At 65.1% G+C, this 114,371-nt stretch carries 106 protein-coding genes and 1 tRNA gene (2 of these 107 running past the window's edge); 40 read left to right on the forward strand and 67 right to left on the reverse strand.

Going from position 1 to position 114,371, the window contains the following annotated elements:
* Positions 1–48 carry the start of a CAP domain-containing protein gene (locus VGN62_RS16400; protein WP_327455821.1) on the reverse strand. It extends 609 nt beyond the left edge of the window, so only the first 48 of its 657 coding nucleotides appear in the window; its start codon is at positions 46–48; its stop codon lies beyond the left edge, outside the window.
* A gap of 142 nt (positions 49–190) precedes the next feature.
* Here VGN62_RS16400 and ychF point away from each other — a divergent pair, with 142 nt between their 5' ends.
* Complete coding sequence (gene ychF, locus VGN62_RS16405; protein WP_327455823.1) at positions 191–1,288, forward strand: redox-regulated ATPase YchF; 1,098 nt, start codon at positions 191–193, stop codon at positions 1,286–1,288.
* 68 nt (positions 1,289–1,356) lie between these two features.
* Here the strand turns inward: ychF and VGN62_RS16410 are convergent, their stop codons facing one another.
* On the reverse strand, positions 1,357–1,596 hold the full coding sequence (locus VGN62_RS16410; protein ID WP_327455825.1) for a hypothetical protein: 240 nt from the start codon (positions 1,594–1,596) through the stop codon (positions 1,357–1,359).
* 260 nt (positions 1,597–1,856) lie between these two features.
* Positions 1,857–2,258: a MerR family transcriptional regulator gene (locus VGN62_RS16415; RefSeq protein ID WP_327455827.1), complete on the reverse strand. Its 402-nt coding sequence runs from the start codon at positions 2,256–2,258 to the stop codon at positions 1,857–1,859.
* 32 nt (positions 2,259–2,290) lie between these two features.
* On the opposite strand from VGN62_RS16415, the gene VGN62_RS16420 reads away from it, so the two are divergent.
* From VGN62_RS16420 to VGN62_RS16430, 3 genes are all read left to right on the forward strand, one after another.
* On the forward strand, positions 2,291–3,037 hold the full coding sequence (locus VGN62_RS16420) for a glutaredoxin family protein (protein WP_414713293.1): 747 nt from the start codon (positions 2,291–2,293) through the stop codon (positions 3,035–3,037).
* A gap of 78 nt (positions 3,038–3,115) precedes the next feature.
* A complete protein-coding gene (locus tag VGN62_RS16425) occupies positions 3,116–4,684 on the forward strand; it encodes an alkaline phosphatase D family protein (protein WP_327455831.1) in 1,569 nt (522 codons plus the stop codon).
* A 42-nt stretch (positions 4,685–4,726) separates the two neighbouring features.
* On the forward strand, positions 4,727–5,923 hold the full coding sequence (locus VGN62_RS16430; RefSeq protein WP_327455833.1) for an alkaline phosphatase family protein: 1,197 nt from the start codon (positions 4,727–4,729) through the stop codon (positions 5,921–5,923).
* Here VGN62_RS16430 and VGN62_RS16435 read toward each other — a convergent pair.
* Positions 5,915–6,454, reverse strand: coding sequence for a homogentisate 1,2-dioxygenase (locus tag VGN62_RS16435; protein ID WP_327455835.1), 540 nt, complete (start codon positions 6,452–6,454; stop codon positions 5,915–5,917). The genes VGN62_RS16430 and VGN62_RS16435 overlap by 9 nt on opposite strands.
* 1 nt (position 6,455) lies before the next feature.
* Positions 6,456–8,267 carry a DNA mismatch repair endonuclease MutL gene (gene mutL / locus VGN62_RS16440; RefSeq protein ID WP_327455837.1) on the reverse strand — a complete coding sequence of 604 codons (1,812 nt, stop codon included), beginning with the start codon at positions 8,265–8,267 and terminating at the stop codon, positions 6,456–6,458.
* Between the two features lie 194 nt (positions 8,268–8,461).
* Between mutL and VGN62_RS16445 the strand changes: the two genes are divergently transcribed.
* The 6 genes from VGN62_RS16445 to VGN62_RS16470 all read left to right on the forward strand — a co-directional run bounded on the left by VGN62_RS16445 (position 8,462) and on the right by VGN62_RS16470 (position 14,176).
* A complete protein-coding gene (locus tag VGN62_RS16445) occupies positions 8,462–9,508 on the forward strand; it encodes a rod shape-determining protein (RefSeq protein ID WP_327455839.1) in 1,047 nt (348 codons plus the stop codon).
* Between the two features lie 17 nt (positions 9,509–9,525).
* The gene (gene mreC, locus VGN62_RS16450; RefSeq protein WP_327455841.1) at positions 9,526–10,431 is read left to right on the forward strand and encodes a rod shape-determining protein MreC; all 906 of its coding nucleotides are present in this window, start codon (positions 9,526–9,528) and stop codon (positions 10,429–10,431) included.
* Entirely contained in the window at positions 10,428–10,949 is a 522-nt protein-coding gene (locus VGN62_RS16455; RefSeq protein WP_327455843.1) for a rod shape-determining protein MreD, read from the forward strand. The genes mreC and VGN62_RS16455 overlap by 4 nt, the downstream gene beginning before the upstream one ends.
* A gap of 18 nt (positions 10,950–10,967) precedes the next feature.
* Positions 10,968–12,875, forward strand: coding sequence for a penicillin-binding protein 2 (gene mrdA / locus VGN62_RS16460; protein WP_327455845.1), 1,908 nt, complete (start codon positions 10,968–10,970; stop codon positions 12,873–12,875).
* Positions 12,872–13,978 (forward strand): rod shape-determining protein RodA, encoded by a 1,107-nt coding sequence (rodA, locus tag VGN62_RS16465; RefSeq protein ID WP_327455847.1) that lies wholly within the window; start codon positions 12,872–12,874, stop codon positions 13,976–13,978. The genes mrdA and rodA overlap by 4 nt, the downstream gene beginning before the upstream one ends.
* Before the next feature lie 122 nt (positions 13,979–14,100).
* Positions 14,101–14,176, forward strand: a tRNA-Lys gene (locus VGN62_RS16470).
* Positions 14,177–14,461: 285 nt separating this feature from the next.
* On the opposite strand, the gene VGN62_RS16480 is transcribed toward VGN62_RS16470, so the two are convergent.
* From VGN62_RS16480 to VGN62_RS16500, 5 genes are all read right to left on the reverse strand, one after another.
* On the reverse strand, positions 14,462–14,740 hold the full coding sequence (locus tag VGN62_RS16480) for a DUF3325 domain-containing protein (protein ID WP_327455849.1): 279 nt from the start codon (positions 14,738–14,740) through the stop codon (positions 14,462–14,464).
* The gene (locus tag VGN62_RS16485; RefSeq protein WP_327455851.1) at positions 14,737–15,957 is read right to left on the reverse strand and encodes a PepSY-associated TM helix domain-containing protein; all 1,221 of its coding nucleotides are present in this window, start codon (positions 15,955–15,957) and stop codon (positions 14,737–14,739) included. Before VGN62_RS16485 ends, VGN62_RS16480 begins: the two co-directional genes overlap by 4 nt.
* Before the next feature lie 62 nt (positions 15,958–16,019).
* The gene (locus VGN62_RS16490; RefSeq protein ID WP_327455853.1) at positions 16,020–16,298 is read right to left on the reverse strand and encodes a PepSY-associated TM helix domain-containing protein; all 279 of its coding nucleotides are present in this window, start codon (positions 16,296–16,298) and stop codon (positions 16,020–16,022) included.
* Complete coding sequence (locus VGN62_RS16495) at positions 16,295–16,603, reverse strand: hypothetical protein (RefSeq protein WP_327455855.1); 309 nt, start codon at positions 16,601–16,603, stop codon at positions 16,295–16,297. The genes VGN62_RS16490 and VGN62_RS16495 overlap by 4 nt, the downstream gene beginning before the upstream one ends.
* Positions 16,604–16,668: 65 nt before the next feature.
* A complete protein-coding gene (locus tag VGN62_RS16500) occupies positions 16,669–18,777 on the reverse strand; it encodes a TonB-dependent siderophore receptor (protein ID WP_327455857.1) in 2,109 nt (702 codons plus the stop codon).
* Between the two features lie 183 nt (positions 18,778–18,960).
* Here VGN62_RS16500 and VGN62_RS16505 point away from each other — a divergent pair, with 183 nt between their 5' ends.
* A complete protein-coding gene (locus tag VGN62_RS16505; protein ID WP_327455860.1) occupies positions 18,961–19,608 on the forward strand; it encodes a DUF4198 domain-containing protein in 648 nt (215 codons plus the stop codon).
* 135 nt (positions 19,609–19,743) lie between these two features.
* Positions 19,744–21,882 carry a TonB-dependent siderophore receptor gene (locus tag VGN62_RS16510; RefSeq protein ID WP_327455862.1) on the forward strand — a complete coding sequence of 713 codons (2,139 nt, stop codon included), beginning with the start codon at positions 19,744–19,746 and terminating at the stop codon, positions 21,880–21,882.
* A 173-nt stretch (positions 21,883–22,055) separates the two neighbouring features.
* Here the strand turns inward: VGN62_RS16510 and pal are convergent, their stop codons facing one another.
* The 6 genes from pal to VGN62_RS16540 form a co-directional block, all read right to left on the reverse strand.
* On the reverse strand, positions 22,056–22,535 hold the full coding sequence (gene pal / locus VGN62_RS16515) for a peptidoglycan-associated lipoprotein Pal (protein WP_414713294.1): 480 nt from the start codon (positions 22,533–22,535) through the stop codon (positions 22,056–22,058).
* A 76-nt stretch (positions 22,536–22,611) separates the two neighbouring features.
* On the reverse strand, positions 22,612–23,331 hold the full coding sequence (locus VGN62_RS16520; protein ID WP_327455867.1) for an anti-sigma factor: 720 nt from the start codon (positions 23,329–23,331) through the stop codon (positions 22,612–22,614).
* The gene (locus VGN62_RS16525) at positions 23,312–23,854 is read right to left on the reverse strand and encodes a sigma-70 family RNA polymerase sigma factor (RefSeq protein WP_327455869.1); all 543 of its coding nucleotides are present in this window, start codon (positions 23,852–23,854) and stop codon (positions 23,312–23,314) included. The genes VGN62_RS16520 and VGN62_RS16525 overlap by 20 nt, the downstream gene beginning before the upstream one ends.
* A complete protein-coding gene (locus tag VGN62_RS16530; RefSeq protein ID WP_327455871.1) occupies positions 23,851–25,089 on the reverse strand; it encodes a glycosyltransferase family 1 protein in 1,239 nt (412 codons plus the stop codon). The genes VGN62_RS16525 and VGN62_RS16530 overlap by 4 nt, the downstream gene beginning before the upstream one ends.
* Positions 25,090–25,202: 113 nt before the next feature.
* Positions 25,203–26,903, reverse strand: a complete 1,701-nt coding sequence (locus tag VGN62_RS16535) for a sulfatase-like hydrolase/transferase (RefSeq protein ID WP_327455873.1) — start codon at positions 26,901–26,903, stop codon at positions 25,203–25,205.
* 33 nt (positions 26,904–26,936) lie between these two features.
* A complete protein-coding gene (locus VGN62_RS16540; RefSeq protein ID WP_327455875.1) occupies positions 26,937–29,198 on the reverse strand; it encodes a TonB-dependent receptor in 2,262 nt (753 codons plus the stop codon).
* A gap of 239 nt (positions 29,199–29,437) precedes the next feature.
* Here VGN62_RS16540 and VGN62_RS16545 point away from each other — a divergent pair, with 239 nt between their 5' ends.
* On the forward strand, positions 29,438–30,133 hold the full coding sequence (locus VGN62_RS16545; RefSeq protein ID WP_327455877.1) for a CerR family C-terminal domain-containing protein: 696 nt from the start codon (positions 29,438–29,440) through the stop codon (positions 30,131–30,133).
* A gap of 21 nt (positions 30,134–30,154) precedes the next feature.
* On the opposite strand, the gene gnd is transcribed toward VGN62_RS16545, so the two are convergent.
* From gnd to ccoN, 11 genes are all read right to left on the reverse strand, one after another.
* Positions 30,155–31,138 carry a phosphogluconate dehydrogenase (NAD(+)-dependent, decarboxylating) gene (gnd, locus tag VGN62_RS16550; protein ID WP_327455879.1) on the reverse strand — a complete coding sequence of 328 codons (984 nt, stop codon included), beginning with the start codon at positions 31,136–31,138 and terminating at the stop codon, positions 30,155–30,157.
* Between the two features lie 106 nt (positions 31,139–31,244).
* Complete coding sequence (hemN, locus tag VGN62_RS16555; protein WP_327455881.1) at positions 31,245–32,549, reverse strand: oxygen-independent coproporphyrinogen III oxidase; 1,305 nt, start codon at positions 32,547–32,549, stop codon at positions 31,245–31,247.
* A gap of 58 nt (positions 32,550–32,607) precedes the next feature.
* The gene (locus tag VGN62_RS16560; RefSeq protein WP_327455883.1) at positions 32,608–32,838 is read right to left on the reverse strand and encodes a hypothetical protein; all 231 of its coding nucleotides are present in this window, start codon (positions 32,836–32,838) and stop codon (positions 32,608–32,610) included.
* Positions 32,835–32,990 carry a cbb3-type cytochrome oxidase assembly protein CcoS gene (gene ccoS / locus VGN62_RS16565; protein ID WP_327455885.1) on the reverse strand — a complete coding sequence of 52 codons (156 nt, stop codon included), beginning with the start codon at positions 32,988–32,990 and terminating at the stop codon, positions 32,835–32,837. Before ccoS ends, VGN62_RS16560 begins: the two co-directional genes overlap by 4 nt.
* On the reverse strand, positions 32,987–35,101 hold the full coding sequence (locus VGN62_RS16570) for a heavy metal translocating P-type ATPase (RefSeq protein ID WP_327455887.1): 2,115 nt from the start codon (positions 35,099–35,101) through the stop codon (positions 32,987–32,989). Before VGN62_RS16570 ends, ccoS begins: the two co-directional genes overlap by 4 nt.
* Positions 35,098–35,568, reverse strand: a complete 471-nt coding sequence (locus VGN62_RS16575; RefSeq protein WP_327455889.1) for a FixH family protein — start codon at positions 35,566–35,568, stop codon at positions 35,098–35,100. The genes VGN62_RS16570 and VGN62_RS16575 overlap by 4 nt, the downstream gene beginning before the upstream one ends.
* A complete protein-coding gene (gene ccoG / locus VGN62_RS16580; RefSeq protein ID WP_327455891.1) occupies positions 35,565–37,022 on the reverse strand; it encodes a cytochrome c oxidase accessory protein CcoG in 1,458 nt (485 codons plus the stop codon). Before ccoG ends, VGN62_RS16575 begins: the two co-directional genes overlap by 4 nt.
* The gene (gene ccoP, locus VGN62_RS16585) at positions 37,009–37,944 is read right to left on the reverse strand and encodes a cytochrome-c oxidase, cbb3-type subunit III (protein ID WP_327455893.1); all 936 of its coding nucleotides are present in this window, start codon (positions 37,942–37,944) and stop codon (positions 37,009–37,011) included. Before ccoP ends, ccoG begins: the two co-directional genes overlap by 14 nt.
* Complete coding sequence (locus VGN62_RS16590; protein ID WP_327455895.1) at positions 37,937–38,095, reverse strand: cbb3-type cytochrome c oxidase subunit 3; 159 nt, start codon at positions 38,093–38,095, stop codon at positions 37,937–37,939. The genes ccoP and VGN62_RS16590 overlap by 8 nt, the downstream gene beginning before the upstream one ends.
* Positions 38,092–38,856: a cytochrome-c oxidase, cbb3-type subunit II gene (ccoO, locus tag VGN62_RS16595; protein WP_327455898.1), complete on the reverse strand. Its 765-nt coding sequence runs from the start codon at positions 38,854–38,856 to the stop codon at positions 38,092–38,094. The genes VGN62_RS16590 and ccoO overlap by 4 nt, the downstream gene beginning before the upstream one ends.
* 12 nt (positions 38,857–38,868) lie before the next feature.
* Positions 38,869–40,527, reverse strand: coding sequence for a cytochrome-c oxidase, cbb3-type subunit I (gene ccoN / locus VGN62_RS16600; RefSeq protein WP_327455900.1), 1,659 nt, complete (start codon positions 40,525–40,527; stop codon positions 38,869–38,871).
* A 171-nt stretch (positions 40,528–40,698) separates the two neighbouring features.
* Here ccoN and VGN62_RS16605 point away from each other — a divergent pair, with 171 nt between their 5' ends.
* Positions 40,699–41,370, forward strand: a complete 672-nt coding sequence (locus tag VGN62_RS16605; protein WP_327455902.1) for an OmpW/AlkL family protein — start codon at positions 40,699–40,701, stop codon at positions 41,368–41,370.
* A 10-nt stretch (positions 41,371–41,380) separates the two neighbouring features.
* Here the strand turns inward: VGN62_RS16605 and VGN62_RS16610 are convergent, their stop codons facing one another.
* Both VGN62_RS16610 and VGN62_RS16615 read right to left on the reverse strand, forming a co-directional pair.
* On the reverse strand, positions 41,381–42,070 hold the full coding sequence (locus tag VGN62_RS16610; protein ID WP_327455904.1) for a Crp/Fnr family transcriptional regulator: 690 nt from the start codon (positions 42,068–42,070) through the stop codon (positions 41,381–41,383).
* 53 nt (positions 42,071–42,123) lie between these two features.
* A complete protein-coding gene (locus tag VGN62_RS16615) occupies positions 42,124–42,918 on the reverse strand; it encodes a universal stress protein (protein ID WP_327455906.1) in 795 nt (264 codons plus the stop codon).
* Positions 42,919–43,165: 247 nt separating this feature from the next.
* On the opposite strand from VGN62_RS16615, the gene VGN62_RS16620 reads away from it, so the two are divergent.
* From VGN62_RS16620 to VGN62_RS16630, 3 genes are all read left to right on the forward strand, one after another.
* A complete protein-coding gene (locus tag VGN62_RS16620; RefSeq protein ID WP_327456100.1) occupies positions 43,166–43,867 on the forward strand; it encodes a response regulator transcription factor in 702 nt (233 codons plus the stop codon).
* Positions 43,868–43,869: 2 nt separating this feature from the next.
* A complete protein-coding gene (locus tag VGN62_RS16625) occupies positions 43,870–45,189 on the forward strand; it encodes an ATP-binding protein (protein WP_327455908.1) in 1,320 nt (439 codons plus the stop codon).
* Between the two features lie 175 nt (positions 45,190–45,364).
* The gene (locus tag VGN62_RS16630) at positions 45,365–47,731 is read left to right on the forward strand and encodes a TonB-dependent receptor domain-containing protein (protein ID WP_327455910.1); all 2,367 of its coding nucleotides are present in this window, start codon (positions 45,365–45,367) and stop codon (positions 47,729–47,731) included.
* A 34-nt stretch (positions 47,732–47,765) separates the two neighbouring features.
* Here VGN62_RS16630 and VGN62_RS16635 read toward each other — a convergent pair whose 3' ends face one another.
* The gene (locus VGN62_RS16635; RefSeq protein ID WP_327455912.1) at positions 47,766–48,521 is read right to left on the reverse strand and encodes an AraC family transcriptional regulator; all 756 of its coding nucleotides are present in this window, start codon (positions 48,519–48,521) and stop codon (positions 47,766–47,768) included.
* 139 nt (positions 48,522–48,660) lie between these two features.
* Entirely contained in the window at positions 48,661–49,554 is an 894-nt protein-coding gene (locus VGN62_RS16640) for a MurR/RpiR family transcriptional regulator (protein WP_327455914.1), read from the reverse strand.
* 243 nt (positions 49,555–49,797) lie between these two features.
* Between VGN62_RS16640 and VGN62_RS16645 the strand changes: the two genes are divergently transcribed.
* The 5 genes from VGN62_RS16645 (at position 49,798) to VGN62_RS16665 (ending at position 56,860) form a co-directional block, all read left to right on the forward strand.
* Complete coding sequence (locus VGN62_RS16645; protein WP_327455916.1) at positions 49,798–51,978, forward strand: TonB-dependent receptor plug domain-containing protein; 2,181 nt, start codon at positions 49,798–49,800, stop codon at positions 51,976–51,978.
* Between the two features lie 86 nt (positions 51,979–52,064).
* On the forward strand, positions 52,065–53,000 hold the full coding sequence (locus VGN62_RS16650; protein ID WP_327455918.1) for a phosphate/phosphite/phosphonate ABC transporter substrate-binding protein: 936 nt from the start codon (positions 52,065–52,067) through the stop codon (positions 52,998–53,000).
* A complete protein-coding gene (locus VGN62_RS16655) occupies positions 52,997–53,722 on the forward strand; it encodes a phosphonate ABC transporter ATP-binding protein (protein WP_327455920.1) in 726 nt (241 codons plus the stop codon). The genes VGN62_RS16650 and VGN62_RS16655 overlap by 4 nt, the downstream gene beginning before the upstream one ends.
* Complete coding sequence (phnE, locus tag VGN62_RS16660) at positions 53,719–54,714, forward strand: phosphonate ABC transporter, permease protein PhnE (RefSeq protein WP_327455922.1); 996 nt, start codon at positions 53,719–53,721, stop codon at positions 54,712–54,714. Before VGN62_RS16655 ends, phnE begins: the two co-directional genes overlap by 4 nt.
* 34 nt (positions 54,715–54,748) lie before the next feature.
* Positions 54,749–56,860: a phosphocholine-specific phospholipase C gene (locus tag VGN62_RS16665; RefSeq protein WP_327455924.1), complete on the forward strand. Its 2,112-nt coding sequence runs from the start codon at positions 54,749–54,751 to the stop codon at positions 56,858–56,860.
* A gap of 18 nt (positions 56,861–56,878) precedes the next feature.
* On the opposite strand, the gene VGN62_RS16670 is transcribed toward VGN62_RS16665, so the two are convergent.
* Complete coding sequence (locus VGN62_RS16670; protein ID WP_327455926.1) at positions 56,879–57,637, reverse strand: helix-turn-helix transcriptional regulator; 759 nt, start codon at positions 57,635–57,637, stop codon at positions 56,879–56,881.
* A 176-nt stretch (positions 57,638–57,813) separates the two neighbouring features.
* Here VGN62_RS16670 and VGN62_RS16675 point away from each other — a divergent pair, with 176 nt between their 5' ends.
* Genes VGN62_RS16675 through VGN62_RS16685 form a run of 3 tightly spaced genes read left to right on the forward strand, consistent with a single transcriptional unit; the run spans position 57,814 to position 60,349 of the window.
* Positions 57,814–58,770 (forward strand): alpha/beta hydrolase, encoded by a 957-nt coding sequence (locus VGN62_RS16675; RefSeq protein ID WP_327455928.1) that lies wholly within the window; start codon positions 57,814–57,816, stop codon positions 58,768–58,770.
* Positions 58,767–59,345 carry an FMN-binding negative transcriptional regulator gene (locus VGN62_RS16680; RefSeq protein ID WP_327455930.1) on the forward strand — a complete coding sequence of 193 codons (579 nt, stop codon included), beginning with the start codon at positions 58,767–58,769 and terminating at the stop codon, positions 59,343–59,345. Before VGN62_RS16675 ends, VGN62_RS16680 begins: the two co-directional genes overlap by 4 nt.
* Positions 59,342–60,349, forward strand: coding sequence for a histone deacetylase family protein (locus VGN62_RS16685; protein WP_327455932.1), 1,008 nt, complete (start codon positions 59,342–59,344; stop codon positions 60,347–60,349). The genes VGN62_RS16680 and VGN62_RS16685 overlap by 4 nt, the downstream gene beginning before the upstream one ends.
* Positions 60,350–60,397: 48 nt before the next feature.
* Here VGN62_RS16685 and VGN62_RS16690 read toward each other — a convergent pair whose 3' ends face one another.
* The gene (locus VGN62_RS16690; protein WP_327455934.1) at positions 60,398–62,590 is read right to left on the reverse strand and encodes a TonB-dependent receptor; all 2,193 of its coding nucleotides are present in this window, start codon (positions 62,588–62,590) and stop codon (positions 60,398–60,400) included.
* Between the two features lie 293 nt (positions 62,591–62,883).
* On the opposite strand from VGN62_RS16690, the gene VGN62_RS16695 reads away from it, so the two are divergent.
* Positions 62,884–65,019, forward strand: coding sequence for a S9 family peptidase (locus VGN62_RS16695; protein WP_327455936.1), 2,136 nt, complete (start codon positions 62,884–62,886; stop codon positions 65,017–65,019).
* 4 nt (positions 65,020–65,023) lie between these two features.
* Here the strand turns inward: VGN62_RS16695 and VGN62_RS16700 are convergent, their stop codons facing one another.
* Both VGN62_RS16700 and VGN62_RS16705 read right to left on the reverse strand, forming a co-directional pair.
* Positions 65,024–65,815, reverse strand: coding sequence for a sulfite exporter TauE/SafE family protein (locus VGN62_RS16700; RefSeq protein WP_327455938.1), 792 nt, complete (start codon positions 65,813–65,815; stop codon positions 65,024–65,026).
* Positions 65,812–67,170, reverse strand: a complete 1,359-nt coding sequence (locus VGN62_RS16705) for a RimK family alpha-L-glutamate ligase (RefSeq protein ID WP_327455940.1) — start codon at positions 67,168–67,170, stop codon at positions 65,812–65,814. Before VGN62_RS16705 ends, VGN62_RS16700 begins: the two co-directional genes overlap by 4 nt.
* Before the next feature lie 203 nt (positions 67,171–67,373).
* Between VGN62_RS16705 and VGN62_RS16710 the strand changes: the two genes are divergently transcribed.
* Positions 67,374–68,492 (forward strand): diguanylate cyclase, encoded by a 1,119-nt coding sequence (locus tag VGN62_RS16710; RefSeq protein WP_327455942.1) that lies wholly within the window; start codon positions 67,374–67,376, stop codon positions 68,490–68,492.
* Positions 68,493–68,564: 72 nt separating this feature from the next.
* Here the strand turns inward: VGN62_RS16710 and VGN62_RS16715 are convergent, their stop codons facing one another.
* The 19 genes from VGN62_RS16715 to coxB all read right to left on the reverse strand — a co-directional run bounded on the left by VGN62_RS16715 (position 68,565) and on the right by coxB (position 91,631).
* Positions 68,565–69,860 carry a sugar MFS transporter gene (locus VGN62_RS16715; RefSeq protein ID WP_327455944.1) on the reverse strand — a complete coding sequence of 432 codons (1,296 nt, stop codon included), beginning with the start codon at positions 69,858–69,860 and terminating at the stop codon, positions 68,565–68,567.
* A 48-nt stretch (positions 69,861–69,908) separates the two neighbouring features.
* Positions 69,909–72,392 (reverse strand): glycoside hydrolase family 3 protein, encoded by a 2,484-nt coding sequence (locus VGN62_RS16720; protein ID WP_327455946.1) that lies wholly within the window; start codon positions 72,390–72,392, stop codon positions 69,909–69,911.
* Positions 72,393–72,479: 87 nt separating this feature from the next.
* A complete protein-coding gene (locus VGN62_RS16725; protein ID WP_327455948.1) occupies positions 72,480–73,673 on the reverse strand; it encodes an MFS transporter in 1,194 nt (397 codons plus the stop codon).
* Positions 73,666–74,730 carry a LacI family DNA-binding transcriptional regulator gene (locus VGN62_RS16730; protein WP_327455950.1) on the reverse strand — a complete coding sequence of 355 codons (1,065 nt, stop codon included), beginning with the start codon at positions 74,728–74,730 and terminating at the stop codon, positions 73,666–73,668. The genes VGN62_RS16725 and VGN62_RS16730 overlap by 8 nt, the downstream gene beginning before the upstream one ends.
* A gap of 112 nt (positions 74,731–74,842) precedes the next feature.
* Positions 74,843–76,339, reverse strand: a complete 1,497-nt coding sequence (locus tag VGN62_RS16735; protein WP_327455952.1) for a tryptophan halogenase family protein — start codon at positions 76,337–76,339, stop codon at positions 74,843–74,845.
* Positions 76,336–77,367 (reverse strand): cupin-like domain-containing protein, encoded by a 1,032-nt coding sequence (locus VGN62_RS16740; protein ID WP_327455954.1) that lies wholly within the window; start codon positions 77,365–77,367, stop codon positions 76,336–76,338. Before VGN62_RS16740 ends, VGN62_RS16735 begins: the two co-directional genes overlap by 4 nt.
* On the reverse strand, positions 77,360–78,079 hold the full coding sequence (locus tag VGN62_RS16745) for a SapC family protein (RefSeq protein WP_327455956.1): 720 nt from the start codon (positions 78,077–78,079) through the stop codon (positions 77,360–77,362). Before VGN62_RS16745 ends, VGN62_RS16740 begins: the two co-directional genes overlap by 8 nt.
* Positions 78,079–79,626 carry a tryptophan halogenase family protein gene (locus VGN62_RS16750; RefSeq protein WP_327455958.1) on the reverse strand — a complete coding sequence of 516 codons (1,548 nt, stop codon included), beginning with the start codon at positions 79,624–79,626 and terminating at the stop codon, positions 78,079–78,081. The genes VGN62_RS16745 and VGN62_RS16750 overlap by 1 nt, the downstream gene beginning before the upstream one ends.
* 105 nt (positions 79,627–79,731) lie before the next feature.
* Positions 79,732–82,713, reverse strand: coding sequence for a TonB-dependent receptor (locus tag VGN62_RS16755; RefSeq protein ID WP_327455961.1), 2,982 nt, complete (start codon positions 82,711–82,713; stop codon positions 79,732–79,734).
* 171 nt (positions 82,714–82,884) lie between these two features.
* Positions 82,885–83,763 (reverse strand): class I SAM-dependent methyltransferase, encoded by an 879-nt coding sequence (locus VGN62_RS16760; RefSeq protein WP_327456102.1) that lies wholly within the window; start codon positions 83,761–83,763, stop codon positions 82,885–82,887.
* 4 nt (positions 83,764–83,767) lie between these two features.
* A complete protein-coding gene (gene thrC / locus VGN62_RS16765; protein WP_327455963.1) occupies positions 83,768–85,165 on the reverse strand; it encodes a threonine synthase in 1,398 nt (465 codons plus the stop codon).
* A 26-nt stretch (positions 85,166–85,191) separates the two neighbouring features.
* Positions 85,192–85,836 (reverse strand): SURF1 family protein, encoded by a 645-nt coding sequence (locus tag VGN62_RS16770; protein ID WP_327455965.1) that lies wholly within the window; start codon positions 85,834–85,836, stop codon positions 85,192–85,194.
* The gene (locus VGN62_RS16775; RefSeq protein ID WP_327455967.1) at positions 85,829–86,221 is read right to left on the reverse strand and encodes a DUF983 domain-containing protein; all 393 of its coding nucleotides are present in this window, start codon (positions 86,219–86,221) and stop codon (positions 85,829–85,831) included. The genes VGN62_RS16770 and VGN62_RS16775 overlap by 8 nt, the downstream gene beginning before the upstream one ends.
* Before the next feature lies 1 nt (position 86,222).
* Positions 86,223–87,098 carry a cytochrome c oxidase subunit 3 gene (locus VGN62_RS16780; protein ID WP_327455969.1) on the reverse strand — a complete coding sequence of 292 codons (876 nt, stop codon included), beginning with the start codon at positions 87,096–87,098 and terminating at the stop codon, positions 86,223–86,225.
* 80 nt (positions 87,099–87,178) lie between these two features.
* On the reverse strand, positions 87,179–87,727 hold the full coding sequence (locus VGN62_RS16785) for a cytochrome c oxidase assembly protein (protein WP_327455971.1): 549 nt from the start codon (positions 87,725–87,727) through the stop codon (positions 87,179–87,181).
* Positions 87,728–87,735: 8 nt separating this feature from the next.
* Positions 87,736–87,885 carry a hypothetical protein gene (locus tag VGN62_RS16790; RefSeq protein ID WP_327455973.1) on the reverse strand — a complete coding sequence of 50 codons (150 nt, stop codon included), beginning with the start codon at positions 87,883–87,885 and terminating at the stop codon, positions 87,736–87,738.
* On the reverse strand, positions 87,882–88,793 hold the full coding sequence (locus VGN62_RS16795; RefSeq protein WP_327455974.1) for a heme o synthase: 912 nt from the start codon (positions 88,791–88,793) through the stop codon (positions 87,882–87,884). Before VGN62_RS16795 ends, VGN62_RS16790 begins: the two co-directional genes overlap by 4 nt.
* Positions 88,794–88,853: 60 nt before the next feature.
* Positions 88,854–90,527 (reverse strand): cytochrome c oxidase subunit I, encoded by a 1,674-nt coding sequence (gene ctaD / locus VGN62_RS16800; protein WP_327455976.1) that lies wholly within the window; start codon positions 90,525–90,527, stop codon positions 88,854–88,856.
* A 15-nt stretch (positions 90,528–90,542) separates the two neighbouring features.
* Positions 90,543–91,631, reverse strand: coding sequence for a cytochrome c oxidase subunit II (coxB, locus tag VGN62_RS16805; protein WP_327455978.1), 1,089 nt, complete (start codon positions 91,629–91,631; stop codon positions 90,543–90,545).
* Positions 91,632–91,864: 233 nt separating this feature from the next.
* On the opposite strand from coxB, the gene pyrE reads away from it, so the two are divergent.
* Genes pyrE through VGN62_RS16830 form a run of 5 tightly spaced genes read left to right on the forward strand, consistent with a single transcriptional unit; the run spans position 91,865 to position 95,565 of the window.
* Complete coding sequence (pyrE, locus tag VGN62_RS16810) at positions 91,865–92,446, forward strand: orotate phosphoribosyltransferase (protein ID WP_327455980.1); 582 nt, start codon at positions 91,865–91,867, stop codon at positions 92,444–92,446.
* The gene (locus VGN62_RS16815; protein ID WP_327455982.1) at positions 92,443–93,180 is read left to right on the forward strand and encodes a pyridoxine 5'-phosphate synthase; all 738 of its coding nucleotides are present in this window, start codon (positions 92,443–92,445) and stop codon (positions 93,178–93,180) included. Before pyrE ends, VGN62_RS16815 begins: the two co-directional genes overlap by 4 nt.
* Complete coding sequence (gene acpS, locus VGN62_RS16820; RefSeq protein WP_327455984.1) at positions 93,177–93,578, forward strand: holo-ACP synthase; 402 nt, start codon at positions 93,177–93,179, stop codon at positions 93,576–93,578. Before VGN62_RS16815 ends, acpS begins: the two co-directional genes overlap by 4 nt.
* A 7-nt stretch (positions 93,579–93,585) precedes the next feature.
* The gene (gene lepB / locus VGN62_RS16825) at positions 93,586–94,422 is read left to right on the forward strand and encodes a signal peptidase I (protein WP_327455986.1); all 837 of its coding nucleotides are present in this window, start codon (positions 93,586–93,588) and stop codon (positions 94,420–94,422) included.
* Between the two features lie 18 nt (positions 94,423–94,440).
* A complete protein-coding gene (locus VGN62_RS16830; RefSeq protein ID WP_327455988.1) occupies positions 94,441–95,565 on the forward strand; it encodes an AI-2E family transporter in 1,125 nt (374 codons plus the stop codon).
* 36 nt (positions 95,566–95,601) lie between these two features.
* On the opposite strand, the gene VGN62_RS16835 is transcribed toward VGN62_RS16830, so the two are convergent.
* Both VGN62_RS16835 and rpsU read right to left on the reverse strand, forming a co-directional pair.
* Complete coding sequence (locus tag VGN62_RS16835) at positions 95,602–96,138, reverse strand: FKBP-type peptidyl-prolyl cis-trans isomerase (RefSeq protein ID WP_327455990.1); 537 nt, start codon at positions 96,136–96,138, stop codon at positions 95,602–95,604.
* A 168-nt stretch (positions 96,139–96,306) separates the two neighbouring features.
* Positions 96,307–96,513 (reverse strand): 30S ribosomal protein S21, encoded by a 207-nt coding sequence (rpsU, locus tag VGN62_RS16840; RefSeq protein ID WP_003047635.1) that lies wholly within the window; start codon positions 96,511–96,513, stop codon positions 96,307–96,309.
* A 261-nt stretch (positions 96,514–96,774) separates the two neighbouring features.
* Between rpsU and VGN62_RS16845 the strand changes: the two genes are divergently transcribed.
* The 3 genes from VGN62_RS16845 to VGN62_RS16855 all read left to right on the forward strand — a co-directional run bounded on the left by VGN62_RS16845 (position 96,775) and on the right by VGN62_RS16855 (position 99,202).
* Entirely contained in the window at positions 96,775–97,539 is a 765-nt protein-coding gene (locus tag VGN62_RS16845; protein WP_327455992.1) for a class II aldolase/adducin family protein, read from the forward strand.
* 27 nt (positions 97,540–97,566) lie between these two features.
* Positions 97,567–98,112 carry a (2Fe-2S)-binding protein gene (locus VGN62_RS16850; protein WP_327455993.1) on the forward strand — a complete coding sequence of 182 codons (546 nt, stop codon included), beginning with the start codon at positions 97,567–97,569 and terminating at the stop codon, positions 98,110–98,112.
* 133 nt (positions 98,113–98,245) lie between these two features.
* The gene (locus VGN62_RS16855; protein WP_327455995.1) at positions 98,246–99,202 is read left to right on the forward strand and encodes an RcnB family protein; all 957 of its coding nucleotides are present in this window, start codon (positions 98,246–98,248) and stop codon (positions 99,200–99,202) included.
* A 107-nt stretch (positions 99,203–99,309) separates the two neighbouring features.
* Here VGN62_RS16855 and VGN62_RS16860 read toward each other — a convergent pair whose 3' ends face one another.
* Entirely contained in the window at positions 99,310–99,555 is a 246-nt protein-coding gene (locus tag VGN62_RS16860; protein WP_327455997.1) for a hypothetical protein, read from the reverse strand.
* 164 nt (positions 99,556–99,719) lie between these two features.
* On the opposite strand from VGN62_RS16860, the gene VGN62_RS16865 reads away from it, so the two are divergent.
* Positions 99,720–100,991 (forward strand): amidohydrolase family protein, encoded by a 1,272-nt coding sequence (locus VGN62_RS16865; protein WP_327455999.1) that lies wholly within the window; start codon positions 99,720–99,722, stop codon positions 100,989–100,991.
* Positions 100,992–101,003: 12 nt separating this feature from the next.
* On the opposite strand, the gene VGN62_RS16870 is transcribed toward VGN62_RS16865, so the two are convergent.
* Positions 101,004–103,625, reverse strand: coding sequence for an EAL domain-containing protein (locus tag VGN62_RS16870; RefSeq protein ID WP_327456003.1), 2,622 nt, complete (start codon positions 103,623–103,625; stop codon positions 101,004–101,006).
* 162 nt (positions 103,626–103,787) lie between these two features.
* Between VGN62_RS16870 and VGN62_RS16875 the strand changes: the two genes are divergently transcribed.
* Positions 103,788–104,819 carry a fatty acid desaturase family protein gene (locus tag VGN62_RS16875; protein WP_327456005.1) on the forward strand — a complete coding sequence of 344 codons (1,032 nt, stop codon included), beginning with the start codon at positions 103,788–103,790 and terminating at the stop codon, positions 104,817–104,819.
* On the opposite strand, the gene VGN62_RS16880 is transcribed toward VGN62_RS16875, so the two are convergent.
* The 5 genes from VGN62_RS16880 to VGN62_RS16900 all read right to left on the reverse strand — a co-directional run bounded on the left by VGN62_RS16880 (position 104,820) and on the right by VGN62_RS16900 (position 108,513).
* Complete coding sequence (locus tag VGN62_RS16880; protein WP_327456007.1) at positions 104,820–105,302, reverse strand: asparaginase domain-containing protein; 483 nt, start codon at positions 105,300–105,302, stop codon at positions 104,820–104,822. It lies immediately after the preceding gene.
* Positions 105,299–105,784, reverse strand: a complete 486-nt coding sequence (locus VGN62_RS16885; RefSeq protein ID WP_327456009.1) for a DUF3291 domain-containing protein — start codon at positions 105,782–105,784, stop codon at positions 105,299–105,301. The genes VGN62_RS16880 and VGN62_RS16885 overlap by 4 nt, the downstream gene beginning before the upstream one ends.
* A 10-nt stretch (positions 105,785–105,794) precedes the next feature.
* Complete coding sequence (locus VGN62_RS16890; RefSeq protein ID WP_327456011.1) at positions 105,795–107,396, reverse strand: lysine--tRNA ligase; 1,602 nt, start codon at positions 107,394–107,396, stop codon at positions 105,795–105,797.
* A 61-nt stretch (positions 107,397–107,457) separates the two neighbouring features.
* Positions 107,458–107,994 (reverse strand): DUF4199 domain-containing protein, encoded by a 537-nt coding sequence (locus tag VGN62_RS16895; protein WP_327456013.1) that lies wholly within the window; start codon positions 107,992–107,994, stop codon positions 107,458–107,460.
* A gap of 99 nt (positions 107,995–108,093) precedes the next feature.
* Complete coding sequence (locus VGN62_RS16900) at positions 108,094–108,513, reverse strand: response regulator transcription factor (RefSeq protein ID WP_327456015.1); 420 nt, start codon at positions 108,511–108,513, stop codon at positions 108,094–108,096.
* Positions 108,514–108,604: 91 nt separating this feature from the next.
* Between VGN62_RS16900 and VGN62_RS16905 the strand changes: the two genes are divergently transcribed.
* Entirely contained in the window at positions 108,605–108,973 is a 369-nt protein-coding gene (locus VGN62_RS16905; protein WP_327456017.1) for a PilZ domain-containing protein, read from the forward strand.
* A gap of 3 nt (positions 108,974–108,976) precedes the next feature.
* Here VGN62_RS16905 and VGN62_RS16910 read toward each other — a convergent pair whose 3' ends face one another.
* Positions 108,977–109,411, reverse strand: a complete 435-nt coding sequence (locus VGN62_RS16910) for a hypothetical protein (protein WP_327456019.1) — start codon at positions 109,409–109,411, stop codon at positions 108,977–108,979.
* Positions 109,412–109,533: 122 nt separating this feature from the next.
* Between VGN62_RS16910 and VGN62_RS16915 the strand changes: the two genes are divergently transcribed.
* Entirely contained in the window at positions 109,534–112,269 is a 2,736-nt protein-coding gene (locus VGN62_RS16915; protein WP_327456021.1) for an ATP-dependent DNA helicase, read from the forward strand.
* 57 nt (positions 112,270–112,326) lie between these two features.
* Positions 112,327–112,878 carry a SixA phosphatase family protein gene (locus VGN62_RS16920; protein WP_327456023.1) on the forward strand — a complete coding sequence of 184 codons (552 nt, stop codon included), beginning with the start codon at positions 112,327–112,329 and terminating at the stop codon, positions 112,876–112,878.
* Positions 112,879–112,881: 3 nt separating this feature from the next.
* Here the strand turns inward: VGN62_RS16920 and VGN62_RS16925 are convergent, their stop codons facing one another.
* The 3 genes from VGN62_RS16925 to VGN62_RS16935 form a co-directional block, all read right to left on the reverse strand.
* The gene (locus tag VGN62_RS16925) at positions 112,882–113,262 is read right to left on the reverse strand and encodes a MerR family transcriptional regulator (protein ID WP_327456025.1); all 381 of its coding nucleotides are present in this window, start codon (positions 113,260–113,262) and stop codon (positions 112,882–112,884) included.
* 29 nt (positions 113,263–113,291) lie between these two features.
* Complete coding sequence (locus VGN62_RS16930; RefSeq protein ID WP_327456027.1) at positions 113,292–113,585, reverse strand: integration host factor subunit alpha; 294 nt, start codon at positions 113,583–113,585, stop codon at positions 113,292–113,294.
* A 175-nt stretch (positions 113,586–113,760) separates the two neighbouring features.
* A protein-coding gene (locus VGN62_RS16935) for a beta-ketoacyl-ACP synthase III (RefSeq protein ID WP_327456029.1) crosses the window boundary here: on the reverse strand, positions 113,761–114,371 show its 3' portion. 355 nt of this gene lie beyond the right edge of the window; only the last 611 of its 966 coding nucleotides appear in the window; its start codon lies beyond the right edge, outside the window; its stop codon occupies positions 113,761–113,763.

Below are 114,371 nucleotides of genomic sequence, written 5' to 3' on the forward strand. Positions count from 1 at the left end.
GAAAGACAAGAGGACACCGGCGGCGAGAAGGAGGCGGGGTTTCGTCATGGCCGCTGCGATAAAGCTGCAAGTCTGAACGGCGCGCAACGGCGAATCCACCTGCAAAGACTGGCGCCGGACGCAATCTGGCGCTAGGGGCGCTGCAACACAGGCGCCCCCTCCACAGCGCGCCGAACCTCACGGAGTTTTTATGGGTTTCAAATGCGGGATCGTCGGCCTGCCCAACGTCGGCAAGTCCACCCTGTTCAACGCGCTGACCGAAACCGCGGCGGCGCAGGCGGCGAATTATCCGTTCTGCACGATCGAACCGAATATCGGCAACGTCGCGGTACCCGACGCGCGGCTTGAAAAACTCGCAGCGATCGCGACGAGCAAGAAGATCATCGCAACGCAACTCGCCTTCGTCGACATCGCCGGCCTTGTGCGCGGCGCGTCCAAGGGCGAAGGCCTCGGCAACCAGTTCCTCGGCAATATTCGCGAGGTCGACGCGATCGTCCACGTCCTCCGCTGTTTCGAGGATGACGATATCCAGCATGTCGAGAACAAGGTCGACCCCGTCGCCGACGCCGAGACGGTCGAGACCGAATTGCTTCTGTCCGACCTCGAAAGCCTCGAAAAGCGGGTTCCCGCCTTCGCCAAGAAAGCCGCACAGGGCGACAAGGAAGCGAAGATCGCTGCTTCGGTCCTCGGCCAGGCACTCGACCTCCTGCGCGAAGGCAAGCCCGCGCGGCTGGTCGAACCCAAGGATGACGAGGAAGCCCGCGTGCTGCGCACCGCGCAGCTCCTGACCTCCAAGCCCGTCCTGTACGTCTGCAACGTCGACGAAGGCAGCGCCGCGAACGGCAATGCCTTTTCTGAAAAGGTCTTCGCCAAGGCGGCAGCCGAGGGCGCGCAGGCTGTGGTCGTTTCGGCCGCAATCGAAAGCGAGCTGGTGACGATGGACATGGCCGACCGGATCGAGTTCCTCGAGGAAATGGGCCTTCACGAAACTGGACTCGCGCGCGTGATCCGCGCCGGATACGAGCTGCTCCACCTGATCACCTTCTTCACCGTCGGCCCGCAGGAAGCGCGCGCCTGGACCGTCCACACCGGCGCCACCGCTCCCGAGGCCGCGGGCGAAATCCACAGCGATTTCCAGAAGGGCTTCATCCGCGCCGAAACGATCGCCTATGACGATTATGTCACGCTGGGCGGCGAAGCGAAGGCGCGCGAAGCGGGCAAGCTGCGCGCCGAAGGAAAGGCCTATGTCGTGAACGACGGCGACGTGATGCACTTCCTGCATAGCTGAGCCGAAGCCGTCGTCGCGAGATCCGGCTGGGATCGAGCGGCCGTTCCACGCCGTGACCGAAAGGCCGGTCAGCCGAACCGACGACGAAACCAGCCCCGCTTTTTCGGAACGATCGGGGGCTGCCCGGAAAGCTGCACGAGGTAATTTCCCAGGATAGCCGCTTGCTGCCTGGTCATCAGGAACCGAAACAGGTCAGGGTCGTGCTTCCTGACGGCTTCCAAAGACTGCACGCTTTCGAGCCGGAGCATGATGCGCTCACCCGCATCCTGGTGTGTCCAGCCGACCAATGCCCCGAAACTCTCCATCATCTCGCCCCGCTCCCTCACGATTTCCGCGCGGCTGGCGCCCACAGCCCGCGACGGCTGTAACAGACCTTCGGCGGAATGTCGTCAAAGGGGGGAGCGGATGTTCTCCACTTTCGTCATCCCCGCGAAAGCGGGGACCCAGAGCGCGCGTGGGCTTACTCCACACTAGGTTCCCGCTTTCGCGGGAATGACAGACTAAGATGGGACGCAATGTCCGCAACCGGTCGAAAGAGCCCCTTTTCGGAACAAGTTCCGACAACGCACTAGGGTTCAAACGCCGCGAGGATCGGGCACGGCCCCTTGGCGCTGGCCGCGCATTGGTCGGCGAGGCGCGCGAGCGCGGCACGTGTTTCGGTCATCTGCGCGATCTTTTCGTCGAGAACCTCGATCCGCTGGCGCGCCAGCGTCCGCACGCGGACGCGGTCGTCGCTCGCCTCGAGCGCGAGCAGTTCGGATATCTCGTCGAGCGTGAAGCCCGACGCCTGCGCCGAGCGGATAAATTTGAGGCGGCGCAGGTCGTCGGCGTCGTAGCGCCGCACGCCGCCGCCCCAACCGTCGCCGCCGCTGCGCGCGGGCGTGCCCATCAGCCCGCGACGCTGATAATAGCGTATCGTTTCGACGCCGACCTCGCCCGCCGCCGCCAATTTCCCGATCGTCCATTGCATCGCTTGACTCCGTACCATGGTACAGACGCTATATGGGGTGCATGACAAAACAGGCAACACTCCATCGCATGGTCATGCCCGGGCACACCTGCCCCTATGGCCTCAAGGCAAAACATCTGCTCGAAAGCCGCGGCTTCGCGGTCGACGACCGCTGGTTGACGACGCGCGAGGAAACCGATGCGTTCAAGGCCGAGCATGGCGTCAAGACGACGCCGCAGACCTTCATCGACGGCGCGCGCATCGGCGGTTATGACGACCTTCGCCGTCATTTCGGGCTGAAGGTCGCCGATCCCGATGCGACGAGCTACACGCCGGTGATCGCGCTGTTCGCGATGACCGCGCTGATGGCGCTCGCGACCAGCTTTTCGGTCTATGGCGACGCCCTCACCCTCCGCGCTGCCGAATGGTTCATCTCGTTCAGCATGATCGTGCTCGCGCTGCTGAAACTGCAGGATGTCGACAAATTCGCGACGATGTTCCTCAACTATGACCTGCTCGCCAAGCGCTGGGTGCCCTATGCGAGCATCTATCCCTTCGCCGAGGGTCTTGCGGGCGTGCTGATGACCGCGCACGCGTTCAACTGGCTGTCGATCCCGATCGCGCTGTTCATCGGCGGCATCGGCGCAGTATCGGTGTTCAAGGCGGTCTATATCGACAAGCGCGACATCAAATGCGCGTGCGTCGGCGGCAGCAGCAAGGTGCCGCTGGGCTTCGTGTCGCTGACCGAGAATGTGATGATGGTCGCGATGGCGCTGTGGATGGCGCGAATGTGGTTCTGACCCCCGGCCGCATCGGTCATTGATGAAACATGGGACTGGGCTATCAGGGGCGTCGAATCGCCCCCACGGAGCCCAGCCATGTTCAATCGCCGCCACTTCCTTGCCGGGGCCACGCTCGCCGGCCTAGCAGCCCCCGCGATCCTGCGCGCCGAGGGCGGTATTTTCCGTGAGTTCCCGTTCAGCCTCGGCGTCGCGGCGGGCGATCCGGCGAGCGACGGTTTCGTCATCTGGACACGCCTCGCCCCCGAGCCGATGGAGCGCCACGGCGGGATGCCGCTGGCGAACTTTCCGGTCGACTGGGAGGTAGCGAGCGACAGCGGCTTTCGAACCGTGGTCGCGAAGGGCACCGAACTCGCACGCCCCGAACTCGCGCACAGCGTCCATGTCGAGGTCGCGGGGCTCCAGCCCGACCGCCCCTATTATTACCGCTTCACCGCTGGCGGCGAACGCAGCCTGCGCGGCCGCGCGCGCACCCTGCCCGCGCCGGGCGCGAAGACCGACGCGCTGAAATTCGGGGTCGCCGGGTGCCAGCATTTCGAAGCGGGCTTTTTCGGCGCCTATCGCCACCTCGCGCGCGAAGACCTCGCCTTCGTCTATCATTACGGCGACTTCATCTACGAATATAGCGAGGAATATCTGTTCAACACCGGGCTGCCGACGCGTCCGGTGCGCAAGCACGCCTTCCGCGCGCTCGTCGACGTCAATGATTTCCGCAATGCCTATGCGCAACAGCTCGGCGACATCGACCTGCAGGCGGCGCGATCGGTCCATGCCTTCCTGTCGAGCTTCGACGATCATGAAATCCGCAACGACTGGGTCTCCGACATCGACAATTGGAAACTGGGTCTCGACGTCAACGATCCCGAAGCCGCGCCGCCCGAAATTTTCATGCTGAAGAAGCAGGCCGCGATGCAGGCGTGGTACGAGCATATGCCGGTGCGCAAGGCCCTGCTCCCGCGCGGCGGGATGGTCGCGATGAACCGCGAATTCCGCTGGGGCGACCTGATGGCGATGCAATTGCTCGACACCCGGCAGTACCGCAACGACCAGCCGTGCGACGATGGTTTCAAGCCCGCCTGCCCCGGCGTGTTCGACAAAAATGCGCACGTGCTCGGCAAGGCACAGGAGGATTGGCTCGGCCGCAACCTCGCCCAGGGCGGCGCGACGTGGAACGCCTTTGCACAGCAGGTCACAATGATGTCGCTCGACCGGCGGCGGAAGCCCGACGAGCCCAAGAAGATCGTCAACCTCGACAGCTGGGCCGGGTACGAAGCGCCGCGCGAGCGGATCCTGTCGCGCATGGCGGGGCTGAAGAATAATGTCGTCCTCACCGGCGACGAGCACCAGAATTTCTGCGGCGACCTTGTGCTCAAGGACAAGGTCGTCGGCGCCGAATTCGTCGCAACCTCGATCTCGTCGGGCGGCGACGGCAGCGACCAGCGCAATGGCACCGACACCTTCCTCAAGCTCAATCCCGAACTCAAATTCGCGAACGACCAGCGCGGCTATGTCGTATGCGACGTCAATCGCGAGGCGTGGCAGACGCATTTCATGGTCGTCGACAAGGTGACGACGCCGGTGAACACGCTGTCGAAGCGCGCGACGGGCGTGGTCGAGCGCGACGTCGCCGGGATCAAGATGGCGTGACGTGTCGCGGGACGGTCACAAAGGCGCCATAGCGGACCCGGCATGAACCGCCTCCTCTCGCTGCTGCTCGCCCTCCTCCTTCCCCTCGCCGCGCACGCGCAAGACGGAAGCGAGCGCCAACCCGTTACCATCCTGATCTCGATCGACGGCTTTCGCGCCGATTACCTCGATCGCGGCATCACGCCGAACCTTTCGCGGCTCGCGGCCGAAGGCGCGCACGGCAAGCTGCGGCCGTCGTTTCCGACCAAGACCTTCCCGAACCATTATGCGATCGTCACCGGCAAGCGCCCCGACAATCACGGGATCGTCGGCAACAATATGATCGATCCGCGGCGCCCCGACGTGCGCTTCAGTCTCGGCGATCCGAAACAGTCGCTCGATCCCTTCTGGTGGGACGAGGCCGAACCCGCATGGGTGACCGCGGGCAAGGCCGGGGTGCGCAGCGCGACGATGTTCTGGCCGGGGAGCGAGGTCGCGATTCACGACAGCCGTCCGCCCGACTGGCTGCGTTATGACGCTCATGTCGGCTATGCGCAGCGGGTCAACACTCTGCTCGACTGGATGCGCCGCCCCGCCGATATCCGCCCCGCCTTTGCCACCCTCTATTTCGAGGCGGTCGACGATGCGGGGCACAAATTCGGCCCCGACAGCGCCGAGGTGAACGCCGCGATGACCGAGGTCGATGCGCGCATCGGCGACCTCACCGCCGGGCTTGCCGCGATGGGGCAGCCCGCACGGATGATCGTCGTCGCCGACCACGGGATGCGCGCGATCGACGAGAGCCGCACCATCCAGCTCGCCGACCTGATCGACCTGCCGAGCATCATCGCGGTCGAGACCGGCCCCTATGCCGCGATCGAACCCGCCGCGGGAACCGACAATCGTGTGTATGACGCCTTTCTGAAACCGCACGATCATATGGCCTGCAACCGTCGCGCGGAGCTGCCGAAGCGGCTGCATTATGGCCGGAACCCGCGCGTCGCGGCGATCATCTGCATCGCCGAGCCCGGCTGGTCGATCATCGCAGGCACGCCGACATGGCCCGTGAAGGGCGGCGCGCACGGCTATGACAATCAGGATCCCGAGATGCTCGCGCTATTCGTCGCGAGCGGCACCGGCCTCAAAGGGGACATCGGCATCGTCGACAATATCGAGGTCTATCCGCTGCTGATGCGGCTCATCGGCGTCGCGCCGCTGCCGAGCGATGCGACGGGCGTGCTGGTCAAACGCCTACCGTAGCCAGTCGCGCAGCACCGCCATCGCGTGGATCGATGCGGTCGGCGCGTTGACGATCTGAAGCTGGTAGCGCCCCTGCGTCACGTCGAATTCGACCATCTTGCGGATACCCGAACAGGCGGGGCCATGCCCGTGTGTCATCGATTTCACTATTGCGCCATCGCGAACGAGGTCGATCCACGCCCCCGCGTCGAGCGCGACGACCAGCCGCCCCGCCCTCTTCACATCGATCGGGATCATCCCGCCGAATTTATGGACGTCGGGCTTGCGTTCGGGGGCGACGCCATAGCGCAGGCTTTCGAACTTGTGCAGCGGCAACGCCGTCCGCGCCGCGCCGAGCGGCGACCAGTCGGCGCCGAGATCGTCGCCATAGGCATAGATCGTCTTGCCCGCCGCATCGCGCGACCAGTCGGCAAGTTCGGGCGGCAGCACGGGCGCGGCGGGACAGGCTGCTTCCGGCTTTTCGGCCGGTGCCGCCATCGCGGTTCCGGGCAACAATGCCATCAGCGAAATCGCGATAATCCCAAGCTTCATCCTATTTCCTCCCGAACAATTTCTCGACATCGTCCATCGCGAGTTTGACCCACGTCGGCCGCCCGTGATTGCACTGGCCGCTGTGCGGGGTGACCTCCATCGTGCGCAGGAGCGCGTTCATTTCGGCAACGCTCAAGGTCCGCCCCGCGCGCACCGACCCATGGCACGCCATCGTCGCCGCAACCAGTTCGAGGCGCTCGCTCAGGCCGAGCGCGGCGTCGTAACCCGCAAGGTCATCGGCGATGTCGGTGACGAGCTTCTGACAATCGATCGCGCCGAGCATCGCGGGGGTCGCGCGGACCATCACGGCGGCGGGGCCGAAGCGTTCGAGTTCGACTCCGAGCGCCGCGAGCTGCGCCGCCGCCGCCTCGAGCCGGTCGCACGCGGGTTCGTCGAGCTCGACGACCTCGGGGAGCAGCAACCCCTGCGACGGAACCGCCTGCCCGCTCATCCCGCGGCGGAGTTGTTCGAGCACCAGCCGCTCGTGCGCGGCGTGCTGGTCGACGATGACGAGGCCATCCTCGGCCTCGGCGACGATATAGGTTTTCGCAATCTGGCCGCGCGCGATGCCGAGCGGATGCGCCTCGGATTCGGGCGGCGGCAGCGTCGCAACCTCTGCGCGCCCCGCGAGTGGCGCGGCGGAAGCAAAGGGCGTGATGCGGTCGTAAACGCGCGCGACATCCTCGCCCGGCGGCGTGATGTCGGCGCCGAACAGATGCACCGCGGGTTCGCTGCGGTGCCCGAACAGGAATCCCGTCGCGGGTTCGGGCGCGACGGGCTCCTGCTGCCAGGCGGCGAGTGCGGCCTCGGCGGGGCGCTGGACGCTGCGGAATCCATGTTCGTCGAGCGCGCGGCGCAGCCCACCGACGATCATCCCGCGCACCAGCTGCGGATCGCGGAAACGCACTTCGGTCTTCGCCGGATGGACGTTCACATCGACCTCGCTCGTCGGCACGTCGAGGAACAACGCGACGACCGGGTGGCGGTCGCGCGCGAGCAGGTCGGCATAGGCACCGCGCAGCGCACCGACGAGCAGCCGGTCCTTCACCGGGCGCCCGTTGACGAACAGATATTGATGATCGGCGATACCGCGATTGTAGGTCGGCAGGCTGATCACGCCGCCCAGATGCACCTCGCCCCGGTCGATATCGACCCCAATGCTGTTGGCGGCGAGGTCGCGCTGCGTCAGCGCGGCGACGCGCGAAAGCCGGTCCTGGCCGCCCTGCACGTCGAGAACGCGCCGCCCGTCATGCTCGACGGTGAAGCCGATATCGGGACGCGCCATCGCGAGCCGCCGCACGACATCGAGGCACGCGGCATATTCGCTGCGTCCGCTGCGGAGGAACTTGCGCCGCGCCGGAACGCGCGCGAACAGGTCCTCGACGGCGACGCGAGTTCCTTTCGCGAGTGCCGCCGGCCCCTCGGCCACCACCGCGCCATTGTCGACAACGCGCTTCCATCCGTCACCCCCCGCGACGCGGCTTTCGAGCGTCAGCCGCGCGACGCTCGCGATCGAGGGCAAGGCCTCGCCGCGGAAACCCATCGTCGCGACATCTTCGATCGCGTCGGTCGGCAGCTTCGAGGTCGCATGGCGTTCGAGCGCGAGCGCCATGTCGGCGGCGGTCATCCCGCACCCGTCGTCCTCGACTTCCAGCCGCGAAATCCCGCCCTCGGCGATTCGCACCGAAATGCGAGTCGCACCCGCGTCGATGGCGTTTTCAACCAGTTCCTTGAGCGCCGCAGCGGGTCTTTCAACCACTTCACCGGCTGCGATCCGATTTACGAGCTTTTCCGGCAGGCGACGTATTGACATGGCCGCTCTCCTAGCGCAGTCGAACGCAAATCGCGACCCATCCGCACAGCCCTGATCATTTTGTCCAGCCACCCTTCGTGGACGAGCCGGAATCTCCCCCTGATTGTAGCTGTCGCCGGCCGGGCGCGCGGATGAAATCACGATAGGGGGCGTGTCCATCAAGGGCGCGGCTTCGCTGACAGGAAGCAGTATCGATGTCCTTCTTTTCCCGCTGGTTCAAATTCAATTCCCAAGACATGGCTATCGACCTCGGCACCGCGAACACGGTTGTGTACGTGCGCGGCAAGGGAATCGTGCTGAATGAACCCTCGGTCGTTGCGGTCGAGACGCTGAACGGCATCAAGCGGGTGAAGGCCGTCGGCGACGACGCGAAGCTGATGATGGGCAAGACCCCCGACAGCATCGAGGCGATCCGCCCGCTGCGCGATGGCGTCATCGCCGACATCGACGTCGCCGAGCAGATGATCAAGCACTTCATCACCAAGGTGCATGGCGGCAAGCCCAACGCGTTCCGCAGCCCCGAAATCGTGATCTGCGTGCCCTCGGGATCGACCAGCGTCGAACGCCGCGCGATCCGCGACGCCGCGTCGAACGCGGGCGCCAGTGAAGTGTGGCTGATCGAAGAACCGATGGCGGCCGCGATCGGCGCCGACATGCCGGTGACCGAGCCGATCGGCTCGATGGTCGTCGACATCGGCGGCGGCACGACCGAAGTCGCCGTGCTCTCGCTCCGCGGCCTTGCCTATACCACCTCGGTGCGCGCCGGCGGCGACAAGATGGACGAATCGATCGTCTCCTATGTCCGCCGACACCATAATCTGCTGATCGGCGAATCGACCGCCGAGCGGATCAAGAAGGATTTCGGCATCGCGCGCATTCCCGCCGACGGCACCGGCCTGACGATCCACATCAAGGGCCGCGACCTCGTCAACGGCGTGCCCAAGGAAATTTCGATCAACCAGGCACAGATCGCCGAAGCGCTGTCCGAACCGATCGGCACGATCGTCGAGGGCGTGCGCATCGCGCTCGAAAACACCGCGCCCGAACTCGCGGCCGACATCGTCGACCAGGGCATCGTACTCACCGGCGGCGGCGCGCTGATCGCCGAGCTCGACGAGCTGCTGCGCGACGCGACCGGCCTGCCCGTCACCGTGGCCGAAGATCCGCTGACCTGCGTCGCGATCGGCACCGGCCGCGCGATGGAAGACCCCGCCTTCCGCGGCGTGTTGCAGCAAGCCTGATACCAAGGCGCTGAACCATGGTCCGCCCGGCACATCGGCGTCCGGGGCAATCCCGAAAGGCCCAGTACAGCCTGTTCGTTGCCTATGTCATTGCGGTGACAGGGGCAGTGGCGGGCCTGTTGCTGGCGGTTCTTTCGGTCGTTGACCCCGTCGGCTTTGCCCAGCTCCGCGTGGCGAGCCAGGAAGTCACCGCACCGATCGCACGCGCGTCGCGGTCGGTGATCGGGTCGATTTCGGGCATCGACGACACCGTCGGCGCCTATGTTGCAGCGGGCACGCAAAACCGGCGGCTGCGCAAGGAACTCGCCGACACGCGGCGCGAGCTTGTCGCGACCAGCTCGCTGCAGGAAGAAAATCGCCAGTTGAAGGCGCTTCTCAAGCTGCAGGAAACCGACAAGACCGCGCTCGCCAACGGTTATCTGCTGACCTCGACCTCGACGAGCAGCAAGCGCATCGCGCTGCTCAGTATCGGCCGCAATCTCGGCGTCGCCGCGGGCCAGCCGGTACGCGGCGCCGACGGGCTGATCGGCCGCGTGCTCGGCAGCGGTCCGTCGGTCTCACAAGTGCTGCTGCTCACCGACGTCGACAATATCGTCCCCGTCCGCCGCGCGCGCGACGGCCTGCCCGCGCTCGCCTATGGCCGCGGCAATGGCGACCTCGACATCCGCACGCTCAACATCGCGAACAATCCGTTCAAGCCCGGCGACATCCTTGTCACCTCAGGCACCGGCGGGCTCTATCCGCCCAATATCCCGGTTGCGATCGTCGTGCGGCGTCAGGACGACGGCGCGCTGGCGCGGCCGCTCGCCGACCCCGGCAAGGTCGATGCGGTGTCGGTGCTGCGCCCCTATACCCCCGACAATATCGAAGCGCAGGGGCTGCCGGGTCCCGCGCCCGTCCCCGCCCCTGCCGGCACGCCATGAACCAGAAGGGTCCGCGCCTCGGCGAACCGGCGTCGCTGTGGCGGATGCGCATCGTGCCGATCGCGAGCGTGATGTTCGCCTCCGCGCTGCCGTTGATGCTGCCGCTGATCGCCAATTCACCGGTGCTGCCGCCGCTCGGCCTGCTGTTCTTCCTGTGCTGGCAGCTATTGCGCACCGAGATGTGGCCGGTCTGGATCGGCCTGCCGCTGGGACTGTGGGACGATCTGTTCAGTGGCCAGCCGATCGGCACGGCGGCGGGGCTGTGGACGATCGCCAGCATCGCGATCCATTATTCGTCGCAGCGCATCTATTGGCGCGGTTTCCTGCACGATTGGGCGATCGCGGCGTTGCTGATCGCGATTATTCAGTCACTCGCCGCGCTGATCGTCCATCCGCACGCCGACACGGGGCGCGTGCTGGGGCTGATCGTGCCGCAGATCATCGTCTCGGCGCTGCTCGTTCCGCTGTTCATGCGCCTGACGGGCAAGTTTGACAATTTCCGCCTGAAACGCCGATAGACTGGTCCCAACCCCCGAATGCCGAAGAAGAAGAGTCCGCCGATTACCGAAGCCTGGAGGGGCATAACCTTCACCCGCCGCGCGCTCGTCGTCGGCGGCGCGCAGGCGGCCGTCGGCGTCGCGCTCGCGGCGCGCATGGCGTATATATCGGTTATCGACAACGACAAATATGTCCTTGAATCCGAAAGCAATCGCGTCAACCTGACCCTCGTCCCGCCGCGACGCGGCTGGATCGTCGACCGCCATGGCAAGGCACTCGCAAACAACCGCGTGTCCTTGCGCATCGACATCATTCCCGACCGGCTGCACAACAAGGATCTGGTGCTCGGGCAGCTTCAGACGCTGCTGCGCCTCGACGGCGACGCGATGGAGCGGATCAATCGCGACCTGAAGGCCGCATCGGGATTCCAGCCCGTCGCGGTCAAGGAAGACATGACCGAGGCCGAATATAGCTCGATCCTCGTCCGCCTGCCCGAACTGCCCGGCGTCGCGCCGCAGCGCGGCTTCGCGCGCAACTATCCGACCGGCGCCGCGGTCGGCCACCTGATCGGCTACGTCGGCGCGCCGACCGCCGAGGAATATCAGAAGGTCAAGGACCCGCTCTACATCACCCCCGGTTTCCGCACCGGCAAGGACGGGCTCGAGAAATATTTCCAGCCGATGCTGCGCGGCGAACCCGGTGCGAAACGCGTCGAGGTCACCGCGCGCGGCAAGGTCGTGCGCGAACTCGGTGTCAAACCCGATACGCAGGGCAAGACCGTCCACCTGACGATCGATGCCGACCTGCAGGAATATGTCGCGCGGCGCATGGGGCGCGAATCGGGCGCAGCGGTCGTGATCGACTGCCAGAACGGTGACATCCTCTCCTTCGTATCGATGCCCAGTTTCGATCCGAACAGCTTTTCGGACGGCATCAGCAGCAACGAATATGCCTGGCTGCGCGCCGACGATCACCAGCCGTTGATCAACAAGGCGACGCGCGGCCTCTATCCGCCGGGCTCGACGCTGAAGCCGATGGCGGCGATCGCTGCGGTCGAACATGGCGTCGACCCGAGCGAACGGCACACCTGCGTCGGCGGCTACCGCCTCGGCAGCCGCTTCTTCCGCTGCCTCGGCACCCACGGCAGCCTCGATATGCCGTCGGCGATCATGAAAAGCTGCAACAGCTATTTCTACTGGCTCGCGCATCGGCTCGGCTATGACGCAATGGCCCCGACGGCACGCCTGCTCGGACTCGGCGAGGAATTCCAGCTCGCGGGCAGCAACCAGCGTTACGGGACCATCCCCGACAGCGCATGGAAGATGAAGAAATACAACCAGGCCTGGTCGGCCTCGGACTCGCTCAACGCGGTCATCGGCCAGGGCTATGTCAGTGTGAACCCGCTCCAGCTTGCGGTGATGGCATCGCGCATCGCATCGGGCCGCCACCTCTATCCGCGGCTGGTCAATCGCGAATTCAAGAATGAGGCCCTGCCCTTCTCGCCCGAAGCGCTCGCCGTCGCGCGCCACGGCATGGATCTTGTCGTCAACGGCGCCGGCACCGCGGTGCGCAGCCGCCTGCCGCTCGACGGCATCACGATGGCGGGCAAGACGGGGACCGCGCAGGTGCGCGGGCTCGGCACCGGAAACGGGAAAAGCGGCACGTGGAAATTCCGCGACCACGGCCTGTTCATCGGCTTCGCGCCGGTCGTCAACCCGCGCTATGCGACCGCCGTCGTGATCGAGCATGGCATGGGCGGCAGCCGCGCCGCGGCGCCGGTGGCCAAGGATTTCATGACCTTCCTCTTCGACCGCGAAAAGGCGATGGAAGCGCTCGAGACTTTCGAAGGCGGCTGGGGCGGCACGATCAAGGAACGGATGGACCGCGACTATGCGGCGTGGAAGGCGGGCGCGTCGAGCGACCCTGAACCGGGGGTGCCGCAATGATCCCCGTCCCGCCTGCCATCCAGCGCTTTCCGTGGAAGCTGATCGCGATCCTCGCCGGGATCACGGGTTTCGGCCTGCTCGTCCTCTATTCGGCCGCGGGCGGCAACTGGTCGCCCTGGGCGTGGCAGCAGGGCGTGCGCTTCCTCGTCTTCCTCGGCGTCGCGCTCGTCATCGGGCGTTTCCCGCTCCGGATATTCGAGGATTTCGCCTATATCGGCTATATCGGCATCCTCGTGCTCCTGATCGCGGTCGAACTGCTCGGTTTCGTCGGCGGGGGCAGCCAGCGATGGCTCAACCTCGGCTTCATGAACCTGCAGCCGTCCGAGCTGATGAAAGTGGCGATCGTCATCGCGCTCGCCCATTTCTACGCCCAACTGCCCCCGGGCAATACGCGCACTTTCACCGCTCTCTGGCCGGCACTGATCATGATCGGGCTCCCCGCGGCGCTCGTCATGCTGCAACCCGACCTCGGCACCGCGCTCGCAATCTGTATCGGCGGCGTGGTGGTGATGTTCGTCGCAGGGCTCCCCTTCTGGTGGTTCGGCAGCACCGCGGTAGCCGGGATCGCAGCGCTGCCCGTGCTTTTCTCGTTCCTGCATGACTATCAGCAAAAACGCGTGCTGATCTTCCTCGACCCCGAAAGCGACCCGCTCGGCGCCGGCTATCATATCAGCCAGTCGAAGATCGCGATCGGGTCGGGCGGCATTGGCGGTAAGGGTTTCCTCAACGGCTCGCAAAGCCACCTCGACTATCTGCCCGAGGGCCATACCGACTTCATCTTCGCGACGATGGCGGAGGAATGGGGGCTGATCGGCGGGCTCGCGCTGCTGTTCGGCTTTTTCCTGCTGCTGCGCTGGTCGACGCGCGTGGCGCTGCGCGCGCGGACGCGCTTCGGCCAGCTCACCGCGGCGGGCCTGACGATGACGATCTTCTTCTACATCGCGATCAACCTGATGATGGTGATGGGCCTCGCCCCTGTCGTCGGCATTCCGCTGCCGCTTTTCTCCTACGGCGGCTCGTCGATGCTCACGATCATGACCTGCGTCGGCATCATGCTGGCGATCGAAAACGACAGCAAAACGGGCAGCCGCCGCTTTCATTGAGAAAAAAATCGGCAAAAAGGCATCGGGGGCATTGCCAACCCCACAGGGGCATGATAGCGGGCCGCTCGCTTCGCAGCAAAGAGGGCTCCTCTTCGCCGCGAGGCACGCCGGAAAACGGCAGTGGACGCATAGCTCAGTTGGTAGAGCAGCTGACTCTTAATCAGCGGGTCCTAGGTTCGAGCCCTAGTGCGTCCACCATTTTTCCCTTGGAATTAAACGATAAAAAGAGAGTTAGAGGAATGCTGGCGAAGCAGATGCTTCTCGCCAGCGCCCTGCGTCCCGGGCCGGGAAATAAGCAGCACGACGGTCAAATACGACAAGCACCGCTACAATCGCCGCAACCGCATCGAAGATCATGTCCGGCCGCCTGAAAAGACTGATGTCGCGTCGCGACGCGCGATGATCGATGCCCGAAGGCCTTCTTCTCCGCCATAGCCCGCGACGCAACCGTCCTCTCCTGGCTCTGATCGATGAGTGCTGACCCTATGAGGCGCGCGTAGAGCGGCGCGAAAGCAGCGCCATCGTCAATATCGCTCCCATGCTTGACAGGCCGAGCCATTCGAGCGAGCCGACCGCCCATCCCAGGCGATCGCCGGCGAGCAGGAATGCCGCGGCAAGGATCGCGATCCCGCTCCATCGCACATAATGGCCCGTGCTCTTGCCGAGCTTGCGGCCGATCAGATCGCGTTGGTGCCTTTCGCGCGAAAGGCATAGCAGGCCAAAGCCCACCGTCGTCAGGAAGAGAAGGAAAAAATGGATCATGCGGCATCCATCGAAGGCGATCCCGGCCGACGCTTTCCATTCGCTACGCGGGGGGCAGCCGATCGGCGCACCAACTTCGAAGCCGCCCATCCAAGGCCGGCCGCAATGAGCAGCATCGAAAGATCGAAACTGGCAAAAACCCAGTCATCGGCGGCAAGGCTGGCAATCAGCGAACGATCGGTAGCCAGCGCGTTGATGATCGGCACCAACGCAAATGACACCGCTGCGGCGGCGAGCACCTCGACCCATGCGCGCGCCGCCGGACGGGCGGCGGCCCAGACGAAGGTGGCGCCCCATGCGATGAAGAAAGCTGCGATCTCGCGGTCGCTGCGCCCCGCACCGCCTGCAGGCAAAAGGCGGTTGGCGAGAAAATAGACGGCGAAGGCGAACGGTAGGCCTGCAATCGCGCCGATGTTGAGTTTTTCAACAAGACGGAAGCCGAAGTGCGGCCGATCGGGATTGGCCAGCTTCGCACGGCGCTTCACGGTCCACAGGATCAGACCCGAACCCACCATGACGCATCCGGCAAGACCCGAGAGGAAATAGAGGGCGCGAAGGACGCCGCTCGCGAAGCGCCCGGCGTGCAGGCCGATCATCGTGCCTTCGGTCGATGTTGCTGCGCCCGACGGATTATATGCGGAAATCGGCTTCCCGGTCACCCCGTCGAAGGTCAGCGACCGCGGCCGGACCGACATGCCCGAATCCGGGGCGGTGGAAACGATGATCTTCGCGGTCCGGTCTCCCGGATTTAGGATACGGACGCTGCCGGCGCCGACGCCCCAGATACGCTCGGCCTCGCCGACGAGCGGCGCCACCGCGACAAGCGGCGCCGGCCCGGCATTTTCGGCCGGCGCTGGCCAGGGAAAGCTTGCCTCGAAGAATTTCTCTTCGCTGGCATAGTTCGCGACGATACCCCAGGGCATATAGTGCGTCGCGAGGCTGACGAGCCCGGTATAGGTGATCATCAGGATGAAGGGCAGGAAGAGGACGCTCGACGCATTGTGCGCATCGAGCCAGCTCCGCTGCCCCTTTCCGAGACGGAGCAGGAAGAAGTCGGCAATGATCTTCTTGTGCGTGACTATTCCCGACAGGATTGCGACGAGCATCGCCATCGCGGCGATCCCGACGATCCAGCGCGCCCAATACCAGTTGATGTAGTGAAGATTATAATGAAACCGGTAGAAGAAGTCGCCACCGCGAGTTTCGCGCGCTTCCACCTTTCGCCCCGCACCGTCGAGGCGTGCATCGGTTGGCGCATCCGCCGGCGCGCCGGGTCCATTCACCCAATAGAGTTGCAGGCCTGCGGCGCGCTTGCCCGCCGAATAGATCGACCACTCGCTGGCGCCGGGGACTTCGCGCTCAAGCCAGCGCGTCGCCGCGGCGAAGCTTTCGGGCCGTCAACCGGCACGCTCCGCACCTCGGGCGTCATCCAGGCGGTGATTTCTTCCTGGAAATAGGAAGCGGTGCCGGTCACGAAGATCGCGAACAACAGCCAGCCCAGCACCAGCCCGGTCCAGGTATGAAGCCACGCCATCGATTGCCGGAAACCGTTCTTCACAACCGGCCTCCCCAAATGATGAAACACCAGTCGGCGAGCCCCGCGGCCACGCCGGTCGCAATCAGGCCCATCCACAACTGCGACACCGAGCGCACCGCGAATGCGGTCATCGCGAGCCCCGCGAAGATCGGGAAGGACAGGAGCGTCGCGCCGATCGACGCCTGTTGGGGTCCGCCGGGCAGCAGCCGGGCGAGCAGCATGGTGAGCGCGCTCGTCACGGCGTAGTTGAGCGGAACCGCCGCGATCGCGCGTGCGGTCACGTCGCGCCATCGCTTGCTGCGCCAGGTTTCGATCGCCTTGTTCATGGCACGCCTATCGCAATATTGCGACTCACTCGCAATAGCCCTTCCCTCATCCAAGCTGCGCGCGATCAGAAGCGGTAGCCGATCGTGCCCATCACATTGCGCGGCGCGCCAACGAAGCAGTCGCCGCGTGCGAGGCAGGATGCGAAATATTTGTTGTTGAGCAGGTTTGTCGCGTTGACCGCGAAGCGCCAGTTGTTCCAGCTGATCTCGGCCAGCGCATCGACTGTCGTGCGCGACGGCGTAACGATCGACCAGACATTGCTCGTCGAGACGCTCTTGCCGCTATAGACGACACCGGCGCCGAGGCGCAGCTGAGCGTCCTCGGGAAGACCAAAGGTCTTGGTCGACCAAAGCGATGCGGTATGGCGCGGCATATAGTCGAGGCTGGTGTTGGTTTCGGACTTGAGCTTCGAATAGCCGTAATTGGCGAGCAGTTCGAAATTGCCGGGGAGCGTGTGGCTGGCCTCGATCTCGAAGCCCTTGGTGTTGAGTTCGCCCGACTGGGTCGTACCGCCCGCGGCAAGATAGAGGACGCGGTTGCGTTCCTTGATCTTGAAAGCGGTGGCGGTGACGAGCGTGTTCGGCGTCGGCTGCCACTTCACCCCGGCTTCATATTGCGTGCCGGTTTGCGGGCGATAGGGATCGCCGAAGGTGCCGTCGCCATTGTCGATGCGGCCCGCGACCGGCAGGAAGCTTTCGGTATAGCTGAAGAAGGGCGAGAAGCCTGCGCCGATCTCGCCGATGATGCCGGCGCGGAAGGTCGTGGCATTGTCCTTCTGCCCCGACGAGCCGGTGACGCGGTCGCGGCGCGCTCCGAGCACGACCGAGACGCGGTCGAAGAAGCGGATCTGGTCCTGGATATAGACGCCCAGCTGCTTCTGGCTTTCCGTGGTGAAGGGGCCGCTCGGGTCATAGGTCTGCAGCGCGTCATAATCGATGTCATAGAGGTCGACGAGCTCGAAGCCACCGGCATAGCGTTTCTGCACCTTGTTCCAGCTGTAATCCACGCCGAGCAGCAGCTTGTGCTCGATGTTGGCGCCGGTGTTGAAATCGAACTGGAGATTATTGTCGGTCGAAAAGACGTTCATGCGCGCGTCGCTGGCGTCGGCGATCAGGGCAATCGTGCGGCCGTTGGTGCCATAGACAGAGAAAGGGTCCTGCGGGTTCGTATAACTGTCGGCGTAGTGCGTGTTATATTCGAGGTCGCTGTCGATGTAGCGCGCCTTCAGGCTGAGCTTCACATTGTCCGAGAAGCGATGGGTGATCGACCCGCCGCCCTGCAGCGAGCGGCCATTATAGCGGTCCCAGCCCGCCTTGCCGACGAAGGTGTAGCGATCGAGCTGCGCGCCGGCGACGGTGTTGGGCCGGAAGGTGCCGACGATCGGCAGGAATTGCGAGGTCGAGCCTGTGTCGTCCTCCTGATAGAGGCCGGTGAGTATGACGTCGGTGTCGGGGGTCGGCTGCCAGCGGATCGAAGGCGCGAACATCACGCGGTCGTCGGGCACGTGATCGACATAGGTATCGGCATCGCGCGCGCGACCGACAAAGCGCACAGCAAGATTGTCGGTGAGCGCGAGGTTGAGGTCGCCCAACACTTCCTTCCGGTCATAGCTGCCATAGACGAGGCTCAATTCGCCGCGTGTTGTAAAGTCGGGCGTCTTGCTGACGAGATTGACGAGGCCGCCGATCGAACCCTGACCGAACAGCACCGAGGCCGGGCCGCGGACGATCTCAACGCGCGAGAAATTATACGGGTCCGAGGTGATCGAGGCATAATAGGAAAAGATGTCGCGCATGCCGTCGCGGAACTGCAACGCGTCGAGGCCGCGGACGTTGAAGCCGTCGACGCGCGTGTCGCGGCCATAGGGATTGGCGAGGACACCGGCGGCATATTTCACCGTGTCGCTGATGCTGATCGCACCCTGCGCCTCAAACTGGTCGGCCGTGATGACCTTGATCGGCTGAGGCAATTCGGCGAGCGCGGTGTCAGTCTTGGTTCCGGTATAGCCGGTAACGACAATGGTATCCTCACCGGTGTCCGTATCGGCTTCGGCAGAGGTCCCGCCGGCCGCGTCGACCGAAGCGGCGGCGTCGACGCCCTCGCCCGCCCACGCCGGGTTGACGCCAAGAGCCAGTGCGGCTGCGCCGCAAAGCGCGATCATTCGGACGGTCATTGCGTTTCCCTTTTTGCGACTCAATCTCAACTTGCGGTGGCGGCTATAGCGAACGGTTCGCAATAGCAAGCTAGTAATAATCATTTGCAACAGAAGGTTTGAACGGCCACAGAGCGCGTGCGACGCGCTTCGTCCGCAAACAGAAACGCCGCTCAGACCCACTCGGAAAAGAGGGATGCCCCGATGAAAAAGACTTTTGCAGCCGTGCTGGCCTTCAGCTTCCTCGTGTCGCCTGCGACGGCACATGAGGTATGGATCGAGCGCGACGGCAATGCTCCGGCGCGCATCTACCTCGGCGAACCGGCAGAGGCCGTTCCCGAAAACGGCGATCCCGAATTCCCCAAGCTGAAAGCGCCCATCCTCTTCGCCGAAAGCCGGGATCGCCCCGCCCCGCTCGTCCGCCGCGCCAATCATATCGAAGCCGCTGTGAACGCAACCGGCGATGTTCGCCTCGTCGACGAGAATGTCTTCGAGCCCTGGGCCGGCGAAGGCGGCAAGTTGCAGGGCGTCGTCTATCACGCGCGCGCGGGCCGGGCCGAGACGCGGCATGCGCTGGACCTGGAGATCGTCCCGATCGCCGCAAACGGGAACAGCTTCAGGGTTCTGTGGCAGGGTAGCCCTCTGCCCGGCGCCAAGCTGACCGTGATCGATCCCGACCGCTGGACCAAGATCCATGTCGCCGACGACCGGGGCGTCGTCACCACCCCCGAACGCGGCACCGGACGCTACCTGCTCTCGACGAGCCACGAGATTGCGGGCGAACGCCAGCTCGGCGGCAAAAGCGTCGCGAGCACCGTCCACGTCTCCACGCTGACTTTCGTCGCGCCCTGACGACCGCAATCCCGCCGAGGGACGCCGGATCGCATCGAAAAGCGAAATCGATGCGATCCCCTATATTGCAAATGCGAGTTAATCGCATTACTGGCGCCGCATTCGGCCGGAGGCCGTCTGAAAAAGGGGAAGATCATGCACCGCTCATTCCGTTTCCTGCTGACCGGATCGGCCTGGCTGTGCGCTCCCGCGATGCTCCATGCACAACAGGTAGAGGGACCGGCTTATCCGGATGACGGGGCGGACGATGCCATTGTCGTGACTGGCTATGGCCGGACCGACCAGCCCACGGCCGCGACCGGCCTTCAACTATCCCCGCTCGAAACGCCGCAGACGATCAGCGTCATCACGCAGCAGCAGATCAAGGACCAGGCGTTCAACACGATCAACGATGCGCTCGATTTCACTGTCGGCATTTCCAAGAAGGATGTCGACCGCGGACGCAGCGCGATCACCGCACGCGGTTTCGAGGTTCAGAATTTTCAGCTCGACGGCGCGCCGTTCCAGAATGGCAATGTCGGTTTTGGCGAGACCAGCACCGCGCAATATGAACGCGTCGATCTGGTGCGCGGCGCCGCTGGCCTGATGCAGGGCGCAGGCGATCCGTCGGCGGTCGTCAACCTGATCCGCAAACATGCGACGGCCAGCGAATTCAAGGGCGACATCAGCCTAGAAGCGGGGTCGTGGGACCGCTTCGCGGCGACCCTCGACGTGCAATCGCCGCTCAACTCTGCGGGGACGGTGCGCGCACGCGCAGTCGCCCAAGCCTATACGCAAGACAGCTTCGTCGATCTGGAAAAGAAGAAGGGCCTCCTCCTCTATGGCGTCATCGACGCTGATCTGGACGACCGCACGACGCTGTCGATCGGCGCAAGCTACCAGCGCGACGAGCGCGACGGGATCATGTGGGCGCAATTGCCCTATTGGTACACCGACGGCACGCGGACCGACTGGCCGCGTTCCAAGACCACGGGCGCCGACTGGGGGTTCTGGAACACCACCGAGATTTCCGCCTTTGCCACGCTCAAGCGCGAACTCGGCGGCGACTGGGAAATTCGCGGCGATATCGGATATCACAAGGGGCTCGAAAATTCGAAGCTGCTGTGGCTCGACGGCCTGCCCGACCGCGTGACCGGCGCAGGCGTGGGCACCTCTGGCTATTGGTACAAGACCGATCCCGAACAATGGCATGGAAGCGTCCAGGCGCATGGCAGCTTCGCCCTGCTCGGCGGCCGGCACGACCTCGCCTTCGGCGCGATGGCGAGCCGCGTCGACGATGGCTGGACGAACCGCGATCCGGTCGCGATCGACCCGATCGACGATTTCAACAGCTTCGACGGCGGGCTCGCCGAGCCCGAATGGGGCGCGCGTTATGACATGTCCGGCTTCGGCCATACGACGCAGGCGGCAGCCTATGCCTCGACGCGGATAAACCTGGTCGGGGAGCTGAAGCTCATCGGCGGCGGGCGGCTCAGCTATTACAAGCGCAACGAGCAGGTGAGCCTGTACAGCCCCACCCCCTACACGCTGTCGTACAAGGGCCAGATCACGCCCTATGTCGGGCTGGTCTACAACTTCACGGACAATCTGTCGGCCTATGCGAGCTATACCAATATCTTCAAGCCGCAGGGCGATCTGCGCGACCGGAACAACAGGCTGATCGATCCGCTCGAAGGCACCAATTATGAAGCCGGCCTGAAAGCGCTGCTGTTCGACGGCCAGTTGCTCGCGACGGTCTCGGTCTACCGGATCGAACAGGACAATATGGCGGTGCCCGACGGGTTTATTCCCGGCACGCCGATCCAGGCCTATCGCGGCGCCAAGGGAACCGTGGCCAAGGGCTATGAACTGGAAGTCGTCGGCAAGATCACCCCGCAATGGGACATCAGCGCCGGCTGGAGCGACTATAGCGCCAAGGATGCCGAAGGCGCGCATGTGCTCGCGCATCAGCCGCGCCGCGTGTTCAACTTTGCGACCCGATACGATTTCACCGGCACGCTCGACGGGCTGAGCCTCGGCGGCGCGCTCAAATGGGAGAGCCGCCCCCCTGTAACGGCTGACAATCCGGGGACCGGCGTGACCGAACGGATCGGCCAACCCGCCTATGCCATCGCCAATATCATGGCACGCTACGACTTGACCGAAGCCTTGTCGCTGCAAGTCAACGTCGACAATATCTTCGACAAGCGCTTCTTCAGCGGCAATGTGTGGTTCCCGGGCTTCGTCTATGGCGAGCCCCGCAACGGCCGCGTGACGCTGCGATACGCATTCTGATCAGCCGCGCGCTTGGAAGGAGATTATCGCGGTGGCGAGCTATGGGACATCAACATAAATGTGAGCGTACTCCCGTTTGAGCTGGTCGATCGAGGCCACGATGGACTGCCTCGCATCGTGCCTGCGCTCGTGAGCGAAGCGCTGGCGGGCGCACAGGCCCCGCCAGCATCTCCCTATGGCCGCCCGATCACCACCGTTACCGCCCGCCGGTTCTTCGCATAGGCCTCTTCGTCGGATCCGACGGCCGCCGGGCGTTCCTTGCCATAGCTGATCACGGTGATCCTCCCCGGATCGACGCCAAGCGTCGCGAGATAATTTTTCGCAGCATTCGCCCGCCGCTCGCCGAGCGCGATGTTATAATCGCGTGTCCCGCGCTCATCGGCATGCCCCTCCAGCGTCACGCGGACAGCGGGATTGCGCGCAAGCCACGCAGCCTGGCTTTGCAGCGTCGCCATATCCTCGGCATCGACATTATACTGGTCGAACCCGAAGAAGATGCGGTCCGAAGACACATTCGCCACGAAATCCTGCTGCGAACCCGGAACGACACGATCGGTTTCTTCCGGCCCGCAGCACGCGGGCGGCGGCGGCAGGTCCTTCGGCGCCTTCTTGGCACAACCTCCGACCACGAGCATCGCGGCCATCGCACTCATTATAATCGCTTTCTTCGTCATATTTTCCCCCTCATACTGGAGAACCCACCCTCGTCGGTTCCGGAAATCATCTATGTCAGGAACGCGTCCGTGCGAGCGTTTCGGCACGAGCGTCGATTGCGGCAGGGCCGCTGTCACCGACCAGCGCATAGGACATGTCGCCGCGTCGCCAATAGGCGACCGAATGCTCGCCTTCCCGCACGGCGTCGGGCCGTTCGGGCGCCCCTTCGCGTCCGCGCTTGGCAAAGAGCGACAGATGGTCGCCTTCGCCGGTCTTGAGCGCCATCACCAGCGCCGGCCCGCGTTCGGTCGGAAACAGCTGCACGTCGGTGACCTTCCAGTCGGCCGGGACTTCCGGGACCGAAATTCTGGTCGCGCGCCGGATTTCGCGCGCATCGAACTTCGGCGCCTCAAGCTGCGAGACCATGTCAGCCCGCATTCCCGCCACCAGGTGCGACGTCAGCGCGTCATCGACATAGCCGGGCGGTCCCTGGAGTGTCACCAGCAGCATCGCTGCGATTCCCGATGCCGACAATCCTGCCGCCGGTGCCCAGCGCCGCCAGCGCGAGCCCGCGGCCGGCGAACCGCCCCGCATGGCATCGCGTATTCCGCGCGGCAGCGGCTCGCTATCGCGTGCGAGCAGTTGCAGTGCGCTCCGCGTGCCTAGGTCGCCCATCACGCGCGCCGCAAGATCGGGGTGCTCGCGCAGATAGTCTTCGACGGCAAATCGTCCCTCGGTATCGAGCTGCCCGTCGACATAGGCGTCGATCTCCTGATCACTTGGTGCGGCTGTCATCCCGTCCTCCCACGATACGCAGCGCCGGTCCGGCTTGCCGCTCGTCCTGTTGCCTCAGTGCCGCCCGCGCGCGCGCAATTCGCGACATGATTGTTCCCACCGGGACGCCGAGCACGTCGGCGCACTCCTGATAACTCAAACCCTCGATCGCCGTCAGGTGAAGGACGGCGCGGTGATGTTCGGGCAGCGCGGCAAAGCTCCGCGCGATCTCGCCGAGCCGCGCATGATGTTCCTGCGACGCGTCCGTATGCGCGACCTGCATCTCGGCGAAGCGGTCGTTGCGCCGCGCCTCCGCCACCTCGCGCCGCGTTCCCGAGATAAAGACATTGTGGACGATCGCGAACAGCCAGCGCCGCCGGTCGCGTCCCGCCTGATAGGTGGCCTGACGCTCGATCGCGCGAACCAGCGCATCCTGCACCACATCGTCGGCATCGTCGCGATCGCGCGTCAAAGACCGCGCGTAGCGGCGCATCGCCGCGACATCGTCGGCAAAGCCGCTGGATTTTCCCCAACGGATCTTCATGCCGCATATTGCCGGGCGAGTGCCGGATAATGCAAGGCCACATCACGGCCGGCCAGCCGCTCATAGACGCGCGCGACGTCGGCCAGGACCGCATCCCAGCGATAGCGGTCCGCCACCTCTGCCGCTGCCCTGCCCAGCCTGTGACGGCGCGCGGGCTGATCGATCAGCGAAGCGGCGGCGGCGGCATAGGCACCCGGATCCTGCGGCGGGACGAGCAGCCCCGTACGGCCGTGATCGATGAGCGCCGAGGCGCTGTCGACATCGGCGGACACGATGGCGAGGCCCGACGCCATCGCTTCCAGATTGACGTTGCCGAACGCTTCGGTGACGCTGGGGTTGATCAGGATATCGGCGCTGGCGACGGCTTCGCCGAGCGCCGCGCCGTCGAGGAAGCCGAGAAAGGTCACGTTGGGAAGCCGCCGCGCGAGCCAGTCGCGCGCAGGCCCATCGCCGACAACGATCGGGCGCACCCTATGACCGCGCTCACGCAATGCCGCGACCGCCCCGGCAAAGACGTCGAGGCCCTTTTCAAGGACGAGACGCCCGAAGAACAGCGGCACCAAATCGCCCGGCGTATAACCCAAATGCTGCCGGAAGGCCTCGCTGCGCAGCGCCGGCCTGAACGTCGCCGGATCGACCCCGCGCGACCATATCGACACTTTCCCGGGTCCGAACTGCCCGGCCAACGCATCGCGGATCGGGGGCGTCGGTGCCAGAATATGATCGGCATCGCCGTAAAAGCGCGCGAGATAGCGGTCGACAGGACCGCGCAGCAAGCCGAGGCGATAATAGTCGAGGTAGGTTTCGAAACGCGTGTGCAGGCTGGTCACCACCGGGATCCCTGCTGCCCGCGCATAATTCTGCGCTTGCCGCCCGAGGATGTCCGGTGCCGACAGGTGAACGATGCCGGGTGCGAACGCTTCCATATCTTCGCGAGCTGCCTTGGTGAAACCCAGCGCGAGCCGGTATTCGGGGCGTCCCGGAATGCAGGCCGAGCGCACCGGAACGATATCGCCGACCGACGCGAAGGCCTTTTGCGGGGCGACCGGCGAGTAGATGCGCACCGCGGCCCCCGCCTGTTCGAGCAGATAGGCAACGAGACGGTTGAGCGCGCGGTTCGCACCATCGCGGACGCAGTCGTAATTCCCCGAAAACAGCGCGACGCGCAGCCGCCGGGGCGCGGAGGCATGATATTCAGGGGCAATGGGGGAAATGGCAGGGGGAATCTTCGTCATGCGGCGCATACGCCTGCCGAACGGATTCTATTCCATGTGCCATGGACCAACAGGGCCCAGAACTATCCTTCAGACCGATTCCCCGACTGGCGGCGATGTCCGCCGCCGCAACCTCATCCCGGCCATGCGCGATTATATAGCTCCACCGGTCCCGGATATTCGCTCCCGTCGTCTCTTCCGACCTCACGCGCGATCAACGCGTTGACCATGGCATTCAGGCGCAGGATATTGCGCTGTTGACCGGGGTGCGATGCGAGATTGACGAGTTCGTTCGGGTCGGCCTGCGTGTCATACAGCTCAAGGTCGCTATTCCCCGCCAATTGCTTCCAGTTTCGCGGTTGCTGATGATGCTCGGGTGCAAAATAACGGGCGAACTTCCAGCGACCGTCGTGGACGCCGCGGTGCAGGCGGCGGCGTGACAGGTCGAAGCGGTCGGTGAACGGCGCGGTCGCGGGCTGGCCGGCCTTCGGCGCCCAGCCATAGGCCACCGCATAGTTGAACAGATGCCCGCGAATGTCGCGCTCGGTCCGCGCGTCGGGATCGGTCAGCAGCGGCGTCGCGTCGATACCCGGCAGGTCCGGAAAATGCTCTTTTCGCCAGCCCGCATCCTTGCCGCCGAGCGCGAGCAGCGTCGGGGCGATATCGACCGCGCTCATCAGCCGGCGCGAGCGGCGCCCCCCCGGCGCATCGGGGTGGACGATGATCATCGGCACGTTCGTTTCCTCGCGGTAGATCGTGCCGCCCTTTTGCCGCATCCCGTGCGCCCCGGCACGCTCGCCATGGTCGGAGGTATAGACGATGATCGTGTTCTCGAGTTGGCCGCTCGTCTCCAGCGCCCAGAGGAGCTGGCCGATCCGCCGGTCGACATCGCGAATGCAGTTGTAATAATAGTTGCGGAAACGGCGCCACGACGCTTCGTCGCCATGGTCCATCTTTCCGTACGTGCGGACGTTCGATTGCGCGATCGCACGGTGCGCTTCGGGCTTGCCGCTCAGATCGTCGCGATAGAAGCTCTCCGGCAGTTCGAAACCATTATCCTCGGCATAGAGCGGGTCGCCCGGCTCGCGCCGCAGCGGTCCCAGAAGATAGGGATGCGCGCGCGTCTCGGTCTGCTTGCCCGTCGCGTCATAGAACATGATGTCGTGCGGATTGAGCAGGCCGACGACCATGAACCACGGCTTACCCCCGGCCTTGTCGCTCCCCTTGAAGTCGAGGATGCTGCGCGAGGCGTCAGCAGCGATATATTGGTCGTGGCGGTAGCCGTCCCACGTCAGGCCGACCGCCTCGCCGTCGAAGCCGTAATCGTCGAAGCCATATTCTTCCATGGCCTTTTCGGTGGCGGGATAGATCATCCCCGACACCTGGTTCCAGTTCCGCTTCTCGTTGATCGGCGAAAGGTGCCACTTGCCCTTGTAGCTGGTGTAATAGCCCGCCGCGCGCATCATATGGCCGAGCGTCGGCAGGTCGGTCGGCAACACCGGATCGTCGGCGCCGCTCGAATTCAAATAGATGCCCGTGCGCTGGGTATGATGCCCGGTGAAGATGGTCGAACGCGACGGGCTGCACGGGGTCGTCTGGACGTGGTAATTTTCGACGAGCAGCCCGCGCGTCATCAGCTCGCGGTGCCCCGGCAGCTTGTCGAGCAAGCCGGGCGGAAAGCTCGCGATGCTCTGCTCCTGATCGGTGACGATCATCAGGACGTTGAGCTTGCGCCCGTCCACTGCGGACACATTGGCCCGCGCCCCTGATGCCGCGAGCGCCCCGGCACCCCCCATGCCGGCAACGAACGTACGGCGATCAACAGTCCAAACCATCCTGAGCCTTCCTTATCGCGTTCGCCGCCCCGCCTAGAAGCGCAGCACGGCTTCCAGATTGACCGTCCGCGGCGGGTTGATCATCACGACATGGCTGTTCCCGCCGAGTAGCGGCGTGTTGATCGCCTGGCTGAACGTCACCTCGTTGGTCAGGTTGCGCCCGACGAGCGCGAGTTCCCATGCGCCGTCTTCCTTGCGGATCGCGAGGCGCGCATCGAACTTGGTATAGCCCGGCTGCGCGTTCAGCGGGTTCATGTCGCCCTGCAGATAAGAGGTCGACGTGTAATCGGCGGCGCCGCGGGCGCTGACGATCAGGTCGCCGCCCACCGGCACATCGAACTGCACATATCCCGACGCCTTCCATTCGGGCGCACGCGTCAGGCGAATGCCCGAGAGGTTGTTCGTCGCGGGCGTGCAGGTCGATGGTGCGTTGTACAGACACGGCCCGCCCGGATAGTCGTTGTACTTTGCGTCCAGATACGCCCCCGTTGCGCCAAGGCTGACGACCGAGCTCGGCCGGTAGCGTGCCTCGACTTCGACACCCTGCGCGGTTGCCTTGGCGGCGTTGCCGGTGATGAAGGCGGTGCCGTTATACGACGACACCTGCAGATTGGCGAAGCGGGTCCGGAACAGCGCGATATCGAGGTCGAGCTTGCGGTCGAACAGGCGCATCTTGGTGCCGAGTTCCCACGCCCGCGCGCGTTCGTCGTCGAAGTCGAAACGGCCGTTGTTGTTACGGATATTATAAAGCAACAGGCCGTCGTTCGACAGGAAGCCCCCGCCCTTCGTCCCCGTCGCATAGCTGACATAGGCCGACACGGCCGGGCTGAATTCGTAACGAAGGCGGAGCGAATAATCCCAGAGCTTTTCGGTGCGCTCGCCGGTGATGTCGAAATCGAGGTTGTTGGCGGGGATGCGCGGCCCGACATTGATGCTGGTCCCGCGCGCCTCCTTCTTTTCATAGCTGTAGCGCAGGCTGCCGCTGAAGGTCAGCGCATCGGTCAGCTCCGCATCGACGATCGCGAAGGGCGACAGCGACCAGGATTTCTGGGTGAAGCCGCGCGTCCCTTCGGCCTGCGGCAAGGTCGTCCCGACCAGATTGCCGTTGTAGCTGATGAGCTGGAGGATATCGAGATCGGCGTCGGTATAGGTCGCGCCGAACGCAAGGTTGATCCCCGCCGCGACGTCGCGCGAGACGCGCAGTTCCTGGAAGAACTGGCTGCTCTCCTCTGCCTGCAGCGTGTTGAGCAGGTTGATTGGGCCCGGGATGGTGTTGAATGTGCGTTCCGAATCCACAGCCTGGTAAGCGGTGATCGACGCGATCGTCCAGTCGCCAGGGGTCCAGTTGACCGTCATCGCGCCGGTGCGCGACTTGGTGACATCATATTCCTTGGGGAAGCCGCGGCTGAACCGCCAGAAACCGGGCTTGTCCTGCGCTGCGGCGCCGCCGCTGGCGTTGCGGACGATGTTGCAGAGATTGCAGTTCGCGTTGCCGATATTGTTATAGACCGCGTTCGATCCGTTGATCTCGTTGCGGAAACCCTCGACCTTGAGCAGGACCTCGAAATCGTCGCTCGGCTCCCACAGGAGCTGCGCGCGCCCCGACCGGTATTTCGAGCCATTGTCGTCGAACCCGGTCAGCCGGTTTTCGATATAGCCGTCGGCCTGCCCGGCGCCGCCACTCACGCGCAAGCTCAGCGTGTCGCTGATCGGCCCCGACAGGAAACCGCTGAAATTCATGCCGCCTTCGGCCAGTTCGGTACCGGCGCGGAACTCCGCCTCGAAATCGCGCGTCGGGCGGCGCGTCACCATGCTGATCGCGCCGGCATTGGTGTTCTTGCCGAACAGCGCGCCCTGCGGACCGCGAACGACCTCGATCCGCTCGACGTCGAGGAACGGCACCTGCAGCGATCGCGCGCGGCTCGAATAGACGCCATCGACGAACAGCCCGACCGACTGTTCGAACGCGAGATTGTTCGCGCCCGACCCGAGCCCGCGGATGGTGATCGCGTAATTGCCGTTGGTGTTGTCGATCTGGAGGTTGGGAACCGACGACTGGAGGTCGGTGAACAGGCGCTGGCCCTGCTGCTCGATCGCGGCGCCCGTGACGACACCCACCGAGATCGGCACTTCCTGCAGCGTCTGCGGACGGCGCGAGGCGGTGACGATGATGTCCTCATTGCCCGCATCGGTCGCGCCCGCTGCCTCGGCTTCCTGCGCCGCCGCCGGAACGGCAGCAACCATCATCAGGGTTCCGGTGGCAAGTGCCGTCATGGCTCGGTGGTGGCGTGTCATCCCTCTCTCCCTCGTTCGCAGCCACCGTCCGGAAGACGCATCTGCGCTTCTCGACTCCATGGCCTTTCCTATTATGTATCAACTGATATATTTTGAGGCGGCGGAAATCAATAGTATTCTAAGTATTTTTGGGAGGCTATCGAAAACCTGAAATTCTGCCGGAAATCGGATGTTTGCCAACCGGCAGGCATTTGCTTTACCCACAGCAGGTCGGTTGCAGCAGCGCATTGAGGTGGATCATGACGATGGGAGATTCGGTCGAAGGGTCCAGTGCGCAACCCGGACGGGACGCGGTGTCGAACATGTCGCGCAAGGGTGACCAATCGCGCCAACGCATATTGGAGGCAGCGCTGATCGAGTTCGGGGCAGCGGGCTTCAAGTCCGCAACCACGCGCCGCATCGCCGAACGCGCGAAGACCACGCTTCCGCCGCTGAACTATTATTTCGGCAACAAGGAAGGGCTATATCGCGCGTGCGCCGAAGAGATTGTGGCGCGCTATGGGCAATCGACGCAGGACGCCGTTGCACGCGCCCGGCGGACCATCGAGACGCCTTCGGGGCCGGAGGAGGCGCGCGAAACGCTCAAATATCTGATGGCGGCGTCGGTCGAACTGATACTCGGCAGCGACGCCTATATATTGGGCAACGGAATCATCGCCCGCGAATTGGCCGAGCCGGGGCCGGCCTTCGAGATTTTCTATAATCGCTTGTGGTTACCGGGCATCGAGCGGAACTCGCGCCTGATTTCCCTGATCAAGTCCGAACCCGCAGTTTCAGCCGAAACGCGCATGCAGGCAATCCTGCTCGTATCGAGCCTCCCCTCCCTCCACACCCGACGGGCCGTCGCGCAAAGGGCGATGGAATGGTCCAAGATCGGCGAGGAAGAACTGCGCCTCATCACGCGGACGCTGCACCGGCAAATCGACCATCTCTAGATTGGAACAGGGCCGCGCGACCTATTGCGGAATCTCGACATGCCCGCCGAACCCGGCGCGCATGGCCGAGAGCAGTTTTTCGCCGAACGTGTTGTCGGTGCGCGAGCGGAAACGCGCGAGTAGCGCCGCCGAAAGGACGTAGGCGGGCACCGCCTCTTCCATCGCGGCGTCGATCGTCCATCGCCCTTCACCGCTGTCGTTGACCTTCCCGCTATACTGCGAAAGTTCCGGGTTCCCGGCTAGCGCCGCGGCCGAAAGGTCGAGGAGCCACGAGGAGATCACCGACCCCCGGCGCCAGACTTCGGCGATGTCGGTGAGGTTGAGATCATATCGTTCTTCGGGCGGCAGCCGGTCGGCATTCTTGCCGCGCAGGATATCGAACCCTTCGGCGTAGGCCGCCATCAGCCCATATTCGATGCCGTTGTGGACCATCTTGACGAAATGCCCCGCCCCCGCCGGGCCGGCGTGAATATAGCCCTTTTCCGCGCGGCCATCATATTCTGGCCGGCTGCGTCCCGGCGTCCGGGGGATCGTTCCATATCCGGGCGCGAGCGCATCGAAAATCGGGTCGAGCCGGTCGATCACCCGCGCTTCGCCCCCGATCATCATGCAGTAGCCGCGCTCGGCGCCCCAGATACCGCCCGAAGTCCCGACATCGATATAGTCGATACCAAGCGCTTGAAGCTCGGCTGCGCGCCGCACATCATCCTTGTAGAAGCTGTTGCCGCCATCGATCACGACGTCGCCGGCATCGAGACGCAGCGACAGGCCCCCGATGGTCTCCTCGGTTGGATCGCCGGCCGGCAGCATGACCCAGACCGCCCGCGGCGGCACGAGCCGTTCAACCAGTTCGTCGAGTGAAGCGGCGCCGACGGCACCCGCCGCGACCAGTTCCGCGACCGCGCCCTCGTTTCGGTCGAAAACGACGGCCTGATGGCCAGCCTGCAAGAGGCGCCGCGCAATATTGCCGCCCATCCGTCCAAGTCCGACGATCGCGATCTGCATAGGGCATGGCCTCCTTTACGGGATTGGTGTCCCTTCCCTATCGCACTTCGCGCCCGGCGGGCAATTGTGCCGCGGCCGCGTGTGATATCACGGGAGCCACCGCCGATTAGAGGGTCTTGATATGCCCTCGCAGGCTGTCGAATTGCGCGGCGACGTGCCGGGCATAGGGCAATCCGCTGTCGCGGATCACAAGATCGCCTTCATTCCAATCGATAACACCGCGCTTTTCATAGTCCCTGAGAGCATTTTGAACCAGCACACGGCTGTGGGGCGCGAGATGGGTGCGGCCATTGCAGAGAATATCGCGGATATGCCCCGCCCTCGCCCGCTGTTCCTGAGGGACCTCGACCCCGCGAACCGCCGCGAGGCGGCCATCGTTCACCAGGTCGCGATAAGGACCGGCGCGCTTCTCGTTCTGCACGATAAGATCGGGAAAGCGGCTGATCGCGCTGGCACCGAAGCCCAGCAGGACGGGGGCGCTGTCGCTGGTGAAGCCCTGGAAATTGCGGTTCACCCGCCCTTCGCGCGCCGCGATCGCGAGGGGGTCGTCGGGCCGCGCAAAATGGTCGAACCCCACCGGGACATAGCCCGCATCGGTCAGGCGCTGGTACCCGAGTTCGGCCTGTTCGAAGCGCAGCCGCTGATCCGGAAGGTTGGTCGCATCGATCCGCCGCTGGCGCGGGATCATGTCGGGAAGATGCGCGTAGCCGAACAGCGCGATCCGGCTCGGCGCAAGGCGGATCGTCTCGTCGAGCGTGGCGTCGAGGTCGGCGAGCGTCTGCCCCGGCAATCCGTACATCAGGTCGAAATTGATCGCGTCGATGTCGCGGAGGCGCAGCGCCGCAACGACGCGTTCGATATGCGAGAGCGGCTGGATCCGTCCGATCGCCTGCTGGACATGCGGCGCGAAGGTTTGCACGCCAAGGCTAACGCGCGTGACATGTGCGGCGGCGAGCACGAGCGCCCATTCGGCCGAAAAGCCGCGCGGATCGAGTTCGATCGAAACTTCGGGCCGGTGCGCGTCGAAAACGGTCAGGATGCGGTCGAGCAGGCGCACCAGTTCGACCGGCGCGATGGCATTGGGGCTGCCGCCGCCGAACGCAATGCTCTGCACCCGTCCGCGCCCGCCCAGTCGCTTTGCAACGAGCGCGATCTCCGCCCGCAAGGCCGTCAGATAGTCGGCCAGCCGCTGCTTGCGCCCCGCGGCGCCAGTGTTGCAACCGCAATACCAGCAGATTTGCTCGCAGAAGGGGATATGGACATAGAGCGAGATCGGCGTTGCCGCCTCGATCGCATCGAGCGAGCGCGCATAGGCATCCGCGCCGACATCGTCGGTAAACTCCATCGCGGTGGGATAGCTGGTGTAGCGCGGCACCGGCTGGGCGAGCAGATCGGGATGATAGGACCACATGAGAAGCGTCCTACGTCCGCGATCCGCCAACAACATTGACCGGGATCAACGTCCGGCGTCAGCAGCAATCCTTTTTGACGCCGCCCGATTTTCCGCGCCGGTCTGTGACCGCATGGCATGCCTTGGCACAATCGCGGCGCTGCGCGGGATCGGCGGGATCGCCCGGGACCATCGTCCGGTGCGCCGCGCCGCCACAGGACGGGAGCGTCAGTACCCGCGCCTCGACAGCGACCGGCGGCTGCATCAGCGCCAGCGCACCCATCGCGACAAGGAACCGGGACGCAGTCATGGCTTTCCACCCTCTTCTTCTTCGACAAAGATACGCAGCGCGGCACCGTCGAGATCGTCGAACTGCCCCCGGCGGAGCGACCAGAAAAAGGCCGCGAGGCCAAGCAGGCCGAGTCCGAGTGCGATCGGGATCAGGAAAATCAGCCCGTTCACCGGATCGCCCTTTTCAGCCGCAACGCGTTGCCGACGACGATCAGCGACGACCCCGACATCGCGATCGCCGCAACGAGCGGGGTCACGAAACCGAGGAAGGCGAGCGGCACCGCGACGATATTATAACCGATCGCGAGGATGAAATTCTGCCGTACGATCGCCTGCGTCCGCCGCGCCATCCGCACCGTCTGGACGACCGGCATCATCCGGTCGCCGAGGAAGATGCAGTCGGCGGCATTCTTGCCGACGTCGCTCGCCGACCCCGGTGCCATCGACGCATGGCCCGCCGCGAGTGCGGGTCCGTCGTTGAGGCCGTCGCCGATCATCAGCACCTTGCGGCCCAGCGCGGACTGCCTTTCGATCGCCTCGAGCTTTTGCTGCGGGCTCATCCCCGTCTGCGCCGTCAGCCCGAGTTCGCGTGCAACCGGTGCGACGGCGTCGGCGCGGTCGCCCGACAGGATCATGGCGTCGATGCCCTCACCGCGCAGGGCGTGGATCGTTTCGCCAGCGTCCGGACGCAGCCGGTCGGCGAAACAGATCGTCGCGACCGGCCGGCCATCGACCGTCAGTTCGGTCGCGAGCGCATCGCCAAGATCGGCGCGCTGCGGCCGGCCCAGCGTGACGACGACGCCCGCGCACCGCGCCTCGACCCCGAAACCCGGCGTTTCGCGGACGGAAGTCACTTCGGCAGGACGGACGTCGAGTGCCTGCAGGCCGCGCGTCAACGCCTCGCTGAGCGGGTGGCGGCTGGCCTGCGCCAGCGCGAGCGCCAGCGGCTTCACACCATTGTCGAGCCGGTCGAGGTCGATCGCTTCGGGACGCCCCAGCGTCAGCGTCCCCGTCTTGTCGACGAACGCGCGATCGACTTCGGCGAGCCGTTCGAGCGCCGATCCGTCCTTGATCAGCACCCCTGCGCGCATCAATTCGCCGGCCGCGACGATCTGCGCCGCGGGCACTGCGAGCCCGAGCGCGCACGGGCAGGTAATGATCAGCACGGCTGCCGCGATCAGCAGGCTATGATGCCACCCCGCCCCCGCGATCATCCAGCCCGCGAAAGCCATCAGCGCGAGGCAATGCACCGCGGGCGCGTAGAGCCGCGCGGCGCGGTCGGCGATGCGGACATAGCGCGACTTGCCCTGCGCCGCCTCGCCCATCAGCCGTGCGATGTCGGCGATCGCGGTATCTGCGCCCGCCGCCGTCACGCGCACACGCAACGGCGCATCGAGATTGAGCGTCCCCGCGTGGACGCGGTCGTCGGGATGGACGCGTTGCGGCGCGCTTTCACCCGTCAGCAGCGACAGGTCGATCTGGCTCTCGCCCCCGACCACGACGCCATCGGCGGCAAGCCGCTCACCCGCCGCGACAAGCATCGTCATGGCGGGTTCCAGTGCAGTCGCATCGACCCAGCGGGTCCGCCCGTCGTCGCCGATCACCATCGCGCCCGTCCCCATGTTGCGCAGCAGTGCGGTTACCCCGCCGCGCGCGCGGTCGCGCATCACGCTGTCGAGCCAGCGGCCGCACAGCAGGAAGAAAAGTAGCATCGCCGCGCCGTCGAAATAGGCGTGCGGGCCGCTCGTCGCGGTTTCGTAGAGACTGATGGCACAAACGAGCGCGACGCCGATGCTGATCGGCACGTCCATATTGGTCCCGCCGTGGCGCAGCGCGCGCCACGCCGAGCGGAAAAAGGGCCGACCGGCATAGGCAACGGTCGGCAGAGAAATCGCCGCCGACAGCCAGTGGAACAGGTCGCGCGTGGCCCCCGTCGCGCCCGACCACACCGACACCGACAGCAGCATGATGTTCATCATCGCAAAGCCCGACACCGCGACCGCGCGCAGCAGTTCGCGGCTCGTCTCGGCCTCGGCATCGGCTTCGCCGGGCCCGTCGCCGATCGGATGCGCTTCGAACCCCAAGTTCGAAAAGGCGCCGATCAGGTCGGGCATTTCAGTGTCGGGCATGTACGACAGATGTACGCGCTTTTCGGTGAAGTTGACGCGCGCGGCGGCGATACGCTTATCGCGCACCAAGCCCTGCTCAAGCTTGGCGATGCACCCCGCGCAGCGGATATCGGGAACCGCGAAGTCGCGCTCGATCAACGCGGCGGCACTCATTTCACATCCTTCCGGTAACGCGCTTCGTCCGAACCGTGCCGGACGATGAGGTCGAGCCGCCAGCGCCCTACCGCCAGCGGCTCGACAGAGCGCAGCACGCCACCCGCCGCCGGCTCGAAACGAAGTGCGGCGGGTGCGGTGCGCCCAACCGGGTGATTGACCGTCGCCGACACACCAAGGCCCGCGAGCGGCTCGCCGCCCTTGCGGACGGTCAGCAACACGTGCCGCGTGGAATCGAGGCTGACGCTCTCGTCCCAGCCCAGCCGGTCCTGCGCTTCGGCGCGCCGCAGCCACTCGTTATAGTGCTGGCTGGCGACATAGCTGTTTTCGACCACCTTGCCGCCAAAGGTCGACATGGCGAAGCGTGCCATCGTGAAATTGACCGCGATGACCACCGCGAAGAATACGACGAGGATCGCCGCCATATGCCGGCCAGTGAAGGCTTTGGGTTTGTGCCTGTCGGTCATTGTCCTGTCTCCGGGCGGTCGAACTGGATGATGTCGCTGTCGCCGCGCGGATCGCCGTCGAGGCCGCGCGTGCTGATCGTGAAGTCCTGCCGCGCTGGTCCCGCTCCCGGCGCCGCGATGAAGAGCTTGAGGCGCGCGACGCTGTCGGGTGAGAGCGTCAGCCTGATCTCTTGCCCCGCGCCCTCTCGCGTGCCGCCTTCGGTCCAGACCGCCGCGCCCGGAAGCCCGCTGACCGTCACCGCTACGCGGCGCGGGCGCGTTTCCATGTTGCGCAGCTTCAGCGTGTAATTGTTGCGGACATGCCCGTCGGACAGCTGGACATAGAGCGGGCTGCGTTCGTGCTGGACGGCGAGGTCGAGCCGCGTACGCTGGCCGAGCGAAAAGAGCATCGCTGCACCGATCGCGATCCACACGCCGAAATAGATCAGGGTGCGTGGCCGGGTCAGCGTCTTGCGGATCGGTTGCCCGGTGCCGCCGGATTTTTCGGTCGCGGCATCGTCGAGCGTGCAATAATCGATCAGCCCGCGCGGACGGCCGACCTGTGCCATCACCCCGTCGCACGCATCGATACAGAGCGCACAGGTGATGCAGCCGATCTGCGGCCCTTCGCGAATGTCGATCCCCGTCGGACAGACCGCTACACACTGGTTGCAGTCGATGCAGTCGCCGAATGCGCCCGGATGCGCCTGCGCTTTCTTTACGCTGCCGCGCGGTTCGCCGCGCCAGTCCTTATAGGTCACCAGCAGCGATTTTTCGTCCATCATCGCGGTCTGGATACGCGGCCAGGGGCACATATAGACGCACACCTGTTCGCGCAGGAAGCCGCCGAGGACGAAGGTCGTCGCGGTGAGGACCGCGACCGTGCCATAAGCCACGAGCGCCGCCTGCCCGGTCCAGAAATCCGCCGTCAGCGTCGGCGCATCGGCAAAATACATGATCCATGCGCCGCCGGTCCAGAAGGCAATGGCGAGGTAGATCAGATATTTGAGCCCGCGCTTTGCTATCTTCTCGAACGTCCATGGCCCCTTGGCCAGCCGGACCTGCGCGTTGCGGTCGCCGTCGACCAGCCGGTCGACATGCTGGAACAGGTCGGTCCACACCGTCTGCGGGCAGGCATAGCCACACCAGGCGCGCCCGACCGCGCTGGTGACGAGGAACAGGCCGATTCCCGCCATGATGAGCAGGCCGGCCACATAGTAAAATTCATGCGGCCAGATTTCGATCTGGAACATGTAGAACCGCCGGTTTGCAAGGTCGACGAGCACCGCCTGGTCGGGCGCATAGGGGCCGCGATCCCAGCGGATCCACGGCGTCCCGTAATAGATCGCGAGCGTGACCGCCATGATCGCCCACTTAAAGCGGCGGAAGGGACCGTTGACCGCCTTCGGGTAAACGCCCTTCCGCGCTTCGTAGAGCGGCGCGGGCTGGCCGGCGAGGTCCTCAGGGCTGGCCATCGGCTCCCTGCCCTTCAACTGCTCCCTCGTTCGCAGGCGCGAGACCCTTCTCGCCGCCGCCCAGCGAATAGACATAGGCCGACAGCATCTTGATCGTCACCGGATCGAGCCGGTTGTTCCAGCGCGGCATCACGCCGTTGCGCGGCTGGTTCACCGTAGCGGTCAGGCTGTCGCGGTCGCCGCCATAGAGCCAGATGGCGTCGGTCAGCTTCGGCGCGCCGAACTGGCGGCCGCCCTCGCCGCCCGCACCGTGGCAGACCGCGCAATTGTCCGCGAACAGCGTCGCGCCGCGCGCCGACGACGCGCTCGCCTTTTCCTGGCCGCTGATCGTGCGCACGAAGCTGACGACATCGCCAATCTGCGCCGCATCGAGAATGCCGTCGCGGCCAAAGGCGGGCATCAGGCTGGTGCGTGTCGCCTTGTGGTCGGGATTCCGGATCCCGTGCGTGACCGTATATTCGATGGCCGCAAGGTCGCCGCCCCACAACCAGTCGTCGTCGGTCAGGCTGGGATAAAGATTCATCACACCCGCGCCGCCCGCGCCATGGCATTGGACGCAATGGACGCGAAATGCCGCGCCGCCGCCCTGTACCGCCGCCTGCATCAGTTCGGGCTTCGCCGGCAGGTCGGCGATCGCGGTTGCCGCTATGGCACGCACCGTCGGCGCGCGGCGTTTCGCGTCAGCCGCCATTTCCTTTTCGAGGTCGCCGCGGCTCGACCAGCCCAGCACGCCCTCGGTCGCGCTGTTGACGAGCGGCCAGGCCGGATAGAGCACGACATAAGCCAGCCCCCAGACGATCGTGGCGTAGAAGGTCCACAGCCACCAGCGCGGCATCGGCGTGTCGAGTTCCTCGATACCGTCCCACTCGTGACCGACCGTGCTCGTGCCGGTCGCTTCGTCGATGCGTTTCTGCTCAGCCATGCTCGTCGTCCTTGAAGATCATGTTCGCGGCTTCGTCGTTGCGCGCGCGCGCGCTCGGCCGGAACGGCCAGGCGATGAGGGTGAGGAACAGCAGGGTCATGGCGAGCAGCCCCCAGCTGTCTGCAAAATGCCTGAGGTCGTTGTAGGTCATCGCCCCGCCTCCGTTTCGGACGGGCGTTCCTGCGGCGCCGCCTTGTCGACATCGACCAGCGTGCCGAGCATCTGCAGATAGGCGATCAGCGCATCCATTTCGGTCACGCGGTCGGGATTGCCGTCGAAATCGCGCTCCTGCGCCTTCGGGTAGCGTTTCCGGAGGTCGCCCGCGCCGGCATCGGGGTCGGCCTGCGCCTTGATGTCGTCGTTCGCCTTGGCGATGTCGGCCTTCGTATAGGGCACACCGACGCGGTAGAGCGCGGTCAGGTCGTTCGCCATGTCGCCCGTCTGGAGATCGCGTTCGGCGAGGAAGGCATAGGGCGGCATGATCGATTCGGGCACGACGCTGCGCGGGTCGATCAGATGCGCCTTGTGCCATTCGTCCGAATAGCGGCCGCCGACGCGCGCAAGGTCTGGCCCGGTGCGTTTCGACCCCCACTGGAACGGGTGGTCGTACATGCTCTCGGCGGCGAGGCTGTAGTGGCCATAGCGCTCGACCTCGTCGCGGAACGGACGGATCATCTGGCTGTGACAGGTGTAGCAGCCCTCACGCATATAGATGTTGCGTCCGGCGAGTTCGAGGGGGGTGTAAGGCCGCATCCCCTCGACCTTCTCGACCGTGTTGTCGATCCAGAAGAGCGGCGCGATCTCGACAATACCGCCGATCGTGACGGTGAGCAGCGCGAGCGCGCCGAGCAACGTCACGTTGCGCTCGATCTTCTTGTGGCTGAAGCCCTTTTTGGCGGGTTTGGTGGCCATGCTCCGGGCTCCTTATTCGGCGGGAACGGGCGCGAGCGGACGGTCCGACGCGGCGTTGTACGGGGTTTCGGTCATCGGCTTTTCGGCACGCACCTTGCCGCTGAGCGTCGCCCAGACGTTGAAGACCATGATCAGGAAACCGGCGAGGTACATCGCCCCGCCCGCGGCGCGGATCAGGTACATCGGGTGCATCGCCGCGACGCTTTCGACGAAGCTGTAGACGAGGTAGCCGTCGGCTCCATATTCGCGCCACATCAGGCCCTGCATGATGCCCGCGACCCACATCGACGCGGCATAGAAAACGATGCCGACGGTCGCGAGCCAGAAGTGCCAGTTGACCATGCGCAGGCTGTAAAGCCGCTCGCGGCCCCACAGGCGCGGCACGAGGTAATAGACGCAGGCGAAGGTGATCATGCCGTTCCAGCCGAGTGCGCCCGAGTGGACATGGCCGATCGTCCAGTCGGTGTAATGCGACATCGAGTTGACCCATTTGATCGACATCATCGGGCCTTCGAAGGTGCTCATGCCGTAGAAGGCGAGCGCCATCACCATCATGCGGATGATCGGGTCGGTGCGGATCTTGTCCCACGCGCCGTTCAGCGTCATCAAGCCGTTGATCATGCCGCCCCAGCTCGGCATCCACAGGATCACCGAAAAGACCATGCCCAGCGTCTGCGCCCAGTCGGGCAGCGCGGTGTAGTGCAGGTGGTGCGGCCCCGCCCAGATGTAGAGGAAGATCAGCGACCAGAAGTGGATGATCGACAGGCGATAGCTGTAGACCGGCCGCTCGGCCTGCTTCGGCACGAAATAATACATCATCGCGAGGAAGCCCGCGGTCAGGAAGAAACCGACCGCATTATGCCCGTACCACCATTGCGTCAGCGCATCCTGCACCCCGGCAAAGGCGGCATAGCTCTTCGACCCGAAGATGCTGGCGGGCATCGACAGATTGTTGACGATGTGGAGCATCGCGATGGTGACGATGAAGCTCAGGTAAAACCAGTTCGCGACATAGATATGCGGTTCGCGGCGCTTGACGATCGTGCCGACGAACACGACCAGGTAGGCGACCCAGACGATCGTCAGCCACAAGTCGACATACCATTCGGGCTCGGCATATTCCTTCGCCGCGGTGACGCCCATCAGATAGCCCGTCGCCGCAAGGACGATGAACAGCTGGTACCCCCAGAACACGAAGCGGGCGAGCGTCGGGAAAGCGAGCCGCGCGCGGCAGGTGCGCTGAACGACGTAGAAGCTCGTCGCGATCAGCGCATTGCCGCCGAAGGCGAATATCACCGCCGATGTGTGCAGCGGCCTGAGGCGCCCGAAGGTCGTATATTCGAGGTTGAGATTGAGCGCCGGGAAAGCGAGCTGGAGCGCAATATAAAGGCCGGCTGCCATCCCGGCGACGCCCCAGAACAAGGTCGCGATGACGCCCCAGCGGATCGGATCGTCATCATATACGCCCTGATCGGCAGGCATCTTCAATATGCCGCGTGCGAGGCCGCCATAATCGGCGCGCGTGACGGTCGCCCACAGCATGGCGAGGCACGCGAGCGCGACGATGATCATATGCACCGCGAACGGCGCATCGACCGCGAGCGCTGCCATCACGAGCGCCAGCAGGGTCAATCCCAACCAGCCCCCCGCCTTTGTTACCAGACCGTCCATATCGCTTGTCCCTGCTTGGGCGCAGCCCTCCGGCTACGCGGTTCACCCCCGCCATGGACTCGCGGGCGCGATGAAACATTGACCGGGATCAACGAACTTGTTGCGCCGCATCAATGCAGGCGCATCCCGCCGGGCGCAGGGACGGCTTCGTCAAGCAAGGAGCCCAGACCCATGAAAAAACAGACTCTCTCCCTCGCCGCGCTGGCCGTCGCGCTCGCGCTTCCCGGCCAGGCCTTCGCAAAGGCGGGAGACGTGCAGGTCAAGCTGCTCGGGACGCTCGTCGCGCCTGACGGCAAGATCAAGGATGTAAAAATCGACCGGATCGGCTTGCCCGCGGGAACGCAGACCAAGGCCGACGACAATATGGTGCCCACCATCGCGGTCGAATATTTCGTCGCCGACAATATCTCGCTCGAAACGATCGCCGGGGTGACCCAGCATGACGTCGACGGCCGCGGCGCGCTCGCGGGTGCCGGGCTGGTGTCGGACGCGAAGATCGTCCCCGCGACGCTGACGCTCAAATATCATTTCGGCAAGGATGGCGGCGTCCAGCCCTATATCGGCGCCGGGCCGAGCTATTTCATCTTCATCGACGAAAAGCCCGGCGCTACCGCGATGGCGCTCGGCGCGACGCGGCAAAAGATGAACGACACCTTTGGCGTCGCGCTTCAGGCCGGCGTCGACGTGCCGGTGAACGCCAAGGGACTGGCCGTGACCTTCGATGCGAAGCGCTATTTCCTGCGCCCGACCGCGCGGTGGTTCGCCGGGACGACCGAAGTGCTGCGCACGAAGCACAGGCTCGATCCGTGGGTGCTGAGCGCCGGGGTCGCCTTCCGCTTCTGAGCGGAAGGCCTTAGCCCGCCATATCCTCCATCGCCGCGCGATCGTTGATTACGATTTCGCGGCGCGAGGGCAGATCGACGACGCCGTCGGCTCGCATCTTCGTGAGCTGGCGGCTCGTCGTTTCGATCGTCAGGCCAAGGATGTCGGCGATCTGCTGGCGGCCGAAGGGCAGCTCGAACCCGTCACGCGCGCCCGACTGGCACCCCTGCCCCGACAGACGCTCGGACATTTCGAGCAGGAAGGAGGCGACCTTCTCCGACGCCGACTTGCGGCCGAGCAGCATCATCCAGTGCCGCGCGCGGTCGAGTTCGTCGAGCGTGCGGCGGAGCAGTTTCTGCTGGAGATCGGGGTGCGTACTCGCAAAATCGTCAAAATTATTGCGGTTGAAGATGCATACTTCGGCATCGGTCATCGCGGTGACGCTGTACGGACTTTCCTTGCCGAACGGGCGGCCGATAAAATCGGACGGAAAAACGACGCCGACAATCTGCTCGCGCCCATCGGCGGTCGACACGACCAGTTTCAGCACGCCTTCGAGGACATTGGCGACGACGGGGGCGCCGTCGCCTTCCCAGAGCAGGGTCTGCCCTGCCCGCACCTTCTGCCGGCGTCCCATCTTGCCCAGCGCGACAAGTTCCGCGGGGTTCAGGCTCGCGCAGATCGCACGGTTTCGGACAACGCAGGTAGCACAATCGGTCACGCGGCCGCCCTACAGGAAGGCGGCCGGTTTGAAAAGCGTAGCGGGCCGAACCCCTAGTGCGCGAGCAGCAAAGGCGCCGGCGCGGCTTCGAGCAGGTAACGCGTCACGCCGCCGAACAATGTCTCGCGCAAGCGCGGCCGGCCAAAAGCGCCCATGACGATCAGTCCGGGAGCGATCGCCTTCGCCTGCCGCTCCAGCACCTCCTCGGCAGTATCCGCCCCGCGCTCGACCTGGCGGAAATCGGCATGGATTCCGTGGCGCGACAGGTACAGCAGCGCATCCTGAGCCGCGATCCGTCCGTCGTCGGCGCCGACCGTGACCAGGATGACTTCGCTCGCGTCGCGGATCAGCCGCACCGCCGCGCGTAGCGCATGCGCCGCCTGCGGGCTGCCGTTCCACGCAACCATCACCGGCGCGTCGAGGTCGACGGGCCCGCCGCTTTCGGGAATCGCCAGCACCGGCACGGGCACCGTCATCGCCAGATCGCCCGCCGTCATCGGCGCGTTCGGCTGTCCAAGCGAGACGATGGCGAGGTCCGCCAGCGTCGCGGCGAGCGACATCACGGACAAGGCATCGCCATCGCCGATCGCGATATCCCAAGGCACATCCTCACGCGCCAGTTCGCTCCCCAGCCGCTCGGCAAGCTCCTGATCGGCAAGCTCGGCCTTCGCGAGTTGCCCGGCAGCCAGGTACATACCGCCGAAAGGATCGGTCGCGATGAACTGCTGAAAGGGAGAGGCGATGAGGAAACTGAGATGCGAACGGTTCCGCCGGCCGATCGCCAGCGCGGTTTCCGTTCGCGCCGCCATGGCCCGGCTCGCATCGGCGTGGATCAACAGGTTTCGCATATCATTCCTCCTGCGGTTACGGGGAAATCTTGCCCCGCCCTTCAAAGGCGGTCATTGATCGCGGTCAAATGGCGCGGCCATTGATATTTCGCATAATGCGAATAGTTATCACACCGTCTGTCCGGGCCTTCCCGAAGCCGGGATCCGACAATCGACCCGTCACCAAGGAGCCCCGATCTTGCCGGCCACCGCCACGCGCCCCGAGCCAGCGCCCGTCCCAACCCGGACTCCGGCGCTTGCCCATCATATCGTCGTTGTCGATGACGACGCAGGGGTGCGCACGCTGCTGACGCGAATATTGCGCGAATGCGGTTACGAGGTCAGCGGCGCGCGCGACGGGGCCGAATTGCAGGAGATCATCGGGGCGGGACGGATCGACCTGATCCTGCTCGACATCATGCTGCCCGGCGACAGCGGCATCGAGCTGTGCCGGACGATCCGCAAGCAAAGCCATGTGCCGATCATCATGATCAGCGCGCGCGGGCAGGAAAGCGACCGGGTCGTTGGGCTCGACGTCGGTGCCGACGATTATATCGCCAAGCCCTTTGGCCGGTCCGAAGTGCTCGCCCGCGTGCGCGCGGTGCTGCGGCGGATGCGCGATCCGCACGCGCCGCTCGACGCGCCGATCCCCGAACGTTTCGAATTTGCCGGTTGGCAATATCACGCACGGCGGCGCGAGCTGATCGCGCCGTCAGGTGCCGAAGTCGACCTCACCGCCGCCGAACAGGATCTGCTGCTGGCACTGCTCCGCAATCCGCAGCGGATGATCGGCCGCGAGCGCCTGCTCGAACTGTCGCGCAGCCGCATCGGTTCCTCGACCGACCGCAGCATCGACGTGCTCGTCAGCCGGCTGCGCCGCAAGCTCGGCGACGGCCGGAAGGTGCGCCCGCTGATCCGCACCGTTCGCGGGGTCGGCTATATGCTCGCGGCCGACGTTATCGTGACCTGAGCATGCGCCTGAGCCTTCCCGAGGCGATGGTCGGGCGAATCCTGCTCGTTCTCGTCGGCGCGATCCTCCTCGAACTGCTTGGCAATATCGCGCTCCAGCGCTGGCAGGAACGCGAACTCCTGTCAGATCTGGAGATCGGGCAAATCGCAAGCCGGCTGACCGAAGCCGAACGCACCGCGCTGGAGAATCACCCGCGCGACCGCGGCGAACGGCTTCGCGACCTCGCGGCGGGCGATCTCTCGCTCAACTGGGTGCCACGCACCGTCATCACCGACTTCAGCGCCTCCTTCGCCCAGCTCCAGAACCTGCGCGCGCGCCTCGTCCGTTCGGCGCCGGACCTGACATCGCGCGAACTGCGGCTGACGCTGATGCCGTCGGCCGAGCGCGGCGAACGCGACCTTGTCGGCGCGCTGCGGATCGCCGACGGCAGCTTCGTCACCTTTCGCCTCAGCCCCTATCTCGGCGCGCCGCCCGACCCGCGCATGGTCATCCTGCTCCACCTGCTGCTTGTCGCGGCGGTGCTCGGCATTGCGCTCGTCATGATCCGAGCGCTCGTCCGCCCGCTCAGCGATCTTGCCGCCGCGGCGGATCGGACCAGCGGCGGCCGCCCGAGTCCGGTCATCGTCGACGGCCCCGCCGAAGTGCGGCGCGTCGCGACCGCCTTTTCGGCGATGCAGGGCCGCCTGCTGCGGGCGATGAGCGACCAGACCGAGGCGCTGGTCGCCGTCTCGCACGACCTGCGTACCCCGATCCAGCGGCTCCGCCTGCGCGCGTCGCTGCTGCGCGACGGCGAAGCGCGCGAGGCGATGAGCGCCGACCTCGCCGAAATGGAAAGCTTCATCGACGCGACCTTGTCCTATTTCCGAAGCGGCGAGGAAGAAGTGCCGCGGCTGATCGACGCCGCTGCGCTGCTCGCGACCGTCGCCGACACCGCCGCCGACCTCGGCGACGATATCGTCTATCGTGGCCCCGACGCCTTGCTCGCCACCGCCCGCCCGCTCACCATCAAGCGCATCCTCGCCAACCTGATCGACAATGCCCGGCGCCATGCGAACCGTGTCGAACTGACCCTTCGCGAGGACAGTCCCGATCATTTCACGATCGACGTCGACGACGACGGGCCGGGCATCGCGCCCGAACGGCGCGACGAAGCGCTGCTGCCGTTTCGCCGCCTCGACGAAGCGCGCGCACGCGATTCCGGGGGCGCGGGGATCGGCCTGGCCGCCGCGCACAAGGCCGCCGCCGCGATGGGTGGTGCGCTGACCCTGCGCGACAGCCCGCTCGGTGGCCTCGGGGTCAGCCTGATGCTGCCGCGCGACTGAAAGCCGCTACCGGCATCGCGCGCGGCGAATCCGCCCTCCCTTCCCGCAGGGCGTAATTGTGACAAAGTGTTGCTGATAGTCGCCCGACCCCGATTCCGAATTGACCCCGTGCGGCGTCCGCATCAGGTGCGCGCCGAGCTTTTGCAAATCATTCGCATTATCGGGGGACTATCCAATGACCGCTTTCCATCGTTCGGCTGCGCGCCTCGGCTGCAGCAGTTGCTTCATGGCGATTGCCGCGCTGATGGCGGCGCCGGCCGCTGCGAACGAAGGCGATGAGGCGCCCGCCGGATCGGATATCGTCGTCACCGCTGCCGGGTTCGAGCAGAAAATCACCGACGCTCCCGCCAGCATTACGGTCGTGACCGCGGAGGAACTGCGCGAGCGCCCCTATATGACGTTGATCGATGCGGTGCGCGATATCGAGGGTGTCGACGTCGGCGAAACGTCGGACAAGACGGGGCAACGCACGATCAGCATCCGCGGCATGGGGTCGGACTATACGCTGATCCTGATCGACGGCCGCCGCCAGAACAACCATGGCGACATCTATCCGAACAGCTTCGGCGGCAACCAGTTCAACCATATCCCGCCGCTCGACGCGATCGAACGGATCGAGGTCATTCGCGGCCCCGCATCGACGCTCTATGGCGCCGACGCGCTGGGCGGCGTGATCAACATCATCATGAAGAAGGTGCTCGACCGCTGGTCCGGCTCGGCGACCTTCGGGCGCAGTATCCAGGAAGACAGCGATTTCGGCGACGACATGACGTTCGACGCCAACGTCAGCGGCCCGATCGTCCCCGGCATCATCGGGATGAAACTGCGCGGCTCCTTCTACAAGCGCTACCCTTCCGAACCCGATTTCGCGCCGGTCGTCGATCCTGCGGGCGTGTCGCATGTCCGCGGGCTGGGCTTCGGCGGCGGCGGCAAGACGGTGAAGAACACCAACCGCAGCTATGGCGGGTCACTGACCTTCACGCCCTCGCCCGATCACAGCCTGATCTTCGACATCGATTATTCGAAACAGGTCTACGACAACACGCCGATCGTCGATCCGGTCAGCGGCGCGATCACCTATCCGCTCGGCACCCTCGACGGGATCGAGAGCATCTGGCGCGCCTCGGGCGGCATCGTCCAGCCGCGCGTCGGCTATACCGAAAACCAGGTCTTCGACCGTCTGTCGTGGGCGGGGACCTATAATGGCGACTTCGGCTTCGCGCGGGCTTTCCTGTCGTTCGCCTATATCGAGACGAACAACAAGGGCCGCACCATGCCCTTCTCGGTCGCCGAACGCCAGTTGCTGCAACAGATGTTCAGCGGCACCGGCCCCTATGCCGGAATGCCGACCGCGCAGCGCCGCGCGCTCGCCGAAAGCACCTTCCTGCCGCGCCCGCTGCGCACGCTCGAAAGCGCGCAATATACGCTCGACGCACGGATCGACATCCCGGTCGAAAATCTGGCCGGGCGCCATCACTTCGTGATCGGCGGCCAATATATCGACGGCACGCTCGACGACGGCGTGTTCGGGCTCGAGGCCGCGGTCGGCGGGATCGAGGCGGTGCAGGACCACCGCATCTGGTCGCTGTTCGCCGAAGACAATTGGACGATTTTCGAAGGCTTCACCCTCACCGGCGGCATCCGCTACGACAATCACAACCTGTTCGGCGGCCACTTCAGCCCGCGTATCTATGCCAATTATGCCATCACCCCGACGCTGACGGTCAAGGGCGGGGTCAGCACCGGATACAAGACGCCGAAAACCACCGACCTCTACGACGGCATCCGCGGGTTCGGCGGACAGGGCACCAGCCCCTTCATCGGCAACCCCGACCTGAAGCCCGAAACCAGCGTCAACAGCGAGGCGGCGATCTACTGGAACCCGACCGCCAACAGCGGAATCAATGTCACGCTGTTCCACAACAAGTTCAAGGACAAGATCGATACGACGATCGTCCGGCCCTGCGCGCTGACCAATTTCGTCCGGCCCTGCGCCAATCTGGGCGACTATTACGCCGTGCTGGGGCTGGGCAGCACGATCAGCATCCCGTTCAACGTCGACAAGGCGCGGATCAAGGGCGCCGAGGTCGCGGGCCGCTATCAATTCTTCCCCGGCCTGTCGCTGCGCGCCAACTATACCTACACCGACAGCAAGCAGCTGACCGGCGCGTCGGCGGGACAGCCGCTGACCCAGTCGGCAAAGCATATGGCGAACGCGACGATCGACTGGGAGCCGCTCGACGGCCTGTCGACGCAGCTATCGGCCGAACATCGCTCGCGGCGCTATCGCGGTGTCGCGACGAATGGCGACCATCTCTATTACAAGAGCTACACGGTGCTGAACCTTGGCGCGCAATATCGCCTGAACGACCATCTGACGATCAGCGGCCGCGTGAACAACCTGCTCGACCGCGACTTCCGCGACTATGACGTCGACTTCGGCAATCCGGTGAACGGTGCCTATACGCCGACCTACATCGATCACTACAACAACAAGGACAAGGCGCGCAGCTATTGGGTCAGCGTCAACGCGCGCTTCTGAGACAGGCCAAGGGGCGTCCGGTCGCCGGGCGCCCTCAGGCGGTCGTCTCGCGCCTCCGCATTTCGGTGGGAACGACGCCGAAGCGGCGCGCGAAGGCGCGGGTAAAACTGGCATTGCTCATATAGCCGCAGCGATAGCCGATGCTCGAGATCGACAGATCGCTTTGCGCGAGGAGCGCGCGCGCGCGCTGGAGCCGCCGCTCGCTCACCGCTTCGGCGACGCTGCATTGATACAGTTCGCGAAATCCGCGCGTCAGCTTTTCCTTGCTCAGGCCGCAGCGCCGCGCGACGCTGCTGACCGTCAGCCTTTCCTGCCAATGCTCGTTGACAAGCTGATGCGCCGCCGCGACGCGGGTGATGTCGTCCTCGCTGAGCGTCGTCGCCCCGCCGACTTCGACCATGCGCCCTTCGCTGAGCGCCGCGAAGAGCTGGCAAAGCAGTTCGAGGCTGCGCGCGGACCGCAGGATGTCGGGCACTTCGCCTTCCCCTTCGACCGCAACGACCGAGCGGCCGAGCCCGCGCAGGTCGGCGGGAAGATACCAGCGGCCCGAAGGCTTCGGCAGCAGGGCGAAAAGGCGAAGGCAGGCGGCTTCGCTGACCGCGAATACCACCAGATGATCGTTGGCATTGCCGTCGAGGTCCGACGGCAGGAGCACGCTGACAGCGGGTTCGCCGATGTCCCCAAAGCCGAGGATGATCGGATCGGTAGGAAGCAGCGCGGGGTCGCACGGGCCGCGGCCGATGTAGCTCGTGAACTCCGGTGTAATGGCCAGAGGAAGTTTGTTGTCCATGACGGTCATCCGAAAGAGCAGCCAGTCCCATTGATGCGCTCCGGCCCGGAGCTCAACCCCCTTATCATATAAGGGCGTAAAGGCTGGCTTTTCGAGCTTACTCAGGATGACCAGGACAAGTCCGCTCCGCGTACCCCCGTCAGAAACGTTTGATCGACAGCACTTCGAACGTCTGACGCAGCGTCTCCGTCGAGCGGTCGTAATCGTCGAGCGCCAGCGCCGCGATCAGCGCGTCGGCCACACAAAGCTGCGCGATGCGGCTCGTCATCGCCTCGGTACGAAAGCGCGTTTCGCGCGCCATCGTAAACAGCACGACATCGGCATAAGCCTGGATCGGCGAACGCGCGAAGTTGGTGATGACGATGGTGCGAGCCCCCGCCTCCTTCGCGAGCCGCGTCGCCGCGACCGTTTCGTGCGTCGCGCCGCTGTGCGAGATCGTCAGCACCGCGACATCGGAGTCGCAGCGCGAGGCGCTGATCGCCTGGATATGGCTGTCGATCACCACGCGCGCGTCGAGCCCGATGCGCAGCATCCGGTAATGCGTATCCTCGGCAATCGGGGCCGACGAACCGATACCATAGATTTCGACGCGCTTTGCCGAACGGATCGTGTCGACCGCCGTTCGTAACGCCTGCGGATCGAGCACCGACAGGGAGTCGCGCAGCGCCTGGATGCCCGAATGGAAGACCTTGCGGCAGATCGTGTCCATGTCGTCGTCGCGGGCGATATCCTCGTGGATGAACTGCACCGGCTGGACCACCTCGCGCGCGAGGCTGAGCTTCAGGTGCTGGAACCCTGACAGGCCGATGCTGCGGCAGAAATTGACGACGCTGCCCTCGCTGACCCCGACCGCCTCGGCGAGCTCGGTGATCGACATGCGGACGATCTCTTCGGGCTGCGCGAGGATATGATCGGCGATACGCCGCGCGCCCCGCGCCATCGTGCCATGAGCCATCCTCATTCGTTCGAGCGCATTTTCGATCGGCGCCCGATCGTCGCCCGCAGCTTTCGACACCCCACCCTTGTCATTCATCTTACGCAATTCTCCGTCAGAATCCGCACGTCCGCCACCGCGACAGAGAATGCTAGCCGAGATCGGAATCATCCGAAAGTACAATTTGCTCATTATTATTTAGAACTAAAAATGAGCTAATTTCACTCAACTGTCACACGCCGCCCCTAGCGGATGCCTCGCACATTGGTGCGGCGCAGCATCGAGTCGTGAACACGGCCGCCCCTGCTCCGCCAATGTGACCGAAATTCTTCAAAAAGGGGCATGATTGTGCACATCTCTTCCAAAACGCGTGCGGCCATCGCTGGCCTGTTGCTCTCCGCCAGCGCGCTGCCGTCGGTGGCTTTTGCGGCTGTCGATGAAGCAGGCGCCGATAGCGCCGATGCCGGCGGCGGCGCGGGCGACGAGATCATCGTCACGGGCACGGCAGCGGTCGAAGCCACCCCGCTCGCCGCCGCGGCGGTAGAATATGGCAACGCCGTCCAGATCGTCACCGCCGAGGAAATCGCCGCGACGGGCGCGACCAACTTCGCCGAAATTGCCCAATTCCTGATCAAGGGCGCCAATATCGGCTATTCGCCCGACGAAGGCGAATATACGATCCGCCTCGACGGCGGCAGCGACCGCGACACGCTCGTCGTGCTCGACGGCGTGCCGCTCTATGACCGCGGGCCCGCGCTCGAGGATATCTGGGGATCGACGACGATCGACCCGCACATGATCGAACGCGCCGAAGTGTTTCGCGGCGGCAACAGCCTGTTCTTCGGCAGCAACGGCGGCATCGGCGTGATCAGCCTCGTCACCAAGCGCCCCGATGGCACGAGCAAGTTCGAACTCGGCGCGCAATATGGCGCGTTCAACACGCGCGAAATCTGGGGCAACGCCAGCTTCCCGATCGATCCCGACGGCCGCCACAGCCTGATGATTTACGGCGGCACGATCCAGACCGACGGCCCGCGCATCTTCGCCCCCGAAGCCTATGTCGACAATGTCGCCAAGGCGGGCGGTATCCAGGACTATCCGCTCAACCGCAGCAATATCGGCATCAAATATCTGTGGAAGGTCGACGACAAGAGCGAACTGCGCATCAACGGCCAATATACGCAGATCGAATTCCACGACCCCTTCCCCGACGCCGAAACCTTCTCGCCGAACCGCGTCCGCTATCCGATCGTCGACTTCTCGCTCGACCGCCGCTGGTCGGACAATTTCTACACCGAGATCGCCGGCTACTGGAGCAACCCGCGGCTCAACAACACCGAGACTTTCGCCGAAATCTGCAAGACGCCCGCAGGCTGCACCGATCCGACGACGGGTAAGCTTATCCGTTTCGGCGATGCGACCGGCAAGTCGATCCCCTTCCCCAACAAGGGCTTCGGCAAGGATTCGAAAGTCGGCGGTTTCCGCGAAATGGGGCTCAACGTCCGCAACACGCTGTCGCTGCCGAACATCCTCGAGGTCGTCGCGGGCGTGCAGGTCGTGTCGTACAAGAATGACTCGAACCCCGTCTTCCCGATCTCGAACAAGGCGAACACAATCACCGGCGTCTATGCCGACTTCCGCCCGGTGATCCCGTTCAGCCCCGACACCAAATTGTCGCTCGCGCTGCGCACCGACTTCGCCGACAGCTTCGGGTCGCGGACGATCTGGAAATTCGGCTTCCGCCAGCCGATCGGCGCCTTCTATATCCGCGGCAACGGCGGCACCTCGTACAGCCTGCCGCGCACCAACGAACTGTTCGCGCAGAGCCCGACGCTGGTCGGCAACCCCGACCTCAAGACCGAGGAAACCGAGACCTACAACGGCGGCATCGGCTTTTCGCAGAGCTTCGGCAATGTGCAGGTGAGCGCCGAAGTCGGCGCGTTCCGCACCGACGTCACCAACCGCATCCAGACGACGTCGGGGCTCACCCCCAACACCTATTTCAACAACGACCGCATCACCGAAATCCGGGGACTGACCGCCGAACTCGACGTGCGCGTCGGCAAGGGCTTCTCGTTCAACATCAACTATACCAAGCAAAAGGCGCGCCTCGACGGCAGCAAGCTGCAGATCAACGAGACCCCCGAATATATGATCGGCGGCAATTTGCGCTGGACCAGTCCCGACGACCGCTTCTCGATCACGCTCTTCCCACGCTACCAGGGTCCCGAATATGCGACCGGCGGCGTCAACAGCTCGCTGCGCCACAATTTCGGCAATTATTTCCTGATGAACGGGTCGATCGGATACCGCCTCGGCGACGAGCGCCAGCACCAGTTCCAGCTCCGCGTCGTCAACATCTTCGACCAGAAATATGCCGAGCGCTACGGCTATGGAAACATGCGCTACAGCTCGGCCTTCATCCGCGGTGAGATCGCGCTGAACAGCCCCGAATATTTCTACGGCTACGAGTTCGAGGGCAAGCCGCGCAGCGTCTACATCTCCTACTCGACCAAATTTTGATCGAACGACCATAGGGAAACGGTTCATGCCGCTGTCACAGCCCCGTCGTAATGGCGCCCCGTCTTTCGGGTCGACGGAGGTTGTGTATGCGGCGGTGGATCATTGCGGGCGTGCTGGCGGCGCTATGCGTCGCCGGCACGGCCTGGCTGTTTTTGCCGCCGCGGGCCGCACAGCCGCGCCCGCTGCGCGTGCTGCTGATCCCCGCCGACGGCGGGACCGAGAGCGGCACGCTCGCCGACTATCGCCCGGTTTTCGACGCGGTTGCGCGCAGCACCGGGCTGCACTTCGACCTCAAGGTCGCGCAATCCTATGGCGGGGTCGTTGAGGCGATGTGCAACGATGCCGCCGACATCGCCTTTGTCGGGCCCGTCACCTATTTGCAGGCGAGGCGCCGCGGCTGCGCCGAAATGCTCGCCGTCGCGGTCAAATCGGGGCGCTCGGTCTATTATGCCGGGCTGTTCGTCCGCCCCGAATCCGCCATCCGCACGATCGGCGACCTCAAGGGGAAGCGCGTCGCGTTCGGCGATATCAATTCGACGTCGGCCTTCGTCTTTCCGGTCGCAATGTTCCTCGATGCGGGGATCGATCCCGCGCGCGATCTGTCGGCGGTGCGCATGACGGGTACCCACGCGAACAGCCTTGCCGCGCTGGTCAATGGCGAGGTCGACGCCGCCGCGCTCTCCTTCGACAGCTATGACAAGGCGGTGCGCGCCGACGTTCCCGGCGCCCGCGACCTGCGCGTCGTCGCGCGCAGCGGCCCCATCCCCTACCCGCCGCTGATCGCAAGCACGCGCCTCCCGGCCGCCGTGCGCGCGCGACTACGCGCGGCGTTCGGGAATATCAGCCGCACCCCCGGCATCATGCCGGAGATGATCCGCGGCTATGGCGGCGCACAGGTCGACGGCTATACCGCCGCGGTCCCCGCCGGTCATTTCGATCCCGCGGCACAAAAAATGGCGCAGGTCGGCCCCGCACTGAAGGGCGAGATGCTCCGCAAGGCCGCCGAAAGGCCGGTACGATGATCGATATCGGGATTGCCGGGCTCGGCGTCCGCCATGCCGGCGGCGACGCCGCGCTCGCGGACGTGACCCTCCACCTGCCCGCAGGCCAGTTCTGCGCGGTGCTCGGCGCATCAGGCGCGGGTAAATCGACCTTGCTCCGCGCCGCGGCGGCCCTCGTCGACGCAAGCGAAGGGCGCATTCTCTATGATGGCCGCGCCGCCGATCGCGCGCTCCCCCGCCGTATCGGGCTGATCCCGCAGGATTTCGGGCTGTGCGGCCGCGCCAGCGTCGCGCAGAATGTCATGGCGGTCGCGGACATCGCATCCTGGCGGCGCTTCACAGGCCTCTACCCGCACCCCGACCGCGACCGCGCCGCGCGATTGCTCGCGGGGCTGGGACTCGATGAAACACATCTCGGGCGGCGCGCCGACAGCCTGTCGGGCGGACAGCAACAGCGCGTCGCGGTCGCGCGCGCGCTGGTCCACCGCCCCGCGATCATCCTCGCCGACGAACCCGTCGCCAGCCTCGACCCCGCGACGAGCGAAGCGACGCTGGCGCTGCTCCGCGACGAAGCTCGCAGCCTTGGCGCCACGGTGCTTTGCAGCCTGCATCAGCCTGCGCTCGCGCGTCAGTTCGCCGATCGCATCGTCATGCTCGACGCCGGGCGCGTGGTGTTCGACGGGACCCCCGCAGCGCTCGACGGCCATGCCGCGCCGCCGCGCGTCCGGGTCGTGGCGCGATGAACGCCGCCGTCCCCTGGCGCTGGCCCGCGCTGCTCGACGCGCGCGCGGTCGCGCTGCTTCTCGGTGCGCTGCTACTGCTCTGGTACACCGGCCAGCGCGTCGAGATCGGGCGGATGCTGGCGCTCAGCGGCGAAGCGGTGCTGGCGGAGGCGGGGCTCGCCGAGCGCTCACAGGTTGCCGACGGCCTCGGCACCACGCTCGGACAGCTCGTCCCGATCCAGCTTTCATCGCGGCGCGAGGTCAGCCGCATCGCCGGTTTCGACCCCGCCCACCTGTCGCCCTTCGCGCATATCGAGACCGTCGAGACGCGCGTGTCCGAACTCGACCCCGAAACGCTGCGCCGCGAAGACCGGATCGTGCGGACCGCGTGGCTGGTCGAACCCTTTGGCTATCTGGCCCATGTCGCGGCAAAGATGCTCGAAACGCTCGAAATCGCGCTCTGGGGCACGTTGATCGCCGTGCTGATCGGCCTGCCGCTCGCCCTCTTCGGTGCACGCAACATCACCCCGCACCCCGCGCTGCGCGCCGGATCGCGCGCGACGTCGGCGTTTCTGCGCGCGGTGCCCGAACTCATCGCGGCACTCTTCCTCGTCATCGCTTATGGCTTCGGCCCGATCGCCGGCGTGCTCGCGCTCGGACTCCATTCGGCGGGTTTCCTCGGCAAATTCTACGCTGACGATATCGAGGATGCCGACCCGCGGCCGCAGCAGGCGCTCGCCGCGATGGGCGTGGGGCGGCTCACCGTCTGGCGCAGCACGATCCTGCCGCAAGTGCTGCCCCAGCATATCGCCTGCACGCTCTACACTTTCGACCGCAACGTCCGCATGGGCGCGGTGATCGGCCTCGTCGGTGCGGGCGGCATCGGGCAGGAACTCAAGGGCCGCTTCGACATGTATGAATATGGCCATGTCGGCACGATCCTGATCGCGATCTTCCTCATCATCCTCACGCTCGACCTCGTCGCCTCGCGCGCGCGGCGGGCGTGGCGATGACAACCCTCTTTCCTTTCAATCCGGAGTAGTTTGGATGTCCAATTCGAGACGCGATTTCCTGAAGGCCGCCGGGGTTGCGGCGGGTTCGGCCGCCGCCTTCCACGCCAGCATCGGCCGCGCGCTCGCCATTCCGGCGAAGCGCATAACGGGCACAATCAAGGACGTCCGCCATGTCGTTATCCTGATGCAGGAAAACCGCTCGTTCGACCATTATTTCGGAACGATGAAGGGCGTGCGCGGGTTCGGCGATCGCCACCCGATCCCGCTCGCCGGCGGCAAGGACGTCTGGTTCCAGAGCAACGGCGCGCGCGACCTGCCGCCCTTCCACCTCGACACCGCGCGCACGAACGGCCTCAAGGTCCCCGGTACCCCGCACAGCTTCTCCGACGCGCAGGCGGCGTGGAACCAGGGCAAGTTCGGCCTCTGGCCCAAGTTCAAGACCGACTATTCGATGGGCTATTACAGGCGCGAGGACATTCCCTTCCAGTTCGCCCTCGCCGAGGCGTTCACGATCTGCGACGCCTATCATTGCTCGATCACCACCGGCACCGACCCCAACCGCATCGTGTTCTGGTCGGGGTCCAATTTCGATCCCGAGGTTGCCGCGACCGGCACCAATTGCCGCGACGACAAGTCCGAGCCCAATAACCTCCGCTGCTGGATCAAGGGCGCGCTCCCCGAACCCGGCTATACCTATGCCGGCAACGCGCTCGAATGGGCGACGATCCCCGAGGTGCTCGAAGCCGCGGGCGTCGACTGGCGCATCTATCAGGATCCCAACGATAACTGGACCGGCGCGATGCATGGCGGCCTCGCCTTCAAGGGCTTTCGCGACGCCAAGCCCGGCTCGCCGATCTACGAACGCGGCATGTCGCACCATTCGCTCGAAAAGCTCGCCGAGGATGCGAAGAACGGCACGCTGCCTGCGGTGTCGTGGGTACTGCCGCCCAAGCAATGGTCCGAACATCCCTCGGCCTCGACCCCGATCGAGGGCGCCGAATTCACCGCATCGGTGCTCGACGCGCTGACCGCCAATCCCGACACTTGGGCGGGTACCGTCTTTTTCCAGACCTTCGACGAGAATGACGGGCTGTTCGACCATTTCCCGCCCGCCGCGCCGCCCTCATATAACGCCGACGGCACGCTCGCGGGCAAGGCGACGCTCGCACTGCCCGGTCATTATTTCGACGACCATGAGGATAAATATCTGTCGCGCGATGATACCATTTCAGGGACGACGCGCCCGTTTGGCCTCGGCCCGCGCGTGCCGATGTATGTCGTCTCGCCGTGGAGCAAGGGCGGCTGGGTCAGCAGCGAAGTGTTCGATCACACCTCGGTCGGTCAGTTCCTCGAACAGCGCTTCGGCGTCACCATCCCCGCGATCAGTCCGTGGCACCGCTCGGTGTGCGGCGACCTCACGTCCTGCTTCGATTTCGCGAAGGGCGCCGACGCCGCCTTCCCCGCACTCCCCGACGTCAGCGGCTCGACGACGATCCTCGGCGCGCACCTGCAACGCCCAAAGGCGCTGCCGCCGCGCGCGCCGCAGGATCTGTTCCAGGAAAAGGGCATCCGCCGTTCGCGCGCACTGCCCTACATCCTCCACGTCGACGCGCGGATCGACAGCGCGGACAAGGCCGTCGTACTCGATTTCGTCAATCAGGGCACGGTGGGCGCGGTCTTCCACGTCTATGACAAGCTGAACCTCGACCGCATCCCGCGACGCTACACCGTCGAAGCCGGCAAGACGATCGACGACCGTTGGAGCGTCGGCCCCGACGGGAATTTCGACCTCTGGGTGCTTGGCCCCAACGGCTTCCACCGCGCCTTCCGCGGCACGCTGGCCGAGGCCGCCCGCGCCCCTGCGATGACCGCGCGGTACGACCGCAAGCGCGGCGGCCTTGCCTTCACCTTCGTCAATGCAGCGGATGAGACGCAGGAAGCGAAGGTTTTCCGCGACGCCTATGCCGCTTCGGCCGCAAAGTCGGTGACCGTCGCGGGACGCGGCAAAGCCGTCGCGGCATGGCCGGCGCCCAAGGATCACGACTGGTACGACGTGACCGTCGCGCTGCCGGGGATGGAGGTCCGCCTCGCCGGGCGCGTCGAGCGCGGCGGACACGGCATCAGCGACCCGCTGACCTTCGGCTGACGGCGGCGAAGCGCCGGGTCAGTGTTTCAGATACTGGCTCGGCGGCACGCCGAAAGCGCGGCGGAACATCGCGGCAAAGCCGCTCGGACTGTCATAGCCGACATCATAGGTGACCTGCGTGATCGAGGCGCCGGCCGCCAGAAGCGAGAGCGCCTCCATCAGCCGCACCTGCTGGCGCCAGACCGCGAGCCCCATGCCCGTTTCCTGCTTGAAACTGCGCGTGAAGGTGCGCCGCCCCATCGCCGCGAGCGCGGCCCAGTCATCGATATCGCGCGGGTCGGACGGATCGGCGATGATCGCGTTGCAAACGCGCAGCAGGCGCGGGTTCGACGGCATCGACACCTGATAGGGCGCGTTCGGCATCCGCCCGATTTCGTCGAGCAGCAGCGCGATGATCCGCCCCTCGCGCCCGTTGACGTCGTAGAGCGCGGGGAAGTCGACGACCTCGAGGATCAGCGATTTGACGAGGTTCGACACCTCGAAAACGCGGCACTCCCGCTCATGCTCATGTCCCGCGCACGGCAGGTACAGCGTGCGCAGCGACACCGGGCCGCGGCACGCGACCTCGTGCCGCGTCCCGGCCGGCAGCCAGACGGCGCGCTGCGGCGGGATCACGAAACTCGTCTCGGGCGTGCGCACCGACATCACCCCCGCCGACGCATAGAGGATCTGGATATGGTCGTGACTGTGCATCGGGTCGATGAAGCCCGCGGGATATTCATCCTGCAGCGCAATGACCGGGCGGTCGTTCACAAGGACATCGACACTATGCTTCATGGCCCGATCCTCGCAAGTCTTGGACAAATACTCCATATAGGCCGCACGTTCGATTGGCCAGAAGGGATGCAGCCGCTGGCCTGTCCGGTGCGGTGATTGGCCCGAACGGGCGATAGGTGCGGCCGCGTAAAAGCTATCACGCGATCAAGGACCGTTTCGAGAAGGATATGCCAAATATGTCAAAGGGCTTGAGCGCCATGCAGGCCGACATGGCCGACCCCGATATCCGCCGTTTCGTCGATGCGATCAACGCCGCCTATGCCGAGCATGGCGCGCCCGCGGGCGCCAGCATGGCGGTCCGTCGCCAGGTCGCTGAACGCGTGCGCAAACCCTGGCGCGAAGATGGCCCGATAATGGCGGAGAGCCGCGAGCTGGACATGGGCGGCGTCCGCCTGCGCCTCCATCGCCCCGTTGCGGACGCGAAACTGCCCGTCATGCTCTACATTCATGGCGGCGGCTGGATGCTCTTCAGCATCGACACGCACGACCGGCTGATGCGCGAATATGCCGCGCGCGCGGGGATCGCCGTGCTCGGCATCGACTACAGTCTGTCGCCCGAAAACAAGTTCCCGGTCGCGCTCGAGGAATGCGCCGCGGCGCTCGACTGGATAGCGGCGCAGGCGGATGCGCTGGACCTCGACGCCGACCGCGTGCTGATCGGCGGCGATTCGGCGGGCGCGAACCTGTCGGTCGCGGCGTGCCTGCTGCAACGGCGGCGCGGCCGAGCTCTCCCGGCCGCGATGCTGCTCAACTATGGCGCCTTCGCGCCCGAACGTACTCCGAGCTACGCGCGCTTCGGCGCGGGCGATTACTCGCTCGAAGCCGACGAGATGGACGCCTTCTGGGCCGCCTATGTCGATGGCCCCGAACAGCTTTCCGATCCGCTTGTCGCGCCGCTGCGCGCCGACCTTGCCGGCCTGCCCCCCGCATTTCTCGCCATCGCCGAATGCGACATCCTCGCCGACTGCAATCACGCCTTCGCCCGCAAGCTCGAAGAGACCGGCGTGCCGACGCGCGCGGTGACTTACCGCGGCGCGACGCACAGCTTCCTCGAAGCGGTATCGATCGCCCCGCTCGCCGCCCGCGCGCTCGACGAGCAGGCGGCGTGGATCCGTGATATCGTCGGCGGATGACCGGACCCTATGAACCGCGCGGTGCCGCCGACATCGCGCAGCTGATTGCCGAATACCCGCTCGCCTGGCTGGTATCGCGCGATTTCCACGCCAGCCCGTTGCCGCTCATCGCCGAATGCGACGACAGCGGCACCGTCGTCGCGTTGCTCGGCCATTGCGCACTGCGCAACCGGCTCGTCGGCGATTTCCGCGCCGACCCGCGCGGCCTCGTCCTGTTCAACGGCCCGTCGGGCTATGTGCCGACGTCGCTCCTGTCGAAACCCGACTGGGCGCCGACGTGGAACTATGCCGTGCTCCGCTTCACCGTCGAGGTCGAATTCGTCGGCGAGGAGACGCGCGATGCGATCGAGCAGCTCGTCGCAAAGATGGAGGGCAGCGCCTGGTCGACAGCCAGCCTCGGCCCGCGCTATGACCGGATGCTCGATCAGATCATCGCCTTTCGCGCGCACGTCCGTTCGGCCGAGCACAGCTTCAAGCTGGGGCAGGACGAAAGCCCGCAAGGCTTTGCCGAGATCATCGCCGGTCACAGCGACCGGACTCTGACCCAATGGATGGAAGGACAGGCCCGAAGGTGAAGCTCTTCTTCGACGATCGCCAGACAGCGCACGCCCCTGCGCGCGAACTGCACAATGGCGACTGGGTACCCCATGCCGAAAACATCGAACGTCCGCGTTCGATCGTCGAACAATTCACCGACTGGGCTCCCGTCCGCGACTTCGGCATGGCGCCGTTGCTCGCGGTGCACGATGCCGATTATCTCGCCTTTCTCGAACGCGCGCATCGCGACTGGCTCGCGGCCGGACGCAGCGGTGACGCGATCGGCTATACCTTCCCGATCCGGCGCCGCCGGCCGCTTGCCTTCGGCCGTATCGATGCCGATCTCGGCGCGTACAGCTATGACGCCGGGACGCCGATCGCGGCGGGAACGTGGGAATCGGCCTATTGGTCGGCGCAGGGCGCGCTGACCGCGCTCGACCATCTGGCAACGAGCGGCGAGACCCATGCCTTCGCGCTGTGCCGTCCGCCCGGCCATCATGCCGGGTGCGACTATCTGGGTGGCTATTGCTACCTCAACAACGCCGCCATCGCGGCGCGCGAAGCGCACAGCCGCGGCCTCGGGCCCGTCGCGATCCTCGACATCGACTATCATCACGGCAACGGCACGCAGGACATCTTCTATGAGGATTCCGACATCTTCTTCGCCTCGATCCACGCCGACCCGCGCACCGACTATCCCTTCTACTGGGGCCACGCCGACGAACGCGGCGAAGGCGCAGGCGAAGGGAGCACCCTCAATATCCCCCTGCCGCGGGGTACCGATGGGCAAAGCTATGCCCCCGCACTCGATACCGCGCTCGCCGCGATCGCGAACTGGGGCGCGAAATTTCTTGTCCTCTCGTTCGGCGCGGACACGCACAGCAGCGATCCGATTTCGAGCTTCGTGCTCGAACGCGAGGATTATGTCGAGCTGGCCAGGCGTGTCTCCGCACTCGGCGTCCCGACGCTGATCGTGATGGAGGGCGGCTACGCAGTCGGCGATCTCGGCAAGAACGTCGCCGCATTTCTTTCGGGCTTCTGAAACGACAAAGGGCCGCCCCGCCGAAGCGAGGCGGCCCCTTTCCGGCCATCAGTTCAGGCTGAAACGCACCGTCGCGCCGATCGTGCGCGGCCGCGCGACCGACCCCGCGAAGGCGAAGGGCGCGTTCGAGATGCCATATTGGTCGAACAGATTCTTGGCGAACACGCCGAGCTCGATCTGGTCGGTCACCGCAATCGAGGCGTTGAGGTCGACAATGTGGAAGTCGCCCTTCTCCAGCGACCCCGCAAAATCGACCGGCGCGCTCGACAGGTAGCGGTGTGCGATGCCGAAGCGCCGCTTCAGCTTCGAGTCCGGGAAGCTCAGATCGATGCTGTTCGACAATATCCATTCGGACGCGCCGGGTAGGCGCGTCCCCTTCGCATAGCCGCCACCCGCGGCGAAGGTATCGGGCAGGAACTCCGACAGGCGCGCGTCATTGTACGAGACGTTCGACTGGAAGGTCAGGCCGCGCGTCGGGCGCAGGGTCAGGCTGAGTTCCATCCCGTCGATGTCGGCGCCGCCGCCATTGGTCGTGTAGGCGCGAACATCGGGGGTAAAGAGCCGCGCCTGAATATTGTTCCAGTCGATATGATAAACGGTCAGATCGACCGACAGCGTGTTGTCGATCACGTCGAACCGCGTGCCCAGCTCGAAATTCTTCGTCGTATCGCTGTCGAAGGTCAGCGGCAGGTCGGGGAACGGCAAAGCGAAGACGTTGAGCCCGCCGATCCGGAAACCCTCGGAATAAAGCGCATAGGCCATGAAGTCCTTGCTCGGCTTGAAGGTCAGCGATGCCTTCGGAATGAAATCCGAATGCTTCTCCGCCGCCGCCTCGAAATTATAGGCCGGGACCTGTGCCGCGTTCGGGAGCAGTTCGGCCTGCGGGCGCGTGCGATATTCGAACAGACGGCCGCCAAGGGTCAGCGTCAGCGAGTCGATGATGTCGTAGGATACCTCACCGAACAGCGCCTTTTCGGTCACGCGGTTGCGGCTGAACGTCCGCTCCGAAAAATCGCCGGGGGCGAGCTGCTCGCCCGTCTGACCGCCGAATTCGCCGGGATTGGCGTCGATATAGTCGCTGATCCCCTCGATATAGAGCAGCCCGTTCCCGGTTGAACGCATCTTGGTGTAATTGGCGCCGATCAGCCATTTGAACGCCCCCTCATCGGGTGAGGCAAGCCGCACTTCGGCATAGTCGGTCTTCGATTTCGACCGGCCGCGGTCGAGCAGCGGCGTGTTCGTGCGCGGGTCGTTGCCGCCGAAGATCGAATAATCGAAGAGAACCTCGGCATTCTTCTCGATATGGCTGCCAAGCGCGGTCAGCGTCGCAAAGCCCAGGTCCTGCTCGAAACGCAGGCTGTGCAACATGAAGTCGGTGTCCTGAAACTCGGCGAGGTTCGTCGCGCGCTCATAGGTCTTCTCGGGACCGAAGAGGACATAGGTCTGATCGTCGAGATCATATTCCTGATACATGCTGATCGCCGAAATGCGCGTCGTTTCGGTCGGCGTGAAGACGATCGAACCGCGCAGGCCGCGAACGCGCAGGTCGTTGCTGCCTTTTTCGCCCAGCAATGTGTTGTCGAGATAGCCCGCATCGACGCGCTGGAGCGCGACGAGGCGCACCGCGAGCTTGTCGGTCGCGATCGGCAGGTTGACCATGCCCTTCACCGCATAGCCGACGTCGCCGGCTGCACGCTTGGTCGTCGATACCATGCCCTCGAAGCCGGCGTCGAAGCGGGCGGGGTCCGCCTCGTTCACGACATAATTGACCGCGCCGCCCAGCGACGACGACCCAAAGAGCGTGCCCTGCGGCCCGCGCAGCACCTCGACGCGGCTGACGTCGAAACTGTCGACATCGGGAATGACGACGGGAAAGCCCGGCTCGATCAGGGGGATTTCGTTGAGATAATAGCCCGTCGTCGCCTGGTTCGCCTCATGATAGGTCGACGATGCAACGCCGCGGATGACGACTTCGGACACGCCGGGCTGGTAATCGTTGAACACGACGCCGGGGACGCGCGTGATATAGTCGGAGAGGCTTTGCGCATTGAGCTTTTGCAGCGTCGCTTCGCTGACCGCGGTCAGCGAACCGGTGACGTCGCGCGCCGACTGTTCGCGCTTGGCCGCGGTGACGACGATCTCGCTGTCATCGGTTGCCTGCGCCAGCGCGCCCGATGCCTGGCCCAGCGCCAGGATCGAAATGCCGCACGCCGCGACGCGCCTGATCGATGCAAACCCCATTTTTGCCTCCCTGATTGATAATGGCTGTTGTGAGAAGATCCGATGTTCAAGCTATCACGCGAAACTGGCGTGACGGCGATGGTCGGGCCATATTCCAGCCGGATCGGGCCAGCACGCCGGCGCAGGAAAGCACGGTTTCGTAGGGGCTTGCGGCCAATTTGCCCGATCGATGGATTGGGCGGCCTGATCGGCGCAGTACGCCAGCCCGGGCGTCATAGACTGGACGCGACATCCCCGTCGGGCGAAAGAGGGCCGCTATGCACAGCATCGAGAACAAGGGTCGGAGAGCGTTTATGAGCAGCGCCGCAATGGCAGCCCTCCTGCTGGGAAGCGGCGCCGCCCGGGCGTTGGAAAAGGGCGCTCGCGGACGCTGGCCAAAGATCGCGCCGCCGCAGTCGCCGCGCATCTCGCATGTGATCGATCAATTGGGCCGCCAACGCGACGACGCGTATAGCTGGATGAAATTCATCCCCGCCGAGGGCGAGCGCAACCGCACGAACCTGCCCGCTCCGGTTGCAAAAATGCTCGCCGACGAAAATGCCTATGCCGATGCGGTGCTGGAACCCACGAAGGCCGCGCAGGCCGAGCTGGTGCGCGCAATGCTCGCGCGCAGTTCGGGCGCGGTCGCGGCACCCGCGCTCGAAAAGGACGGCTGGACTTATTCATCCGCGATCCCCGAAGGTCAGGTGCACGCGCGCTACAGCCGCCAAAAAGACGGTGGCCCGTCCGAGCTGCTCGTCGATGAAAGCGCGCGCGCAAAGGGTCAGCCCTATTTCCGCAGCACCGGACACCAGCCGAGCCCGGACCATCGCTATTTCGCCTGGGCCGAGGATGTGATCGGCAACGACCGCCACCGCATCTGTATCCGCGACAATCAGAGCGGCGACATTCGCACGGTCGTCGGCAAGGACGCCTATGGCTATGGAGGACTCGTCTTCGCGCCCTCGTCGCGCTGGCTGTTCTGGATCTGGCGCGACGCGCGCAACCGGCCGACGCGGCTCTATCGCACCTCGGTCGACGGCAAGACCACCGACCTCGTCTATGAGGAAAAGGATCCCGCGATCTTCATGCAGGTGAAGCGCACCGCCGCCGACGGCTTCATCGCGCTCACCCTTGCCGGCCCCGAAACTGCGGAAGTCCGGCTGCTATCCGCGGCCGACGAAACCGCCGCGCCTGCCGTCGTCTGGCCACGCAAGGCGGGGGTGCTCTACGAAATCGACGAGTGGAACGGCGGCCTGATCGCGCTCACCGACGCCGATGAAGCCTTCGACATGTCGCTGCTACGCCTCGATCCGAAGGACTTTCGCAAGCTCGCGACGCTCGTCCCGCACCGCCCGGGTACACCGATCCTCCAGATCCAGCCCTTTGCCACGGCACTCGCCCGCCTCGAACGCGTCGATGGGCTTCACCGGCTTGCAATATTGCGTCCCGACGGGTCCGAACAGGTGATCGCCTTCAACGATCCGGCCTATGCGATCGAACTGCCGCCCGAACAGGCCTATGACGCATCGTCGGTGATGATCGTCCACCAGTCGCCCAAATCGCCGCGCCGCTGGATCCGCATCGACCTCGCCAGCGGCAAGCAGACCGTCATCCAGCAGCAACAGGTCGCGAATTTCGACCCCGACGCATACGAGGTCGAACGGCTGTTCGCTCCCGCGCCGGACGGCGAGATGGTGCCGATCACATTGCTGTCGCGCCGCGGCGCGCCGAAAGACGGCAAGGCGCCACTGCTCCAATATGGCTATGGATCGTACGGCGTGCCGAGCGACCCCGAATTCTCGATCCCCGCGCTCGCGCTCGTCGATCGCGGCTGGCGCTATGCCATCGCGCATGTACGCGGCGGGTCCGAGAAAGGGCGGCGCTGGTTCCTCGGCGGGCGCAAGTTCACCAAGCGCAACAGCTTCACCGATTTCATCGCCTGCGCCGAACATCTCGCAGCCGGGGGCTATACGGCGAAGGGCAAGGTCATCGCTTATGGTCTTTCGGCAGGCGGTCTGCTCGTCGGTGCGAGCATGAATATCGCGCCGACATTGTGGGGCGGCGTGATCGCACAGGTGCCCTTCGTCGACATGCTCAACACGATGAGCGACGGCGCGCATCCGCTCGTGCCGCTGTTCCGGCCCGACTGGGGCGATCCGCTCTCCGACCCCAAGGCCTATGACTATATCGCCTCGATCTCGCCCTATGAGAATGTGCAGGCAGCGGCCTACCCGCCCCTGCTTTGCACCGCGGGGCTCAAGGACGACCGCGTCGCCTATTGGGAGCCTGCGAAGCTGGTCGCCGAGGTGCGCCGCCGTTCCACAAGCGGCAACCCCGCGCTCCTCCACACCGACATGGACAGCGGCCACCAGGGCAGCGCCGACGTCACGAGCGAATATCAGCAAAAGGCGCTGTTCTGGGCCTTTGCGATGCGCTGCGTGAGCTGAACCGTCAAAAGCCCCGGAACGACGGCACCGGCGCGAACATCAGCGCGAGAAAGCCATAGGCGCTGGCGAGCAGCAGCAACACGCCCGCCGCGCCCACGAGCCAGTCGGGGCGGAGGCGGCGGACGAGATACGCCCCGATCGGCGCGGCGACCACCCCGCCGATCAACAGGCCGATCGCTGCGGTGCTGAAGCTTTGCCAGCCGAGCGTGCCGATGAACCCCGCCGCGATCGTCACGGTCACGAAAAATTCGGACGCGTTCACCGTTCCGATCACCATGCGCGGTTCGGCGCCCTGCGCGAGCAGGTTGGCGCTGACGATCGGCCCCCAGCCGCCCCCGCCCGATCCGTCGGCGATCCCCCCGACCAGCCCGAGCGGCCCGACAAGCTTGATACTGCGATAGGTTTGCGGACGCCGCGCCCCACGCCAGAGCAGGTAGATTCCGACCGCGCCCAGATAGGCGAGCACGACCGGGCGTGCGATGCTGTTGTCGATGTTGGTCAATATCCACACGCCGATCAGCCCGCCGACGATCCCCGGTACAACGAGCCGCCGGAACAGCCGCCAGTCGACATTGCGCTGCATCGCGTGGCTCAGCCCCGACACGCCGCCGGTGAAGCTTTCGGCGACATGGACCGCCGCCGAAGCCGTTACGGGCGGCAACCCCAGCACCAGCAGCAACGCGGTACCGATTACGCCAAACGCCATGCCGAGCGCGCTGTCGATCAGCTGTGCGGCAAATCCCACGAGGATGAATGGCAACAACGCCCAGAGCGTTAGCCCGTCGAACAGCGTCATCGCGCTACCTGCCCGCGGCGCGCGCTCTTGCCCGTCCGGCGGGTGAGCAGGAATACAGCCGGGAAACCCAGCGCGATCAGCGACAACGCGCCGGCAAACACCGGCTCGCCGCCCGCGAGCCACGGTAGCACCGCGGCCCAGATCGAGACGCCGAGCACGGTCAGCAGCGTCTGTTCCTGATCGATGTCGGTGTCGACCGCCAGCGGCACCCCGCGCGCATCGGCGCGCAAGGCTTCCAGCCGGCGCGCGACCGGGCTGTGCGGCGCCGAGCGCTGGCCCGGCGCAAGCGACGACAGCACCGACCCCAGCCCCGCGCCGACCAGCCGGACGCCGACCGCGCGCGCAAAGGCGCGCGGCTCCTCGACCCGGTCGCTCACCGCGCGCAGGCTTAACCGCCCGCCGAAGACAAGGTCGATCAGCGCTTCGCCCGTCACCGCCTTGATCGGCCGCGCCTGCACTTCGTGGCTCGCCTCGATCCAGTCGAAGATCGCGGCGGGAACGTCGATGCCGCACGCCCGCTCCAGCCCCTGGAAGCCCGGCGCGCTGTTCGCCTCGCAAATCCGGTAACCTTCGTCGTCGAAGAGAATATCGATGCCCGCGACCTCCAACCCCAGCGTGTCGGCAGCGCGCGCCGCAAGGTCGGCCATCTCACCCGTTGGCGTATAAGCGATCCCGACCCCGCCCAGCGACACGTTCGATTTGAAATGCCCCGCCGGCGCGCGCCGTTCCATCGCAGCGATCACGCGCCCGCCGATGACAAGGACGCGCACGTCGCGGCCATGGCTCGACCGCACATAATGCTGAAACAGAAAGTCGGCCTTGGCCTCGGCGCTCTCGAGCAGGCCCGCGAGGTCCTCGAACTGGCTGCGGTCCTCGCATTTGAGGACGCCCGTGCCGCGCGTGCCGCGCAGCGTCTTGACGATCAGCGGGAAGCCGAGCTCCTCCTCGACGATGTCGACGCCCATCGGGAATTTTCCGAGGATCGTCGCGGGGATCGGCAGCCCCGCGCGCGCCAGCCGCTGCATCGTGTGCAGCTTGTCGGCAACAAGGTCGATTGCTTCGGGGCCGTTGATCAACCGCACGCCTCGGCGCTCGAAGTGCCGAAGCACAGCGAGCGTGAAATAGTCGGTTTCGGCGCCGGTGCGGCAGAGGATGAAGTCCGGCCGGGCCAGCGAATGGCCCTCATAATGCACCGACCAGCCATCGACCGGCGCCGCGACGATGTCGAAATTATGCGGCTTCAGGACGTGCAGCTCGATCCCGCGTGCGGCAGCGACCTCCTGAAACCGCAGGATTTCGGGCACTTCAGGCAAAGCGGGATCGAGGTCCCGCCCGAAGAAAATCCATCCCAGCAAAGATCGCTCCTTCGATTACGCACGCTCACTGCCAGAGAACGTGCCGCTCGCGCAATCGTTCAAGCGGCAAAGCGGGCTAAGCGATTGTTTTGACGGTTCGATTGCATCGCTCCTCCTTGCCTCGGGCAAATGTGGCCCGAAAATCCCGCCGACCTAAGGTGAATCGGCCTTAAACCTTCGTTCCTGCGCTCGTTAAATGTCGCATGACCACCAAAGCGACACAATCGAACGAGCCGGTAGGACGGTTCCTGGGTTGGCTGGGGCTTCGCCACGCACGTGGCGGCGCGCCCGACGGAGGAGAAGCGCCGCCCGACCGCGCCCGCGCCGCGCGTTACGAACTGGCGGCTTCGATCACCTCCTTTCTCGTCGACAATGATCTCGACGTCTCGCCGGCGAACCTGCTGCTCGCACACGGCGCCTTTTCGGGGCGGAACCCGCGGCTCGCGCGGCAGATCGTCGCGCAGGCGCAAACCGCCGAAGGCATCAGCCAGACATGGCTCAACGAACTCGGCGAACAGGAAAGCAACCAGCCCGATCACGTCGAAATCGATCGGCTGATGACGCGGCTCGAAACGAATATCGAGGCGTTCCAGGCCAACACGAAAGAAGCGCGCTCCGTCACGAGCGACTATGGCACCGAGCTCGAACAGCATGTCGTCGACCTCGAACAGCTCCAGAAGACGGGACGCATCGTCTCCAGCCTCGCCGACCTCGCGAAGGTCATGCTCGAACGCACGCGCAAGGCCGAGGACGATATGCGCAAGAGCGAGGACGAGGCGAAAGCGCTGCGCCGCAGCCTCGATCGTGCCAAGCGCGACGCCGAACTCGATTATCTGACCGGGCTGCCCAACCGCCGCGCGTTCGAAATCCTGCTCGACCGGCATTACAAGGAAGCGCGCGCCGCGGTCGAACCGCTCAGCATCGCTTTCTGCGACATCGACGAGTTCAAGAAGGTCAACGACCTCCACGGCCATGAAGCGGGCGACCGCGTAATCAAGGCGATCGCCGACACGCTGGCGCGCATCTCGAACGACCATTGCCATGTCGCGCGCCACGGCGGCGAGGAATTCGTGATGCTGTTCCGTGGCCTGACGCCGACGCAGGCGGCCGAGAAGCTCGACGATGCGCGCGAAGCGCTCGCCGACCGGCGGCTGATCAATCGCAAGACCGACGAACCCTTCGGCCAGATCACCTTCTCGGGCGGGGTCGCCGACGTCTTCGGCTATGCCGACACGCGCGCGGCGCTGAAAGCCGCCGATGATGCGCTTTACAAAGCGAAGGCCGGCGGACGGAACCGCGTCGAACTCGCTGGTCCGGCCTAGGAGAATTCCCGCGAGGGGGCGGGGCGCCGCGGGCGATCGTGCACCAGAGCCGATCGCCCGCGGCTTTAGCCATCAGACCGCGGGTCGCCGGGCATAATAGCCGAAGGCCGCGATGACCGCATAGCAGAGCGCCGGCAGCAACAGTGCCGTCGCGAGGCTGCCGGTGAGGTCCGCGAGCGCACCGGTCGCGAGCGGCACGACTGCGCCGCCAAAAATCGCGACATTGATGATCCCCGATCCGTCGGCCGCACGGCTGCCGAGCTTTTCGGACGCGAGGCTGAAGATCGTCGGGAACATGATCGCGTTCATCAGGCCGATCGCGAGCAGGCTGTAACCCGAAACGACGCCGGTGGTGTTGATCGAAATCAGGATCAGGGTGATCGCGCCGACCGCCACGAAGCCGAGCAGCTTGCCCGGACTGATCACGCGCATCAGCCCCGAACCGATGAAACGGCCAATCATCGCGCCGCCCCAGTAAAGCCCGATCAGCTTGCCCGCAGCCTGTTCGGCGAGGCCCATGACGCCGGGCTGCATCAGGTAGTTGACGATCAGCGAGCCAATCGAGACTTCGGCGCCCACATAGAGGAAGATGCACAGCGCACCGAAACCGAAGCGCGGGCGCTTAAGCAGGTCGAAGCCCGCCAGCCCGGCGCTCGCTTCATGCTGTTCGCCCTTCAGCCGGTTGCGGAACATCCACACCGCGCCCGCGACCACCAGCAGCGCGACCGCGATGCCGAGATAGCCATGAACGATCGCCTGACTTTCGGCGGTTCGATAGGCGTCGAGTTCGGCGCCCGACAGATCCTCCGCTTTCATCGTGGCGAGGCTGCCGAGGATGAGGATCGAACCGACGATCGGAAAGATCGTCGTACCAAGCGAATTGAACGCCTGCGCAAAGGTCAGGCGGCTGTGCGCGGTCTCGGGCTTGCCGAGCAGCGAAATCAGCGGATTGGCGACGACCTGCACGATCACCACCCCGCTCGCGAGCACGAACAGCGCGAACAGGAACAGCCCGTATACAGCGTTTTGCGAAGCCGGGATGAACAGCAGGCAACCCACCATCATCGTCAGGAGGCCCGCCACCGCGCCGCGCATATAGCCGATCTTCTTGAGCAGCTTCGCGCCCGGAATGCCGATCACCAGATAGGCGGTGAAGAAGCAGAACTGCACAAGCATCGCCTGCGTGTAGTTGAGCGTGAACAGCTCTTTCAGCTTGGGGATGATGACATCGTTCAGGCTGGTGATGCCGCCGAAGATGAAGAACAACCCCATCACGAACAGCCGCAGTTCGGGCGCATCGACATGCGTCCCCTGCCCTTCGCCGACAGCGGCTCCGCTGCCCGACGCGATTTCCGGCGCTAATGCCATGCTTCTCTCCCCAACCCTTGTTTCAGGCTAACCCGTTTGCGGGTTTTGTCATTTTACCGTGGGTGGGCAAGGCAGATTCTCCCCGACCGCCTCGACATTCGTATTCAACAGCGTCGCGGCGAAGCCCTTGCCGGCCTGAATCGTCATCGCATTGTCGACCTGCCGCAGGTTGGCACCCGCATCGGCGAAGCAGCGCAGCGGCACCTTGATCGTCGCGACCTGTCCCTTCGGCGCCGCCTTGACGAGGGCCGAAATGTCGAATGCTTTGCCGCCGAGCGCGAGGCTGACCGGCGCGCCGCCGGGCGCATCGATCCGCCAGTCGACACGAAGTGCGAAGCTGTTGTTGAGCTGGCGCGAGAGGTCGGCATAGGGACCGGTCAGTTCGAGTGTCGCCGGGCCGGTCCAGACGAAGGATTTGCCGTCTTCCTGCGCTCGTACATCGACCGAACGCGCCGCGATCATGGCCCCGGGGCTCGCGATCGGCGCGGATTCGACCGGCCGCTTGCCGCCCGCATCGGCGATTGAAAGCACCCACGGCGCGCGCGCGCGGCCGCCCGAGAAGAAATTCTCGACGTTCAGCACCGCGGCAATATCGACGCCCAACTCTTCGGATAGCGGCGGCACCGTCGTGCTCGCACCATATTTCAGGCCGTAACCGACGGGGAACTGCGGCTTTTCGACGGGCGAGCGTGCGTCGGACGGCCAGGCGAAGGGCAGCGTCCCGGTGAAGCCGCGCGCCGTCTTGCCATCCTTGCCCGCAACGAGCACGTCGGCGACGCCGGCCGCCTGCGATCCCGGCAGCCAGCCTGCAACGAACGCGTCCGCCGCGTTGATTTCGGGGTTGGTGAACATCGGACGCCCCGAGAGGAAGAGCGCAACCACCGGAATGCCTGCGGCTTTCAGCGTCTTGAGCGTTGCGAGATCGGTCGCCTCGGTCGGCTGGTAATCGAGCGTCGCAACATCGCCCTGGAACTCGGCATAGGGGGCTTCGCCGAACACGACGATCGCGACGTCGGGCTTGTCGGCGAAGCTGCCGTTCGCCGACAGCGCCGCCTTGCCGCCCGCGTCGCCGACGGCCTTGTTCAGCGCTTCCCAGATCGTCTGGCCGTTCGGAAAGTCCGACCGGACGACGTCGGTGCCCTGCCAGCTGATCGTCCAGCCGCCCGACTGCATCGCCATATTGTCGGCGCCCGGCCCCGTGACGAGCACTTTCGCGCCCGGTTTGACCGGCAGGAGGTTACCATTGTTCTTCAACAATACCAGTGATTTGGAAACCGCCTCGCGCGCCACCGCCAGATGATCGGGCGCGCCGACTGCGGCGAAGTTACCGCGGTTAACATGGCCTTCGGCGAACAGGCCCAGCTTATATTTGACGCGCAGGATGCGGCGCACCGCATCGTCGAGCCGCGCGGCGGGAATCGTGCCGTCCTTCGCCTGCTTCAGCGTCGTTTCGTAAAGCCCCTTCCAGCTGTCGGGCGCCATGAACATGTCGAGCCCGGCGTTGATCGACTGGGCGCAGTCGGTGACGCTGCACCCGGCGACCTGCCCATGGCCGTTCCAGTCGCCGACCACGAAGCCCTCGAATCCCATCTTCTTCTTGAGCGCGTCGGTCAGCAGCCCCTTGTTGCCGTGGTGCTTGACGCCTTGCCAGCTCGAGAAGCTCGCCATGACGGTCAGCGCTCCCGCGTCGATCGCGGCGGGGTAACCCATCGCATGCTTGGCGATCAGCTCCTTCTCGTCGACCCTGGCGTCGCCCTGGTCCTTGCCTTCGAATGTCCCGCCGTCGGCTAGGAAATGCTTGGCGGTCGCCGCGACATGGCGCGCGTCGAGGGTCTGGGCCGAAACAAGCTTGCCTTGCAGGCCGAGTACCATCGCCTTGGCATAATCGGCGATCAGCCCCGGGTCGGAGGCATAACCTTCGTAGCTCCGCCCCCAGCGCAGGTCCTGCGGCACCGCAAGCGTCGGCGCGAAAGTCCACTCGATTCCGCTACCGGCGATTTCGGCGGCGGTGACCGCGCCGATGCGCTGGATCAGTTCAGGATCGCGCGCCGCGCCGAGCCCGATATTGTGCGGGAAGAGCGTCGCCCCCGGGATGTTGTTATGGCCGTGGACGGCGTCTACGCCAAAGATGATCGGGATCGCGACGCCGTTCGCCTGCGGGCGCAGCGACACCGCGCGGAAATCGCCAACGAGCTTCGCCCAGTCGGCCGCGGTAGACCGCTCGTTGCCGTTCGGGCCGCTGTTGCCGCCTGCGAGGATCGAACCGAGCGGATAGGTCTCGAGATCCTTGGGGGTAATCGTCGTGATATCGGCCTGCACCAGCTGGCCGACCTTCTGCTCGACGGTCATCTTCCCGATCAGCGCATTGATCCGCGCTTCGGTTTTGGGATCGGATATCGCGGCGGGACTTTTCGCCGCCGGCCAAAGCTCGGGATGAACCGCTGCGGCGTCCGCCCCGGTCGTTTCAGGTGCCGCCATAGCGGTTCCAGCCAGAAGCAGTGCGGTCGCCATGACCATTGCCTGTCGGCGCATCGTCTCTCCCATCCCTCTAATGTGAACGTTATCAAATCTCGTGTCGCATAGCCGCCGGATGAAATCAAGCGCTGTATTCGGGAGGCGTCAGCGCAGGCGCGGCATCGTTGCGAGGAGCAGCACCGCGATCGCGGTCAATCCCGCAAGCAACAGGAAAAGCGCGTCAAAACCGAAGCCGGGGACCAGCGAGATTGTGAGCCAGGGCATGATCAGCGATGGAACGGTGTTGGTGAGGTTAAAGATGCCAAGGTCGCGCCCGCGCCGGTCCGAACGCGGCAGGATGCGCAGCGTCTGACCGCTATGGAGCGACAGGAACACCGTCGTCGCGATTCCGAACACGAGGTAGCTCGCCTTCGCCGCGTCGAGCCCTGTCGCGAGCGCCATGCCGACCATGCCAAGCCCCGACACCGCCGAACTGACGACGAGCGGCAGGAACGGCCGGTCGTTGCGGTCGGCCCAGCGCCCGCTCGCCAGCGCGAGCGGGATCGCGATCGTCAGCGCCATGCCGAATAGCCGCGCTTTCTCATTGTCGTGCATCGTGGGATCGATCGAGCGGAACCAGAAATAGAGATAGGCGAACAGCGCCGCCTCGGCGATCTGGACGAGCAGGCGCGCGAGCCACATCCGCACCGCGGGGCCGGTCGGTCGCTGCGGGCCCGTCTCTTGCGTCCGCTTGGGCGGCGCGGTGAGTTCGGGGAACGGCCGCGGACGGCCGAACAGCAGCACCGGCAGCACCGCGGTCGCAACGAGCAGCGCGATCACGATCAACCGGCTTTCCGCCGGCACCAATCCCGGCCAGGTGACGAGCCATCCTGACCAGCCGCCCAGCGCGGGCGAGAAAGCGAGCAAGCCGCCGAGCAGGCCCTTCTGATCGTCGGGAACAAGGTCGCCGGCCCAGGCGGCGAGCGGCCCGAGCATCATATTGAGCGCAAGCTGCCAGGCGATGATGATCGCTACAAGCGACCAGATGTCCTGTGCAAGCGGCACCGCCAGCAGCAAGCCGATGGTCAGCGCCAGCCCGGCGAGCACCCAGCCGCGCCGGCTCTGCGTGCGATCGCTGAGCCATCCGAACCCGATCGCACCGACACTGGCCGCGATCGCGCCGAAGAAGGTGACATAGCCCAGGGTCTGCACGTCCGCCGAACCCGCCAGCTCGGTCATCCGGCCGGGCAGCCAGATCGTCAGGAACGGCACATAGGCGATCGCGCCGCCCGCCGAAGCGAGCGCGTAGAGGAGGAGGAAGCCGAGCGACTGGCGGCGCGCGACCACCTTGTCAGCCATGCGCGGCGGCCGGCGGGGCTGCAGTCGATCCCCGCGGGACAAGCCCGCCCTGCACGCGCGTCGGCTCGGTCGGGCGCGGCGCGCCGCGCTGCGCCGCAATGATCAGCTCGACCGCGCGCGACGCCGTTTCGGCGACCGGCTGGTCGACCGCGGTCAGCGCCGGCTGCGTGAAGCGCACGACGGGGGTGTTGTCGAAGCTGACGATCGACAATTGCCCCGGCACATCGAGCCCCTTTTCGCGCGCGACCTCGAGCGTCGCGAGTGCCATCTGGTCGCTGCTCGCGATGATCGCAGTTGGCGGGTTCGCGCCGCCGAGCAATTGCTGCGCCGCGTGCGTTCCCGACGCAAAGGTGAAGTCGCCCTCGACGAGCAGCCCCTCGGTGGACAGGCCGGCCGCCGCCATCTCGCCCTGCCATCCGTCGATGCGCCAGCGGCTGAGGCTATATTCGGGCGAGCCCGCGACGAAACCGATGCGCTGGTGACCGAGGTCGATCAGATACCGCGTCGCACGCCGCGCCGATCCCTCATCGTCCATCGTCAGCGCGATCCCCGCCGCGCCGCCGCGCGACCCGATGCGCGCGAAGGGAATCTTCTGCTGGTCGAGCAGCCCGACGATCAGCGGATTGTCCGAATGCGGCGGGGTCAGGATCACCCCATCGGGCTGGAGCGCCGCGATCGCCGCGCGTAGCTCGCGCTCGACATGGTCGTTATGCGTATCGACCAGCTCGAAGATCATCCGATAGCCGAACTCGGCGCATTTCAGCATCCCGCCGAGCAGCATCTGGTCGACCCAGTCGACCCCCTGCCGCCCCTGCCAGTCGGCGATCGTACGTTCGCGGTCGTTGATCGCGAGGATCAGATAGGACCGCGACCCGCTCATCCGCTGTGCCGCGATCGACGGGACATAGCCGAGCTTGTCGATCGACGCCTGGACGCGCTCCTTCATCTCGGGACGCACATTGGGCTCGTTGTTGATGACACGGCTCACGGTCTGCAGCGACACGCCCGCGTCGGCTGCAACATGCTTGATCGTGACCGACTGCCGCCGACGCCCCATTATGTCCCTTGGCCCCCTCTGTTTCCGTCATCGCTACCGGTATCGCCGCCACATTGCCAGCCGCGAACCCGCTCTGCTTCCATAATTTTCCGGTTTCCGCGGCGATCGACAATCATGCTGCCTGTGGCTCCGCAGCGCCGCAATAGCGCGCGACATAGGCCTGGTGCTCGGGCAAGGTCGCGACCGTCTGCGCGATATTGTCGCGAATCGACTGGAACAATCGCTCGACCTCGTCATCGCGCAGCTTGTCGGCGATGGGATGATAGGTCTGCGGCTCGATCCCCTGCCCCATCATCACCTGTACCCAGCTATTCTCGGCGAACAGTTCCTCATATTTGCGGAACACACGGCCGGTCTCGCGGAACAGCTCGATCTTCTGCTGCAACGAGTCCGGGATCGGCATGTTCGCGACATGGCGCCAGAACGGGCTGTCGCGGCGGTTGGTCGCCTTGTAGTGCAGCACGACGAAGTCGCGGATCTGCTCGATATCGAGCCGCTGCTGGTCGTTGAATTCCTGCGCGTCGCGCTCGCTGACGCGTCCGTTCGGCATCAGGCGGATGAAGCGCAGCACTGCGCGCTGGATCAGGTGCACCGTCGTCGCCTCGAGCGGCTCGACGAAGCCGCCCGCGAGGCCGACCGCAACGCAGTTGCGGAACCATTGCTTGCGCCGCACGCCGCCTTTGAACTTGATATCGAAGGGTTCGATCAGCGGCTCGCCGACGCTGCCCATCAGCCGGTCATAGGCGGCGTCGCGCGACAGGTAACCGCTCGAATAGACGATGCCGGCGCCCATGCGATGCTGGAGCGGGATGCGCCATTGCCACCCGGCGTCGTGCGCGATCGCCTGCGTATAGGGCATCGGCGGCCCCAGATGCTTCGACTGCACCGCGATCGCGCTGTCGTTGGGCAGCCAGTGGCTCCAATCCTCGAATCCCGCGTGCAGCGCACCGTCGATCAGCAGGCCGCGAAAGCCCGTGCAGTCGACGAACATGTCGCCCTCGACCCGCCGTTCGCCATCAAGATGCAGCGCGGCGATATCGCCATTTTCCCCGTTCAGCTCGACGCGCGCGATCTTTCCCTCGACGCGCTTGCATCCGTCGGCCTCGGCCAGCTTGCGCAGGAAACGCCCGTAAAGCGTCGCATCGACATGATAGGCATAGTTCATCCGCTCTTCGGGAAGGTGCGCGAACTTGCCCTGCATCGCCGCGACGAGTTCGAGGCAATAATCGCTGTATGGCTGCGTATGCCCGCGCTCGCGGGCATTCAGCCAGAAATGCTGGAAGCCCGCCGACCAGTGGTCCTTGCCCGACAAACCGAAGCTGTGAAAATAGCTGTCACCGTCATGTTTCCAGTTGTCGAACAGGATGCCGAGTTTGAAGGTCGCCTGCGTCGCGCGCATGAATTCGGGTTCGGGGACGCCGAGGATGCGGTTGAAATTGACCAGCGGCGGGATCGTCGATTCCCCGACCCCGATCGTGCCGATCTGCTCGGATTCAACCAGCGTCAGTTCGACCGTCGGGCCCATCGTGCGCGCGATCGCGGCCGCCATCATCCAACCGGCAGTACCGCCGCCCGCGATGACGACACGGACAGGTTTCTTGTCGCTCATTTACTCAAAGCCCTCAGCAGGAAGGCGCGCAGCCGACCCGCCGTCTCGGACGTGAGCGGGGCGAGGATGCTGCGCGCGGTTTGGGGAATATGGTCGGTGACGCTCGCGTCATTGTCGAAAACATAATGGTCGAACTGCTCGCGCCAGATCGCCTTGTCTTCAGGCGGCAGGTCGCGGATCGCGAGGATCGCATGGTTGAGCGCCGCCTGCGGCTGGCCGAGCCACGCCGGGGTGCGGCGCCACCAATAGTTGACGAGGATGTTGAAGGCTTCGAGTCCCTCGACATGGTGCCACCACATCGAGGGGATGAAGATCGCGTCGCCGGGTTCGAGTTCGACCGTCAGCGCCTCGGCCATCGCGTCGACGAAGCGCGGGTGCGCGGCAAGATCGGGCGCGTCGAAATCGACCATGCTGACGACGCGACCCGCGGGCGTGTTATCGATCGGGCCGAGATAGAGGTTGCGGAACGCCCCCGGTGGAAACAGCGTGAAGCGGCGGCGCCCCGCCGCGCAGCAGGCCAGATTGTCGGGAAAATCGTTGTGCGCGGCGATCTTCGTCCGCGTGCCGATCCAGATGCTCTTCAGCGGATCGCGGTCGCCGAGATCGAGCGGGTTGGCTTCGCCAAGCCCGTCGAAATGCGACGGAATGTCGATCGAGGCGAGGTAGACGGTGCGGCTTTCGCCGCGTTCCTCGGCCTGATCGATCCCGCCGAAGATATCGGCGAGCCTGCCCGTTCCGATCCGGAAATTCATCTCCATATCGGCGTCGTAGAAGAGCCGGCCGTCGTGCCCCGGCGGGCCGATCGACACCTTGAACGGGCGCTCGCGCGCATGATCGAGCAGGTAGCGCCGCACATCGCGCGCCGAACGCTTGCCCGCCGCGACGAGCGGCCAGTCGGCGACGAGTCCGCGCAGGACAAAGGGCTCGCGCGCGCCTTCCAGCAACGCGTCGAGCCCCGCCCCCTTATCCCATTCGCGCTCGGGCACGCGCGCGAGGCGGTCGGTAAAGGCGCCGCCCTGTTCAGCCACCGCCGAGCCTGCGGTTCTTGCGCGCAACGAGCACGGCGAGCTGCGACAGCGAGGCAAGTGCCATGAACATCGGCATCAGGTGCCCGTCAGCGTGGAGCGCGCCAAGCGCCTCGCCATCCAGCGCACGCAGCTTCGCCTCGTCGATGATATGAAATCCGACGAGCGAATGCAGCGACCCGTCGTCGAGTGTCACTTCGAGGCTGAACGGTTCGAGCAGGTCGTAGGCGAGCAGCGCGTCGTAGAAAGCCTTGCTCTCGCGATAACCTTCGTCGAGGTCGCCGAGCCGCTCGGCGATGTCTTCGAGATAGGGGGTCGCGGCGCCGTCGGCGTCGAACAGCCGCATCCCTTCGCCGCCCGCGGCGATACGCGGATGGTCCATGTCGATATGGACCTGCCCCGGCCCGTCGCCGTTCGCCGGGCGGCCGATCAGGAAAGGCTGGATCGCGACCGACAGCGGACGATAGCGCGCATCCCAGCGATTGCCTTCGAGGAACAAATTTTCGCCATTCTGGAAGCCGAACATCGCCAGCGCGGCGAAATCCTCGCGCCCCGTCTCGCGGCGGAACAGGATCGGGAAATGCGCCTGTACGCGGCGGAACTCGCTCGGCACCGTCAGCGTCGCCATGATGTCGTCGCCCAGCTCCGCGCCCGCATCGGTCCGGATACGCAAGTCGCGGTGGGTCTTGTTGTCGAGGACGGCGTGGCGGGTCATCAAATTCCTTCCTGTCGCGCCGCGACCCTATGGGCATCGGGGCGCAGCGCATCGAGATAGTCGCGATTGGCGGGCAGTGCCGCGGCGAGCGACCGCGCGCGCTGGCGGATTTCGCCAAGCAGCGAGCTGGCGCGCGTTCCCCCGGGCAGGTCACCGGGGACCGGATAGCCCATGCCATAGAGGATATATTGGTGGCTTTCGGCCGAGAAAATCTCGTCGACGCGGGGGAAATCCCACGCGGACGGCGGCTGGTCGCGCCACAGTTGCAGCATCGCGGCGAGCCGCGGCGGGATATGCGCCGGATCGCGCTGTGCCAGCCAGTAAGGCTCGTCGCGCCGGCTCAGCGCATAATGCAGCTTGAGGAACTCGACGATGCGGTCCCAGCGGTAGCAGAACAGCTCGTTGAAACGGCCGGCATGGATCGCCATTGCATCGCGGCTCGCCGGGAAATTGTCGATCAGCGCGTTCAGCGACAATTCGATCAGCACGATCGCCGACGCCTCGAGGGGCTCGATGAAGCCCGCCGACAGGCCGACCGCGATGCAATTGCCCTGCCAGAAGCGCGCGCGATGCCCGGTCGGGAAGCTCAGCCGGCGCACGGGAACCGCAGGCGCGTCGGGCAGCACGCGCGCGATATAGGCGCGCAGCGTTGCTTCGGCCGCGTCGTCATCCATGAAACGGCTGGCGTAGACGCATCCGATGCCGCGGCGCCCCGGCAGGCCGATATCCCAGATCCAGCCCGCGGCGTGCGCGGTCGACACCGTCTGCGACGCGATCGGACTGCCCGGCGTCACCGGCACCTGTGCCGCGAGCGCGCGGTCGTTGAACAAGGTGTCGCTGCGGTCAATCCACTCGACGCCGAGTTCGCCGCCGATCAGCAACGACGCATGCCCGGTGCAATCGATGAACAGGTCGCCTGCGATATCGCCGTTCGCCCGCGTCGTGACCGCGGCGATCCCGCCCGCGCCGTCGCGCGCGACCTGGACGACATGGTCCGATATATGCCGCACGCCGAGCCGCCGGACCGCATGCCCCGCGAGCAGCGCCGCAAACTTGCCGGCATCGAGGTGATAGGCGTAGTTCGCCGCACCCTGATAGTCGGGCATCGCGCGTTGCCGCGGCGCAAGGTCGAGGTCGCAGACATGCGCCTGCGCGGTCATCGCCGCCGCGAACGGTTGACGGGGTGACCCGGCCTGCCACGCCGCCAGCAACTCCGCCGTCGGCGCGGCAGGCGGCGACGTGAAGGGATGCAGATAGCGGTCATCCGCCGCACCGTTCACCCAGCCGTCGAAGCGCGAACCCTGTTTGAACGATCCGTCGCACGCCGCAAGGAATTCGGCCTCGCCGATCCCGATCGCGGCCAGCGTCGCGCGCATCGTCGGCCATGTCCCCTCGCCGACGCCGATCGTCGGAATGTCGGGCGCCTCGATCAGCGTGACCGAAAGCTGTCCCGCCACTGCCCGCGGCGAGCTGGCAAGGCGCGACGCCGCGAGCCAGCCGGCGGTGCCGCCGCCCACGATGACAACCCTCTCGATCGCGCTAGTCATTGCCGTCGATCCTAAGCCAGCTTGCCGTCATCGTCACGCAAAAGAGCCGCACCCGAACAGGTGCGACCCTCTTGCCTGCAGCCGGACGGAGATGGCCCATCCGCCTTAGAAGCTGAACCTGACCCCCGCTGCATATCGGGCGAAGCCGGGCGACACGAAGGTCACATTATTTTCGTGCCTCAGATGCTTGCGTTGCCCCTCGCCCGTCAGGTTGATCGCCTCGACAAAGGCGGTGAGCCCGGGAATGAACTCATAGCTCGCGCTGGCGTCGATCTGCCAATAGGCCTCGGTATAGGTCGGATTGGGACCCGTTCCCGAAAGGAATTTGTCGCGCCAGTTCCACGCCACGCGCGCCTGGATCGGCCCCTTGTCGTAAAAGGCAACGGCGTTCGCCGTGTCGCTCAGGCCGACCAGCGCGAACTGCGCCACCGACGACGGCTGCGTGTTGTCGTAAGTCGCATCGCCGTTGACGATCGTATAGTTCAGGATCACGCCAAAGCCCGTATCCCAGAAGCTGTGCTGAAGCGCGAATTCCCAACCGTTGAGCGACGCGGTCTGGTCGCTGTTGACCGGCGTTGTAATCTCGAAATTGACGAGCGGATCGCCCGGCGCGGCGTTGATGATATTGCCCGTGACCGTCGACGGGAAATTGGTGATGATATATTGGCGGATCTGCGCGACGGTCGCGTTGGCGCCGAGAGCAGAGAGGGCGGCATTCCAGCGCGGTCCGCCCACCGGCGTCGTGAGCCCGAAAGCACTGCTGTCGATGCGCGTCGAGGATATGAAATTGCTCACATCCTTGTGGAAATAGCCCGCCGAAATATAGCTGTCGCGCGCGTAATACCATTCGGCCGACAGGTCGATATTCTTGGATTTATAGGGGATCAGCCCCGGGTTGCCCTGCGCGCCGCCTCCGCCGCCGACGCGGAACAATGTGTCGATCGTGCGCCCGCCCTGCATCAAGTCATAGCTGGGACGCGCGATCGTGTGGCTGTACGATGCACGCAGCTTGACATCCTCCATCGGCGAGATGTCGAAGTCGATCGCGGGCAACCAGTTGTCGTAGGACCCCTTGAACCGGGTGAAATCGCTGTCGCCCGAAAAGACGACGTTGAATTCATTGTCGCCGACCCAGGTGGTCGTGATGGGGACCGGCACCAGCGCCGACGATGAAATGTCGGTCGTCTCGTATCGGATGCCCGCAACGAGATGCGCCGGATTTTCGAACAGGTCGAATACCGTCGCTACCTGGAGATACGGCGCGAGCGTTTTTTCGCTGATGCGCCGGTCGGTATTGAAGTTCGCGAGGCATGTCCCCGGCATGGCCGAACCCGTCGCGGGGTTGCTGCACGTCTGGAAATTCTGTTCGACCAGATCGGCCATGCGTTCGAAATCGAAACGATAGAAGCTTCCGATCATCGACGGTTGCGCAAGACCCGGGAATTTGTCCGGCAGCGTCACGAGCGAGAAGATGTCATCGGGAATGCTCGACGCCGGCCCGGCCCCGCCCCACGTATCGTCATTCTGGATCGTGCCGAAAGCCGAACGCACCTTGCTGTCGACATAGGACACGCCGAAGTCGATGCTGTCGAGGAAGCCCCCGTCATGGTCATATTGACCGCGGAGCTGAACCTGGTTGATCCGGTTCCGGAAAATCGCGTTGCGGAAGGCGTTGCCGGTCGGCGTGATCAGCGCGGGGTTCAGCGGATCGATACCGGGGTACATGCCATAAGAGATGACCGGCAGGTCGTTTTCGAAATTGAGCGTCTGGCTCTGGACGCCGAAGACGGCGTTGCCCAGCGACATGCTCGATCCAAAGCGATTGACCGGATTTACTTCGGCGGTCGAATGGTGACCATCGAGTTCGAAGGTGACGCCGCCCGGCCCGTTCCATTCCAGATTGACGCCGAGCGACTTATTCTCGGCCCGGTTTTCGGTCAGCGCGCCGCTGTAGGATAGATCCTTGCCGCCATAGAGCGCGTTCGGTCCCGGCACACCGGTCGGCGCCGCGAAGCGTTCGGTGTAGAAGAGCGGGCCGGCGACCGGGCCGTCGGTCCATGCGCTCGACGTGTCTTCGTGGTTGAACCATACGCCGACATTGCTGTTGCGCGTTTCGACGGTGTTGCGGGCATAGGTATAATCGATCGTCGCGGTGAACGCGTCGCTCGGACGGAATTGCAGCACTGCCTGACCGTTGATGCGCTCGCGATTGACATCGTTGAGGTCATAGGACGCATTCTGCGGGACCTGATAGACATCGGTCGGGTCGGGCCGGTTCGTGATGTTGGCCGCCCGCGGCGTGCCCGGCTGCGCCAGCGAACCCCAATTATTCTCGCTGCCCAGATAGCCGTCGCGCCAGCCGACATTGGCGTTGTTTTCGCTCGACTTGCGCTTCTGGTACGACCCCGTGATCAGGATGCCGATCGTGTCGTTCGCAAAGGTCGTGCTGATAATGCCCGACACCTCGGGAGTGATCGGATTGCCCTCGTTACGCGACGAATCATAGACGCCCTTGACCGCAAGGCTGCCCCGCAGGCCCGGCTTGTCGAGCGGGCGCGGCGTGCGAAGGTTGATGATCGAGCCGATCCCGCCCGATTCCATCGTGACCCGGCCGCTCTTGTAGACCTCGACCCCGGCAATGCCTTCGGAAGCGATATTGTCGAAATCGAACGAGCGCGACGACGGGGCATTGTCCCCGCCGCCGATCAGCGCGGTCGGCATCTGGCGCCCGTTCAATGTCACCAGGTTAAATTCGGGACCGAAGCCGCGGACGGTAACCAGCGAGCCTTCGCCGTTCGAGCGGTCGATCGACACGCCGGTGATGCGCTGCAGCGATTCGGCGAGGTTGGTGTCGGGAAATTTGCCGATGTCTTCGGCCGAAATCGCGTCGACGACGCCCTGCGCTTCGCGCTTGATGTCGGCCGATGCGGCAAGGCTGGCGCGGATGCCGGTCACGACGATCTCGTCGCCGTTCACTTCCTCGGCCGGCGCATCCTGCGCCGCCGCTGCCTGCGCCATGCCCATCAAGGACAGCGCCGACGTACCGGCCAGAATTTTGGCAAGCCACTGCTTTTGAGACGCCCGCATCCCTTTTCCTCCCACATCAGCCGCTCTTTTAATGGCGGCATTCCCGTTATGTGAACGTTATCTAAATGGGAACGTTCTCATTGTCAACGCATCGGCTGTGGCAATTCGGTCACAATATTACAGATTCTGCGCCGCAAACGTATGCAACCTAACAGGCGGTTGGCTGCGGTTTCAGCGGCTCCAGCGCGCGAAAATCGCGGTCGGGAGCAGCAATCCCCGCGCCTCTTCGCGCACGGCCAACTCGCCGCACTCGACCTTGCCCGGCAGGTCGGCGAACAATTGCGCAAGGAGTTCGCCGATCGCGAGCGCCGACATGCGCACCGCGTAGACGGTAAGGAACAATGCCCGGCTGTCCTCGTCGAGCAACTGGCGGCAGTCGGCGAGCAAGGGCGCGAGCCCCTCCTCGATCTGCCAGCGCTCGCCGGTCGGGCCGCGGCCGAACTTCGGCGGGTCGAGCAGGATCGCGTCGTAGCGCTTCTCGCGCCGCACCTCGCGTGCGGTGAACTTGCCTGCGTCGTCGAGGATCCAGCGCAGCGGCTTGTCGGCCATGCCGGCAAGCGCGGCATTCTCGCGCGCCTGCCCCACCGACTTCTTCGACGCATCGACATGCGTGACCGACGCGCCCGCCGCGGCGAGCGCCTGGCTGCCGACGCCGGTGTAGCCGAACAGGTTCAGGAAGGCCGGATCGGGCTTGTCGGCGACTTTCTCGCGCAGCCAGTCCCACACCGGCGCCATGTCGGGAAAAAAGCCCAGATGGCGGAACGGCGTGCACGATGCGGTGAAGCGCGTCTCGCGCCAGCCGAGCGGCCAGCCTTCGGCGGGCACCGGCTTGTTATAATACCAGCGGCCGCCGCCGTCGTCGTCCGACGCGGGGATGAACTCGCCGTCGGCCTTGTCCCAATCGCTGGCGGGCAGCGCGGGCGCCCACATCGCCTGCGGTTCGGGGCGGATGAAGCGAAAGCGGCCATAGCGTTCGAGCTTGCGCCCGTTCCCGCTGTCGACGAGCCCATAATCGTCCCACGCCTCGCCGACGAGCGTGACGAGGGGCAGAAGGTCAGCCACGCGCGGCTTCCGCGAGAACGAACGCTTTCACCGCGTCATAGTCGCCCGGCAGGCGTTCGTAACGCTCTTCGCGATCGAACAGATTGCCGAGCCGCGCAGGCAGCGGCGGGCGCACGCCGGTTGCGCGTTCGACGGCTTCGCGGAACTTCGCCGGATGCGCGGTCGCGAGCGTGACGACGGGAATGTCGGCATCGATATCGAGCGCGCGCGCTGCAGCGAGGCCGACCGCGCTGTGTGGATCGATGATCTGCCCACCATGTTCCTGCGCCCAGCGCAGCGCGAGCGCCATCGCGTCGCCGTCGATGCTCGCGCTCGAAAACAGGTCCTTCGCGCCAGCCAGCATGTCGGCGGGGATCGTCATCGCGCGGTTCTTGTCGAACTCACCCATCATGCCGGTGATCGCGGCGCCGTCGCGCCCTGCGAGGTCGAAGAGCAGCCGCTCGAAATTGCTGCTGACCTGGATATCCATGCTCGGCGTCGCGGTCGGCGTCACCGTGCCCGCGCTATAGTCGCCGCTGGTCAGCGCGCGGTGGAGGATGTCGTTGACGTTCGTCGCGACGACCAGCCTTGCGATCGGCAGCCCCATCTGCGCCGCCACATAGCCCGCGAACACATCGCCGAAATTGCCCGTGGGAACGCTGAACGCCACCGGACGGTCGGGCCCGCCGAGCCGCACCGCGGCATAGAAATAATAGACGACCTGCGCCATCAGCCGCGCCCAGTTGATGCTGTTCACCGCCGACAGATTGACCCGCGCGCGGGCCTCTTCGTCGCCGAACAACCGCTTCACCATCGCCTGCGCGTCGTCAAAGCTGCCGTCGATCGCGATATTATGGACGTTGGGCGCCAGCACCGTCGTCATCTGGCGGCGCTGGACGTCGCTGACCCGGCCTTCGGGGTGGAGCATGAAGATCTGGATATGCTCGCGCCCCGCGACCGCCTCGATCGCCGCCGACCCGGTGTCGCCCGAGGTCGCGCCGACGATCGTGATGTCGGTGTCGCCGCCCGCGAGGAACTTTTCGAACAGTTCGCCGAGCAATTGCAGCGCGACATCCTTGAACGCGAGCGTCGGGCCGTGGAAGAGTTCGAGCAGCCAGTGGCGATGGTCGAGCTGGACGAGCGGGGTTACCGCGTCATGGCTGAAGCGGCCATAGGCGGCATGGCAAAGGCTGCGCAGTTCATCCTCGGTCAGGACGCCCGCGACGAAGGGGCGCATGATCCGTACCGCAGTTTCGGCATAGTCGAGCCCCGCAAGCGCGCGAATTTCGTCGATCGACATCTGCGGCCATTTTGCCGGCACATACAGGCCACCGTCGCTGGCAAGGCCCGCAAGCGTCGCGGCACGAAAGTCGAGGGTCGGCGCAGAGCCGCGGGTGCTGATATAGTCCATGACGGACAGCGCCTAGCGGCGCGCCGTCACGGCTGCAAGCGGCGGCGGACCGCGAGGACGTAGATAATCAGCGCTACGATCGCAAAGAAGAACCATTGGAACGCGTAGGCAAGGTGATTGTTCGGCGTATCGTCGGCTGAGGGAACCGCGCTGGCGCGGAGGCCCGCGACTGGTTGATCAGCGATCAGCATCGCGCGCGCAGGCGTCGCCTTGCCCATCGCGCGTTCCATCACCGTCGGCTGTTCGGGTCCGGGAACGATCGTCCCCTGTACCGTTCCGCCCGCCCATTTGGGCGGAGTGAAAGTGTCGCCGATCCCGACATCGACGAGCACGCCCGGCCCCTCGGCGCCGGTGCGACACTCGGCGATCATGCGGATACCCGACTTGCCCTTGCGGTCGGTGCCGCTGCGCGGGTCCCAGCCCACCGGGTCGAGGCAAACGATGCTGCTCTTGCGATAGAGGAAGGCGTCGGCGACGGGCGGCAGTTCGGGATAGGCGACGGTCGAAGACATCGCCATGTTGCGCTGGAACAGCGCGATCAGCGCTTCCTTCTCGCTCTTGCGCTGGAGCTGCCAGACGCCGAGCGCGATCATGACCGCGACCGCAGCGAGCACAAGGATCGTGGGGATCAGCGGCCAGCGCCGCGCGGCCTGTTGGGCTGGTTCAGTCATGCTTGTCCACCTTGCGGCCCTCGGCCGCCTGACGCTGGTGCTCGCTCGCCAGCAAGGCGCCCTTGCCCACGCGCAGGCCATAGACGACCGCGGCGGCGGTCAAGGGCACCCAAAGGATGACATGCACCCACAAGGGCGGGCGCACGACGGCATCGAGCGTGAGCGCGATCGCGATCAACAGCGCACCGATGATCAATGTCAGGAAAGCTGCGGGGCCGTCGCCGACATTGTAGCGGCCATAATCGAGCCCGCAGCTTTCGCATTTCGGACGAAACTTTACCGGCCCTTCGAACAGGGCCGGCGCGCCGCATTCGGGGCAGAGACCAAAAAGGGCAGCGCGCCAGACCGGCGGCTGCCCCTTTTGAATTTTGTCGCCAGTCGGCAATTTAGTGCGCGGCGATCGGCGCGCCCCAGCCGCCCCAGACATAGACGATGATGAAGAGGAACAGCCACACGACGTCGACGAAGTGCCAGTACCAGGCCGCGGCCTCGAACCCGAAATGCTGGGTCGGGGTGAAGTGGCCCTTGTAGGTGCGCACGAGGCAGACGATCAGGAAGATCGTGCCGACGAGCACGTGGAAACCGTGGAAGCCGGTCGCCATGTAGAAGGCCGAGCTATAGTTGCTCTGTCCGAAGCCCCACGGCGCGTGAGCATATTCATACGCCTGGATCGTCGAGAAGACGACGCCGAGGATGATCGTCAGCCACAGGCCCTTCTTCAGGCCTTCACGGTCACCGTGGATCAGCGCGTGGTGCGCCCAGGTGATCGTCGTGCCCGAGCAGAGCAGGATCAGTGTGTTGAGCAGCGGCAGCGAGAAGGGATCGATGACTTCGATGCCCTTCGGCGGCCACATGGTGATCGCCGCGGCGCCATCCTGCCCGAACAGCGAGGTGACCGCGCCTTCGGCATATTCGATCGGAACCGGGAAGAGCGAAAAGTCGAACCATGCCCAGAACCAGCCGACGAAGAACATGACTTCGGAGGCGATGAAGAGGATCATGCCGTAACGCAGGTGCAACTGGACAACCGGGGTATGGTCGCCGGCGTGCGCTTCGTTGATGACGTCCGACCACCAGCTGAAGAAGGTGGCGATCACGCCCATGAAGCCGAGGCCGAGGACCCACTTGCCGATGCCGCCGAAATAATCCGCGTGCATCGCCATGACGAGCCCGAAGAACATCACCATGGCAGCGACCGAGCCGATCAGCGGCCAGACGCTGGGATTTACGAGGTGGTAGTCATGATGTTTCGCACCGGACATGGCGTGTTTCCCGTTTTTAGCAGCCCCAGCATGACGATTCCCCATCATCTGCCGGTCTTGTTAGACTCTTGTTCGCGGCCTTAGCTCGCCTTTTTACCCTCGTCTACAGGGTGGAAGGTATAGCTAAGGGTGATTTCCTGCACGTCGCGCGCGTCGGGGTCGTCCATGATCTTCGGATCGACGAAGAACAACACCGGCATGCGCATCTGCTGCCCCGGCTCCAGCCGTTGTTCGGTGAAGCAGAAGCACTGGATCTTGGTAAAATATTTGCCCGCCTGGTCGGGCGTGACGTTGAAACTGGCAGTCCCGACGACGGGATGCGCCGAATTATTTTCGGCAATGAAGATCGCCATGTCGCGCGCGCCGACGCTGACCGTGTCGCGCGGATGCTCGGGATAGAATTTCCACGGCAGGTTCGGTGAGACATTGGCGTCGAAACGCACCGAGATCGTCTGGCTCAATATCTCGGGCTCGGCCGCCGCGGCGACCGGGTCATAACGCTGCGTCGTGCCGCCGAACCCGGTGACGCGGCAGAACAGGTCGTACAGCGGCACGGCAGCAAAGCCGAGGCCCGTCATCGCGACAGCGATCAGCGCGGCGAAGCTCGCGGTCTTCGCGTTCGGAGACATGCGGCCGATCATGAGAAAATCTGCATCTTTGCGATGGTGATGAAGAAGAACAGGATCGCGAGCGCGCCAAGCATCCACGCCATCATGTTCGCGCGGCTGCGCTGGCGGCGGCGATATTCGGCCTCGTCAAAGGGTTCGAGATTCGGTTTTTCGGTCATAGCGGCCACCAATGGTCGGCAACGACAGCGCCGAACAAAATGAAAAGATAGGCGATCGAATAAGCGAACAGGCGCTTTTCGGGTTGCATCAGGTCGCCCTCACCCGTCGTGCGCGTGCCGACCTGGATCGACAGCAGCACGAAGACCGCCGACAGGATCACCGCGGTCCAGCCGTAAAGCGCACCGGTGTAGCCGAGCGGCCAGGGTGCGATCGCACCGATCGCCATGATGACGGCATAAAAAAGAATCTGGCGCCGCGTCGACTTCTCGCCCGCAACGACGGGCATCATCGGAATGCCCGCGGCGGCATAGTCCGAGCGGACGAACAGCGCGAGCGCCCAGAAATGCGGCGGCGTCCACAGGAATATCAGCAGGAACAGCAACACCGGCAGCGGGGCGATCGAACCTGTGGCAGCCACCCAGCCGATCAGCGGCGGAAAGGCGCCCGCCGCGCCGCCGATGACGATATTCTGCGGCGTCCGCGGTTTCAGCCACATCGTATAGACGAAGACGTAGAAGAGGATCGACAGCGCGAGCAGCAGCGTCGCCTGCCAGTTCGATGCGAAGAGCATCAGGAACAGCGAAAAGGCGGCAAGCCCGACACCGAATTGCAGCGCGGTCTGCGGATCGAGGCGCCCTGCGGGAAGCGGCCGCCCCGCGGTCCGCTTCATCTTGGCGTCGAGGCCGGCTTCATACCATTGGTTGAGCGCACCCGAAGCCCCTGCCCCCAGCGCGATCGCGAGGATCGACGAGAAAGCAAGGACGGGCGGGACGCTGCCCGGCGCCGCGAGCAGGCCGCACAAGGCGGTGAACACCACCAGCGACATCACGCGGGGCTTCGTCAGCGCGAACAGGTCGCGCCAATCGGCGGGTAACGCCGTTTCGCCGTGGGTCAGGCTCTGCGCCATATTTACTCCGGCCCGAAAATCGTGCGCCCCCTGCCGTCAAACGGCAGGGGGCAACACAAATCAGGCGATACGCGGCAGTTCGTTGAACTGGTGGAACGGCGGCGGGCTCGACAGCGTCCATTCGAGCGTCGTCGCGCCTTCGCCCCACGGATTGTCGGCGGCCTTCTTGCCGGCGAACAGCGAGTAGAGGATGTTCACGAAGAAGAACACCATGCCGGCGGCCATGATCACATAGCCGAACGACGAGATGTAATGCCAATAGGCATAGGCTTCCGCATAGTCGGGGTAACGGCGCGGCATGCCCTGCTGGCCCAGGAAGTGCTGGGGGAAGAACATGACGTTCACGCCGATGAAGAAGACCCAGAAGTGCAGCTGTCCGAGGAACTCGCTGTACATCCGGCCCGACATCTTCGGGAACCAGTAATAGAAGCCGGCGAAGAGCGAGAAGACCGCGCCCAGCGACAGCACATAGTGGAAGTGCGCGACGACATAATAGGTGTCGTGCAGGTTGGTGTCGACGCCGCCATTGGCGAGCACGACGCCGGTCACGCCGCCGACGGTGAACATGAAGATGAAGCCGAGCGACCACATCATCGGCGTCTTGAACGTCATCGAACCGCCCCACATGGTGGCGATCCAGCTGAAGATCTTGATGCCCGTCGGGACCGCGATGACCATCGTCGCCGCGGTGAAGTACATCTTGAGGTTCACGCTCATGCCGACCGTGAACATGTGGTGCGCCCACACGATGAAGCCGACGACGCCGATCGCGACCATGGCATAGGCCATGCCGAGATAACCGAACACCGGCTTCTTGCTGAAGGTCGAGATGATCTGGCTGACGATGCCGAAGCCCGGCAGGATCATGATGTACACTTCGGGGTGGCCGAAGAACCAGAAGAGATGCTGGTAGAGGACGGGGTCGCCGCCGCCGGCCGCATCATAGAAGGTGGTGCCGAAGTTGCGGTCGGTCAGCAGCATGGTGATCGCCGCAGCGAGAACCGGCAGCGCGAGCAGCAGCAGGAAGGCGGTGACGAGCACCGACCACACGAACAGCGGCATCTTGTGCAGCGTCATGCCCGGTGCGCGCATGTTGAAGATGGTGGTGATGAAGTTGATCGCACCGAGGATCGACGCCGCACCCGCGAGGTGGAGCGAGAAGATCGCCATGTCGACCGCCGGGCCTGCCGAGCCGCTGGTCGACAGCGGGGCGTAGACCGTCCAGCCGGTGCCGGCGCCATGGCCGCTGCCGCCCGGGACGAACATCGAGCCGACGAGCATGAAGAATGCAACGAACGTCAGCCAGAAGGACACGTTGTTCATGCGCGGGAACGCCATGTCGGGCGCGCCGATCATCAGCGGCACGAACCAGTTGCCGAAGCCGCCGATCATCGCCGGCATGACCATGAAGAACACCATGATCAGGCCGTGCGCGGTGATCATCACGTTCCAGAAATGCTTGCCCGCGACCTCGTCGGCACCGCCGCCAAGGGCGCTGGCCCAGCCCGAAAGATACTGGACGCCGGGTTCGGCGAGTTCGAGACGCATCATGCCCGAAAGCGCGCCGCCGACGATGCCGGCGACGATCGCGAAGATCAGGTAGAGCGTGCCGATGTCCTTGTGGTTCGTCGACATGAACCAGCGGACAAAGAAGCCGGGCGTGTCGTGATCATGATCGTCATGCGCATGGACGGCATGGCCATGATCGGGTGCAGTTGCAGCGATATCGGTCATCTGTCGGACCCCTTATTAATTCTTGGCGGCCGGCGCGGCGGCAGGAGCCGCTGCGGGCGCAGCTTCGGGTGCAGCGGTCGGCGTTGCGGCAGGTGCCGCAGCAGCGGGCGCCGGCGCGGCAGCGGCAGGCGCCGCGGCGACCGAACCAGCGGGGTTGCCGCCCTTCGAGCGGACCCACGCTTCCCATTTGTCGACCGGAAGCACTTCGACCGCGATCGGCATATAACCGTGATCGACGCCGCACAGTTCCGAGCACTGGCCGTAATAGACGCCGACCTTGTTCGCGGTGAAGGTCGTTTCGTTGGCGCGGCCGGGGACCGCGTCCATCTTGGTCCAGAAGGCCGGGACCGCGAAGCTGTGGATCACGTCGGCGCCGGTGATGATCAGCTTCACCTGGCGGCCGACGGGGACGACCATGCGGTTGTCGACGGCGAGGTGATAGGGTTCACCCGCGGCCTTCGCCTTGTCTTCGGGCAGGATCTTCGAGACATATTCGCCGATGCCCTGATCGGGATAGGCATAGCCCCAATACCATTGGTAACCCGTGACCTTGATCGTCAGCGCATCCTTCTTCGGCGGCTCATACTGCGCCGCGAGCAGGCGGATCGACGGCACCGCGATCACCGCGAGGATCAGCACCGGAATGGCGGTCCAGATGATTTCGATGAAGGTGTTGTGCGTCGTCTTCGACGGAACCGGGTTCGCCTTGGCGCGGAAACGGAACATCACCCAGAGCAGAAGACCCAGGACGATGAGCGTGATCACCGTGATGACGGGGAGCAGGATGACATGGTTGAACCAATATGCCTGTTCGCCGATCGGGCTGACCTGCGGCTGGAAGTCGATGCCCTTTTCGACCGGCTGGCCAACCCCGGGGGTCGGCTTCATCGGGACATAGGTCGCATCGCCAGCGGGAGCCGCGGCGGTCGCCGCAACCGGCGTCGCTGCCGGAGCAGCCGCATCGGCGGCCGCCGGAGCCGGATTCGCCGGAGCCGTTGCGGCGGGTGCTTCGGCCGGAGCCGTCGCGGGTGCCTGCGCATGGCCGGCGCCCATCGCGCCGAGCGACAAAGCCGCCGCAATTACAAGGGTTTTCAAGCTCTTCATAAGGATAGTGCCGCCCGTTGCCTGTTGTTCTTATTGATGCCCCAGCCGGCCTTTCCCCACTGCTGGACACAGGTCCACGCAGCCATCGGACAGGCTGAATCTCGCGGGCGCTATAGACCCGCTTGCCGCTTGCCTCAAGCATCTCTAACACTATTTTGCGGCTGGATAATCTTCGCCGCTCAAACCCGCTCGCCCGCCACGGGCGACGCACAGGACAAAAGAATAATTCTCCCATGACCGATGACGAAATCCTGGCCGAGTTCCGCGCCGCCGATGCCCTGCTCCAGGGCCACTTCCTGCTCTCCTCGGGCCGCCACAGCGAATATTACCTGCAATGCGCGCGCGTCCTGATGGATACCGAGCGTGCGGGGCGGCTTGCTGTCGCGCTTGCCGCGAAACTGCCGCGCGAACTCAAGCAGGCGATCGATATCGTCGTTTCGCCTGCGATGGGCGGCGTCATCATCGGGCATGAAATGGGCCGCGCGCTCGGCAAGCCCGCGATTTTCGTCGAGCGCCCGACGGGCACCTTCGAACTGCGCCGCGGCTTTGCGATCGAACCCGGCGCGAAGGTGCTGATGGTCGAGGATGTTGTGACCACCGGCCTGTCGTCGCGCGAAGCGATGGACGCGGTGCGCGCCGCGGGCGGCGAAGTCATCGCCGAAGCCGCCCTCGTCGACCGGTCGGCGGGTCATGTCGAACTCGGCGTGCCCTTCTACCCGCTCGTCGCGATCAATTTCCCGACCTATGCCGAGGACGAACTGCCGCCCGAACTGGCGAAGACCAAGGCGGTGAAGCCCGGGAGCCGTGCGAATTGAGCCAGCGGCTTCGCCTCGGGGTCAACATCGACCATGTCGCGACGATCCGTAACGCGCGCGGCGGCGAGCACCCCGACCCGGTGCGCGCGGCGGAAATCGTCGCGGCGGTTGGAGGCGACGGCATTACCGCGCACCTGCGCGAGGACCGGCGCCATATCCGCGACGACGACCTGGCGCGCATCCAGGCTGCGACCGACCTGCCGCTGAACCTCGAAATGGCGGCGACCGAAGAGATGCTTGAGATCGCGCTGCGCCACAAACCGCACGCCGCGTGCATCGTCCCCGAAAAGCGCGAGGAGCGCACGACCGAGGGCGGGCTCGACGCCGCGGGGCAGCACAACCACCTCGCCCCGATCGTCGCGCGGCTGAACGACGCGGGCATCCGCGTCAGCCTGTTCATCGAGCCCGACGCGCGGCAAATCGAGGCCGCGATGCGGCTGCGCGCGCCCGTCGTCGAATTCCACACCGGCCGCTATGCCCATGTCGAGGGCGAGGAACGCGCCGCCGAACTGCGCCGCCTCGCCGACGCCGCGGCGCTGGCGTGGAAGAATGGCATCGAGCCGCACGCCGGCCACGGCCTGACTTATGAGAATGTCGTGCCCGTCGCCGCGATCCCGCAACTCGCCGAACTCAACATCGGTCATTATCTGATCGGCGAGGCGATCTTTACCGGGCTGGAAGATGCGGTGCGCCGGATGCGCGCGCTGATGGACGAGGCGCGGGGCGCGCTGTGATCATCGGCCTCGGCTCCGACCTCTGCAATATAGAACGCATCCAAGCGTCGCTCGATCGTTTCGGTGAGCGCTTCGAAAATCGCGTCTTCACCGATGTCGAGCGCGCCAAGGCGGCGCGGCGCCCGTTCACGCGTGCGGGAACCTACGCCAAGCGCTTCGCCGCGAAGGAAGCTTTCTCGAAAGCCGTCGGCACGGGTTTCAAGCGCGGCGTCTTCATGAAGGACATCGGCGTCGTCAACGCCCCCTCGGGTGCGCCGACACTGGCGCTCACCGGCGGTGCCGCCGAACGCCTCACCGCGATGATCCCTGCGGGACACACCGCGCATATCCATCTGACGCTGACCGACGACCATCCGTGGGCGCAGGCTTTTGTCATCATCGAAGCAATCAAGGACTGAATGAATAATGGCGAAGGACAAGACGAAGGATGACGGGGGCTGGGGCAAGCTGATCCGCGATGTCGTGGTGATATTGCTCCTCGTGCTCGGCATCCACAGCTGTGTCGCCAAGCCCTTTTATATCCCGTCCGATTCGATGATGCCGGTGCTGCGCAACGGCGACCGGCTGATCGTCAGCAAATATCCCTATGGCTGGTCCTATTCGTCGGTCAGTTTCCATCTCGCGCCCAAGGTCGCGGGACGCTGGTTCGGAAAACTGCCCGAGCGCGGCGATATCGTCGTTCTCGAGCATCCGGTGACGCGGATCGACTATATCAAGCGTGTGATCGGCCTGCCCGGCGACACGATCGAACTGCGCAACGGCGAACTCAGCATCAACGGCAAGCCGGTGAAGCGCGAGGTCCAGCCGATGCTGGCGATCCCGGTTGATCTCAACACCCCCGGCCCCGACAGCAGCCTGTTCCGGTTCGTGAGCCGCGGCGCCGATGGAAAGGAAGTCCTCGAACTTCCGATCGTCCGCGAAACGCTTCCCGGCGGGGCGACCTTCGACACGATCGACATGGGCCCCGGCTATACGACCGACGACTATGGTCCGATCAAGGTCCCCGCCGATCACCTGTTCCTGATGGGCGACAACCGCGACGGCAGCGCCGACAGCCGCGTCGGCACCAACCAGAAGGGCCTCGGCGGTCCCGTCCCGTTCGACGCGATCGCCGGGCGCGCCGAGATCATCAGTTTCTCGACCGACGGAACAGCCGAATGGTACAACCCCTTGAGCTGGTTTAACGCCCTGCGATCGGGCCGCGCGGGAACCGATCTGCGCCCCGAGCGTCAGGGCGACTAGGCACAACGGGGAACAGGCATGGCGGCGACACGAAAACCAGCGGCAACACGGACTGCCGCCAGCGCCGCCGCCAAGGCGGAAGCGCACCGCGAAGCCCCCGGCCCCACCGAAATTCGCAGCCAGCTCGTTCGCACCGAGCTTTTGAAGGCCGGCGTCTGGATCGGCCTCGCGCTGCTTATCGGCGTCTGCATCGTCCTGATCCAGCCGATCCTGCTGATCTTCGCCGGGATCGTCATGGCATCGATGCTCGACGGCGGCACCCGCCTGCTCGGCCGCGTGCTGCCGATCGGACGCGGCTGGCGGCTGCTCATCGTCTGCCTCTCTTTGCTCGCCTTCCTCGGCTGGACGATCATGTTCGCGGGCTCGCAAATCGCCGATCAGGCCGCGACATTGCAAACCGTCGTGATGGCGCAGATCGAACGCATCGCCGCGTGGGCAAGCGACCATGGCATGGGCAATTTCCAGCTCGACACCAAGACGATCACCGACAATATCGCCGGCACCGTCGGGCGCGTCACCGCGGCGGTCGGTACCGTCCTCGGCGGCCTCACCAGCCTCGTCATGATCATCGTGCTCGGCATCTTCATCGCGATCGAACCGCGGCTTTACGAACGCGGCGTCGCGTGGATGCTTCCGATGAAGAGCCGCGAGAATTTCTACATCACCACCGCGCGCATGGGCTTCACGCTGCGCCGGTTGATGGCGGGGCGCTTGCTCGGTATGCTAGTCGAAGGGATCGGCACCTGGCTTGCCTGCCTTGCCGTCGGCATCCCGATGGCGGCGCTGATGGGGCTGCTCACCGGCCTGCTCGCCTTCATCCCCAATATCGGCGCGATCGTGTCGGGCGTCCTGCTTGTCCTCGTCGGCTTCTCGGCAGGGACCGATACCGGGCTCTGGGCGATCGCCATCTATTTCATCGTCCAGACGGTCGACGGTTACCTGATCGTGCCGATGGTCGCAAAGAAGACGGTCGACCTCGCCCCCGCACTCGTGCTTGGCGCGCAGATATTGTTCGGCGCGCTGCTCGGCCTGATGGGGCTGTTCCTCGCCGACCCGATCGTCGCGATGATCAAGGTCGCGCTCGAACGCGAAGCCGAACGCAACGCCGGCGCCGCCAAAACGAAAACGGCGGCGGGCTCCTGACCCGCCGCCGCTTCCGATTCGTCCGATTGCCGGGCCTTACGGCTGCGGCACGCCCGGCGGGGGGCCGGCCGGGCCACCCGGCGCTCCCTGCTGCTGCATCATCTGTTGCTGCTGCATCATCTGCATCTGCTGCTGCATCGCACGCACTTCGGCCTCGGTGCGGAAATCGATCAGCGTCACGGTGAAATGCAGCGTGCTGTTTGCCGGGATCGGACCGTTGTCGCGATCGCCATAGCCGAGCTGCGGCGGGATGGTGATCTTGTATTCGCCGCCCTTCTTCATGCGGGTCAGCGCCTCGGAGAAACCGGGCACGACGCGCGCGACTTCCATCGGCGCCTGTTCGTTGGAGTCGAACACCTTTCCGTCGTCGAGCTTGCCTTCATATTTCACCAGCACGACGTCGGTCTTGCCGGGGCTGTTGCCGGTGCCCTCCTTGACGACTTCGAACCCGATGCGCGGGGTCATGTGCCAGGCAAAGGCGGCGCCCGCGACCAGCAAAGCCGCAAGGCCGAACCACATCAGCCACAGGCCGCCCTTGCTCACCGGACGCAATGGAACCGTCGTTACGCTCATCTTGAGTGATCCTTCCGCTGCCCCGGCCGGGGCGAAAATGCTGGCGAGGCCTATAGGCGGACCGGCGCGGAACGGTCCAGAGACAATATGCGTGCGCGGATAACGAAAAAGGGCGCCGCGTTGCCGCAGCGCCCTTTTCACGATCAGGATCCCGAACGGGAGACGGTCTTACTTGATACCGTCGCGCTCCATCCGCTTGCGCTCCATCTTGCGGGCGCGGCGGACAGCGGCGGCACGCTCGCGCGCACGCTTTTCGCTGGGCTTCTCGTAGTGACGGCGCAGCTTCATTTCGCGATACACGCCCTCACGCTGCAGCTTCTTCTTGAGCGCGCGAAGGGCCTGGTCGACATTGTTGTCGCGAACGATGATCTGCATACGCCGTGTCGTCTCCTGTTCGTCAAAACGATTTGGGCCACCGGATGATCCGGTCTGCCGTAAATCGCCGATATTCGGGCAATAAAAAGAGCGCCGCGAAAGCGCGACGTTCCGATGCCGGGGCAACTAAAGGGATTCGCGCCGAAATGCAACCCCAAAGGCGGCGAAGCGCCGGTGCGATGCGCCGCGCGGGATTGTGCGCCCCCCTTCCCTTATGGCATAGGTAGCAGGACAAAACGTAAAAACGAAGAGGATCTGCCCATGGCCACCCAGCTCAAGCGCAACAGCAAATATAGCGAAGCCGAATGGACGGCGCGGCAGGAGCTTGCCGCCTGCTACCGCATTTTTGCGATGATGGGCTGGGACGAGATGATCTTCAACCACATCACGGTGAAGGTCCCCGACGAGGACGGCGCCTTCCTGATCAATCCCTATGGCCTGCATTTCAGCGAAGTCACCGCGTCGAACCTGATCAAGATCGACATCGACGGCAACAAGGTCGACGAGGACAATCCCTGGCACGTCAACAAGGCGGGCTTTGTCCAGCACAGCCTGTTCCACCGCGTCCTGCCCGATGCGCACGCGATCATCCATACCCACACCACCGCGACGACCGCGGTCTGTGCGCTCGAAGGCGGGCTTCAGCCCGTCAATTTCTATGCGTGCAACTTCATGGGCCAGCTCGGCTATCATGATTTCGAGGGCGTGACGGTGCGCGAGGAGGAAGGCGAGCGGCTCGTCCAGAACCTCGGCGACAAGCGCATCCTGATGCTGCGCAACCACGGCCCCGTCGTGATGGGCAAGTCGCTGACCGAGGCCTTCATCAAATATTGGGCGCTCCAGCGCGCGTGCGAGATCCAGCTCGCAACGATGAGCATGGGCAAGCCGATCACCGTCCCGCAGGAAGTGATCGCGGTGCACCAGCGCGACCTGTTCATGGCGTCGATCCCCGGACAGGCGGGCAAGGCCGAATTCGATGCGATGGTGCGCAAGGTCGACAAGATCGACACGAGCTGGCGTGACTAATCCCGCCAGTCGGCTAACAGGGGCGGCATGACGCGATTCTCGGTTAACGACCGCCCGGTCGAATATCGCATGGACCCCGAAACGCCCCTCCTGTGGGCGCTGCGCGACGCGTCGAACCTGACGGGGACCAAATATGGCTGCGGCACCGGCGACTGCGGCGCGTGCACCGTCGACATCGACGGCGAGCCGATTCGCAGCTGCCTCGTCACGATTGCGGAGTGCGAGGGGCGCTTCGTCACGACGATCGAAGGGCTGGCGCGCGACCGCAGCCACCCCGTTCAGCAAGCGTGGGTCGCCGAACAGGTGCCGCAATGCGGTTTCTGCCAGTCGGGGATGATCATGGCGGCCGCGGCGCTGCTCCGGTCGAACAGCAATCCCAGCGATGCCGAGATCGACGCGGCGATGACGAACATCTGCCGCTGCGGCACCTATCCGCGCATTCGCACCGCGATCCGCCTCGCGGGCCGCGTGATCCGCGGCGAGGAACGCATCGCCGCTGCGCCGCCGCCGGGCATCCGTCCCGAGGATGCCGCACAGGCCGTCCCCGCGCTGCGCCTGCCGCCCGGCCGCTGAACGCACCCGTTCATCTAGCTGAACCGCAGGCAACGGGCCGGTCAGCCATCGATCATCTTGCGAGGCGTAAGAATCACTTCATCATCCCGGCTGGCGTCTCCAGCAAACGGGACATGAGTTGGAGAATGGCGAGATGAAGAAGATGTTCGGAGGGTTGCTGATTGCCGCGACGATCCTGACCCCCATCGCCCCCGCAGCCGCACAGGCATCGGGCGAGCGGGTGCAGGTCGCGCAGCGCGGCGACCGGGGAGACCGCGGCCCGCGCGGTCCCGAAGTGCGCCGTGGCGGCAATTGGGGCGGTCAGGCTCGGCCTGAGCGCCAACAGAACCAGCAGCCGCGTGCGGAACGCCAGCAACGCAGCGAGATGCGCCAGCAGCAATGGCAACAGCGCGGCAACGACCAGCAGCGACAGGCGCAGCGCCAGCAATGGCAGCAGCAGCGCGGCAACGACCAGCAACGGCAGGCCCAGCGCCAGCAGTGGCAGCAACGGCAGGCCGAACAGCGCCAGCGCGGCACTTATGACCGCAATCGCGACGGCCGCACCGATCGCCAGTGGGACCGCAACCGCGACGGTCAGGTCGACCGCCAGTGGGACCGCAACCGCAATGGCCAGGTCGATCGCCGCTACGATCGCAACCGCAATGGCGACCTCGATCGCCGCTGGGACCGGAACGACAACAACCGCGTCGACCGCCGCTGGGACAATAACCGCAACGGCTATGTCGACCGGCGTTACCGCGACGGCCGCAACGACCGTTGGGACCGGAACGACCGGAACAACCGGTGGAACCGCGACTGGCGCAGCGACCGCCGCTACGACTGGCGCAGCTATCGCGACCGGAATCGCAGCTATTACCGCATGCCGCGCTATTACAACCCGTATCGCGGATACAATTATACGCGGTTCAGCATCGGCTTCACGCTCGGCTCGCTCTTCTATGGCCAGCGCTACTGGATCAACGATCCCGGCTATTACCGCCTGCCGCCGGCCTACGGGGGCTATCGCTGGATCCGCTATTATGACGACGCGCTTCTGGTCGATACCTATTCGGGCGAAGTGGTCGACGTGATCTACGATTTCTTCTGGTAATATTCCTTTCGGTTATCAGATGACAAACTAGGGGCCGGCTCGACCGGCCCCTTTTTTTTGGAGTCCGTTTCCGACCGGTTGCGGACGTTCTTCGCGTTGAATTGCTGTTAGTCGCTGGCTGAGCCGTAAACTATAATATCGGGGCCCTGATACCCCGTCTTATGGGCAAAATCGACTAGGTGCTTGTGATCCCACTCTGGATTCCCACGATACTCTTCATAGCAGGCGTTGAAAAACGCCGAGAGCATCTTCAAGTCGTCGACCGATACAACGAGCGTGGCTTCTCTAAGTTCTGATACTCCGGTCTCCTCGACCGGATTTCTCGCGTTAACATCGGTCCCATAAACTTTCATCGCGCTCTGATCCCCTTGTGCAAGACGATGTCCTTCGGCGTCATCAAGGATATACTGGCATTGCTTAACGCCCGCTCACCACCCCATAGCCGACATTACTCACTCCCCACTTGCCCTCGCCCATCCTGCACGCCACGATAGTGCAATCAGACAGGGGAGACTTCATGCGTAAACTGGGAATGGTTGCGGCCGCGACGCTCGCGCTGCTCGGCACGACGGCCTATGCAAAAACCACCGTCATTTATGCAGCTCGCGTCATCACCGACGCCGGCAAGCCCGCCGAGGGGCCTTCGACGGTCACCATCACCGACGACCGTATCACCGCGATCACCCCCGGCCGCGCCGCGGCGCCGGCAGGCACCGAAATCGTCGACCTTGGCGACAAGACGCTGCTTCCCGGCCTCATCGACCTTCACGTCCACCTGACCGGCGATCCCGGCGGCGACTATCGCAGCGAAGCGGTCGATCCCGACGAATGGGGCGTCGTCGTCGGCGCCAAAAACGCCGCCGTCACGCTGCGTGCGGGGTTCACCACCGTGCGCGAGGCGGGGTCGGCGCAATATACCGCCTATGCGCTCCGCCGCGGCACCGCGAACGGCTTTATCAAAGGGCCGCGCATCGTCGCCGCCGGTCCCGCACTCTCGATCATCGGCGGGCACGGCGACGTGACGGGCTTTCGCGAGGACGTCCATGACGTGCTCGATCAGGGTTATACCTGCACCGGTGCGCTCGAATGCGCCGAAAAGGTCCGCAAGGCGTCGCGCGCCGGCGCCGACGTCATCAAGATCACCGCGACCGGCGGCGTGTTGTCGCAGCAGGCGCGCGGGCTGGAGGGTCATTTCACCAGCGCCGAGTTGCAGAGCATTGCCGACACTGCCCATTCACTGGGCCTGAAGGTCATGGCGCACGCGCATGGCGCGGGCGGCATCACCGCTTCGGCTGCGGCGGGCATCGACAGCATCGAACATGGCACCTTCGCCGACGACGCAACGCTGAAGGTCATGAAGGCGAAGGGTACTTATCTTGTCCCCACGCTGATGGCGTTCGAAGGCATCAAGGAACGCCTTGGCAAAGGCATCTATACCCCGACGGTCGAGGAAAAGGTGCGCATGACGATGAACGACGTCGGCAAGGCGGTAACGCGCGCAAAGGCGCTCGGCGTCCCGATCGCCTTCGGCACCGACGCCGGCGTGTTCGAACATGGCCGCAACGGGCAGGAGTTCGCCCTGCTCGTCAAGCACGGCCTCACCCCGCGCGAGGCGCTGGCGAGTGCCACGACCGTTGCCGCGAAGCTGCTCTCGCTCGACAACGAAATCGGCCGCATCGCGCCGGGCCTGTCGGCCGACATGATCGCGGTCAGCGGCGATCCGCTCAGCGATGTCACCGTGCTCGAAAAGGTCGACTGGGTGATGGTGCGCGGCCGTATCGCGGACTGACCCGGCGGCCTATCACGCGGCGCGGCGGATTCGTCCCCGCGCCGAGGCGGCAATCCTTGGCCCGATCAGCGCCTCGGTGTCGACCGCGACGGCGAACTGGACCCCGACCCGGTTGCCCACCGACCAGCGCGCCTCGGCTTCGAACGACTGGTCGGGACCGAATTCGAGCGTCAGCGACGTCCCCGGCGGCACGTTCCACAGCCCCTCGATCAGCGCGCCGCGCGACGACATGTTGCGGATGATCGCCTCATATTGGTAGCCGCCGCTGCCGATCTGGACCGTGCGGAAGGTCGTAAGCCGCGGCTCGCGCGCGCTCTTGTACCCGCGCGCTTCGGCGCGTCCGCCGCCCTCGCGCAGCAGCGCCAGCACTTCGACAAGCTCCATGGGCTTGCCATAAATATAGCCCTGGACATGGCTGCATCCGAGTCCGCGGATCAACGAAAGATCGTCGTGCGTCTCGACGCCCTCGGCGGTCGTTTCCATGTCGAGCGCAGTCGCCAGCCCCACGATCGACGAGATGATCGCGGCGTTCATGCTGCTCGGGTCGGCTGCGCCGAGCACGAAGCTCTGATCGATCTTGATCTTGTCGAACGGCGCCTTCTTCAGATAGCCGAGCGCCGAATAGCCGGTCCCGAAATCGTCGAGCGCCAGCCGCACCCCGGTGCGCTTCAGCTTCTGGAACATCGCAAGATTTTCAGGACTCTCGTCGAGGAACACCCCCTCGGTGATCTCGAGTTCGAGCTGTTCGGGGCGGATGCCCGCCGCCGAAACCGCGCTCATGATCGTCGCGGGCAGCTTTTCGTTCGCGAACTGCCGCGGCGAAACATTGACCGCGACGCGGTAACCGGGGCCGATATGCGCGATCGCGGCGCAAGCGGACCGGATGATCCACTCGCCGATCGGCACGATCAGGTTCGATTCCTCGGCGATCGGGATGAACTTCGACGGGCTGACCAGCCCCTCGGTCCCGTGGTGCCAGCGGATCAGCGCCTCGAACCCCGAAATCCGTTCGCTGCCGACGTCGACGATCGGTTGGTAGAGCAGCCGCAGTTCGTCCTTCGCCAGCGCGTCGCGTAGCGCATCCTCGATCGCCTTTCGCTCGCTCGCCTGATTGTGCATCGCATCGGCGTAGAAACGATAGACGCCGCGTCCCGCATCCTTGGCGGCATACAGCGCAAGGTCGGCGTTGCGGACGAGCGCCGAGGCGCTCACCCCCTGCCCCTCCGACACCGCGATACCGATCGACGATCCGATACGCACTTGCTCGCCCTCGATCGCGAATGGCTTCGCAAGGCTGAGGATGATCGCATTGGCGATGCCCGCGAGTTTCTCGGGCTGGCCCATTTGCGGCACGACGATCTGGAACTCGTCGCCGCCGAGCCGCCCGACCTGCCCCTTGTCGCCGACGATCTGCGTCAGCCGCCCCGCGACCTGCTGCAACAACTGGTCGCCGACGGGGTGTCCCAGCGTGTCGTTCACCGCCTTGAACCGGTCGAGGTCCATCAACAGCAGCGCACAGGGCTGCGGCTGGCCGCCGTGGCTCTTGAGCGCGCGTTCGAGCAGATCGGTGATATGGCGCCGGTTCGCGAGGCCCGTCAGCGTGTCGTAGCGCGCGAGCTGGTTGATCTCGCGTTCCGACCTCTTCTTGTCGGTCAGGTCGGTGCCGCTGCCCCGGAAGCCCTGAAAGTTGCCGAGCTCGTTGCTGATCGGGTGGCCCGAGATCGACCACCAGCGTTCTTCGCCCGGCACCGCCGCCTGCACCGTCAGCTCCTTGAACGGCGTGCGCGACGACAGGCTGAAGCCCAGCGTGCGCTCTTCGCTCTCGTCATTGCCGATACGCTTGCGGATGATGTCGGTGAAGGGCTGCCCGAGCAGGTCCGACAGCGGCAGACCGAGCCGCGCCGCGACGGTCGGCGAGATATAGACGAGCCGGCCGTTGCGGTCGGTTTCCCAGAACCAGCCGCGGCCGGCGCGTTCGAAATCGCGCATCAGGTTCAGCGCGCGCTGCTGGTCGCTGACGCTGAGCCGCGCGGCGCGCGTGGCACGGCGTTGGTGGCGGATATCCTCGCGCATCATCACGATCAGCAGGCCGAGGAAGGCGAGTCCCGCAACCGCGAAAGGCCACGACGCCACGCCGATCGCCCCGCCAAGCGCGGTCGCGCCCGCGAATGCGAAGAACGCCGGTCTGACGATCGCGGCGGCCGAGGCGGCGACAAGCAGCGATCCGATCTGGATCGCGGTGAAGCTGTCGAAATGCGCGCTGCCGTCGGGAATCGCCAGCGCGGCAAACATCGCCGCCGCGCTCAGCAGCGAGCCGAGCGCGATCAGCCCCAGGCACAGCATCGCGAGCGATCGCACGCGATTACTCGCGATCGGCCGCGGTCTGCGCATCGCCTGCCCGATCACCGTCAGCACGACGTCGCATGGCAGGCCGGCCGCCATGACGAGCCATTGTGCGGGCCGGTCGAGGAAACCGGCAAGACCCGGTAGGAAAGCAAAAGTCAGGAATGCGAGGACGCGGCCGATCAGCACATAGTGCCACAGCTTGGCCACGCGCATCAGGTGCGTGACGAATTCGGGCGAATCGAACAGCAACTCGCCCGGTGGCAAGTCGCGGTCCGCTGGCCTGATCAAGTTATGCCGAACCCCCAATTCCCCATCATTCCCGCTACTTCAATCATCGAGGCACTGGCCAAAAGGGGTTTCCAAATCCTTACCGCAAGGCCGTGATTTCCGCCGATATTGTGCCAAAACGGAAGGGGTTACGTTTCGGTTCGCAACTTGTTATACGAGGACATGCCCGCCGTCCGCCTGTTCCCGCCCGACCGCTTCTTCGACCGCGCCGAGTGGTCTGCGATCACGCGCGCCTCGTCGTGGCGCGGCATCTGGCTCGTCGCCCACGCATGGATCGTCAGCATCGCGCTGGTCGGGTTCGCCGCATGGTCGCAGAATCCGGCAGCCTGGGTGGTCGCGGTGATCTTCGTCGGGGGGCGCCAGCTCGGTCTTGCGATCCTGATGCACGATGCCGCGCACGGGGCGCTGCATCCGAACCGGAAAATCAACAATTTTCTCGGCCAGTGGCTCACGGGCGCGGCGGTCGGATCGGACCTCATCGCCTATCGCACCTACCATCTCCAGCATCACAAGTTCACCCAGCAGCCCGGGGACCCCGACCTCGCGTTGTCCAAGCCCTTCCCCACGACGCGCGCCAGCCTCTGGCGCAAGGTGGTGCGCGACATGACCGGCCAGACCTTCTTCAAGCAGCGGATGGCGCAATTCGGATATGCCTTCACCGGATTGAAGGCGATTCTCCGCGGCGAAGAGGGGGCGAAGAGCGGCGCGAGCACCAAGGCGGGGACGCCGTTCAACAAGCAGTCCGACGACGGCATGACGTCACCGACGGTCGATGTCGCGGGCGCGATGGCGGTGGCACGCGCGGTTGGCCGCTTCCTCGTCGTACAGGCGGTGCTGCTCGGCCTGTCGCTCACGCTCTATGGCTGGACGCCGTACCTGCTCTGGCTCGCCGGGCTCGCGACGACCTTCCAGCTTTACCTGCGCATCCGCAACATCGCCGAACATGCGTGCACGACGACCGGCAGCGAAGACCCCTTCACCCACGCGCGCACCACCCACGCCGGCTGGCTGGCGCGCGCAACGGTCGCTCCATATTGGGTGAATTATCACGCCGAACATCATCTGTTCATGGGCGTGCCCTGCTACCGGTTGCCGCAAGTTCATGCCGCACTTGGCCGCGCGGGGCGGCACGAATCGATGACGATCGCTCCGAACTACGCTGCGGTGCTGCGGCAGGTCACCGCGAAGGGCTGATCAGCCCTCCTGAACAAACCTCGCGCCGGCGCGGTCCTTCACTGTCTTTTCGGGATCGAAGATCATCCCGTTCATCGCAACATAGACGCCGGGCGGCAGCGTCTGCACCGCTGCGAGCGCAAAGCCGACGTTGAATTCGGCGTCGCTAGCGCGCACCGATGCGGGCTGCATCGCGCCGGTCATCACGATCGTCTTGCCCGCAATCCCCGCGAGCACGCGGCCGGTGATGACCATCGTGTCGGTCCCGTGGGTGACGAGGATGCGCGAAGCATCGCTCGCAGCGACCGCGGCGCGGATCGTCTCGCGGTCGGCGTCGTCGAGCTCGAGGCTGTCCTTGCGCATCAGCTGGGTGACGCGGTGCGGGACGTGGACATTATTCTCGCGCAGCATGTCGGGGATTGCGGCGGGACCGATCTGGAACTCGCTCAAAGCATCGAAATAGACTTTGTCGATCGTCCCGCCGGTGGTGAAGATGTCGATCATGCGCATTCGTCCTGGATCGGCGAGGCCGGGGTGCCGTCGGGGGCGGCGAAGGGCCGCTTGAAGGTAAAAGCCTCTGCCGTCGGCCCGTGCGCGTCGAGCATCGCGATCCGCTCCATGCCCTCGGCAACCGTCGGAGGATGCCCCGCGGGAACCCACCACAGCGCCTGATAAACCGCCATATGCTCGAACCATTCCTTGCGCCGCTTCATGATCGCCAGATGATCGGGGGTGCGATAGACATAGGCCGCGAGCGCATCGATATCGCGCCATACGGACATATTCGCGATCAGATGCGGATCGTCGGTCACCGGCACGTCGGTCGCATTATTGCCCTCGCCGGTGAGCCGCCACACGAAGCCGTCGGCGGCCTCGGCCACCGCGTTCACATGGTCGAGCGCGTCCATGAAATCGCGGTTCGCGACATGATCGGGCGGCAGGCGGAAACGGCCGATGTTGATCTGTGCCAGTTCATAAGCCGCCATGTGCGTCTCCTCAGGCCAAAGCCTCGGCAATCAGCCGCCGCGTGTTGTCGATCCCGAACAGCGCGATGAAGCTTCCCATGCGCGGCCCCGCGCTCGACCCGAGCAGGGTCTCGTAGAGTGCCTTGAACCAATCGCGCAGATTTTCAAAGCCATAGACCTCGTTCTTGCCGATCTCGTACACGATATTCTGGATATCGTCGGCCGAGGCATCGGCGGGCAGCGCCGCGAGCTTGGCGTCGAGGTCGGCGAGCGCCGCACCCTCGCCGCCCTGCGGCTTGCGGCGATTCAGCGTCGGCGCGACATAGTCACGGTTATACGCCATCGCATTGTCGATCAGCCCATCGAGCTCGGGATAGGTCGCCGCATCGGCGCCCTCGACATATTGGCCAAGATAGCGCCAGATCTGCTCTTTCGACGCATCGGCGCCCATCACCCCGACGAGGTTGAGCAGCAGCCCGAAGGTCACCGGCAGTTCGGCACTCGGCATGTCCTCGCCGCGCGCGGCATGGACGTGATGCACCGGGTTACCGAGCTTCTTGTCGGGTTCCTGCGCCGCGTAATTACCGCGCATCTGCAGATATTCGTCGACCGCCTTCGGGATCACGCCGATATGCAGCTGCTTCGCGGCCTTGGGCTCGCGATAGGCGAAGAAAGCAAGGCTCTCCTCGCTGCCATAGGACAGCCACTGCTCGAGGCTCAGGCCATTGCCCTTCGACTTCGAAATCTTCTCGCCCTTTTCGTCGAGGAACATTTCGTAGATCAGCCCCTCGGGCTTCCGCCCGCCGAGCGCCTTGGCGATCTTGCCCGACTGGACGCCGCTGTCGGTCAGGTCCTTGCCGTACATTTCGTAATCGACGCCGAGCGCAACCCAGCGCATCGCCCAGTCGACCTTCCACTGCAGCTTTGCGCCGCCGCCGAGGATCGAGTGGGTAATCGTCTCGCCCTCGTCCTCGAACGACACGAGGCCGTTGTCGGCATCAACGACGGTCACCGGCACCTGCAGCACGATTCCCGACTTCGGGCTGACCGGCAGGATCGGCGAATAGGTCGCGGCGCGCTCGGCGCGCAACGTCGGCAGCATGATGTCGAGAATGTCCTGATTGTGGCGGAGGACATTCTTGAGCGCGTCGTCGAACGCGCCTGCCTTATACTGCTCGGTCGAGCTCACAAACTCATATTGGAAGCCAAAGCGGTCGAGAAACTCGCGCAGCATCGCATTGTTATGATGCGCAAAACTCTCATACTTTCCGAACGGATCAGGGATCGCGGTCAGCGGCTTGCCCAGATATTCGCGCAGCATGTCGCCGTTCGGCACATTGTCGGGAACCTTGCGGAGGCCGTCCATATCGTCGCTGAACGCGACGAGGCGCGTCGCCGCGCCGCCGGTCAGCGCCTCATAGGCGCGGCGGACCATCGTCGTACGCAGAACTTCATTGAAGGTGCCGATATGCGGCAAGCCCGAGGGACCATAGCCCGTTTCAAAAAGGATCGCCTCGCCGCCGGGCTTGCCGTCGGGATAGCGTTTGACCAGCTTGCGCGCTTCCTCGAACGGCCAGGCCTTGGACGTTTGCGCAGGGCTGCGCAGCGAAGCGTGAAGGTGCAAGTCAGTCATGCCGCGCCCATAGCGGCAAGAAGCGAGGATGGGAAGAAGACCGGCCTTCTTCCCATCGATCTTACCCGCGCGGCTGCGTCGCGGGCAGGAAGCTGCTCCGGCGCAGCAGCGCCGCCGACACGAGCGAAACCAGCAGCGCAACGGGGAATATCTCGGTCAAGGTCAACGCCATACGGAAGAGCGGGTTCCTATATTGCTCCGCCATCGCCCCCATCTCCGCCGAAAACGCCGCGATCTCGGCAGCCGGCTTGCCCGCCGCACGCATGTCCTCGACGCTTTGCGCGATATAATCGGCCATGAACGTCCCGCCGGTCTGCCACATATAAAGCTCCCAGCCGAGGATATAGAAAAGCGACGCGACGAGCCCGATGCCAAGGCCGACTCCAAGCGCCTTCCAGAAGCCGATCACGCCGCCCAGGTTGACGTCGCGATAGCGTTTCACGCCGATAAAAACGAAGACCAGCGCGACCAGCATCGACAGATAGCCGGCGACCATGCCCATCGTGCCATGGTCGGCGACGAAGGTGATGCTGATGAACATGCCGAAAACGACGATGACGCCGGCGATGGCGCCATAAACTGCAATAATCCTGCCCATGATCCTGTCTCCCCAAATGGTGAATGCCATGCGCGATGGACCGGAACAACGGCCGGAATCTATCGCCCAAACGGGTGATTTGAGCGGTCTGCTCCTATTTTACGGCAGGATGTCGAGCGTACGCGCTTTCTGCACCGCCTGTGTCCGGCTGGCGACCGCCAGCTTTTCATAAACGCGCGCGACATGCGTCTTCACCGTGTTGGGAGAAATATCGAGCTGGCGCGCGATCACCTTGTTGGCGTGCCCCGCCGCAAGCATCTCCAGCACCTCGCATTCGCGCGCGCTGAGCCCCAGCGCCGCGATCGCTGCGTCGTTGCGCGCGAAGGGTTCGCGCGGCCGCGCGGTCAACCGGTTGCCGACCCATATGCCAAGCGCGACGCAGATCACTGCGATGCAGACGACGTAAAATTCGGTCGACCATCGGTGCACAAGATGTTTGTAGTTCAGCCATTCGAGCAGGAACGCCGCGGCGGCAAGACCGATGCCGTATAGGATGATCGGGCGGATCATCATCTGCATAGACCATCGCCGGCCGTTGCTTGCAAGTTTGTCCCGGCGCGAGGCAACATCGTTACCGGAAAATTTACCATGGCGCCGTAACGTCCCGGACATGGACAGTTTCCGCACTCCCGCCGCCCGCGGCCACAAGCGCACCCCGGTTTCGATCGAGGTGACCGTCAACGGCGTGCTCAACTTCGTCGACGGCCGGATCACCGACCTGTCGGAAGGCGGCGCACGGATCGACGGCGCGAGTATGCCGGCACGCTCGCGCTGCGAAGTCCACTATGGCGGCGCGGTCACCTACGCCGTTGTGATGTGGTCGGAACATGACCGCATGGGCGTACGCTTTCCATACGAACTGACGCACGGGCCGCTTTACAACGCCCTGAAACGTGCGCGCAGTGCATCGCTGATCGAGCCGTCGCAGATTTTCCAGACCGCCCGACCGACCGTCTTCGGACGCCGCGGACTGAGCTAGAAGTCAGAAAGGCGCGATCGCCACGCCCTCGCGCTCATTGTCCCAGATCATCGCCATGATCCGCCAGCCGAGGTCGGGATCCTTGAACAGCTGGATCGAATTGATCCCGCGCCGTTCGGGCAGCGCGTCGTCGAGCGCGGTCCGCGCTTCATAGGCGCTCCAGACCTGGACGATATTGCCCAGCACGTCGATCCGCCGTCCCATCTCGACTTCGAAAAAGTCGTTCGTGGCAAAAAAGGGCGCCGTGTCGCGCGCATAATCTTCGAGCCCCATGCTCCGGAACGTCGCGCGTCCGTCAGCATCGATCCGTGTGCGTATCTGCCGCGCATCGGGGTGAAAACAATTCGCCTGCCGCGACCAGTCGCGCGGTCCCTTGGGCCCCGAGATCATCGCATACATCTCGTCGACCACCGCGCCAATCGCCGCTTCTTCGCTCATCCCTGAATTCCTTTTGCTGGATTGGGTCCAGCGTCGCCGAACCGCTCTGCGGTCGCAAGAAGAAAGCTCCCGATCGCCCGCACCACCTTGCCGCGTTCGCCTTTTGTCCCTAGCGTGGGGCGATGGCTCCCGATCCGCATACCCTGCCCGCGATCCATGCGAGCCATATCGGCATCTGGATCGCCGATACGCACGGCCGTGTGCAGCGCGTCGGTCGCGGCGAGGCCATTGCCGCGGTCGCGGCGACCCCACACCTGCTCCTCAATGCGACGCTGACGGGCGACCGGCTCGGTTATCCCGAGCTGTCGGGGCTCGACCTGCTCGAACTCTTCGCCTTCCTTTATCCCGCGCGCTTTGCCGTGCCGACCCCGGCGGGAATCGCCGCCGCGATCGGCCTGACACCGCCGAAGGGCGAAGAGGATATCGCCGCCTTCCTGCCCAGGGCAGCCGCGGCGATGCTCGCCAGCCTCGACGATTCCGTCTGGCCCGAGCGCGAGGGCGCATGGCACGGCGTCCAGGCCCTGTCGCGCCAGCGCTGGTCGTGGTCGCCGCTGATCCAGCCCCGCCTGTCACAGCCCGACGCCAATGAACGCTGGTTGTTCGCGCGCCTCCCCGAATGGGAAGAGGCGCCGCCGCGCGGCGCGCCGCGGCAGGTGACGATCAACGCGGACGATATATCGGCGCGGCTCGACCGGCTGACCGGCGACGGCGCCGAACGGCGGCCGGGGCAGCAGGATTATGCGCGCGCGACGGCTGCGATCTTTGCCCCGCGCGATCGCAAGGATGCGCCGCAGATGCTCGTTGCCGAGGCGGGTACGGGCATCGGCAAGACGCTCGGCTATCTCGCCCCCGCCAAGCAATGGATCGACCAGTCGGCGGGCAGCGTGTGTATCTCGACCTTCACCAAGGCGTTGCAGCGCCAATTGTCGCGCGAGACCGAGCGGCTCTACCCCGACGCCGCGACACACCGCGAAAAGGTTGTGGTGCGCAAGGGGCGCGAAAACTACCTCTGCCTGCTCAATCTCGAGGACGCGCTGCAGGGCGGCTTTTCGGGGCGCGCCGCGATCCTCGCGCAGCTCGTCGCACGCTGGGCCGCCTATACGCGCGACGGCGACATGATCGGCGGCGACCTGCCCGGCTGGCTCCCGGCGCTGTTCCGCCGCAACGGCACGACTGCGCTCACCGACCGGCGCGGCGAGTGCATCTATGCGGGCTGCCCGCATTTCAGGAAATGCTTCATCGAACATTCGGCGCGCGCGGCGACGCAGGCCGATATCGTCATCGCCAACCACGCACTGACGATGGTGCAGGCCGCGCGCCCGCGCGACGGCGGCGCGCCCGCGACGCGGCTGATCTTCGATGAGGGGCATCATCTGTGGGACGCCGCCGATTCGATGTTCGCCGCAGCGCTGACCGGGCAGGAAGCGGTCGAAATTCGCCGCTGGGTGTTGGGGCCCGAGGGGAAATCGCGCGGCCGCCGCCGCGGGCTCGCCGCACGCCTCGCCGATGTCGCAAGCTATGACGAGGCGGGCGACCGCGCGATCCAGTCGGCGATCGCCGCCGCTGCAGAGCTGCCCGGCGACGGCTGGCTCGGCCGCTTGTCGGAAAACGACCCGTGGGGTGCGATCGAGCGCCTGCTCGTCGCGGTGCGGGGACAGGTTTACGCGCGCGCGGTCGACACGCGCACCGCCGACGCCGGCTATGGCCTCGAAACCGAACTCGCCGACCCCGATTCCGAACTTGTCGCCGCCGCGGCCGGCGCGAGCGACGCGGTCGAGGCACTGTTGCGCCCGCTGATGGCGCTCGGCAAGCGCCTCGAAGCGCTGATCGAGGACCCGCCCGACTGGCTCGATGGGCAGGCTCGGGCAAGGGTCGACGGCGCGCGGCACAGCCTCGGCACGCGGATCGACACGCTGGGCGGCTGGCTCTCGCTGCTCGGGCGCGTCGGCGGGCCCGCCGATCCCGATTTCGTCGACTGGCTCGCGGTCGATCGCTACGACGGGCGCGAATTCGACTGCGGGCTGCACCGCCACTGGCTCGACCCCGCGCGGCCGATCGCCGAGGTCGTGTACCGCCCGGCGCAGGGCGTGCTCGTCACTTCGGCGACGCTGCGCAATGGCGGGCATGGCCGCGGCGGCTGGACCGACGCCGATATCCGCACCGGCGCGCGCCACATGGACGGCGGGGTCCAGCATTTCGCGGTGCCGAGCCCGTTCGACTATGCGCGCCAGTCGGAGGTGCTGATCGTCACCGACATCCCGCGCGGCGACCTGCCCGCGCTCGCCGGCGCCTACAGCCGGCTGATCGAAGCGGCGGGCGGCGGCGCACTCGGGCTGTTCAGCGCGATCCGGCGGCTGCGCATCGTTCATTCGCGGATCGCCGACCGGCTGGCGCGCGCGGGGTTGCCGCTGTTCGCGCAGCATGTCGATCCGCTCGATACCGGGACGCTGGTCGACATTTTCCGCGCCGATCCGCACGCCTCGCTGCTCGGCACCGATGCCTTGCGCGACGGGGTCGACGTGCCCGGCGATTCGCTGCGGCTGGTCGTGATGGAGGGGGTGCCCTGGCCGCGCCCGACGATCCTCCACGCGGCGCGGCGCGCGGCGCAGGGCGGCAGCGCCTATGACGACATGGTCATCCGCGCACGCATCGGGCAGGCGTTCGGCCGCCTGATCCGCCGCGCCGACGATTTCGGCCAGTTCGTGATGCTCTCGCCCAGCTTCCCGTCGCGCCTGCTCAGCGCCTTTCCCGAAGGGACCCCGATCCGCCGGCTGCCGCTCGACGAGGCGGTCAATCATGTTGCAGCGGCGAATGTGGAAAGGCGAAAAACCGCCTTTCCGGCCTTTTCACCGTCATAAGTTTCCGGCACAAGGCCCCCGAACGAGGGCATAAGCGCGCGAACGCGGGGAGATATTTTGAAAAGCTTGACCATCCTGCGCCACGCCAAATCGGGTTGGGACGTACAGGTCGAACGCGATTTCGACCGGCCGATCAACAAGCGCGGGGCGCGCGGCGCCGAACTGATCGGGCAATGGCTGAAGCGGCAGAAACTGCCCGTCGACCGCATCATCGCCTCGCCTGCGGTGCGCGTGACCGAAACCCTCGATATCTTCCAGCCTGCCGCCGACCTCGATGCGCTCGAGCCGCATTGGGACCGCCGCATCTATCTTGCGTCGGCCGCGACGCTGATCGACGTGATCCGCGATACGGGGCGCGACGCGCAGCACCTGCTGATTTCGGGGCATAATCCGGGGCTCGAGGATCTGATCCTGATGCTCGTCCCCGAATCGGCGGACGATGAATTGCGCGCGAAGGTCGAGGAAAAGCTGCCGACATCGGCGCTGGCGCGGCTCGAACTCGATATCGGCGACTGGCACGATCTCGACACGAACAGCGCGCGTTTCGTGGGCTTTATCCGCCCGCGCGACCTCGACCCGGCGCTCGCGCCGGCGATGGATAATGACTAGGATCTAGTCGAGCGCCGCCGCGAGCCGCTGGCGCAGCGCGACGAGCGCTTCCACCGGAATGCCTCCGCCTTGCCCCGGCGCCGCACGGTCGAGCGCTTCGCGCGTCAACGACGCACGCGGTGCGGGCGCGGCGCCCGGCTCGGACAGCGCCTTGCGCGCGCCTTCGACGGTGAAGCCCTGGACGTGCAACAGATGGTGGATGCGCTCGGCAAGCGCGACATCCTCGGCGCGATAATAGCGGCGGCGGCCCGATCGCTGGAGCGGGCGCAATTGCGGGAAGCGGGTTTCCCAGTAACGCAGCACATGTGTCGGAACGCCGATCCGCACCGCCAGCTCGCCGATCGCGAGCATGGCGGCGGGCGCCTTGGCGCCATCGTCGGTCATATCAAGACCCGACATGGATCGGGTGTGGTTTAGTTGCCGGCAACGCGGGCACGCATGGTCTGGCTGGCGCGAAAGGTCATCACGCGCCGCGGCAGGATCGGCACTTCGATGCCGGTCTTCGGATTACGGCCGATCCGCTGCGCCTTGTCGCGCAGCACGAAGGTGCCAAAACCCGAAATCTTCACATTCTGCCCGACGGCAAGCGCATCGGACATATGATCGAGAATCGATTCGACGATGGCGGCCGATTCATTGCGCGACAGCCCGATCTGCTGGTTGATCCGCGTCGCAATGTCGGCTCGCGTAAGAGTCCCTGCGGTCATGTTGATCCCTTCCCCCTCTGAAGCGAAAATACACCATTGGTTCCCTGACAGCCCCCACCGTCACGAGTCCCTGTCCGCATATGTAACAAATGCGAATTAATCCGCCAAACTGAAACGGATGGAAGGAGAAGTTGACGCGATGAACTCCATCCGCCGAAGCGGAAGCGGCACCGGCCTAAACGCGCAGGACCGCTGCGCCCCAAGTGAAGCCGCCGCCCATCGCCTCGAGCACGACGAGGTCGCCGCGCTTGATACGTCCGTCACGCACCGCAAGGTCGAGCGCCAGCGGCACCGACGCCGCCGACGTATTGGCGTGCTGGTCGACGGTCAGTACGACACGCTCGGCGGGCAGGCCCAGCTTTTTCGCGGTCGCGTCGATGATCCGCTTGTTCGCCTGATGCGGGACGACCCAGTCGATCTGGTCCGCCGACAGGCCGACGTCGGCCATCACTTCGCCCAGCACCGACGCAAGGTTGGTGACGGCATGGCGGAACACTTCGCGGCCCTGCATGCGAACATGCCCGACCGTGCCCGTCGTCGACGGCCCGCCATCGACATAGAGCATGTCCGAATATTTGCCCTCGGCATGGAGCCGCGTCGCGAGGATACCGCGATCGTCGCCGACCTCCTCGGCCGACAGGACGATGGCGCCCGCACCGTCGCCGAACAGCACGCACGTCGTGCGGTCTTCCCAGTCGAGGATGCGGCTGAAGGTTTCGCTGCCGATCACCAGCGCGTGCTTCGCTGCGCCCGTGCGCAGCATCGAGTCGGCGACCGAAACGGCGT

The sequence above is a fragment of the Sphingopyxis sp. genome (assembly GCF_035998905.1).
GTDB lineage: Bacteria > Pseudomonadota > Alphaproteobacteria > Sphingomonadales > Sphingomonadaceae > Sphingopyxis.

Excerpts from the sequence above, each read along its gene's own strand:
- ychF (WP_327455823.1), top strand. The coding sequence starts at position 191 with ATGGGTTTCAAATGCGGGATCGTCGGCCTGCCCAACGTCGGCAAGTCC.
- VGN62_RS16410 (WP_327455825.1), bottom strand. The coding sequence starts at position 1,596 with ATGATGGAGAGTTTCGGGGCATTGGTCGGCTGGACACACCAGGATGCG.
- VGN62_RS16415 (WP_327455827.1), bottom strand. The coding sequence starts at position 2,258 with ATGCAATGGACGATCGGGAAATTGGCGGCGGCGGGCGAGGTCGGCGTC.
- VGN62_RS16420 (WP_414713293.1), top strand. The coding sequence starts at position 2,291 with ATGGGGTGCATGACAAAACAGGCAACACTCCATCGCATGGTCATGCCC.
- VGN62_RS16425 (WP_327455831.1), top strand. The coding sequence starts at position 3,116 with ATGTTCAATCGCCGCCACTTCCTTGCCGGGGCCACGCTCGCCGGCCTA.
- VGN62_RS16430 (WP_327455833.1), top strand. The coding sequence starts at position 4,727 with ATGAACCGCCTCCTCTCGCTGCTGCTCGCCCTCCTCCTTCCCCTCGCC.
- VGN62_RS16435 (WP_327455835.1), bottom strand. The coding sequence starts at position 6,454 with ATGAAGCTTGGGATTATCGCGATTTCGCTGATGGCATTGTTGCCCGGA.
- mutL (WP_327455837.1), bottom strand. The coding sequence starts at position 8,267 with ATGTCAATACGTCGCCTGCCGGAAAAGCTCGTAAATCGGATCGCAGCC.
- VGN62_RS16445 (WP_327455839.1), top strand. The coding sequence starts at position 8,462 with ATGTCCTTCTTTTCCCGCTGGTTCAAATTCAATTCCCAAGACATGGCT.
- mreC (WP_327455841.1), top strand. The coding sequence starts at position 9,526 with ATGGTCCGCCCGGCACATCGGCGTCCGGGGCAATCCCGAAAGGCCCAG.
- VGN62_RS16455 (WP_327455843.1), top strand. The coding sequence starts at position 10,428 with ATGAACCAGAAGGGTCCGCGCCTCGGCGAACCGGCGTCGCTGTGGCGG.
- mrdA (WP_327455845.1), top strand. The coding sequence starts at position 10,968 with ATGCCGAAGAAGAAGAGTCCGCCGATTACCGAAGCCTGGAGGGGCATA.
- rodA (WP_327455847.1), top strand. The coding sequence starts at position 12,872 with ATGATCCCCGTCCCGCCTGCCATCCAGCGCTTTCCGTGGAAGCTGATC.
- VGN62_RS16480 (WP_327455849.1), bottom strand. The coding sequence starts at position 14,740 with ATGATCCATTTTTTCCTTCTCTTCCTGACGACGGTGGGCTTTGGCCTG.
- VGN62_RS16495 (WP_327455855.1), bottom strand. The coding sequence starts at position 16,603 with ATGAACAAGGCGATCGAAACCTGGCGCAGCAAGCGATGGCGCGACGTG.
- VGN62_RS16500 (WP_327455857.1), bottom strand. The coding sequence starts at position 18,777 with ATGACCGTCCGAATGATCGCGCTTTGCGGCGCAGCCGCACTGGCTCTT.
- VGN62_RS16505 (WP_327455860.1), top strand. The coding sequence starts at position 18,961 with ATGAAAAAGACTTTTGCAGCCGTGCTGGCCTTCAGCTTCCTCGTGTCG.
- VGN62_RS16510 (WP_327455862.1), top strand. The coding sequence starts at position 19,744 with ATGCACCGCTCATTCCGTTTCCTGCTGACCGGATCGGCCTGGCTGTGC.
- pal (WP_414713294.1), bottom strand. The coding sequence starts at position 22,535 with ATGAGTGCGATGGCCGCGATGCTCGTGGTCGGAGGTTGTGCCAAGAAG.
- VGN62_RS16520 (WP_327455867.1), bottom strand. The coding sequence starts at position 23,331 with ATGACAGCCGCACCAAGTGATCAGGAGATCGACGCCTATGTCGACGGG.
- VGN62_RS16525 (WP_327455869.1), bottom strand. The coding sequence starts at position 23,854 with ATGAAGATCCGTTGGGGAAAATCCAGCGGCTTTGCCGACGATGTCGCG.
- VGN62_RS16530 (WP_327455871.1), bottom strand. The coding sequence starts at position 25,089 with ATGACGAAGATTCCCCCTGCCATTTCCCCCATTGCCCCTGAATATCAT.
- VGN62_RS16535 (WP_327455873.1), bottom strand. The coding sequence starts at position 26,903 with ATGGTTTGGACTGTTGATCGCCGTACGTTCGTTGCCGGCATGGGGGGT.
- VGN62_RS16540 (WP_327455875.1), bottom strand. The coding sequence starts at position 29,198 with ATGACACGCCACCACCGAGCCATGACGGCACTTGCCACCGGAACCCTG.
- VGN62_RS16545 (WP_327455877.1), top strand. The coding sequence starts at position 29,438 with ATGACGATGGGAGATTCGGTCGAAGGGTCCAGTGCGCAACCCGGACGG.
- gnd (WP_327455879.1), bottom strand. The coding sequence starts at position 31,138 with ATGCAGATCGCGATCGTCGGACTTGGACGGATGGGCGGCAATATTGCG.
- hemN (WP_327455881.1), bottom strand. The coding sequence starts at position 32,549 with ATGTGGTCCTATCATCCCGATCTGCTCGCCCAGCCGGTGCCGCGCTAC.
- VGN62_RS16560 (WP_327455883.1), bottom strand. The coding sequence starts at position 32,838 with ATGACTGCGTCCCGGTTCCTTGTCGCGATGGGTGCGCTGGCGCTGATG.
- VGN62_RS16570 (WP_327455887.1), bottom strand. The coding sequence starts at position 35,101 with ATGAGTGCCGCCGCGTTGATCGAGCGCGACTTCGCGGTTCCCGATATC.
- VGN62_RS16575 (WP_327455889.1), bottom strand. The coding sequence starts at position 35,568 with ATGACCGACAGGCACAAACCCAAAGCCTTCACTGGCCGGCATATGGCG.
- ccoG (WP_327455891.1), bottom strand. The coding sequence starts at position 37,022 with ATGGCCAGCCCTGAGGACCTCGCCGGCCAGCCCGCGCCGCTCTACGAA.
- ccoP (WP_327455893.1), bottom strand. The coding sequence starts at position 37,944 with ATGGCTGAGCAGAAACGCATCGACGAAGCGACCGGCACGAGCACGGTC.
- VGN62_RS16590 (WP_327455895.1), bottom strand. The coding sequence starts at position 38,095 with ATGACCTACAACGACCTCAGGCATTTTGCAGACAGCTGGGGGCTGCTC.
- ccoO (WP_327455898.1), bottom strand. The coding sequence starts at position 38,856 with ATGGCCACCAAACCCGCCAAAAAGGGCTTCAGCCACAAGAAGATCGAG.
- ccoN (WP_327455900.1), bottom strand. The coding sequence starts at position 40,527 with ATGGACGGTCTGGTAACAAAGGCGGGGGGCTGGTTGGGATTGACCCTG.
- VGN62_RS16605 (WP_327455902.1), top strand. The coding sequence starts at position 40,699 with ATGAAAAAACAGACTCTCTCCCTCGCCGCGCTGGCCGTCGCGCTCGCG.
- VGN62_RS16615 (WP_327455906.1), bottom strand. The coding sequence starts at position 42,918 with ATGCGAAACCTGTTGATCCACGCCGATGCGAGCCGGGCCATGGCGGCG.
- VGN62_RS16625 (WP_327455908.1), top strand. The coding sequence starts at position 43,870 with ATGCGCCTGAGCCTTCCCGAGGCGATGGTCGGGCGAATCCTGCTCGTT.
- VGN62_RS16630 (WP_327455910.1), top strand. The coding sequence starts at position 45,365 with ATGACCGCTTTCCATCGTTCGGCTGCGCGCCTCGGCTGCAGCAGTTGC.
- VGN62_RS16635 (WP_327455912.1), bottom strand. The coding sequence starts at position 48,521 with ATGGACAACAAACTTCCTCTGGCCATTACACCGGAGTTCACGAGCTAC.
- VGN62_RS16640 (WP_327455914.1), bottom strand. The coding sequence starts at position 49,554 with ATGAATGACAAGGGTGGGGTGTCGAAAGCTGCGGGCGACGATCGGGCG.
- VGN62_RS16645 (WP_327455916.1), top strand. The coding sequence starts at position 49,798 with ATGATTGTGCACATCTCTTCCAAAACGCGTGCGGCCATCGCTGGCCTG.
- VGN62_RS16650 (WP_327455918.1), top strand. The coding sequence starts at position 52,065 with ATGCGGCGGTGGATCATTGCGGGCGTGCTGGCGGCGCTATGCGTCGCC.
- VGN62_RS16655 (WP_327455920.1), top strand. The coding sequence starts at position 52,997 with ATGATCGATATCGGGATTGCCGGGCTCGGCGTCCGCCATGCCGGCGGC.
- phnE (WP_327455922.1), top strand. The coding sequence starts at position 53,719 with ATGAACGCCGCCGTCCCCTGGCGCTGGCCCGCGCTGCTCGACGCGCGC.
- VGN62_RS16665 (WP_327455924.1), top strand. The coding sequence starts at position 54,749 with ATGTCCAATTCGAGACGCGATTTCCTGAAGGCCGCCGGGGTTGCGGCG.
- VGN62_RS16670 (WP_327455926.1), bottom strand. The coding sequence starts at position 57,637 with ATGAAGCATAGTGTCGATGTCCTTGTGAACGACCGCCCGGTCATTGCG.
- VGN62_RS16675 (WP_327455928.1), top strand. The coding sequence starts at position 57,814 with ATGTCAAAGGGCTTGAGCGCCATGCAGGCCGACATGGCCGACCCCGAT.
- VGN62_RS16680 (WP_327455930.1), top strand. The coding sequence starts at position 58,767 with ATGACCGGACCCTATGAACCGCGCGGTGCCGCCGACATCGCGCAGCTG.
- VGN62_RS16690 (WP_327455934.1), bottom strand. The coding sequence starts at position 62,590 with ATGGGGTTTGCATCGATCAGGCGCGTCGCGGCGTGCGGCATTTCGATC.
- VGN62_RS16695 (WP_327455936.1), top strand. The coding sequence starts at position 62,884 with ATGAGCAGCGCCGCAATGGCAGCCCTCCTGCTGGGAAGCGGCGCCGCC.
- VGN62_RS16700 (WP_327455938.1), bottom strand. The coding sequence starts at position 65,815 with ATGACGCTGTTCGACGGGCTAACGCTCTGGGCGTTGTTGCCATTCATC.
- VGN62_RS16710 (WP_327455942.1), top strand. The coding sequence starts at position 67,374 with ATGACCACCAAAGCGACACAATCGAACGAGCCGGTAGGACGGTTCCTG.
- VGN62_RS16715 (WP_327455944.1), bottom strand. The coding sequence starts at position 69,860 with ATGGCATTAGCGCCGGAAATCGCGTCGGGCAGCGGAGCCGCTGTCGGC.
- VGN62_RS16720 (WP_327455946.1), bottom strand. The coding sequence starts at position 72,392 with ATGCGCCGACAGGCAATGGTCATGGCGACCGCACTGCTTCTGGCTGGA.
- VGN62_RS16725 (WP_327455948.1), bottom strand. The coding sequence starts at position 73,673 with ATGGCTGACAAGGTGGTCGCGCGCCGCCAGTCGCTCGGCTTCCTCCTC.
- VGN62_RS16730 (WP_327455950.1), bottom strand. The coding sequence starts at position 74,730 with ATGGGGCGTCGGCGGCAGTCGGTCACGATCAAGCATGTTGCAGCCGAC.
- VGN62_RS16735 (WP_327455952.1), bottom strand. The coding sequence starts at position 76,339 with ATGAGCGACAAGAAACCTGTCCGTGTCGTCATCGCGGGCGGCGGTACT.
- VGN62_RS16745 (WP_327455956.1), bottom strand. The coding sequence starts at position 78,079 with ATGACCCGCCACGCCGTCCTCGACAACAAGACCCACCGCGACTTGCGT.
- VGN62_RS16750 (WP_327455958.1), bottom strand. The coding sequence starts at position 79,626 with ATGACTAGCGCGATCGAGAGGGTTGTCATCGTGGGCGGCGGCACCGCC.
- VGN62_RS16755 (WP_327455961.1), bottom strand. The coding sequence starts at position 82,713 with ATGCGGGCGTCTCAAAAGCAGTGGCTTGCCAAAATTCTGGCCGGTACG.
- thrC (WP_327455963.1), bottom strand. The coding sequence starts at position 85,165 with ATGGACTATATCAGCACCCGCGGCTCTGCGCCGACCCTCGACTTTCGT.
- VGN62_RS16770 (WP_327455965.1), bottom strand. The coding sequence starts at position 85,836 with ATGACTGAACCAGCCCAACAGGCCGCGCGGCGCTGGCCGCTGATCCCC.
- VGN62_RS16780 (WP_327455969.1), bottom strand. The coding sequence starts at position 87,098 with ATGTCCGGTGCGAAACATCATGACTACCACCTCGTAAATCCCAGCGTC.
- VGN62_RS16785 (WP_327455971.1), bottom strand. The coding sequence starts at position 87,727 with ATGTCTCCGAACGCGAAGACCGCGAGCTTCGCCGCGCTGATCGCTGTC.
- VGN62_RS16790 (WP_327455973.1), bottom strand. The coding sequence starts at position 87,885 with ATGACCGAAAAACCGAATCTCGAACCCTTTGACGAGGCCGAATATCGC.
- VGN62_RS16795 (WP_327455974.1), bottom strand. The coding sequence starts at position 88,793 with ATGGCGCAGAGCCTGACCCACGGCGAAACGGCGTTACCCGCCGATTGG.
- ctaD (WP_327455976.1), bottom strand. The coding sequence starts at position 90,527 with ATGACCGATATCGCTGCAACTGCACCCGATCATGGCCATGCCGTCCAT.
- coxB (WP_327455978.1), bottom strand. The coding sequence starts at position 91,631 with ATGAAGAGCTTGAAAACCCTTGTAATTGCGGCGGCTTTGTCGCTCGGC.
- pyrE (WP_327455980.1), top strand. The coding sequence starts at position 91,865 with ATGACCGATGACGAAATCCTGGCCGAGTTCCGCGCCGCCGATGCCCTG.
- lepB (WP_327455986.1), top strand. The coding sequence starts at position 93,586 with ATGGCGAAGGACAAGACGAAGGATGACGGGGGCTGGGGCAAGCTGATC.
- VGN62_RS16830 (WP_327455988.1), top strand. The coding sequence starts at position 94,441 with ATGGCGGCGACACGAAAACCAGCGGCAACACGGACTGCCGCCAGCGCC.
- VGN62_RS16835 (WP_327455990.1), bottom strand. The coding sequence starts at position 96,138 with ATGAGCGTAACGACGGTTCCATTGCGTCCGGTGAGCAAGGGCGGCCTG.
- rpsU (WP_003047635.1), bottom strand. The coding sequence starts at position 96,513 with ATGCAGATCATCGTTCGCGACAACAATGTCGACCAGGCCCTTCGCGCG.
- VGN62_RS16845 (WP_327455992.1), top strand. The coding sequence starts at position 96,775 with ATGGCCACCCAGCTCAAGCGCAACAGCAAATATAGCGAAGCCGAATGG.
- VGN62_RS16850 (WP_327455993.1), top strand. The coding sequence starts at position 97,567 with ATGACGCGATTCTCGGTTAACGACCGCCCGGTCGAATATCGCATGGAC.
- VGN62_RS16855 (WP_327455995.1), top strand. The coding sequence starts at position 98,246 with ATGAAGAAGATGTTCGGAGGGTTGCTGATTGCCGCGACGATCCTGACC.
- VGN62_RS16860 (WP_327455997.1), bottom strand. The coding sequence starts at position 99,555 with ATGAAAGTTTATGGGACCGATGTTAACGCGAGAAATCCGGTCGAGGAG.
- VGN62_RS16865 (WP_327455999.1), top strand. The coding sequence starts at position 99,720 with ATGCGTAAACTGGGAATGGTTGCGGCCGCGACGCTCGCGCTGCTCGGC.
- VGN62_RS16875 (WP_327456005.1), top strand. The coding sequence starts at position 103,788 with ATGCCCGCCGTCCGCCTGTTCCCGCCCGACCGCTTCTTCGACCGCGCC.
- VGN62_RS16880 (WP_327456007.1), bottom strand. The coding sequence starts at position 105,302 with ATGATCGACATCTTCACCACCGGCGGGACGATCGACAAAGTCTATTTC.
- VGN62_RS16885 (WP_327456009.1), bottom strand. The coding sequence starts at position 105,784 with ATGGCGGCTTATGAACTGGCACAGATCAACATCGGCCGTTTCCGCCTG.
- VGN62_RS16890 (WP_327456011.1), bottom strand. The coding sequence starts at position 107,396 with ATGACTGACTTGCACCTTCACGCTTCGCTGCGCAGCCCTGCGCAAACG.
- VGN62_RS16895 (WP_327456013.1), bottom strand. The coding sequence starts at position 107,994 with ATGGGCAGGATTATTGCAGTTTATGGCGCCATCGCCGGCGTCATCGTC.
- VGN62_RS16900 (WP_327456015.1), bottom strand. The coding sequence starts at position 108,513 with ATGCAGATGATGATCCGCCCGATCATCCTATACGGCATCGGTCTTGCC.
- VGN62_RS16905 (WP_327456017.1), top strand. The coding sequence starts at position 108,605 with ATGGACAGTTTCCGCACTCCCGCCGCCCGCGGCCACAAGCGCACCCCG.
- VGN62_RS16910 (WP_327456019.1), bottom strand. The coding sequence starts at position 109,411 with ATGAGCGAAGAAGCGGCGATTGGCGCGGTGGTCGACGAGATGTATGCG.
- VGN62_RS16915 (WP_327456021.1), top strand. The coding sequence starts at position 109,534 with ATGGCTCCCGATCCGCATACCCTGCCCGCGATCCATGCGAGCCATATC.
- VGN62_RS16925 (WP_327456025.1), bottom strand. The coding sequence starts at position 113,262 with ATGACCGACGATGGCGCCAAGGCGCCCGCCGCCATGCTCGCGATCGGC.
- VGN62_RS16930 (WP_327456027.1), bottom strand. The coding sequence starts at position 113,585 with ATGACCGCAGGGACTCTTACGCGAGCCGACATTGCGACGCGGATCAAC.